Here is a 110437-nt window from a genome sequence, read left to right as displayed (position 1 = left end):
CGTTTTCCAGCCAGAGGTCCCGGTGCGCATCCAGCGGCAGGTCATGGGCGAGCGCCCGCGCCAGCATCACGCCATTGACACCTCCGGCGGAAGCGCCTGCGATGGCATCCACCACCACGCGCACATTGATGTCCGGATCATAGGCCTGAAGCAGCGCAATATAGGCGCGCGTGGTCGGGGAGAGAACCGAGCAGCTCGCGCCATCGTCGACATCCAGCGGCTCCCGCGCGCCGTGACAGCTTGAAGCTTTCACCAGGTTCAGGATCTCGCGGCTGACGCCATGCATGTAGATCGCCAGCGAAACCCCGCCGTAAAACACCAGCGCCAGCCGGATCTCGATCTGCTTCATGACCGCCCCCAACATCCCAAGGTCGCACCGGTGTGACAGCGCGCCTTCCTCCAGCCCATCAAGCCACAGGGGACGTTTCGGCTTTGCTAAGAGCGGTCGCTGCGGCTGCGTTCACGGCGCAGCCGCGCCCAGTAGTCCAGCCGCTTGCGGATCTCGCGTTCGAAGCCGCGCTCCGGTGGATCGTAGAACGTCTGCCGCCCCATGCTCTCGGGGAAATAGTCCTGGCCCGAGAAGCCATCGGGCGCGTCATGGTCATAGGCATAGCCCTCGCCATAGCCTTCGTTCTTCATCAGCTTGGTCGGGGCATTGAGGATATGCTTGGGCGGCAGCAGCGAGCCATTCGCCTTTGCCGCACGGACCGCGGCCTTGTAGGCGACATAGACCCCGTTCGACTTCGGCGCCGTGGCCAGATAGACGACACACTGGGCGAGAGCGAGTTCGCCCTCCGGTGAACCCAGCATCTGGTAGGCATCGCGCGCCGCATTCGCCTGAACCAGCGCCTGCGGATCGGCCAGACCGATGTCCTCCACCGCCATGCGGATCAGCCGGCGGGCGAGATAAAGCGGGTCCTCGCCGCCATCCAGCATGCGGCAGTACCAGTAGAGTGCCGCGTCGGGATCCGAGCCGCGCACGGACTTGTGCAGGGCCGAGATCAGATTGTAGTGGCCGTCCTGGCTCTTGTCGTAGATCGGTGCGCGGCGCTGGACGATCTCCTGCAGCCGCGCCGCGTCAAACACCTCGCCCGGTTCCGCCGCGCGCCAGACATCCTCGGCAAGTGTCAGCGAGGACCGCCCGTCCCCGTCGGCCATGCGGATCAGCACAGCGCGCGCCTCTGCATCCAGCGGCAAGGGACGGCCCTCCTCCGCTTCCGCCCGCTCCAGCAGCCGGCCGATCGCCTCACTGTCCAGCGACCGGAACGTCATCACATGCGACCGTGACAGCAGCGCCGCGTTCAGCTCGAAGGACGGGTTTTCCGTCGTGGCCCCGATCAGCGTGATGGTTCCGTCTTCCATCACCGGCAGGAAGCTGTCCTGTTGTGCCCGGTTGAACCGATGGATCTCGTCGACGAACAACAAGGTGCCACGCCCGGCCATGCGGCGGACCCTGGCGTTCTCGAACACCTTCTTCAGATCGGCCACGCCGGTAAAGATCGCCGAGACCTGCTCGAAGCCGAGATCGGTTGCGTCCGCAAGCAGCCGGGCAATTGTCGTCTTGCCGGTTCCAGGAGGGCCCCAGAAGATCAGCGAGCCAAGCGTGCGGGTCCGCAGCATGCGCGAGAGCGTGCCATCGGGGCCAAGCAGATGGTCCTGCCCCACCACATCCTCCAGCCGCTGCGGCCGCAGCCGGTCGGCAAGCGGCCGGGGTCCGAGCGGCGTGGACGCGGCGGAGAAGAGGTCACTCATGGCTCACCCGCGCAGGACGATGCGGGACACCTCGCCGCCGCGCTTCACTTCCAGCCGCCACAGCCGCGGCTTGCGGCTGGTGGCCCGGTCCAGCATGGCGGTGGTGGCGATCTGCTCATCATTGATGACGAGAATGATGTCGCCCACCTGGAGGCCGACCTGCGCGGCCGGCGAGCCTTGCGCCACCTCGGCGATGACAACCCCCTCCTCCAGCACCTCAAGTCCCAGCTCTTCGGCGACAGCAGGAGACAGGTTCATCACCGTCGCGCCTTCAAAGGGCGAGTAGTTGCGGATCAACCTTGCATCGCGCGGCGTGGTCTCGGGTGCGACCTTCAGCGCGACGCTGACCTCGTTGTCCTTGCCGGCGCGGCGCAGGCTAAAGCGGGTCTCACCGCCAACGGCCTTGGTGGCGAACCGGTAGCCGAAGGAATCCGGGTCCAGCACCTCGATGCCATCCACGGCCGTGATGAGGTCACCAACCTTGAGACCGGCCGCATCGGCCGGGGAGCCGGCAAACACCCGTGTCACCAGCACGCCGCGCGGCCGGTCCAGCCCCAGCGCCTCGGCAATCTCGGCGCTGACCACCTGAACTGTCGCGCCCAGCCAAGGGCGCTCGATCTTGCCGGCATTGACGGCCGAATTGGCGACGAATTTCACCATGTTCGCCGGAATGGCAAAACCGATGCCGTTGGAACCGCCCCCGCGCGAGAAGATGGCTGTATTGATGCCGACCAGACGCCCCTGCATGTCCACCAGCGCGCCGCCGGAATTGCCCGGGTTGATCGCAGCGTCGGTCTGGATGAAGAACTGATAGTCGGTGATGCCGACGCGGGTGCGCGCCAGAGCCGAGACGATGCCCTGGGTCACCGTCTGCCCGACGCCAAAGGGATTGCCGATGGCCAGCACAATGTCGCCGACAGCCAGCGAATCTGAATCCGCAAAGTCGACATTCGGGAAGTCTGCCCCGCCATCACGGATGCGCAGGACAGCCAGGTCCGTCCGCTCATCCTTCAGGATGATATCGGCATCGAACTCACGCCGGTCTGCAAGGGCGACCCGGACTTCGTCGGCATCCTTGATGACGTGGTTGTTGGTGATGATGACGCCATCGGCGGAAATGATCACGCCGGAGCCAAGCGAGGATTCCATGCGCTGACGCGGCCGGTTGGCGCCCGGCACCTGATCGCCGAAAAACCGGCGGAAGAATGGATCATCGAGGAAGGGCGATACCGGCTGCTGCACCATGCGGCTGGCGTAGACGTTGACGACCGCTGGAGCCACCGTCTTCACGATCGGCGCGAAGGACAAGGTGATCTGCGCTTCCGACGCTGGCACGACCCGTTCCTGCACCTGCGCAGTCGGAACCGGCACCGTGGCCAGCAGCGCCAGTGTTCCACAGGCCGCGGCCAGGCGCGCCAGATGTTTCAGACCGGTCGCGAGCGGTGCGGACAGACCCATTGGTTCACTCCTTCCAGAACGACGAATCCGGCCCAGAAGGCCGGATTCGATACATGCCAGATAGGAATGCTCGGGCGCAATGCCAAGGGCAGCAGAGCCGCCTCAGGCCGAGCGAACCTGTGCCAGGAACGCGCGGACCTCCTGGTCAAGATGACTGGCCTGCTGCGACAGTTCGCCCGCCGAGGCGACGAACCCGCTGGCGGCAGCGCCCGTGCGATCCGTGACTTCATTGACGCGGCGGATGTTGGAGGAGACCTCCGCCGTCCCCCGCGCAGCGCGCTGGGTGTTAGCGGCAATGCCCTGCGTTGCCGCGCTCTGCTCCTCGACCGCCGACGACACTTCCGTCACAGAGACGGTGATCTCGTTGATCGTCTCTTGAATATCGCCAATCGCGGCAACGGCATCTTCGGTGGCGGAGCGGATCGCATCGATCTGCTGCTGGATCTCGCCGGTCGCCTTGCCGGTCTGCGATGCCAGTTCCTTGACCTCGGAGGCCACGACGGCAAAGCCACGACCGGCCTCACCGGCGCGAGCGGCCTCGATGGTCGCATTGAGCGCCAGCAGGTTGGTCTGGTCGGCGATGTCGGAAATCAGCGTCACCACCTCACCGATCCGGTTCGCGGCCTCGGCCAGCGACCGGACGGTGGCGTTGGTTGCCTGCGCACGCACGGTTGCCGTCTGTGCCACCGAGGAAGAGCGATGAATGAGTTCGCTGATCTGGCGGATGGAGCCCGACAGCTGGTCAGACGCAGAGGCAATCGACTGCACCTCGTTCATCGCCTGGCTGGACATGTCCGCCGCGCGCGACGCGCTGTCGCCAGCGACAGCGGTCATCTGCTGCACGTCATTGGCTGCATTCTGTAGCGTGTGGGCCGACTGCGACACGGACTCCACGACCTTGCCAACCGTCGCCTCGAAGTCACGGGCAAGATTTGCCAGCATTTCCTTGCGCTGACGCCCAATGTTGCGGCCGCGCTCGCCTTCCTCGTGGGTCCGGCGCTCCTGCTCGGCAGCCGCATTCTCGCGGATGGCGACAACGGCCCGGCCGATCTCTCCGATCTCGTCGCCACGACGGGCGGCAGCAATATCGGTCGTCAGATTGCCGGCGGCAATCGACTCGAGTGCCCTGACCAGGATGGTCAACGGACGGGTGATGCTGCGGGCAAAGACCAACGCGACAACGGCCGCCCCGGCCAGTGTGATCAGCGTCCACAGGATCATCTGGTCACGCATCGCGGTGACAGATGCCATCGCCTCGTCCAGCGTCTTCTCGGCGACAACGGCGTATGTCTTGCCCATGAAGGTCAGCGGACGTGCAACCAAGAAGCGGGTGACACCGTCGTCCCCTGCAACCTCGCCGCTCCCGGCTACACCCGACAGGGCCTGCAGGATCGGCGCCGACTTTGCGGTGGCTACCAGCGCCGTCGGCTGGTTTGCCAGCGGCATGTTCGATAGGACCGTCCCGCCCTCCCCGACCAGATAGCTCTGCCCGGTATCGCCCATGCCGTCCCGGTCCGCCAGGATCCCGTCAATCAGTTCGGCACCGACGCGCAGGGCCATCACGCCCATGAACTTCTTTTCGCCGAAGGTCTCGATCACGACCGGCTGTGCGACGAAGAACGATGGCGCGCCGCCGGCAACGGCATAGGGCGCGAAACCAGTTGCAACCTGCGTGCCTGCAGGCTTGTTCGCAGCATTGCTGAACGCCTCGGCCAATCCGGTTGAGGCCATCGCCGGGTCGGTCACCGAGGTGAGGAAGTCCTGTCCCTTCGTGACCGAATAGAGCACATAGCCATCTGGCAGCACGCCATAGATGTCGCCATAGCCGCCAAGCTTCCAGGTATTCATGAAAGCCGAATGCAGTTCGCTGTGCCGCCAGGAATACATCGTCTTGTTGTCGGTCCCGACGCGCGCCGCGCGATCAGCAGCACCCATTCCGGCCGGCTGATAGTATTCCCGGATCGCGGGCATATCGCTCTCGATATTCACGCGCGTTCCCGCAAGATCCTTCATCAGCAACGCCGCGCCGGCACTGGTAGCGGCGTTGGTCAGGTCGGCCTCGATGTTGGCCAGCTTGGCGTTGAGCAGCGCCTGCCGCCCGTTGACCACCAGCTCGAGCTCGGACTTGGCCGCCTTCTCAAGGCCATCACGGCCGCTGACGTAACCGATGACCCCCACCGCCGTGCAGGCAGCAAACACCAGTCCAACCGTCAGTGAAGGAATAATGACCGAAAGCCGGAGAAGACGGTTCGATCGTTGTGGCATGCTTGAAGAGGCAGTCATGAATACCAAATCCCGCTCTGATTATTGACGCAGAGCATGGTTCGATGACGCTTAACAACGCGATAACAAGCCGTCACACTTTTGAGCAGACCACCCCTTAACTACCTCAGTGGCCAAATAAAAAAGGCGGGCCGAAGCCCGCCTTTTCCGGAAGAACAGTCGCTCTTCAAATATTACGCAGCGTTTTCAGCAGCCTGCTCGGCAGCAACGCGAGCGCGGTCCGAAGCACCACGTGCGGACTGGTCACGATCAACCAGCTCGATCACGGCCATCGGGGCGCTGTCGCCATAGCGGAAGCCCGCCTTGACGACGCGGGTGTAACCGCCGTTGCGCTCCTTGTAGCGGGTCGCCAGCGTGTCAAACAGCTTGCGAACCATTGCGACGTCACGGATCTGCGAGATCGCCTGACGGCGGGCGTGCAGGTCGCCACGCTTGCCGAGGGTGACCAACTTGTCCATGATCGGCTTCATCTCCTTTGCCTTCGGCAGGGTGGTGATGATTGCCTCGTGTTCGATCAGCGACGCTGCCATGTTGGCAAACATCGCGTTGCGGTGGCTCGATGTGCGGCCGAGCTTGCGGCCGGATTTCCCGTGGCGCATGGCCCTCTCCTTTTGACTTTAGACTTCAGGCGGCGCTCACAGCGACGCGCCTGGGTGAACCTTGACCGGGGCGCTTGCGCCCTCAGTACTGATGATCTTCGTAACGCTTGGCGAGATCTTCGATGTTCTCCGGCGGCCAGTTCGGCACGTCCATACCCAGGTGGAGACCCATCTGGGCGAGAACTTCCTTGATCTCGTTAAGCGACTTGCGACCAAAGTTCGGAGTGCGCAGCATCTCTGCTTCGGTCTTCTGGATGAGGTCGCCGATGTAGACGATGTTGTCGTTCTTCAGGCAGTTTGCCGAACGAACGGACAGCTCGAGCTCGTCCACCTTCTTGAGCAGCGCCGGGTTGAAGGCCAGCTCGGGGACAGTGTCCTCGGCCACTTCGCGCTTCGGCTCCTCGAAGTTGACGAAAATCGAGAGCTGGTCCTGCAGGATGCGCGCGGCATAGGCCACAGCATCATCCGGCTTGACCGAGCCATCGGTCTCAACCGTCAGCGTCAGCTTGTCGTAGTCAAGAACCTGGCCTTCACGGGTGTTCTCCACCTTGTAGGACACTTTCTTGACCGGCGAGTACAGGCTGTCGACCGGGATAAGGCCGATCGGCGCGTCTTCCGGACGGTTCCGGTCGGCGGCCACGTAGCCCTTGCCCGTGTTGACGGTGAACTCCATGCGGATCTCGGCGCCCTCGTCCAGCGTGCAGAGCACGAGGTCCGGGTTGAGCACCTCGACATCACCAACGGTCTGGATATCGCCAGCGGTCACGAGGCCAGGACCCTGCTTGCGCACAACCATGCGCTTGGGGCCTTCGCCATGCATGCTGATTGCGATTTCCTTGATGTTCAGGACGAGGTCCGTCACATCTTCGCGCACGCCCGGAATGGACGAGAACTCATGCAGCACGCCATCGATTTGCACCGCGGTGACGGCAGCACCCTGCAGCGAGGACAAAAGGATCCGGCGCAGGGCGTTGCCCAGCGTCAGGCCATAGCCACGCTCCAGAGGTTCTGCGATCACGGTGGCGACGAAACGCGGGTTGTCACCCGGCTTCACCTCCAGCTTGGTCGGCTTGATCAGCTCTTGCCAGTTCTTCTGAATGGTCACGTTCTTGCCCCTTCGGCTGTCCCGCCGGCCTCAGCCGGCCATTCTTCGCCATTGGAGGAAACCAATGTCCAAGACGAGAGGTCTCAGACGCGACGACGCTTGCGCGGACGGCAGCCGTTGTGCGGGATCGGCGTCACGTCGCGGATGGACGTGATCAGGAAACCGGCAGCCTGAAGGGCACGAAGCGCGGACTCACGGCCCGAACCCGGACCACGGACTTCAACTTCCAGGGTGCGCATGCCGTGCTCGGCAGCCTTGCGAGCGGCGTCTTCGGCGGCAACCTGCGCGGCATACGGGGTCGACTTGCGCGAACCCTTGAAGCCGAGCGCGCCGGCGGACGACCAGGAGATCGCATTGCCCTGGGCATCGGTGATGGTGATCATGGTGTTGTTGAACGTGGAGTTCACGTGTGCGACGCCAGAAGAGATGTTCTTGCGTTCGCGGCGACGCACGCGCGTCGTGTCCTTAGCCATAGTCTATCCTTACTTTCGATCTCGACACCGCCGTAGTTCCGGCGGCTCCACCAGCTGATACGCCGGATTACTTCTTCTTGCCGGCGATCGGCTTCGCAGGGCCCTTGCGGGTCCGGGCGTTCGTATGGGTGCGCTGACCGCGGACCGGGAGGCCACGGCGATGACGCAGGCCGCGGTAGCAGCCAAGGTCCATGAGGCGCTTGATGTTCATCGCGGTTTCGCGACGCAGGTCGCCTTCCACGAGGTAATCGCGGTCAATGGTCTCGCGGATGGCGAGAACTTCGGCGTCAGTCAGCTGGTTGACGCGACGCTCGGCAGCGATGTTCACCTTCTCGATGATTTCCTGCGCGAACTTCGGGCCAATGCCGTGAATGTACTGAAGCGCGATGACAACGCGCTTGTTCGTCGGAATGTTGACGCCAGCAATACGTGCCACGATCGTCTCCATGTTTGGCAGCCATTTGGCCGCCTGGTTGGTATTCCCCGCGTCCGGTGGAGCCCGGCCCTTGCGGGAGCTTAAGTTGCCGGTTGGGACCAGCACAGAATGTGCCGACCCCGGGCAACCCGGAACCGGCACATAATCTTCTGGATTAGAGCGCGCTCTTTAGCGAGTCTCAACGCTTTCGTCAAGCTTGGAAAGAACGCCAGCGATTGCATCCGTTACGGTATCAATCGGCTGCATGCCATCGATCACTGTCAGGAGGCCATTCTTCTCGTAGAACGGAATGACCACGGCTGTGTCGCGGTTGTAGGCTTCGAGCCGCTGCTTGAACACCTCCGGATCATCATCCTTGCGCACCGGCAAACCGGCCGCCTTGGTCTCGGCGGCGCGGTTGATGATCCGCGAGACCAGCTTCGACTGGTCAACGCGCAGTTCGATCACGGCATCAAGACCGATGCCGTTCTCGGCCAGCATGTCCTGCAGAGCCTCTGCCTGGGCAAGCGTCCGCGGAAAACCGTCCAGGATGAAACCCTTCTGGGCGTCCGGCTCGGCGATCCGCTCGCGGATGATGCCGACAACAATGTCATCCGAAACCAGACCACCGGCATCCATCACCGCCTTGGCCTTCAGACCAATCGCGGTGCCGGCGGCAACCGCCGCCCGGAGCATGTCGCCGGTCGACAGTTGAGGAATGCCGTGCTTCGCAACAAGGCGAGTCGCCTGCGTCCCCTTCCCTGCGCCCGGAGGTCCGACCAGAATGAGCCTCATCTCCGCTTCCCCCTCAACTTCGCTTTTTTCACAAGACCTTCATACTGATGCGCAAGCAGATGACCCTGGATCTGGGAAACAGTGTCCATCGTGACGCTCACGACGATCAGCAGCGAGGTTCCACCGAAATAGAACGGAACGCCAGTCGCGGAAATTAGGAATTCGGGTAAGAGACAGACGAGAGTGATGTAGATCGCACCAACCACGGTGACACGCGTCAGGACATAGTCAATGTACTGAGCCGTCCGCTCGCCCGGACGAATGCCCGGAACGAAGCCACCGTGCCGCTTCAGGTTGTCCGCCGTTTCCGTCGGATTGAACACGATTGCGGTGTAGAAGAAGCAGAAGAACACGATCATGGCTGCATAGAGCAGCATGTACAGCGGCTGGCCGTGGCCAAGCAGCGCGGTGATCGTGGTCAGCCATTCGTTGCCCGAACCAGCCGAGAAACCGGCAATTGTGGCGGGCACCAGCAGCAGCGACGATGCAAAGATCGGCGGGATGACACCAGCAGTGTTCAGCTTCAGCGGCAGGAACGAGGTGTTGCCCTCGAACATCTTGTTGCCAACCGTGCGCTTGGGATACTGGATCAGCAGACGGCGCTGCGCCCGTTCCATGAACACGATCAGGGCAATGACGGCCACCGCAAGCACGATCACCATGAGGATGATCCAGGTTGCAAGTGCACCCTGACGGCCAAGTTCCAGCGTCGACACGATGGCCGACGGCAGACCTGCGACAATGCCGGCGAAGATGATCAGCGAAATGCCGTTGCCGATGCCGCGCGAAGTGATCTGCTCACCCAGCCACATCAGGAACATGGTGCCACCGGTCAGCGTGATCACCGCGGAAATGCGGAAGAACATGCCGGGCTCGGTCACCACATTCGACGCGCCTTCGAGACCGACGGCAATGCCATAGGCCTGGACGATGGCGAGAAGCACGGTTCCGAACCGGGTGTACTGGTTGATCGTCTTGCGCCCCTGCTCGCCTTCCTTCTTCATGGCTTCGAGCGACGGAACAACCGTCGTCATCAGCTGCATGATGATGGAGGCGGAGATGTACGGCATGATGCCGAGGGCGAAGATGGCCATGCGCTCGACGGCACCGCCGGCGAACATGTTGAACATGCCGATGATGCCGGACTGGGCCTGGCTGAAGGCCTGGGCAAAGGCATCCGGGTTGATGCCTGGCAGCGGAATGTAAGTGCCAAGCCGATAAACCAAAAGCGCCCCCAGTGTGAACCAGATGCGCTTCTTGAGTTCTTCAGCCTTTGCGAAGGCCGAGAAATTGAGATTTGCCGCAAGTTGTTCGGCAGCCGATGCCATGCCGTGCTCCGGAAGGTTGCTGTCCGATAATGGGGGAAGCCCAGGCCTATTCGGCCTGAGCTCCAAGAACGACGACCTTGCCGCCGAGCTTTTCAACTGCTTCGATTGCCGACTTGGACGCGCCGGCGATCTCGAACGACACAGCAGCCTTCAGTTCACCGTCGGCCAGGAGGCGGACGCCGTCACGAAGACGCTTCAGGACACCAGCAGCCTTCAGCGCTTCAGCGGTGACAACCGCCTTGGCATCGAGCTTGCCGTCGTCAATCGCCTGCTGGACGCGGCCCAGCGAAACGATGTTGAAGTCCTTAGCAAAGATGTTGGTGAAGCCGCGCTTCGGCAGACGGCGATGCAGAGGCATCTGGCCGCCTTCGAAGCCCTTGATCGCAACGCCGGAACGGGACTTCTGCCCCTTCACGCCACGACCACCGGTCTTGCCCTTGCCAGAACCGATACCGCGGCCAACGCGGGTGCGGTTCTTGGTCGAACCGGGATTGTCCCGGAGATCATTGAGGTTCATTGATCTTTACTCCTGATCTCGTCACGCTTCTTCGACGACGCGGACGAGATGCCGGACCGTGTGGATCATGCCGCGCACTTCAGGAGTATCCTTCAGCGTCGAGCGGCGGTGCATCTTGTTCAGGCCGAGACCGATCAGGGTCGCCCGCTGATACGCCGGGCGGCGAATCGGGCTGCCGATCTGTTCGACCGTAATGGTCTTTTCGGTGTTCGCCATGGAACTACCCCTCGTTCAACTGGTGTGCGGAGCGCCGAGGATCAAGCCTCGGCGCCAGCCGCCACCGCATCATCGTTGTCACGGCGACGCGACTGCAGCGCCGACACCTTAAGGCCACGACGAGCCGCGACCGAACGCGGGCTGTCTTCCTTGGTGAGGGCCGCAAAGGTTGCGCGCACCATGTTGTAGGGGTTGGACGACCCCAGCGACTTCGCCACAACGTCCTGCACGCCGAGCGTCTCGAAGACAGCGCGCATCGGGCCGCCTGCGATGATACCGGTACCGGCCGGAGCCGCACGCAGGATCACCTTGCCGGCGCCGTGACGGCCTTCGACGTCATGGTGCAGGGTCCGGCCTTCGCGCAGCGGCACGCGAACCATCGCACGCTTGGCTGCTTCGGTTGCCTTGCGGATGGCTTCCGGCACTTCACGTGCCTTGCCATGACCGAAGCCAACGCGGCCCTTCTGGTCACCGACGACGACGAGCGCGGCAAAGCCGAACCGGCGGCCACCCTTGACCACTTTCGCGACGCGGTTGATGTGTACGAGCTTGTCGACGAACTCGCTGTCGCGCTCTTCGCGATCGCGCTCCCGTGTGTCCTGTCTCGCCATATTATTAGTCTTCCGTTCTTCAGAGCGCCAACGGGCGCTGGTCAGAATTCAAGTCCGCCCTCGCGAGCCGCATCAGCAAGCGCCTTGACGCGCCCGTGATACTGATACCCGCCACGGTCGAACACGACCTGCTTGACGCCAGCGGCCAAAGCGCGCTCGGCGACAAGCTTGCCGACAGCAGCCGCAGCTGACACGTCGGCGCCCGTCTTCAGGCTGCTCCGCAGATCCTTTTCGATCGTCGAAGCCGAGGCAATGGTGTGCCCCTTCTGATCGTCGATGATCTGGGCATAGATCTGCTTCGACGACCGGAATACAGAAAGACGCGGACGACCGTTCGCGACCTTCTTGAGTGAACGACGCACGCGGTCGCGACGACGCTCGAAAGCAATTTTGCTGTTCGCCATGATCCGGTCCCGTTACTTCTTCTTGCCTTCTTTGCGGACGATGTACTCGCCTGCATAGCGGACGCCCTTGCCCTTGTAGGGTTCGGGGCCACGGTACTCGCGGATATTCGCCGCAACCTGGCCAACAACCTGCCGGTCAATGCCGGAGATCAGGATTTCCGTCGGCTTCGGGCACTTGATTTCAATGCCAGCCGGGATCGGATAGACCACGTCGTGCGAGAAGCCGAGAGCCAGCTGAAGATTGCTGCCCTGGACCTGAGCACGGTAACCCACACCGGTGATCTCGAGCTTGCGTTCGAAGCCCTGCGACACACCCGTGACGAGGTTCTGAACCAGCGTACGCGACATGCCCCACATGGCACGCGCGGTCTGGCTCTTGTTGACGGGCTGCACCGAAATGCCACCCTCTTTAATCTCGGCCGAAACATTGTCGTTGAGCTCGAGGGACAGCTGTCCCTTCGGGCCCTTGACCTCGATCATTCGGCCGTTGATCGTTGCCGTTACCCCGCTCGGCACGGGGACTGGCTTCTTGCCAATTCGAGACATCTGATCAACCTTGTCAGAAACAAAGAAAGCCATCGGCCGCGTCAGAAGACGCGGCAGAGGACCTCACCACCTACGTTCTCATCCCGCGCCTGATGGTCAGCCATGACGCCGCGCGGAGTCGACAGAATCGACACGCCCAGGCCATTTGCCACGTGCGGAATGTTCTTGACCGACGAGTACACCCGACGACCCGGCTTGGAAATCCGCTCGATTTCGCGGATGACCGGCTGGCCGTCAAAGTACTTCAGTTCGATCTCGAGTTCGGACTTGCCGCCCTCGAATTCGACCGTCGAATAACCCCGGATGTACCCTTCCTTGGCCAGGACATCAAGTACATGCTGGCGCAGCTTGGAGCCAGGCGTGGAAACCTTGCTCTTGCCGCGCATTTGGGCATTCCGGATGCGGGTGATCATATCACCCAACGGATCGGAAATCGCCATCGCAGCTTCTCCTTACCAGCTCGACTTGACCAGGCCCGGGATCTTGCCCAGGGAACCCAGTTCACGCAGCGCAACGCGCGACATCTTCAGCTTCCGATAGAAGCCGCGCGGACGGCCGGTGACTTCACACCGGTTCCGGATGCGGCTCGGGGCCGAATTGCGCGGCAGTGCAGCAAGCTGCAGCCGGGCCGCAAAACGCTCTTCAAGCGACAGGGTCTCGTCATTGGCTTTCGCCTTCAGAGCCGCCCGCTTGACAGCGTACTTCTTAACAAGACGTTCGCGCCGCTTGTTCTTCTCGATCGCGCTCTTCTTCGCCATCGTCGTTCCTCGTTCCTTTCCCGTATGTCCGCGTTATTTGCGGAACGGGAAGTTGAACGCGCGCAGCAGCTCGCGCGCTTCGTCATCAGTCTGCGCCGTAGTGCAGACCACGATGTCCATGCCCCAGATCTGGTCGACCTTGTCGTACTCGATCTCGGGGAACACGATGTGTTCCTTGATGCCCATGGCGTAGTTGCCACGACCATCGAAGCTCTTGGCGTTCAGGCCCCGGAAGTCACGCACGCGCGGCAGCGCGATGGTGATCAGGCGATCCAGGAATTCGAACATCTGGGTGCGACGCAGGGTGACCTTTGCACCGAGCGGCATGCCCTCACGAACCTTGAAGGTCGCGATGGACTTGGCCGCCTTGGTGATCACCGGCTTCTGACCGGCGATGAGCGCCAGGTCTTCTGCGGCAATCTTGGCCTTCTTGCTGTCGCTGACAGCCTCGCCGACGCCCATGTTGAGAACGATCTTCTCAAGCGACGGGATCTGCATCGGGTTCGAATAGTTGAACTTTTCCTGCAGCTGCTTGCGCACGACGTTTTCGTAATGCGCCTTCATCCGCGGCACGTAATTGGTCTCAGCCATCGATCAGGTCTCCCGAACGCTTGGCCACACGGACCTTACGGCCATCTTCCAGAACCTTGAACCCGACGCGGGTTGCCTTGCCGTCCTTGGGATCGGCAACTGCCAGGTTGGACAGGTGGATCGGGGCTTCCTTGGCCACAATGCCTGCTTCCTGGGTCTGCGTCTGGCGCTGGTGCCGGCGAACAACGTTGATGCCACGAACAACAGCCTTGCTGTCGGTCGGGAGCATCTGCAGCACGACGCCCGTCTTGCCCTTGTCACGACCGGCAAGCACGACGACCGTGTCGCCCTTCTTAATTTTCGCAGCCATCAGAGCACCTCCGGCGCGAGCGAAATGATCTTCATGTGGTTCTTCGCACGGAGCTCGCGCGGCACCGGCCCGAAGATACGGGTGCCAATCGGCTCCTTGTTGTTGTTGACCAGGACCGCCGCGTTGCGGTCGAACCGGATCACGCTGCCGTCGGGACGGCGAATATCCTTCGCCGTACGCACGACGACCGCCTTCATCACGTCGCCCTTTTTGACGCGGCCGCGCGGAATAGCTTCCTTGATGCTGACGACGATGATGTCGCCAACGCGGGCATACTTCCGCTTCGAGCCGCCGAGCACCTTGATGCACATGACACGACGGGCGCCGGAATTATCCGCCACGTCGAGGTTTGTTTGCATCTGAATCATGACTTGGCCGCCTTATTCTATCCACGACGCTCCTGCCACGGGCGCCGGATGTCAAATGGGGCCGTGGTCAAACGACCACGGTCCAACGCTTCGTCTTGGAGATCGGCGCGCACTCTTCGATCTGAACAGTGTCGCCAACCTGGCAGTTGTTGCTTTCATCGTGCGCCCGATACTTCTTCGAGCGACGAACGGTCTTCTTCAGCAGCGGGTGGGTGAAGCGGCGCTCCACCTTGACCGTCACCGTCTTGTCATTCGCGTTGCTGACAACGGTGCCCTGCAGGATGCGTTTTGGCATGGTCGTCTCCTTACGCGTTTCCGCCCACGCGCTTTTCGCGCATGATCGTCTGGATCCGGGCGATGTCGCGGCGGATCTGCCGCACACGACCGGTGTTCTCGAGCTGACCCGTTGCCTTCTGGAAGCGCAGGTTGAACTGCTCCTTCTTGAGGCCTTCGAGCTCCGTGCGGAGCTCGTCGAGGGTCTTTGCCCTTACATCATTTGCCTTCATGGCTCAAAATCTCCTGGCTGCCTTACTCGGCGATCCGCTGGATGAACCGGCACTTGATCGGCAGCTTGGCAGCACCAAGGCGCATTGCCTCGCGGGCAATATCCTCAGGCACACCGTCGATCTCGAACATGACCCGGCCCGGCTTGACGCGGCAAGCCCAGTAGTCCGGTGCGCCCTTACCCTTACCCATGCGGACTTCCGCCGGCTTGGACGAAACTGGCACATCCGGGAAGATCCGGATCCACACGCGACCCGCACGCTTCATGTGACGGGTGATTGCACGACGGGCTGCCTCGATCTGGCGCGCGGTAACACGCTCCGGCTCCAAGGCCTTGAGGCCGAACTCGCCGAAGTTCAGGTCAGTCCCGCCCTTCGCGAGGCCATGGATGCGGCCCTTGTGCTGCTTGCGGAACTTCGTTCGCTTCGGTTGCAGCATCGTTTTTCTCTCGTTTCCTGGCGATGCAGCGCTGCCCTATCAGGCAGCGCGCTCGCGACCCCGATCACGATCACGGCGCGGGCCGCGATCACTCTGATTCGAATCCGAGCCTTCGGTCGCCCGGCGCTCAGACGCCATCGGATCGTGCTCGAGGATCTCGCCCTTGAAGATCCAGACCTTGACGCCGCAGGCACCGTAAGCGGTGTGAGCGGTCGCTGTGCCATAATCGATGTCGGCGCGCAAGGTGTGCAGCGGCACACGGCCTTCACGATACCACTCCAGACGGGCGATTTCCGCGCCACCCAGACGACCACCGCAGTTGATACGGATGCCCTGGGCGCCGAGACGCATCGCCGACTGAACGGCACGCTTCATCGCGCGGCGGAACGCAACACGGCGTTCCAGCTGCTGTGCGATCGAAGCAGCCACGAGGTTGGCGTCGATCTCCGGCTTGCGCACTTCAACGATGTTGATGTGCACTTCCGAGTTGGTGATCGAGGCGAGCTTCTTGCGAAGCTTCTCGATGTCCGCACCCTTCTTGCCGATCACCACACCCGGACGACCGGAGTGGATGGTGACGCGGCACTTCTTGTGCGGGCGCTCGATGACGATCTTGGACACCGCAGCCTGCTTCAGCTCGGTCATGAGGTATTCGCGGATGCGGAAGTCCTCATGCAGCAGCTTGCCGTACTCGCCCTTGTTTGCGTACCAGCGCGAGTCCCAGGTGCGGTTGATCCCGAGGCGCATGCCGATCGGGTTAACTTTGTGTCCCATCAGGCAGTCTCCTCGACTTCACGGACAACGATGGTCAGGTTCGAGAACGGCTTCTCGACCCGGCCAGCCCGACCGCGCGCACGGGCATGGAAACGCTTGATGACGAACGCCTTGCCCACATGGGCTTCGGCGACCACCAGACGGTCCACGTCCAGGTCGTGGTTGTTCTCGGCATTCGCAATCGCCGACATCAAGGTCTTCTTGACGTCACCGGCGATGCGCTTGCGGGAGAACGTCAGGTCCGCGAGTGCGGAACCGACCTTCTTGCCGCGGATCGCAGCCGCCACGAGGTTCAGCTTCTGCGGGGAGACGCGCAGCATGCGCGTGACCGCCTTGGCCTCGTTGTCGGCGAGCGTCCGCTCACGCTTCGGCTTGCCCATCGTTACTTCCTCTTCGCCTTCTTGTCGGCGCCATGCCCGTAGTAGGTCCGGGTCGGCGAGAACTCGCCGAGCTTCTGACCGATCATTTCTTCAGACACAAGCACGGGAACGTGCTTCTGCCCGTTGTAGACGCCGAAGGTCAGGCCGACGAACTGCGGAAGGATGGTCGAGCGGCGGCTCCAGGTCTTGATGACCTCGTTGCGGCCAGACTCGCGAACCTTGTCCGCCTTCTTCAGCAGATACCCGTCGACAAACGGACCTTTCCAGATCGAACGTGTCACGATCCGTACCTCTTAACTCTTGCGCGCATGACGGCTACGGACGATGAACTTCGCCGTAGACTTGTTGCGACGCGTGCGCTTGCCCTTGGTCGGCTTGCCCCAGGGGGTAACCGGATGACGGCCACCCGAGGTCCGGCCTTCACCACCGCCGTGCGGATGGTCGACCGGGTTCATGGCAACACCGCGGGTGTGCGGACGAATGCCAAGCCAGCGAGACCGACCGGCCTTGCCCAGGTTGATGTTGCCATGGTCCGGGTTCGACACCGCGCCGATGGACGCCATGCAGGTGCCCAGAACGCGGCGCTGTTCGCCAGACATCAGACGCAGGATCGTGTAACCCTGGTCACGGCCAACGATCTGCACGAAGGCACCAGCAGAGCGAGCGATCTGACCGCCCTTGCCCGGCTTGAGTTCCACGTTGTGCACGATGGTGCCAACGGGGATGGATGCCAGCGGCATGGCGTTGCCCGGCTTGACGTCGACGGACTGGCCGGAGATGACATTGTCACCAACTGCCAGGCGCTGCGGCGCCAGGATGTAGGCCAGCTCGCCATCTTCATAGCGGATGAGCGCGATGAAGGCGGTGCGGTTCGGATCGTACTCAAGCCGCTCGACGGTGGCAGCAACGTCGAACTTGCGACGCTTGAAGTCCACCAGACGGTAGCTGCGCTTGTGACCGCCACCGACGTTGCGGGCGGTGAGACGGCCACGGTTGTTGCGGCCACCGGTCTTGTTCAGGCCTTCGGTCAGGGTCTTGACCGGCTTGCCCTTCCACAGATCGGCGCGGTCCACCTGGACCAGCTGACGCCGGCCGGGGGACGTGGGGTTAAAGGTCTTCAGTGCCATTTTTTCCTGTCCCCGCCTCAGAGCCCGGTGGTCACGTCGATCGACTGACCTTCGGCGAGCGTCACGACAGCCTTCTTGTAGTCAGACTGCTGACCCAGACGGCCGCGGAAGCGCTTCAGCTTGCCCTTGCGGACCAGCGTGTTCACTGCAGTCACCTTGACCCCGAACAGGGCCTCGACAGCTGCCTTGATTTCCGGCTTGGTCGCCGTCTGGGCAACCTTGAAGACCACCTTGTTCTGCTCGGCAGCCATGGTCGCCTTCTCGGTGATCACCGGGCTGACGATCTTGTCGTAGTGAGCGACCTTGCTCATTTGAACCGCTCCTCGATGGCCGACACCGCAGCCTTGGTCAGGACCAGGGTGTTGCGACGCAGGATGTCGTAGACGTTGATGCCCTGAACCGGGAGCACGTCGATCGACGGGATGTTGCGGGCAGCCAGAGCGAAGTTCAGATCGATTTCCGAACCATCGATGACCAGTGCGTTGGCCAGGCCCAGCTTGCCGAACTTTTCCTTCAGCATCTTGGTCTTGGCTTCAGCGGCCTTGGCGTCCTCGACGATGATCAGCGAGCCGGCCTTAACCTTGGAAGACAGCGCATGGGCGAGACCCAGGGCGCGGACCTTCTTCGGCAGGTCATGAGCGTGATCACGCACGACCGGACCAAAAGCCTTGCCACCACCGCGGAACTGCGGAGCCTTGCGGTTGCCGTGACGGGCGCCGCCCGAACCCTTCTGGCGCACGAACTTCTTCGTGGTGCCAGAGACTTCCGAACGGCCCTTGGCCTTGTGGGTGCCAGCCTGGCGCTTGGCAAGCTGCCAGCGCACCACGCGGTGGATCAGATCCGTGCGCGGCTCGAGACCAAAGATCTCGTCCGACACCGTGATCGAACCGGCGGCCGAACCTTCGAGGGTTTTGACCTCAAGTTCCATCACTCACTCTCCTTGCCCGTGGCTGCCGCGTCGACGGCCCGGAACGCGCCCGGAACCGGCACGCCTTCCGGCAGCGCCTTCTTGACGGCGTCGCGAACCAGGATCCAGCCGCCCTTTGCGCCCGGGACGGAGCCTTCGATCATGATCAGACCGCGCTCCACGTCCGTGCGGACAACCTTCAGGTTCTGCGTGGTCACGCGGACATCGCCCATGTGACCAGCCATCTTCTTGCCCTTGAACACCTTGCCCGGGTCCTGACGCTGGCCGGTCGAACCGTGCGAGCGGTGAGACACCGAGTTACCGTGCGATGCGCGGCCACCACCGAAGTTGTGACGCTTCATGACACCGGCGAAGCCCTTACCGATCGAAGTGCCCGTCACGTCGACGAACTGACCAGCCACATAGTGGTCGGCAGTGATCTCGGAACCGACGTCAATCAGGTTGTCCTGGCTGACGCGGAACTCTGCGATCGTGCGCTTCGGCTCGACCTGGGCAACCGCGAAATGTCCGCGCATCGCCTTCGGCGTGTTCTTTACTTTAGCTGCACCGGCGCCAAGCTGCAGCGCGGTATAGCCGTTCTTTTCCTCAGTACGGTGAGCGACGACCTGGCACTTTTCCAGCCGCAACACAGTGACCGGAACATGCTCGCCAGCATCATTATAGATGCGCGTCATGCCCACCTTCTGAGCGATCACTCCAGAACGCATTGGCGTATCCCCTTTGATCCGACTCAGAGCTTGATCTCGACGTCGACACCGGCCGCCAGATCGAGCTTCATGAGAGCATCGACCGTCTGCGGGGTCGGATCGACGATGTCGAGAAGGCGCTTGTGCGTGCGCATCTCGAACTGATCACGGCTTTTCTTGTCGATATGCGGACCGCGAAGCACGGTGTACTTCTCAATCCGCGTCGGCAGCGGCACGGGTCCCCGCACCTGCGCACCGGTCCGCTTCGCCGTGTTCACGATCTCCCGGGTGGAAGCATCGAGAATACGGTGATCGAATGCCTTGAGGCGGATCCGGATATTCTGACCGTTCATTTCAGATTTCCCGATTAGGCGGCTCCCCTGCCCTTCGCATCAGGCGAAGAGCAGGAGTGCCAGCCACTTACTCAATGATGGAGGCAACGACGCCGGCGCCGACGGTACGGCCGCCTTCGCGGATTGCGAAGCGCAGGCCGTCTTCCATGGCGATCGGAACGATCAGCGTGACGACGACGGAGATGTTGTCGCCCGGCATGACCATTTCGGTGCCTTCCGGCAGTTCAACGATGCCCGTCACGTCGGTCGTGCGGAAGTAGAACTGCGGACGGTAGTTCGTGAAGAACGGCGTATGACGGCCGCCTTCTTCCTTGGTCAGGATGTAGGCTTCAGCCTTGAACTTCTTGTGCGGCTTGACCGTACCCGGCTTGCACAGAACCTGACCACGCTCGACGTCTTCACGGCCAACGCCGCGAACCAGAGCGCCGATGTTGTCGCCTGCCTGGCCCTGATCGAGCAGCTTGCGGAACATTTCAACGCCGGTAACGGTCGTCTTGCGGGTGTCGCGGATGCCGACGACTTCGACTTCCTCGCCAACCTTGACGATGCCGCGCTCGACGCGACCGGTCACCACGGTGCCACGGCCGGAGATCGAGAACACGTCTTCGATCGGCATCAGGAACGGCTGGTCGATCGGACGCTCCGGGGTCGGGATGTAGCTGTCAACAGCGTCCATCAGCGAGCGGATCGCGTCACGGCCGATGGCGGCGTCACGGTTTTCAACCGCGGCCAGCGCCGAGCCCTTGACGATCGGAATGTCGTCGCCCGGGAAGTCGTAGGACGAAAGCAGCTCGCGCAGCTCCATCTCGACGAGGTCCAGAAGCTCTTCGTCGTCGACCTGGTCGACCTTGTTCATGAACACCACCAGAGCCGGCACGCCGACCTGACGGGCGAGCAGGATGTGCTCGCGGGTCTGCGGCATCGGGCCGTCAGCGGCCGAGCACACCAGGATCGCGCCGTCCATCTGGGCGGCACCGGTGATCATGTTCTTGACGTAGTCGGCGTGACCCGGGCAGTCAACGTGCGCGTAGTGACGGTTGGCCGTCTCGTACTCGACGTGTGCCGTGGAGATCGTGATGCCGCGGGCCTTTTCTTCCGGCGCAGCGTCGATCTGGTCATAGGCCTTGGCGACCGCGCCGCCGACTTCTGCCAGCGTCATGGTGATCGCTGCGGTCAGCGTCGTCTTGCCGTGGTCAACGTGGCCGATCGTGCCAATGTTCACGTGCGGCTTCGTGCGCTCAAACTTTTCTTTTGCCATCGGATTTCTCCGCTTTCTCTAATTCTTTTTAAGGACGGTGGATGGTTCAGGCGTACTTCGCCTGAACCTGGTCGGCCACGGCCTGCGGAACCTGCTCGTAGTGGTCGAAGACCATCGAGTACTGAGCGCGGCCCTGCGACATCGAGCGCAGGTTGTTCACGTAGCCAAACATGTTGGCCAGCGGAACCATCGCGGTGATCGCGGTGACAACACCACGGTCTTCAGTGCCGTTGATCTGGCCACGGCGGGAGTTCAGGTCGCCGATGACGTCGCCCATGTAGTCTGCCGGGGTCACGACCTCGACCTTCATGATGGGTTCAAGCAGCTTCGGACCAGCCTTGGCGATACCTTCGCGGAAACCCGCGCGGGCAGCGATTTCGAAGGCCAGAACCGAGGAGTCCACATCGTGGTAGGCACCGTCGGTGAGGGTCGCCTTGATGTCGACCATCGGGAAGCCTGCGATCGGGCCCGAGGACATGACGCTCTCGATACCCTTGGTGACGCCCGGGATGTATTCCTTCGGAACCGAACCACCGACGATGGAGCTTTCGAAGGTGTAGCCTGCGCCAACCTCGTTCGGCTCGATCACCAGCTTGATGCGGGCGAACTGGCCGGTACCACCGGTCTGCTTCTTGTGGGTGTAGTCGATCTCGGCGCGGCGGGTGATCGTCTCGCGATAGGCCACCTGCGGAGCGCCGATGTTGGCTTCCACCTTGAATTCACGACGCATGCGGTCGACGATGATGTCGAGGTGAAGTTCACCCATGCCGGCGATGATCGTCTGGCCGCTTTCCTCGTCGGTCTTGACGCGGAAGGACGGATCTTCAGCAGCCAGGCGGTTGAGCGCGAGGCCCATCTTTTCCTGGTCGCCCTTGGTCTTCGGCTCGACGGCGATCTCGATCACTGGCTCGGGGAATTCCATGCGCTCCAGGATCACCGGCTTGTTCGGGTCACACAGGGTGTCACCGGTGGTGGTGTCCTTCAGACCGGCGAGCGCCACGATGTCGCCTGCATAGGCGATTTCGATGTCGTCACGGCTGTTGGAGTGCATCTGCATCATGCGGCCGACGCGTTCCTTCTTGTCCTTCACGGTGTTCGTGAGGCTTGCACCCTTGGTGAGAACACCAGAGTAGATGCGGCAGAAGGTGAGCGAACCGACGAACGGGTCGTTCATGATCTTGAACGCGAGCATCGAGAGCGGCTCTTCGTCCGACGAGCTGCGGGTGATTTCACCCTCAGTCTTCGGGTCGATGCCCTTGATGGCCGGAACGTCGAGCGGGCTCGGCAGGTAGGCGACAACGCCATCCAGCAGCGGCTGCACGCCCTTGTTCTTGAAAGCCGAACCACAGAAGATCGGAATGAACTCGCCGTGGATGGTGCCCTTGCGGATCAGAGCCATCAGCGCGTCGTTGTCCGGCTCGGTGCCTTCGAGATAGGCTTCCATAGCGGCTTCATCGACTTCAACGGCGGTCTCGATCATCAGATCGCGGAATTCCTGCGCCTTGTCGGCGAGGTCAGCCGGGATCTCGACTTCGTCCCAGGCAGCGCCCAGGGTTTCGTCGCGCCAGATCAGAGCCTTCATCTTGATCAGATCGACAACGCCAGCGAACTCGTTCTCGGCGCCGACCGGGATCTGCAGGCAGAGCGGCTTGGCACCCAGACGGGTCTTGACCATCTCGACGCAGCGGTAGAAGTCCGCACCGAGCTTGTCCATCTTGTTGACGAAGATCATGCGCGGCACGCGGTACTTGTCCGCCTGACGCCACACGGTTTCGGTCTGCGGCTCGACACCAGCGTTGGCGTCCAGCAGGGCGACGGCACCGTCCAGCACGCGCAGGGAGCGCTCCACCTCAATGGTGAAGTCCACGTGACCCGGGGTGTCGATGATGTTCAGGCGCTTTTCATTCCAGAAAGCGGTGGTCGCGGCCGACGTGATGGTGATGCCGCGTTCCTGTTCCTGTTCCATCCAGTCCATGGTGGCAGCGCCGTCATGGACTTCACCGATCTTGTGGCTCTTACCCGTGTAATACAGGATACGCTCGGTGGTCGTGGTCTTGCCGGCATCAATGTGAGCCATGATGCCGAAGTTGCGGTAGTCCTCGATCTTGTGCGTACGAGACATGGCGTCAGCCCTTCAACTCTTGGATTACCAGCGGTAGTGGGAGAAGGCGCGGTTCGCATCCGCCATGCGGTGCGTGTCTTCGCGCTTCTTGACGGCAGAGCCACGGTTGTTCGCGGCATCCAGCACTTCGCCCGACAGACGATCCACCATAGTGGTCTCGTTGCGGTTGCGGGCTGCAGTGATCAGCCAGCGAATTGCCAAGGCCTGGCGGCGGTCCGCACGGACTTCCACCGGAACCTGGTAGGTCGCACCACCGACACGGCGGGAGCGGACTTCCACCTGCGGCATGACGTTCTCGAGAGCGGCATGGAACACCTCGATCGGGTTCACACGGGCCTTCTTCTCGATGACGTCGAACGCGCCGTAAACGATGCGCTCAGCGGTAGACTTCTTGCCGTCGTACATGATCGAGTTCATGAACTTGGTGACGACGATATCGCCGAACTTCGGGTCCGGGATGATTTCACGCTTCTCGGCGCTATGACGACGGGACATCTAACGCTCCTTACTTCGGCCGCTTCGCGCCGTACTTCGAACGACGCTGCTTACGGTTCTTGACGCCCTGCGTGTCGAGCACGCCGCGGATGATGTGGTAGCGCACGCCCGGCAAGTCCTTGACGCGGCCGCCGCGGATCATCACCACGGAGTGTTCCTGAAGGTTGTGGCCTTCACCAGGAATGTAACCGATGACTTCGAAGCCGTTGGTCAGACGCACCTTGGCGACCTTACGAAGCGCCGAGTTCGGCTTCTTCGGGGTCGTGGTATAGACGCGGGTGCAAACACCACGCTTCTGCGGGCAGGCCTGCATGGCCGGCACCTTGTTCCGCTTCGGCGGGTCCTTCCGCGGCTTGCGGATCAGCTGGTTGATGGTCGGCATTCTGTGCCCTTTACCTTTGCCATCCAAAAATTCATCTGCAACTCTGCTTCTCGCAGATTCCAGTCAAACGGAATCGCGCCTCAGCCATGTCAGCCGACATGGGAGGCGCTGCGAAAACCAGAGGACCACGAGGTTAGTCGCGGTCATGCAATCGACGCGTATTCGCCTTTGAACCCGGCAGCGTTTAAGTTTTCAGGTTCCTTGCTTGGTCGCTGGAACACATCAGGACTTACCGCCTGCCATCGGGATGCGCGGAAACTACCCACGCCCCCGCCTCACGTCAAGGGAAATCTCGGGAATTCCTTGGGTTCACGCGGCTTCGGCCCATCACCAGCGTTTTTCGGCGGTGCGCCTGTCACATAGGGTGCTTTCCGATAGCCCCACCCCTGTTTCACGCAATTTTATGTCGCATTCAGGGGAAAGCCCTCGCCATCGCAAGGCTGCCATGCAGCGTGGACACGCCAGTTGTTAAGCCGGATTCGCCGGCAACCCCCGTGTTTGCGCTGATTCTGGTCATGATTTTTGCTTTGCTGGTTAACGCCGACTGAGTCTTGGACATCAGATTCGCGCGCCGGTGCCAGCACCTGATTCACGCACCTCGGCGCAATGCCCCCCCTGCCCTGCCGTAGCCCAGGCCTGCGAGCATAAAAAAAGGCCCCGCACCGCAGTGCGAGGCCTCTCGATGACAGCTGGTGGGCCTGTGCGCGTTATTCGCTCTTGAAGGCGATCACAGCCACGTTGCCTTCCAGAGCGTCCTGATAGGCATCGTCATAGGTCTCGTCATCCGGCTCGCCCGACAGGACGCCGATCTGGTCGAGTTCCGCCAGTGCGTAGCCATTCGCCGAAAGAGCCTCCAGCGTTGCCTGGATGGCTGTCTCTTCGTCCGCGCGGGACACCAGCACATGCACCGTGATGGCGTCCTGGGGAGCGCCCTCGGCGTCCTCCCAGACCCGGCCGACAACGATAAAGACGATCGGCTCATCGGCCTCGTCATTGTCATTCATGGCCATCGCGGCCTCCTCTCGTCAGCTAAAAGAAAGGCCGCCGGAGTGGCGGCCTTTCCTGTTGTCCTGCTCGTTACTCGGCAGCGCCCGACAGATCCGGCAGCAGGCCTTCTGCCGCGCTTTCGTCCGAGCGCTTGCGGCGCTCTTCGAGGATCAGGTCGTCGCGATGCGTCGCGATCTGGCGGATGCGCTTCATCACGCCGCCGGTACCGGCCGGGATGAGGCGACCCACAATCACGTTCTCCTTCAGGCCGACCAGCGGGTCGGTCTTGCCGTTGACGGCAGCCTCGGTGAGGACGCGCGTCGTCTCCTGGAAGGAGGCGGCAGAGAAGAACGAACGGGTCTGCAAGCTCGCCTTGGTGATACCAAGGAGAACCGGCACGCCCTTGGCCGGGGTCTTCGCCTCGTCAACGATGCGCTCGTTGACTTCCTCGAAGTCGATCCGGTCGACCTGTTCGCCTGCGAAGAACTCGGTCTCGCCGGCATCGGTGATCTCGATCTTCTGCAGCATCTGGCGAACGATCACCTCGATGTGCTTGTCGTTAATCACCACGCCCTGGAGGCGGTAGACTTCCTGGATCTCGTTGACGAGATAGGCAGCCAGTGCCTCGACGCCCTTGACCGCAAGAATGTCGTGCGGGGCCGGGTTGCCGTCGAGGATGTACTCGCCCTTCTCGATGGCATCGCCTTCCTGCAGGTGGAAGTGCTTGCCCTTCGGGATCAGGTATTCGACCGGTTCCAGCGCCTCGTCATTCGGCTCGACGATGACACGGCGCTTGTTCTTGTAGTCGCGACCGAAGCGGATGGTACCGCTGATTTCCGCGATGATGGCGTGATCCTTCGGACGGCGTGCCTCGAAGAGTTCGGCCACGCGCGGCAGACCACCGGTGATGTCCTTGGTCTTGGCGCTTTCCAGCGGGATACGTGCCAGCACGTCACCCGCCTTGACGCGGCTGCCGGGCTGAACCGACAGAATGGCGTCCACGGACAGAAGCAGACGGGCGTCGCCACCACGTGCCACCTTGGCGATGGAGCCGTTCTCGGTCTTGATGACCACGGCCGGCTTCAGATCCTGACCACGCTGCGACGTACGCCAGTCGATGACGACGCGCTTGGTGATACCGGTCGCCTCGTCGGTCGTTTCCTGAACCGACGCGCCATCCAGCAGGTCTTCGAAGTCGACCACACCATCCACTTCCGACAGCATCGGACGGGTGTAGGGGTCCCACTCGGCAATACGCTGGCCGCGCTTGACCGCATCACCTTCGTCCACATGCAGCTTGGAGCCGTAGGTGACGCGGTGAACGGCACGCTCGTTGCCGTCGCTGTCTACCACGACGATCGACATGTTGCGAACCATGGCAATGAGATTGCCATCGCTGTCGCGGGCGACAGAGCGGTTGCGCATGCGGATCGAGCCATCGACGTTGGACTCGATGAACGAGGAGTCCACCACCTGTGCGGTACCACCGATGTGGAAGGTACGCATGGTCAGCTGGGTGCCCGGTTCACCGATCGACTGCGCAGCGATGACGCCGACTGCTTCGCCCATGTTCACCGGCGTACCACGCGCCAGGTCACGGCCATAGCAGGTGCCGCAGACGCCGGTTTCGGTCTCGCAAGTCAGCACGGAGCGGATCTTGATCTGCTGCACCTTGGCAGCCTCGATCACTTCCACGTCCTTCTCATCGATCATGCGGCCGCGCGGGACGATGATCTCGCCGGTGGCATGGTTGTAGACGTCTTCCGCCACCGTACGGCCGAGGACGCGCTGTCCAAGGCTTGCGATGACCTGGCCGGCGTCGACAATCGCCTGCACGGTGATGCCGTTCTGAGAACCGCAATCCCGCTCGATGATGATCGAATCCTGCGCCACGTCCACGAGACGGCGGGTGAGGTAACCCGAGTTCGCGGTCTTCAACGCCGTATCGGCCAGACCCTTACGGGCGCCGTGGGTGGAGTTGAAGTACTCGAGAACCGAGAGACCTTCCTTGAAGTTCGAGATGATCGGGTTTTCGATGATCTCGCCCGACGGCTTGGCCATAAGGCCGCGCATGCCGGCAAGCTGCTTCATCTGGGCCGGAGAACCACGGGCACCGGAGTGCGACATCATGTAAACCGAGTTCATCGGCTTCTGACGACCCGTTTCCTCGTCGATCTGAACCGCCTGAATGCGCTTCATCATCTCGTCGGCGACGCGGTCGGTGCACTTGGCCCAGGCGTCAACGACCTTGTTGTACTTCTCGCCCTGGGTGATCAGGCCGTCGTTGTACTGCTGCTCGTACTCGGCGACCATGGCAGCGGTCTCGCCCACCAGCTTCTGCTTGGTGTCCGGGATCACCATGTCGTCCTTGCCGAACGAAATGCCGGCGCGGCAGGCGTTGACGAAGCCAAGCTGCATGATCCGGTCGCAGAAAATGACCGTCTCCTTCTGACCGCAAGCGCGGTAGACGGTATCGATCATCCGCGAGATTTCCTTCTTCGTCATCAGCTTGTTGCAGGTGTCGAAGGGAACCTCGAAATGCTTCGGCAGCAGTTCGGCGATCATCATGCGGCCAGGCGTGGTCTCATGGATGCCGGAGACCGGGTTGCCATCGGCGTCCACGGTCTTGAAGCGGCCACGGATCTTCGTGTGCAGCGTGATGACCTTGTTGGCAATCGCGTGCTGGATCTCGCCCATGCTGCTGAAGGCCATGCCCTGGCCCGGCTCGTTCTCCGCCATGATCGACAGATAATAAAGACCAAGCACAATGTCCTGCGAGGGAACGATGATCGGGCCACCGTTCGCCGGATGCAGGATGTTGTTGGTCGACATCATCAGCGTGCGTGCTTCCAGCTGGGCTTCCAGCGACAGCGGCACGTGCACGGCCATCTGGTCACCGTCGAAGTCGGCGTTGAAGGCCGAGCAGACGAGCGGATGCAGCTGGATCGCCTTGCCTTCGATCAGCGTCGGTTCGAACGCCTGGATACCCAGACGGTGCAGGGTCGGCGCGCGGTTCAAGAGCACCGGATGTTCACGGATAACCTCGTCGAGGATATCCCAGACCTCCGGACGCTCCTTCTCCACCAGCTTCTTGGCCTGCTTGACGGTCGAGGAGAAGCCCTTGGCGTCAAGGCGCGAATAGATGAAGGGCTTGAACAGCTCCAGAGCCATCTTCTTCGGCAGGCCGCACTGGTGCAGCTTCAGCTCCGGACCCACGGTGATCACCGAACGGCCGGAATAGTCGACGCGCTTGCCGAGCAGGTTCTGACGGAAGCGGCCCTGCTTGCCCTTGAGCATGTCGGACAGCGACTTCAGCGGACGCTTGTTGGCACCGGTGATGACGCGGCCACGGCGGCCGTTGTCGAACAGGGCGTCAACAGACTCCTGCAGCATGCGCTTTTCGTTGCGGATGATGATATCCGGCGCACGCAGCTCGATCAGGCGCTTCAGGCGGTTGTTGCGGTTGATCACGCGGCGGTACAGATCGTTCAGATCCGACGTCGCGAACCGGCCGCCGTCCAGCGGAACCAGCGGGCGCAGATCAGGCGGGATCACCGGGATCACGGTCATGATCATCCATTCAGGCCGGTTGCCGGACTGCTGGAAGGCTTCAATGACCTTGAGGCGCTTGGCGAGCTTCTTCGGCTTCAGTTCGGTGGTCGCCTCGGCGATCTCGACGCGCAGCTTCTCGCTCTCGCGGTCCATGTCGAGCGCCATCAGCAGCTCGCGGATCGCTTCGGCGCCGATCATGGCGGTGAAGCTGTCCTCGCCGTACTCGTCCTGTGCCGTCAGGTACTCTTCTTCCGAGAGCAGCTGGTGCTGCTTCAGCGGCGTCAGGCCGGGCTCGAGAACCACATAGTTCTCGAAATACAGCACGCGCTCCAGATCCTTCAGCGTCATGTCGAGCAGAAGGCCGATGCGCGAGGGCAGCGACTTGAGGAACCAGATGTGCGCCACCGGAGCGGCCAGCTCGATATGGCCCATGCGCTCACGGCGAACGCGCGACAGGGTCACTTCGACGCCGCACTTCTCGCAGATAACGCCCTTGTACTTCATGCGCTTGTACTTGCCGCACAAGCACTCGTAGTCCTTGATCGGACCAAAAATGCGCGCGCAGAACAGACCATCGCGTTCCGGCTTGAACGTACGATAGTTGATCGTCTCCGGCTTTTTGATCTCGCCAAAAGACCAAGACATGATCTTTTCGGGGCTCGCGAGGGAGATCCGGATCTGGTCGAAGGTCTGCGCAGGAGCCTGCTGGTTGAACAGGTTCATGACCTCATGATTCATGGGCTCTCTCCTTCGATGCACGGATGGGGAGCGGGCTCACTGGCCCGCCCCCCGCATCCGGCACGGTAGTCCTGTTTCGGTCGTCTTCAATGCCCGCGGAGTTCACTCCGCCGCGTCGGCCGCGGGCTCGTCATTGGTAAGAAGTTCGTTCTGCTGCAGTTCGACATTGAGGCCGAGCGAGCGCATTTCCTTGACGAGAACGTTGAAGCTCTCCGGAATGCCCGCCTCGAACGTGTCGTCGCCGCGAACGATGGCTTCGTAGACCTTGGTACGTCCGGCGACGTCGTCCGACTTCACCGTCAGCATTTCCTGCAGCGTATAGGCTGCACCATAGGCCTCGAGCGCCCACACTTCCATTTCACCGAAGCGCTGGCCACCGAACTGCGCCTTGCCACCCAGCGGCTGCTGGGTCACGAGCGAGTATGGGCCGATCGAACGGGCGTGGATCTTGTCGTCCACCAGGTGGTGCAGCTTGAGCATATAGATGTAGCCCACCGTGACCTTGCGGTCGAAGGCTTCACCCGTACGCCCGTCGTACAGCGTCGACTGACCACTCGGGTCGAGACCCGCGATGTTCAGCATGTCGACAATGTCCGGCTCATGCGCACCGTCGAACACCGGCGTTGCGATCGAGACGCCCTTCTTGAGCTGCTCGGCGAGGCGCACGACGGACTGGTCGTCGAACTCCTTGACCGCATCACCCTTGATGTTGTCGCCATAGATCTCGACGATCTGGCCCTTCAGCGCCTGGATCTCGCCCGACTTGCGATACTCTTCATAGAGTTCGCCGATCTTGCGGCCCATGCCTGCGCAGGCCCAGCCCAGGTGGGTTTCAAGGATCTGACCGACGTTCATGCGCGAAGGCACGCCGAGCGGGTTCAGAACGATGTCCACATGGGTGCCATCGGCGAGGAACGGCATGTCCTCGTTCGGGTTGATCTTGGAGACCACGCCCTTGTTGCCATGGCGGCCGGCCATCTTGTCGCCCGGCTGGATCTTGCGCTTCACGGCGACGAAGACCTTGACCATCTTCATCACGCCCGGGGGCAGCTCGTCACCGCGCTGCAGCTTGTCCACCTTGTCGATGAAACGCTGCTCGAGGCGCTTGCGGCTCTCGTCATACTGACCGCGCAGGGCTTCGATCTCGCTCATGAACTTTTCATCGTCCACGGCGAACTGCCACCACTGCGAACGCGGGAACTCGGCCAGCACTTCGCCGGAGAGAACCGTGTCCTTCTTCGAACCCTTCGGACCGGAGATCGCGGTCTTGCCACGCAGCATCTCGCCGAGACGGCCGTAGACGTTGCGGTCCAGGATCGCCTGTTCGTCGTCGCGGTCCTTGGCCAGGCGCTCGATTTCCTCGCGCTCGATGGCCATCGCACGCTCGTCCTTCTCGACGCCGTGACGGTTGAACACGCGGACTTCGACGACCGTACCGGTCACGCCGGGCGGCAGACGCAGCGAGGTGTCGCGAACGTCGGAGGCCTTTTCACCGAAGATGGCGCGCAGAAGCTTTTCTTCCGGCGTCATCGGGCTTTCGCCCTTCGGCGTGATCTTGCCGACGAGGATGTCGCCCGGCTTCACTTCGGCGCCGATGTAGACGATGCCGGCTTCGTCGAGGTTCTTCAGCGCTTCTTCCGAAACGTTCGGGATGTCGCGCGTGATTTCTTCCGGCCCAAGCTTGGTGTCACGGGCGGCGACTTCAAACTCTTCCAGGTGGATCGAGGTGAAGACGTCATCAGACACGATGCGTTCGGACAGGAGGATGGAGTCCTCGAAGTTGTAACCGTTCCACGGCATGAACGCGACGAGCACGTTGCGGCCGAGCGCCAGGTCACCCAGATCGGTCGACGGGCCGTCGGCGATGATGTCGCCCTTGCCGATCACGTCGCCCACCCGCACCAGCGGACGCTGGTTGATACAGGTGTTCTGGTTCGAACGCTGGAACTTCATCAGACGGTAGATGTCGACGCCCGACTTGGACGGATCGAGATCTTCCGTGGCGCGGATAACGATACGGGTCGCATCGACCTGATCGACCACACCGCCGCGGCGCGCGCCGATGGCAGCGCCCGAGTCACGGGCCACGATCGGCTCCATGCCGGTACCGACGAACGGAGCTTCGGCGCGAACCAGCGGAACGGCCTGACGCTGCATGTTCGAGCCCATGAGCGCGCGGTTCGCGTCATCGTTCTCAAGGAACGGGATGAGCGCGGCCGCGACAGACACGAGCTGCTTCGGCGACACGTCCATAAGGTCAACGCGCTCGGACGGGACGAGCATGTTTTCACCGGCGTGACGGCAGGTGACCAGTTCGTTGACGAAGCGGCCGGTCTCGTCCATCTGGGCGTTGGACTGGGCGACGTAGTGCTTCGCCTCTTCCATGGCCGACAGATAGACCACGTCGTTCGACACGACGCCGTCCTTCACCTTGCGGTACGGGCTTTCGATGAAGCCGTACTTGTTGACACGGGCAAAGGTCGCCAGCGAGTTGATCAGACCGATGTTCGGGCCTTCCGGCGTCTCGATCGGGCAGATACGGCCGTAGTGCGTCGGATGCACGTCGCGGACTTCGAAGCCGGCGCGCTCGCGGGTCAGACCACCAGGTCCAAGGGCCGACAGGCGGCGCTTGTGCGTCACTTCGGACAGCGGGTTGGTCTGGTCCATGAACTGCGACAGCTGCGAGGAACCGAAGAACTCGCGCACGGCGGCAGCCGCCGGCTTCGCGTTGATCAGGTCCTGCGGCATGACCGTGTCGATCTCGACGGAGCTCATGCGCTCCTTGATCGCGCGTTCCATGCGCAGGAGGCCGACGCGGTACTGGTTCTCCATCAGCTCGCCGACCGAACGGACGCGGCGGTTGCCGAGGTTGTCGATGTCGTCGATCTCGCCCTTGCCGTCGCGCAGGGCGAGCAGCAGCTGGATCACCGCCAGGATGTCTTCCTTGCGCAGCGTGCGCACGGTGTCCGGGCAGGCCAGGTCGAGACGCATGTTCATCTTGACGCGGCCGACCGCAGACAGGTCGTAACGCTCGGCGTCAAAGAACAACGACTGGAACATCGCTTCGGCGCTGTCCAGGGTGGGCGGCTCGCCCGGGCGCATGACGCGGTAGATGTCGAAGAGCGCGTCCTCGCGGGACTCGTTCTTGTCGACAGCCAGCGTGTTGCGGACATACGGACCCGTGTTGACGTGGTCGATGTCGAGCACGGACAGCTCTTCATAGCCACGCTGAATCAGCTCATCCAGCAGCTTGGCGGTGATTTCATCGCCGGCTTCTGCATAGATTTCACCGGTGACGAAGTCGACGACGTCCTCAGCCAGATACTGGCCGTGCAGGTCCTCGTCGGTCACCTTCAGACCGGTCACGCCCTTCTCGGCGAGCTGCTTCACCGTACGGGCGGTGATCTTGCGGCCAGCCTCGATCACGACTTCGCCGGTGTCGGCGTCGACCATGTCGTAGGAGGCCTTGGTGCCCTTCAGGCGGTCGCCGTCGAACGGCATGCGCCAGGAGCCCTTGCCCGAACGGCTGTACTCGATGCGCTGGTAGAAGGTGTTCAGGATCTCTTCGCCGTCGAGGCCGAGGGCCATCAGCAGCGAGGAAACCGGGATCTTGCGGCGGCGGTCGATACGCGCGTAGACGATGTCCTTGGCGTCGAACTCGATGTCGAGCCAGGAACCGCGGTACGGGATCACGCGGGCAGCAAACAGCAGCTTGCCGGACGAATGGGTCTTGCCCTTGTCATGATCGAAGAACACGCCCGGGGAGCGGTGCATCTGCGAAACGATGACGCGTTCGGTGCCGTTGACGACGAAGGTGCCGTTGTCCGTCATGAAGGGCATGTCGCCCATGTAGACGTCCTGCTCCTTGATGTCCTTGACGGACTTGGCGCCGGTGTCTTCATCGACATCGAACACGATGAGGCGGAGCGTCACCTTCAGCGGAGCGGCAAAGGTCATGCCACGCTGACGGCACTCGTCAACGTCGTACTTCGGGGGGTCGAACTCGTACTTTACGAATTCGAGCAAAGCCGTGCCGGCAAAATCGGAGATCGGGAATACGGAACTGAAGACCGCCTGAAGGCCTTCATCCCCACGCCCGCCCTTGGGCTCGTCGACCTGCAGGAACTGGTCGTACGAAGCCTTCTGCACCTCGATGAGGTTGGGCATGGCCGTGACATCGCGGATCGATCCGAAAAACTTCCGGACACGCTTGCGACCGTTGAACGTAAGAGTCATTGTCGCTCCTCGCATCGCCTGGGTGACGGCTGTCCGCAACGCCCCTTATCCAATCGGACCCACTGGGTCCAGGCGCTTCGGATAACCGTCCCCTATCTGGGACTAATGCCCCGGAAACGGGTGGCACCCGCCGGGGCTGGATGTGCGGTCCCGGGAAACCCGGGACCGCGATTTCATCTGAAGTCGATTACTTCAGCTCGACCTTGGCGCCAGCTTCTTCCAGCTTCTTCTTCAGGTCTTCAGCTTCAGCCTTGGAGACCTGCTCCTTGACAACCTTCGGAGCGCTCTCGACGAGTTCCTTGGCTTCCTTCAGGCCGAGACCGGTGATGGCGCGGACTTCCTTGATGACGTTGATCTTCTTGTCGCCAGCGTCAGCCAGGACAACGTCAAATTCAGTCTGCTCTTCAACAGCAGCGGCCGGAGCAGCAGCAACGGCAGCAACAGCAACCGGAGCAGCGGCAGAAACGCCCCACTTCTCTTCGAGCATCTTGGACAGCTCAGCAGCTTCCATAACGGTCAGTGCGGACAGGTCTTCGACCAGCTTGTTCAGATCAGCCATTTTATTTACCTTACGTTCGAACCAATAGTCTGCGTACAGACAATGTTGTTGGGGTGGGGCGCCTTATGCGGCCTCGTCCTTCTTGGCATACGCGCCGAAAACGCGGGCAAGCTGCCCGGCCGGAGCGTTGACAACCTGTGCAATGCGGGATGCCGGGGTCTGGATCATGCCCACCAGGCGTGCGCGCAGCTCTTCGAGCGACGGCATCGTGGCGAGAGACTTGACGCCTTCCGCATTCAGGTTGGTCTTACCCAGAGCACCGCCGAGGATGACGAACTTGTCCGTCGTCTTGGCGAATTCGACCATAGCCTTCGGGGCTGCGACCGGATCGCTCGAGAAAGCGATCAGGGTCGGGCCCTTGAACAGGCCACTGACGTGCTCCAGTTCAGTGCCTTGAAGGGCAAGCTTCACAAGGCGGTTCTTGGCAACTCGTACGGACCCGCCGGATTCGCGCACCTTCGACCGCAGGGCGGTCATCTGTGCAACCGAGAGACCCGCATAGTGCGCAACGACCAGAACGGTAGTGCCAGACAGCACTTCGTTCAGGGCGGTCACGAACTCGTGCTTTTCCGCTCTTTCCACTTGCCTACTCCAATTGGTGGCGTTGCCGCCACCGGTTTGCCTTTGCCGTTCCGCGCCAGGATCCGGTTGCCCGGGCCACACGCGAGACGACGCTCAGGGTTCCTGTCCCCCTCGCCTCGCAGGCAGCGCGGCAAGGCAGTTGGTTCGAACCGGTCTTGGCACCTTGCGGTGCGTGAACCTGTGTTCTTACCTATCTATGCAGGCCCATTCGGCTTAAACCGGTTTCCCGGCACCTGCAGTCTCGGACAGGGATGACCCGGCCTTGCGGTCGGGCCAGAACCCCCGGGGGAAACCCGGGGGAACTTCGTTACGGCTTAGCCGTTGATCGAGGCCAGCTCGACCTTGACGCCGGGGCCCATGGTCGACGACAGCGCGACGCGCTTGAGGTACTGACCCTTGGAGCCGGACGGCTTTGCCTTCTGGACGGCATCGAGCAGCGCGCGGATGTTCTCGACCAGGGCATCCTGGGAGAACGACAGCTTGCCGATACCGGCGTGGATGATGCCGGCCTTTTCGACGCGGAACTGCACGGCGCCGCCCTTGGCGTCACGCACGGCCGAAGCCACGTCCGGGGTCACGGTCCCAACCTTCGGGTTCGGCATCAGGCCGCGCGGGCCGAGCACCTTACCCAGACGGCCGACGAGCGGCATCATGTCCGGGGTCGCGATGCAGCGATCGAAATCGATCTTGCCGCCCTGGACTTCGTTGACCAGCTCTTCAGCGCCAACGATGTCAGCGCCGGCAGCCTTGGCTTCCTCGGCCTTGTCGCCACGGGCGAACACGGCGACGCGGACGGTCTTGCCGGTGCCGTTCGGCAGCACGCAGACGCCACGGACCATCTGGTCAGCGTGACGCGGGTCAACGCCGAGGTTGATGGCGATTTCGACGGTTTCGTCGAACTTCACCTTGGCGCGCTCCTTGATCATGACCAGGGCGTCGTTCAGGGTGTAGTTCTTGTTGCGGTCAATGCCTTCGCGAGCTGCGCGGATGCGCTTACCAATCTTCGCCATTGTTCTTACTCCACGACCTCGAGGCCCATCGAACGGGCGGAACCCTCAACCATGAGCATGGCAGCCTCAACATCGTTGGCGTTCAGATGCTTCATCTTCGCCAGAGCAATGTCGCGCACCTGCGCCTTGGTCACCTTGCCGACGGTGCCCTTGCCCGGGGTCTTGGAACCGGACTTGATGCCAGCGGCCTTCTTGAGGAAGAAGCTCACCGGAGCCGTCTTGATCTCGAAGGTGAAGGAGCGGTCAGAGAAATAGGTGATGACGACCGGGCACGGAGCGCCCTTCTCGATATCCTGGGTCTGCGCGTTGAACGCCTTGCAGAACTCCATGATGTTGAGGCCGCGCTGACCCAGCGCCGGACCGATCGGGGGAGACGGCGTGGCAGAGCCAGCAGCCACCTGCAGCTTGATGTAACCTTCAATTTTCTTCGCCATACTGCTCTCCTATTAAGCATGCCGGGCGACCGGCGTTCAGGAGTGGGTGGTATGGATTGGCGACCCGGCGAAGGCCCGCTTTTCCTGCCACCCTTTACAAGCAGGCGGAAACCGCCTGCCGCAGCCCTTGAAGGACTGCTGTCCGGTTCAGCCGACCTTGTCGACCTGACCGAATTCGAGTTCGACCGGCGTCGGCCGGCCGAAAATGGACACCGCGACCTTGAGGCGCGCACGTTCGTCATCAACTTCCTCGACAATGCCGGAGAAGGAGGCGAACGGACCATCGGACACGCGAACCTGCTCGCCGACTTCGAAGCTGACGGACGGCTTCGGACGCTCCACGCCTTCCTGAACCTGGTTCAGGATCCGCAGGGCTTCCTTTTCCGAAATCGGCATCGGCTTCTGTTCGGCACCGAGGAAACCGGTGACCTTCGGGGTGTTCTTGATGAGATGGAACGCCTCGTCGGTCATATCCATCTTCACCAGGACATAGCCCGGGAAAAACTTGCGTTCGGCGTCGACCTTGCGGCCGCGACGCACCTCGACGACCTTCTCCATCGGAACGAGAATTTCGTCGAACAGATCGGACAAGCCCTTCTGCGCGGCTTTTTCGCGAATGGAATCGGCCACCTTCTTTTCGAAATTCGAATAGGCGTGCACAATGTACCAGCGCTTGGGCATGAGCTCAGATCCGCATCTTGTATCGTGGTTACCGGTCGTCAGTTGCCGAGGCCGAGCAACAGACTGACACCCCAGCTCATCAGCTGATCGGCCACCAGGAAGAAAATCGAGGCGATCAGCACCATCAGGAACACCATGACGGTCGTGACCGCGGTCTCGCGCCGGGTCGGCCAGATGACCTTGGATGCCTCGGAGCGAACCTGCTGGATAAACGTAAAGGGATTGGTCTTGGCCATTCCGGTCCCGATTTTGTCACGACGAGCGGGCGCGCAGAATCATCCGCGCGCCCCGCCCGAGTGGTCCTCTTTAAGGCCTCGGCGGCCAAACTGCAAGAACAAAAATGGCAGGGGCAGCAGGGCTCGAACCCGCGACCTGCGGTTTTGGAGACCGCCGCTCTACCAACTGAGCTATACCCCTGCATGGGCGATGGCGAACCACCGCCCTGTCTCGCTGTGTTTAGCCCCTGCTTTGCCAGTTTGGCAAGTAAAATCAGGGGCTAGGCGGTGCCAGCTCTGCAGCTGGCACCAGCATCACCTTACTCGATGATGGAGGCAACGACGCCGGCGCCGACGGTACGGCCGCCTTCGCGGATTGCGAAGCGCAGGCCGTCTTCCATGGCGATCGGAACGATCAGCGTGACGACGACGGAGATGTTGTCGCCCGGCATGACCATTTCGGTGCCTTCCGGCAGTTCAACGATGCCCGTCACGTCGGTCGTGCGGAAGTAGAACTGCGGACGGTAGTTCGTGAAGAACGGCGTATGACGGCCGCCTTCTTCCTTGGTCAGGATGTAGGCTTCAGCCTTGAACTTCTTGTGCGGCTTGACCGTACCCGGCTTGCACAGAACCTGACCACGCTCCACGTCTTCACGGCCAACGCCGCGAACCAGAGCGCCGATGTTGTCGCCAGCCTGGCCCTGATCGAGCAGCTTGCGGAACATTTCAACGCCGGTAACGGTCGTCTTGCGGGTGTCGCGGATGCCGACGACTTCGACTTCCTCGCCAACCTTGACGATGCCGCGCTCGACGCGACCGGTCACCACGGTGCCACGGCCGGAGATCGAGAACACGTCTTCGATCGGCATCAGGAACGGCTGGTCGATCGGACGCTCCGGGGTCGGGATGTAGCTGTCAACAGCGTCCATCAGCGAGCGGATCGCGTCACGGCCGATGGCGGCGTCACGGTTTTCAACCGCGGCCAGCGCCGAGCCCTTGACGATCGGAATGTCGTCGCCCGGGAAGTCGTAGGACGAAAGCAGCTCGCGCAGCTCCATCTCGACGAGGTCCAGAAGCTCTTCGTCGTCGACCTGGTCGACCTTGTTCATGAACACCACCAGAGCCGGCACGCCGACCTGACGGGCGAGCAGGATGTGCTCGCGGGTCTGCGGCATCGGGCCGTCAGCGGCCGAGCAAACCAGGATCGCGCCGTCCATCTGGGCAGCACCGGTGATCATGTTCTTGACGTAGTCGGCGTGACCCGGGCAGTCAACGTGAGCGTAGTGACGGTTGGCCGTCTCGTACTCGACGTGTGCCGTGGAGATCGTGATGCCGCGGGCCTTTTCTTCCGGCGCAGCGTCGATCTGGTCATAGGCCTTGGCGACCGCGCCGCCGACTTCTGCCAGCGTCATGGTGATCGCTGCGGTCAGCGTCGTCTTGCCGTGGTCAACGTGGCCGATCGTGCCAATGTTCACGTGCGGCTTCGTGCGCTCAAACTTTTCCTTCGCCATCGGCGTCGCTCTCTATCCGTTACGCGGTTCAGTCGTTTAGGTTCGAGGCGGGACGCTTTCCGGCCGCTGCGGTCGCCATTTCAGGCGCCCCGGAGGCAGCGAATTGCTTCCCGTTCTGTCCAGGACCCCGGGACAGAACTTGCCCGTACCGGTCACTCTGATCGGCACCCAGTGATGGAGCGGGTGAAGGGAATCGAACCCTCGTCATCAGCTTGGAAGGCTGCTGCTCTACCATTGAGCTACACCCGCTGACCCGGACTTCGGGAGACGATGGTGGAGGAGGTTGGATTCGAACCAACGTAGGCTTAGCCAACGGATTTACAGTCCGTCCCCTTTAGCCACTCGGGCACTCCTCCATTCCGTCGAGCCTCTGTCCGAAGCAGTCAGGATGGCTTCACAGACCGCCCCGCCGCAAGTGCGGGGTGTCCTGTGGCGCGTGTTATGCAGATGCAGTCCTGCCCTGTCAACGCCGATTTGCCGGGTCAGGTCACAAAATGCATTGGCCCCTGCATTTTCCTGTTTTCAGAGCCCGCCTCAGCGCCAACATGCCCTCGCGGAATCAATGCTTTTCCTTGTTTCCACAGGGCTTTTCCCCAGGCCGCGCCGATCTCTGGAGGCCTTGGAAGTTGGGTCAAACCCGCAGGATCCAGCGACTTTGGCTCCCCTTTTGGTCGAAAGCCGGTTGTCTCGTCATCCGCTGTGCTGCCGCTTTTACCGCCTATCGCCCCCCTCTCCTGCCCTGATCTCCCTGCCGACGACGTCGTCCCTGCGTGTGCGCTTGTTCGGCGCCGGTGGCCGCCCACGATTCGATTCTTGTACTTGCAATACCCGCCCATTTCGGTTGTTGTATATGCAATAGCCTCAGGAGCCCGCCATGACCGGCCCGCACCATATGCCTGCCGCCGACGATACGCCCTTGCAGGATCTGCCGGATGTCGACGCCATGGCACGGACCTGTCTCGGGCTGTCCGTGCGCCGCACGTCCAACCTGATTACCCGGCACTACAATGCGCATCTGGCCAGCGCCGGCCTTGAGGTCACCCAGTTCTCGCTGCTGGCCGGCATTGCGTCGCGCAATCCGGCCTCCCTGGGTGATCTCGCCTCGTTCCTGTCCATCGACCGCTCCACCCTCACCCGCAATCTGAAGCCGTTGCAGGCTGCCGGGCTGATCGTCATGGCGCCGGGTGCCGGCCGCCGTCAGCTTCCCGCCCTTACGGATGCGGGCCGCGCGGCCCTGTTTGCGGCCGCAGCCGCCTGGCAAACCGCTCAAAGCAGCCTGCTCGCAGAGCTGGGTCCCGATGACACCGGCGCCGTCCGCGTCGGGCTGAAGCGCCTGCGCGACGCCCTGCGCGCCCTTTCGACTGCCTCCCCCGCACGGCCCGAGTGATCGCGCCAGCCCCCTTTCTTCGATCCAACGACAAGGACATGCCATGACGAGCGAAATTTCGCCCTCCGAAGCAGCCACCCTGCAGCTCGGCGCCCTGCCTCTCACCGAAATCACCAAGCTGTCCGGTCTGGAGATCTTCCAGCATATGAAAGAGGGCAAGCTGCCCGCACCGCCGATCATGGTGACGATGCAGATCTTCCTGGAGACCGCAGAGGCCGGTCGTGCCGTCTTTCGGGGCAATCCCGGCAAGGCACATATGAACCCGCAAGGCACCGTGCATGGCGGCTGGATCTCCACGATCCTCGACACATCCATGAGCTGCGCCGTCCACACGGAACTGAAGCCCGGCGAGATCTATACGACCACCTCGCTCACCGTGAACATGGTGCGCCCCCTGATGCCCGGCTCCGGCGAGGTGCGCTGTGAAGGACTGGTCGCCCATCGCGGCAGCCGCCTCGCCACCGCCGAAGGCCGCCTGGTCGATGCCAAGGGAAAGCTGATCGCCCATGGCACCGTCACCTGCATGATCTTCCCGCTGCAAACAGCCTGAAGCTGGGCACCGGAATGAGGCCGACCGCCCTGCCCGGGCACAAAAGCTGCCTGTTGCAGTCAATGCCTTGAAAATCGCGGTTCAACTGGACCGCGATTGCCTTTATGACAGCTCCATGAGCGACGACACATCTTCCAGCAAACGCCCCCGCCCCGCCGGGGCTGGCGGCTTCCGCAAATCCGGCCCGACAGGCGCTGGCGGCGACCGCTCGCCGTGGCAGCGCGACAAGCCCGGCCGCGGCTTCGTGAAACCCGGGCCGCGCCGTCCCGGCCTGCCGCCGGAAGGCCCGGTGCTGCTTTACGGCCTGCACACGGTCGAGGCCGCCTTCGCCAACCGCGATCGCAAGCGCATCAAGCTCTTTGCCACGGAGAACGCCGTCAACCGTCTGGAAGAGCGCGGCGTGAAGATCGACGTGCCTGTCGAGATCACCGCGCCGCGGGCGCTGGACCGCATGGTTACCAAGGATGCCGTGCACCAGGGCATGATCCTGGAAGCCGATCCCCTGCCGGCCTATGGCGTCAAGGAACTGAAGGGCGCAAGGCTGGTGCTGGTTCTCGATCAGGTCACCGATCCGCATAATGTCGGCGCGATCCTGCGCTCGGCCGTGGCGCTTGCCGCTGACGCCGTCGTCACAACCGAACGGCATGCGCCGGAAGAAGGCTCGGTTCTCGCCAAATCCGCCTCCGGCGCGCTCGACATGATCAAGCATGTGCGGGTCAAGAACCTCGCCCGGTTCCTCGATGAGATGGGCGAGGAAGGCTTCTTCCGCGTTGCGCTCGACAGCGATGGACCGGCGACACTCGAGGAAACCACATTCGGCGACAAGACAGTGCTTGTGCTGGGCTCCGAGGGCAAGGGCGTGCGCCAGGGTGTGCGCGCGGCCTGCGACACCCTCGCCCGCCTCGACATGCCCGGCGAGATCCGCTCGCTCAACGTGTCAAACGCCGCCGTGCTGTCGCTCTACCTCGCCCGCTCCAAGATGGGACTTTAAGGCAGGCAACTGACCCGGACCTCACCCACGTCATCCCGGCCAAGCGCAGCGGCCAGGACCGGAGAGCCCGGGTCCGCTCCGTCGAGCGCACTTGAGAAGCCCGGGCGTAGAGAGACTGCAAAGGACACAATCCTCTCCTTCGTCATGGTCGGGCCTGTCCCGGCCATCTGCACGCAATTGATTTGTACAGATCCTCGGCACAAGGCCGAGGATGACGATGGAGAGGTAACGGCTGTTCAGTCACTTGAAGCCCGGAACGCTCCGCTCCCGGACGAGCTTGATGACAAACCTCGACTTCACCCCCGTCATCCCGGCCAAGCGCAGCGCCGAGCCGGGACCGGAGAGCCGGGTCCGACACGTCGAGTGCACCGGAAAAGCTCGGGCCTGGAGAGACTGCAAGGGACACAATCCTCTCCTTCGTCATGGTCGGGCCTGTCCCGACCATCTGCAGACCATTGATTTGCATAGATCCTCGGCACAAGGCCGAGGATGACGATGGAAGGGTAACGGGCTGTTCAGTCGTTTGAAGCGCGGGACGCTCCGATCCCGGACGAGCGTGATATCAAACCTCGACCTCCCCCGTCATCCCGGCCAAGCGCAGCGCCGAGCCGGGACCGGAGAGTCGAAGCCTCTATATTTCGATCAGTTAAGCCCGGAGAGACCTAGGCTCCCCGGTCCCGGATCTCCGCTTCGCTGCGTCCGGGATTGTTTGTTGTCCGAGGTGCTAGGGTAAAGGGGAAGCTGCGACCCTTAACCCGCAGCTTCAGCGTCAGGCGACCGTCCCGGGGTCGGGTTTTCACCCGCTGTCATCATGGCTCCCTGACGCTTCCCTTTTCCCGCTTGGAGAGTTGATTGGGCCTCTGGTTGACACCCACGCCCGCAAACAATCCGAAGCACGTCAAGGATAGCACGGCCATGCCCGCCCTGCAGCAGCCTCCCGCCCATGTCTGCGGCTTCGATGTCGCCAAGGACAGCATCACCGCCTTCGACACCGCCACCGGCCGTGTCACGACCTTCCCCAACCGCTCCGCCAGCATCCGCAAGGCGCTGACAGGCCTGTCGGCCGACTGCCTGTGCGTGTTGGAGCCGACCGGCGGCCACGAGCGCCTGCTGGTGGGCGAACTGACGGCAGCAGGCCTTGCCTGCCACCGGGCCGATACCGTTAAGGTCAAGGCATTCAGCCGGTCCTTCGGCCGTCTTGCCAAGACAGACGCCATCGATGCCCAGGCTCTGGCCCGCTATGGCGAGGAGCGCTGGAAGACACTCGCCCTGTGCAAGCCGGCCGATGAGACCCAGAGCACACTCGCCAGCCTCAATGCCCGCCGTCAGGAGCTTCTCGCCCTCAAGGTGGCCGAGCAGAACCGCTCAAAGATCCCCGGAGAGGGACCTGGCATCGCGATCATCCGCCGCTCCTGCCAGGTCATCCTGCGGGCGATCCTGCACGAGATCGAGGCCATCGACGCCGCCATCGAGGCGCTCGTCGACGCCTCGCCGCAGCTCGCCCGCCGGATCGAGGTCTGCTGCTCCCTGCCGGGCGTGGGCAAGCGCACCGCCATCACCCTCGCCGCAACCATGCCGGAACTGGGAACGATGGACCGGCGCCAGGCCGCAAGCCTCGCCGGGGTCGCCCCTCATCCGAAGGACAGCGGAACCCTCAAGGGATATCGCCGGATGCACGGCGGACGCTCCACCGTCAAGCCGGCCCTCTTCATGGCCGCCTTGTCCGCAAGCCGCGCAAACGGGCCATTAAAGGAGGTCTATCAAAGGCTTATCAACAACGGGAAGAAGCCAATCCTCGCAATCGCCGCCCTCATGCGAAAGATCATCGTCATCCTGAACGCAAGGATCAGGCAAAACGCACAACAACAGAGTTGATGACACATAGGGTTTTTTTATCCGTCTGAACCCGGGACGCTCCGCTCCCGGTTCACCCAGCCTGAACCCGCCAGGGTCACCTGAAAAAGCGCCAAGCGGATCACGCCGCGCGCGCAATCAGTCGCCGTTCCAGCACACCGGCCAGCCTATCGGCTTCTGCCAGGACGGCGGCGGTCGGGCCGCCCTCGGTCAGGAGCAGCGCATCCACCCGGGCCGGGCGCAAGGGGTCCTTGCGCGCGGCCCGAACCAGCGTGATCACCTTCGCCTCCACGTCGGACAGGCGCGTGCGGCAGCAGGCGCAGTTCGGGTCCCGAAACCGGAACGTCGTGCGCCGCGTCACGCGGATCGCCCGCATCAGCTGCATCACGGCCACGGCAACCTCGCCGCCAACGGCCGGACCGAACGCGTCGGCGGCCATTGCCAGCGCCTGTTCCCAGCTGTGTACCTGCGGTTTGGCATAGGTCAGGCAAATGAACCGCAGCACCTGCAGCACCGCCTGTTCGTCCCGCGCCAGCACCATGGCGTCTCCGCCGTCACCAGCTCCCCCACACGCCGGCTTGCCAGCAGCATCGCTGTCCTTCGGGGTCTTGTCCATCACGCGCCCTCGACAGCTTCAAAGCCTTCGAACTGCGGCGGACCGGCATAGAGGTCCTTGTTGCCGCCGGCGTTGCGATGGGCATCGCGGAACTGCTCGGATTTCGTCCAGGCCAGGAAGTCCTCCCGGCTCGCCCAGACCGTGTGCGAGGCATAGAGCGTGATGCCGTCTTCCTCGTTCATTGGCCCCTTCAACAGGTGAAAGCCCTGGAAGCCCGGCAGCTCGGCCAGACGCGAGTCCCGCCCCTTCCAGACCGCCTCGAACTCCACCTGCCGGTCGGTCTTCACCTTGAAGCGGTTCATCGCGATGAACATCCCTGCAATCCTTCTCGACAGGGCAGCGGCCGGATCAGACACGCCACCAAAATACATGAGTTACGAACTCATATTTTTATCAAGGCGCTCCGTCAAGCGTTTGGCGATCGTCCGCCTGTGGTCAAGCTGACGCAGGCCTTGGCAAGCAGGGTCATGGTCGCTATAGACATGTAACGTTATTACATTTAGCGTCATTCATGAGGGAGATCATGACCAAACGCCTGCCCGTCACCGTCCTGTCCGGCTTTCTCGGCGCCGGAAAGACCACGCTGCTCAATCATGTCCTGGCCAATCGCGAGGGGCTGAAAGTTGCCGTGATCGTCAATGACATGTCCGAAGTGAACATCGACGCAGCCCTCATCCGCGACGGCGGTGCCAACCTGTCGCGCACAGAGGAGACGCTGGTCGAGATGACCAATGGCTGCATCTGCTGCACCTTGCGCGATGATCTCCTCGTCGAGGTCCGGCGCCTCGCCGAGGAAGGCCGCTTTGATTATCTGCTGATCGAATCCACCGGCATTGCCGAACCTCTGCCGGTGGCCTCCACCTTCGAGTTCCGCGACGAGAACGACGAGAGCCTGTCGGACATCGCCCGGCTCGACACCATGGTCACCGTGGTCGACGCAGCCGGCCTGCTGACGCAATTCGGATCGGTCGAAAGCCTGACTGACATCGGCCAGTCGCTGGGCGAGGACGACACCCGCACGCTCATTGACCTGCTGACCGATCAGATCGAGTTTGCCGACGTTATCGTTCTCAACAAGATCTCCTCCGCGACGCGAGAAGACCTCGAAGCTGCCCGCAAGATCATCCGGTCGCTGAACCCGGAAGCACGGCTGGTGGAGACCGACTTCGGTCAGGTTCCCCTCTCCGACATTCTCGGCACCGGCCGCTTCGACTTCGAGCGCGCCCACACCCATCCGCTCTGGTACAAGGAACTGAACGGTTTCGCCGATCACACACCAGAGACGGAAGAATACGGCATCCGCTCCTTCGTCTTCCGCGCCCGCCAGCCCTTTGACCCGGAAAAGCTGCAGGCCTTCATCAACCGCTCCTGGCCCGGCGTCGTTCGCGCCAAGGGCTTCTTCTGGCTCGCCACCCGGCCCGATTTCGTCGGCGAACTGTCGCAGGCCGGCGCGCAGGTGCGCACTGAAAAGCGGGGGCTCTGGTGGTCGGCGGTGCCGAAGTCCTACTGGCCGGAACATCCCGACTGGCACCGATCGATGGAAAGCTACCTCGACCCGGTCTGGGGCGACCGGCGGCAGGAACTGGTCTTCATCGGATGCGACCCGATGGACGAAGAGGCGCTGCGCCGGGAATTGGCCGAATGCCTCGTGCCCGCCAAAGGCTTCACCCCGGCCGCCTGGCGCCACATGACCGACCCCTTCCCCCTCTGGACCAAGTCCGCCGCCTGACAGGCAATGCCCCGTCCCTCGTCATGCCGTGGGCAAGCCATGGCATGACGACGACCACTGGCCACACACCCTCGACATCCGCCGCGCCCCGCGGCGTCATCCCCGCCCCCGTTGTTCAGACTTGTGCGGGGATCCATACCGCGTTTCCCCGCCCGACACAGCTACAGCGCCTCCGGGCCTTCAGCCTCCCTATCGATCTCCGCCGTCATCCCCGCCTTGTGCGGGGATCCACCGGCCTTTCCCCGAGCCAAAGCCCAACAGCGGCCCCGCCAGTAGCGCGATCCCCGCACGGAGGCGGGGACGACGTCTGAGTGGGGTGATTCTCCGCGAGATACCCGACTGAGGTCGCATATCAAGCGCAGTGAGCCCCCTCATTTTTATGGTGAACCGAACGTTAAGCCTTTGCGTGGCAAGGTTTCTGTCATGGAAGCGCCGTTGCAAGGTGAGTAGTCCGGTCTAGCCATGATCATTCGTCAGTTTCTTCAGTGGATCGATACAGCGCCGGTTGGCGCGCGGGCGGAGGCGACGGGGGCGCTTGCGCGGGCCTATCTGCATTCGCCTTTGTCCGAGGAAGACCGGGCCGCCGCGCTGTCGGCGCTGACCTGGCTGCTTGATGACCCTGCGCCCGAAGTGCGGTTTGCCCTCGCCGATGTGTTTGCCCGCCGCGCAGATGCACCGCGCCATCTCGTTCTGGCGTTGATGCGCGACCGCAGCGAAATCGCCGCGCTGGTGCTGGCGCAGTCACCGCTCATTCCCGATGCGGACCTGATCGATCTGGCCGCCGAGGGCGATGTCCTCATCCAGCGCGCCATTGCCCGCCGCACCCTGCTGTCGGCCCCGGTCGCCGCCGCCTTGGCCGAAGTGGCACCGGCTGCGGTCTGCGCCGAGCTGCTCGACAACGAACACGCGCCGCTTCTCGTCTTCAGCCTGTCGCGGCTAGCCGAGCGCTTTGCCGGCGAAGCCGAGCTTCGCAACCGGCTGCTGGCCCGCCCCAATCTGCCGCTGGCGGTCCGCCACCGCCTGCTCACCGCGCTCACCGATGGCCTGCGCGAGCGGGCGGTCGTGCTGGTGGGGTCGGATCCGGACGAAACGGCCGTCTATCTGGAAGAAGCCCGCGAGCGGGCAACACTGGTGCTCTGCGCCCAAGCTGAAGATGCGGCCATTCCGGCCTTTATCGAGCATCTGCGGGCGAGCGGCCAGTTGACGGCCCGGCTGCTGATCCGGGCTCTGGGCCAGGGCAACCTGCGCCTCTTCGGCTTTGGCCTCGCCCTGCTCACCGGGCAAGACCGGGAGAAGGTTGCCCATGTTCTGGCGACCGGGCGGGACACCGCCTTGAAGGCCCTGCTTGGCGCTGCCGGCCTGCCGGTCCGCTGCCAGAGCGTGCTGGCCATCGCGGTCCTCGCCTACCGTCAGGCGGAAGAAGACTTCCGCGCCGATGCCAGTCCGGTAATCGTGCGGCAGGTGCTGGAGGCGGTTGCTGCCCGGCTGGAGGCCGATGCCAGCGCCGGCCAGACGGCCGGTGAGGACATCGTGCAGCTCATCCGCACACTTGCGCTTGAGGCTGCACGCAGCGAAGCACGGGCCTTTATCGAGGACATGCGCGCTGCGGCGTGAATTTGTCCGGCTTTGGGATCGTTTTGGCGTGACTTTGTCGCGCAGCGACGCGCAAATGTCCAGGTCCGGTCAACAGGGCCTCAACCGTCGCGGCCGGGTCGCCGTGCAAGAAAATCGTTGGTCACATCGGTCAGCTTGCGCAGCAGGGTGACACCGGTCAAGTTGCTGTCATCCTTGGCCTTTTCGCTGATCATCGCGCGAATGGCCTCCACATGCTGGCGCAGCAGCACCGCCGGAATGGCCTCGGCCGCATCAACAGTCTCGATCAGATGGCACAGATTGCCCGCGACCTGCCCGACCAGCGGAAATCCCAGCGTCGCCGACTGCCCCTTGATGTTGTGGGCGGCCTGGTAAAGCGGCTCAAGTGTCTGAGATGACAGGCCGTTTTCGTCGATGTCCTGCCACGCGGAGGCGAGCGCCTCTGCCTCGCTGCCCATCCAGCCATCAAAGTGCCCGGACAGTTTCTGCAGCGCCGCTTCAGCGGCCTTAACAGGGTCGAACTTGGCGGCCTCGCGCGGACTCATGATCCGAACTTTCTTGCGCAAGTCCTTGGGGGGCGTGAGAAATTCGACTTCGCCGTCGAAATCGTCCTCACCAAAAGGCTGGTCCGTACCAGACATCGCTTCAACCCTCTCCGCCGCGAGCCCCGCCTCGGCCGGCCGTTTCCAGTTCCGCGCAAGCTTGCTCTGATCAGGCTAAAAAAGCGTTGCGATTCAATATCGAAACATCTCGCTCAGAATTCTTTCGTCCCAGCCATGTTCCTGGTCAAACATCATGATGCAGGACGATCCGGTGTCCTCGCGCACGCTGACCTTGGCAACATTACGGATCTCGGTATGGTCCGCCGCCGCACTCACCGGGCGCTTTCCGGGTTCAAGAACCTCGATGTCGACCGTGGCCCGGTTGGGCAGAAGCGCCCCGCGCCAGCGCCGCGGGCGGAAGGCGCTGATTGGCGTAAGTGCAAGTAAAGGCGCGGAAATCGGCAAGATCGGCCCATGCGCCGAGAGGTTGTAGGCCGTACTTCCCGCCGGTGTCGCGATCAGGCAGCCGTCGCAGATCAGTTCCTCAAGCCGCTGCCGTCCATCGACCGAAATGCGCAGCTTTGCCGCTTGGTACGTCTGCCTGAGCAGCGAGACCTCATTGATCGCCCTCGCCGTGTGATGGCCGCCGGACTGGTCGACCGCCTGCAGGAACAGGGGATGGATCGTCGTCACATCGGCCGCACCAAGCCGGGCCAGGAGGTCTTCCTCCTTGTATTCATTCATCAAAAAGCCGACCGACCCCCGATTCATGCCATAGATCGGCAGACCGGAATTCATGAAGCGATGCAGCGTCTGCAGCATCAAGCCGTCACCGCCGAGAGCAACAATCACGTCGGCTTCCTCGGGTGGGGCATTGCCGTAGCGCTCAGCCAGATTGTCCAGCGCCAGGCGTGATTCCTCGGTGTCGCTGCCCACAAGCGCAATGCGGCCAGAGCGGATCTGTGGTCTCGTCGTCATGGCGTTTCCCGGCGCATCCCCTTGGTCCTGCAGGTCTTTGCCGCAGGGACGACCACTAAACAGCATCCCGGGGCGAAGGCCAAGGTCAAAGCACCGGCTTGCACCACAATGCAAGAACGGGCAGCCATCTGGCCGCCCGTTCCCAGTCATTGATCGTCATCAACTCTGTTGTTGTGCGTTTTGCCTGATCCTTGCGTTCAGGATGACGATGATCTTTCGCATGAGGGCGGCGATTGCGAGGATTGGCTTCTTCCCGTTGTTGATAAGCCTTTGATAGACCTCCTTTAATGGCCCGTTTGCGCGGCTTGCGGACAAGGCGGCCATGAAGAGGGCCGGCTTGACGGTGGAGCGTCCGCCGTGCATCCGGCGATATCCCTTGAGGGTTCCGCTGTCCTTCGGATGAGGGGCGACCCCGGCGAGGCTTGCGGCCTGGCGCCGGTCCATCGTTCCCAGTTCCGGCATGGTTGCGGCGAGGGTGATGGCGGTGCGCTTGCCCACGCCCGGCAGGGAGCAGCAGACCTCGATCCGGCGGGCGAGCTGCGGCGAGGCGTCGACGAGCGCCTCGATGGCGGCGTCGATGGCCTCGATCTCGTGCAGGATCGCCCGCAGGATGACCTGGCAGGAGCGGCGGATGATCGCGATGCCAGGTCCCTCTCCGGGGATCTTTGAGCGGTTCTGCTCGGCCACCTTGAGGGCGAGAAGCTCCTGACGGCGGGCATTGAGGCTGGCGAGTGTGCTCTGGGTCTCATCGGCCGGCGTGAACAGGGCGAGTGTCTTCCAGCGCTCCTCGCCATAGCGGGCCAGAGCCTGGGCATCGATGGCGTCTGTCTTGGCAAGACGGCCGAAGGACCGGCTGAATGCCTTGACCTTAACGGTATCGGCCCGGTGGCAGGCAAGGCCTGCTGCCGTCAGTTCGCCCACCAGCAGGCGCTCGTGGCCGCCGGTCGGCTCCAACACGCACAGGCAGTCGGCCGACAGGCCTGTCAGCGCCTTGCGGATGCTGGCGGAGCGGTTGGGGAAGGTCGTGACACGGCCGGTGGCGGTGTCGAAGGCGGTGATGCTGTCCTTGGCGACATCGAAGCCGCAGACATGGGCGGGAGGCTGCTGCAGGGCGGGCATGGCCGTGCTATCCTTGACGTGCTTCGGATTGTTTGCGGGCGTGGGTGTCAACCAGAGGCCCAATCAACTCTCCAAGCGGGAAAAGGGAAGCGTCAGGGAGCCATGATGACAGCGGGTGAAAACCCGACCCCGGGACGGTCGCCTGACGCTGAAGCTGCGGGTTAAGGGTCGCAGCTTCCCCTTTACCCTAGCACCTCGGACAACAAACAATCCCGGGCGCAGCGAAGCGAAGACCCGGGACCGGAGAGCCAAGGCCCATCGGTTCCCAACTCCCCAAAAATCGAGACTTCGGCTCTCCGGTCCCGGCTCGACGCTTCGCTTGGCCGGGATGACGGAGGAAAAATCTAACGAAATCAGAGGCCTGACTCAGGCCCCCGCGCCCCACGGACCATGGTGGATGTCGCGGCCATCGAGCCGGTCGAAGCCATGTGCGCCAAAGAAATCGCGCTGCGCCTGGATCATGTTGGCCGTGCCGCGCGCGGTCCGCATCAGGTCAAACCACGCCAGACCCGACGCAAGGGCGGGCACCGGCAGGCCGTTCAGCGCGCCGAGCGCCACCACCTGGCGCAGGGCCGGAATGGTCGCCTCGAGCCGGGCAGCAAAATCAGGCGCCAGGATCAGGTTGCGGCCCGGATTTTCGGTGAGGGCCGAGGCCATGTCGTTCAGCATGTCCGAGCGAATGATGCAGCCGGCGCGCCAGACACGGGCGATCTCCGGCAGCGGCAGCGACCAGCCGAAACTGTCGGAAGCTGCTGAAATCATGGCGAAACCCTGCGCGTAGCAGAGGATCTTGCCGGCGATCATCGCCTGTTCCAGCGTGGCAGCGGACGGTGCGTCCGTTCCGCCGAGACGCTTGGGCGCCGCGCCGAAGCGGGCCTCGCCAGCCTTGCGCTCATCCAGCCGGGCAGAGACGTTGCGCGCCATCACGGCCGCCTCGATCACCGGCACGGGAGTTGCCAGATGCTGCGCCTCGATGGCAGTCCAGCGGCCGGTTCCCTTCTGGCCGGCGCTGTCGAGGATCACGTCCAGCATCGGCTGGCCGGTCGCAGGATCGGTGGCCTTGGAAACGGCTGCTGAAATTTCAACGAGATAGGACCGCAGCACGCCCTCGTTCCAGGCGGCAAACAGCGCACCGATGTCGCCAGCCGAGTGGCCCAGCCCGTCTCGCAGGATGCCGTAGATCTCGGCGATCATCTGCATGTCGGCATATTCGATCCCGTTATGCACCGCCTTGACGAAATGGCCAGCCCCGGCCTCGCCCATCCAGGTGGCGCAGGGAATGTCCTGATACCGTGCGGAAATCGCTTCCAGGATATGGGAGACCCGGTCCCAGTCTGCCTTCAGGCCGCCGCCCATGATCGAGGGACCATGGCGCGCGCCTTCCTCGCCGCCCGACACGCCGAGGCCGAGAAAGCGCATCGGCAGGCCGGCTGCCGCGCGGCGGTTGGTGTCGTGGAAATTGGCGTTGCCTGCGTCAATGACGAGATCGTCCTTGTCGAGGAGGGGGGCCAGCGCGGCGATCTGGTCATCCACGGCCTGACCGGCGGGAACCATCAGGATGATCGCACGCGGCTGCTTCAGGCTTGCGACCAGATCGGCGAGGCTCTCGGTCGGGATGACATTGGCCGCCAGCGCGCCGGCTTCGGCGTGGAAGCGGCGGTTGACCTCCGTCGTGCGGTTGAACACCGCGATGGGGAAGCCCTTTTCGGCGATGTTGAGGGCAAGGGCGGCACCCATGGTGCCAAGGCCAATGAGGCCGATCTCAGCAAGCGTGCTGGCCATCCATGCATCCTTTGTTGCCGGCGCTTGAAGCAAGGCGCGCAAGGCTTGCGACCCGAGGATCGCCGCCTGCCGCAGGCTGGCGCGCCAGACCGGTTCAGTCTCTGTCCAAAGCCGAGCCACAAGCCAGCCCGGCCACCAGCCTTCCCCCTGACATTTTCACACGCGGGTGGTCAAGGGTGGATGCTGGGGTAAAAGGCGGTCTCAACCAGCGAGAAGAGCGAAAAGCCGATTCAATGCATCTGCCGACTAGCAGGTAGAAGGTGACAAAAAGGTCGCCCGGAAAATGGTGCCGGCGACAGGATTCGAACCCGTGACCCCCTGATTACAAATCTCATTTCATATGTATCACCCGATACGATTGGCTACTATGAATTACGCAAAATCAAATAGTTAGTATGAAGGGTTTGCGATGGCCTGCGATGCAATTTGACACTTTCTGCTTATACGGTGCTTATATGGAAAGCTCGCAGAGGGTGGGTGGTTCGACCTGGCGGCGTGGCCGGGTGCAACGTGCGAGCTTACGTGTATGTAGTATATGGCGAAGGCTGTCATTGCCGTCATGGTCGTCATTATTGTTGTTTTACAATGATTTAAGGTCGTCACTGTTTTGGCAGGGGTTGTCATGGTCGTCATCGGACAGAAAGGCCCGGAACTGCGATGCCCAACCTGACCAAAAGGGTTGTCGATGCCGCCAAGCCTCAGGAAAAGCTTAGCTTTTTGTGGGATGATGCCCTGAAAGGCTTTGGCTTGCAGATCACTCCGGCGGGGGTGAAGAGCTATGTTCTCGCCTATCGGACAGAGGCGGGACGGACGCGGCGGATGGTAATTGGCCGCCACGGTGAGCTTGCGCCGGATCAGGCGCGCAAACTGGCTGCTGCAAAGCTGGTCGAGGTGCGAATGGGCCGTGATCCGGCGGCAGAACGGCAGGCGCTGCGGGCGGCGGAAACCGTTGCCGACTTGCTGGACAAGTACCTTGCCGAGCACGTCGAGGTGCATAACGCCGCTACCACGCTCGTTCATGCAACACGGGTGGTGGAGAAGGTTCTGAAGCCGCGCATCGGCAAGAGCAAGCTGGCGAGCTTCGCCCGCGCGGATGTGGTCAAGCTGCACAAAGCCTTGGCGGACACGCCGCGACAGGCGAACCTCGCCCTTGCGATCCTGTCAAAGGCATTCAATTTGGCGGAAACCTGGGGCATCCGTCCCGAAAACTCTAACCCGACACGGCTGGTCAAGCGCTACGCTGAAACCGAACGTGAGCGCTTCCTCAATATGGACGAGCTGGCCCGGCTTGGGGCGGCGCTGGACGAGGCGGAAGCTAAGGGTTTGCCCTGGAAGGTCAAGGCGGAAGGCGATGCGCTGAAGCACCTTGCCAAGGACACCGAAGCCCGGCGTGCGGCCGTAAGCGCTCCCGCTATCGCGGCTGTCCGGTTGCTGCTGCTGACGGGCGCAAGGCTTTCAGAAGTGCTGGAATTGAAATGGGTACATGTGGATGCGGAAGCCGGGACGGTGGCTTTCCCGGCGCGAAAAGGCGGCGGGCGGCGGGCGCATCCGGTTGGTGCGGGCGCGCTGGCTGTTCTGGCTGCGTTGCCCCGGCGCGGGCCTTGGGTGCTGCCCCGTGATGCGGACACCAAGCGGCACGTGTCCAAAGAGGTGGTTGAAAATGCCTGGCAGCGCATCCGCGCCCATGCGGGGCTCGATGACGTGCGCCTGCACGATTTGCGACATACGGTCGGAACCTTCGCCGGACAGGCGGGGAGCAATGCCTTCCTTATATCGCACCTTTTGCGACACTCTAATCTGACGATGACAAATCGATACGTCAGCCCCGATGCGGACCCTATCCGGGTGCTGTCGGATGCTGTCGGCGCGCGGATTGAGGCGGGATTGAAAGGGGAGAAAGCGCCTGCAGAGGTGATTGACCTGGCTGCCGCAAAAAGGAACCGGCCCCCGCGACGGGAGCCGGAACAGGGATAGCAGGGCTTCAGGTGGGACGGCTCAAGGCGCGCAGGTTCTCTCAAGGAAGCCCAGTGCTGCCGCCATGAGCGCTAACGGCGCGGGGCCGCAGCCGTCCGCCTGTGCAAATTCCAGCGCCAGCCGCAGGGCTTCGACGGCTTCGCGTGGTGTTGCGGCGGCGGCGGTCCAGTTTTCGAGAACTTCGTATGGTTTGCCATATGTGGAAGCAATCAGCGCTTCCGGGTTTTCCGCTTCGTCAATTGCGTGCGGCGGGAGGTTTTGGAAAGCCTCTGCACCGGCACGATAAGCCGCGATCATCTCCGAGAGGCTGGGCTGTGTCATCGCGCGATCCTTCATTTGGCCGTTACCAGCAGCTTGCGCATTTCGTCCGGGCTCTGCGCATGGCGCTGGATGTGCTCTTCGTCGCGGTCGAACAGGGCAACCTCGGGCCCGGCATGGGGCCTGAGGAAGTCGAGCAAGTGGCGGATGTTGCGCTTCAGGCGGCGCTCAAGGTCCGCCCGCACCGGGCCTGTCCTGTCTGCCCAATTCGTCAAGTCGTTCAGGTCCGTGACGATCAATAAGACTTTGAAATAAGCCCCGGAAAAGCTTTCAGGAATGCGATGGGAGGCGAGGTGTTCGATTGCGGCAATCGCATCAATCAGCCCGGCGGCACCGTCGCGGGCTTTGGGCTGGGCGAGCCGTCCGGCCTCGTCGAGTTGATCGTAAAGAGCGCTGAGTGTGCCAGCTTCAATGCCAAGGACCGTCACGGGGCAAGTGTTTTGCATCTGCATGGGTTCGATCTCCGGTCAGCTGAAGGCTGCAAGCTGGGCGTTGAGGGCATCCCGGCGGCTGGCGATCGCTGCCATGGGCGCGTCTGAAAAAACGAGACGGGCCAAGGCGTCCTGTGCGGCGGCGGCAAGGCGCGTGCGCTCGACCGGCGGCAGGGCTGCGGCGGCGGTGCGGGCTGCCTGTGTGGCCTGCGCGGCGGCAGCTTCGGCCTTGGCCGTTGCCCATGCTTCCCGCAGCGCCTTGCTGAAACAGGACCGCAAGGACGGCGCGGGGCCGAACAGGCGCTCGTTGCGGCGGAAGTTCGCATGGATGGTCCGAGCGTTGGCCCATGCTTGGCGGAAGATGGTGGAGCGGTTGAAATTCATATCGACGGCCTCGCTAGTTTTGTTATCCTTTTGGTATCATTTGTCCCTGATGGTGTCAATCATTTAGGATCATATGATACATAAAGGATCAAAAATGTTTAACGAAGCACAGATGCGAGCCGCCCGCGCCCTGCTTGGGCTATCACAAGGTGACCTCGCCGCGCGCACGGCGCTTTCCCTTCCGACGATCAAGCGGATGGAAACGCTTGGTATTGACCGGAGTACGGCGGCAAACGTCGAGGCCGTGAAACGGGCCTTCGAAGCCGCAGGCGTCGAGTTCCTGGCCGCCGACGCCTCCGGCGGTGTTGGGGTGCGCCTGCGGCGGGATGCGGTCGAGGGGTGATGGGCTGCCCTGCCGACGCCACCCCCCCCACCTTTAGGGACCGTTTGGCCGCAAACCCGCGCCACGGGCGGAAAGACCCCGAAAAAGGGCCAGACACCCCGCCTAAAATGTTGGGTTGACGCGGTTGACGGGGTTGACGCCACCGGTTGACGGTTGACGGGGTTGACCTGGTGCGGCTGTGGCGCTGTTCCACATGGTTGATATGCGAAAGGGTCGCAATATGGCTGCGTCATTTCAGGATCTAAGACGAGACTTCAGCGATCCCACATGTGAAGAGGCGACAAAAGAAAGGCTGGAAGCATGGAAGGCAGGGCGGCAAGACGTCTATCTTGCTTGCTCAGAATCCGGAAGAACACCTGAGCTTCAGTACTCCGAAGAGTTCAGATCGCTCCATCTATGGAAGCGGTTATATGGGGATGCTATATTCTTCAATGGCCCCGGTAATGAGCACTATTACTACTTCCCGAAGCCGAATACCTGGAAGCCCTACGTGAAGCCTTCCGCGCCTATTCCGCGAATTGAACTGGATGACTGGTTAGAGCAACGGCTTGCTGAGGGTGGGAAAAGCTTACGTGAGCGACTGATTGCCCTCGGTGTTGATTGTGCATACTGGTGGATGCGCTGGGCCATATTTGTTTCGCAACGATTTGTTGACGCGGTTTATATGGATTACAGATTGTCGGATCTAAAGTTACTTGCCCAAAATCTCGATGGCATCATTGCGCACGCGGATAGTTCGCTTGAAAGCTTGAGCGCTCTATATAGAATTTTCTCAGAAAGTAATATTTCCGTTTTAGCGCATTCGCAAAGGCATATGTACGCGGAAGGATCAAATAAATTTATGCATGGAATTGTGGAGGGCGGGATATATGGAGCATTTGATTTAAGTAAAATTAGTGAAGTTAGGAGATTTATGAGTGTTCTATTGCTATCCGCGTCGGAGTGGCGGTCGCTCATCAATCCAAAAGGGCGACCGTCAGCAGTCAGGCGCAAAGCCTTCGCCGTTTATGCGGGCTCAATCTACTATGTCTTGACTGAAACGCGCCCGACCGAAACGGATGGCGGCGGCTTCCATGACTTTATGTCTTTAGCGGAAAGTGTTTTTTGGTCGAATTGGGGCCACTCGCTTGAGTTTCCTGAAAGACAAAGAGCCAATACGTCAAACGATAATTCGGACGTGAAGCATTTAATGAATTTTGTGGCAAGTATGTTCAAGGATGCGCCAGATATATTGAGAGGAATAGGCTACTTCGAACCTGGAGATACATGTAGCGTCTATGAGAATGGCGTTTTGGCCTGGCTGCATGATGCCCTGAGAGACGAACTGCTTCCCGATCTTTAGGCGCACGCACCCGGTAAAGTGAGGTCAGACTTCCGGCACTAAAGAGGGTGCCCTGATGGTGCGGGGCCTCCACCTTCATCGTGCGCGGTCGCAATTGGGCGGCTGTCGCTGGATACGGATGAAGGTTCCATGGAACAGCGATTTGACCCTGAGGCCTTGCTGACCGAACGCGAGGCGGCAGATTTTCTCAAGATCAGTCATCGTGCATTGCAGGCTTGGCGCGTGCGTGGTGCTGGCCCGGCCTTCGTCAAGGTCGGGCGGCTGGTCCGGTATCGCCGGGCGGCTCTGCTTGATTTCACTGCATCTCAGACTTTTGCATCGACGACAGCCGCAGACGCCCAGCGCCTTGAGGTGCGGGCATGAGTGCGGAGTATGAGGATTTTGCCCGGTTTGGGGGCTTCTCGGGCGTCGAGCTTGAGGCCGTCATGGTTGGCAAAGGGCAGGTGACTGCCCCTTGTCCCTGGTGTGGCAGCAGCCATCGGCACGGAGCTGGTGAGGGCTGGCGTGAGGCGCACTGCGGCAGCTCCTATGCAATCAGGATGGGCCCATGTCAGTACAGGTTGATGCCGCGCCGAGGTGTAGAGTTTGCCACTGTGAAGGCAGCCCAACGCAGCTTTGCGCCCCTATCGGCGGTGAACCTGCTGGCGCGGCTACACCCTGCTGAAAGGCAATTCCCGCTTGCGATGCGGTCACTGTTGAACGTGGCCTTGCGGGGTGCTCGGCGCAGTCCATCGCCCTGGCGCGTTGCACATATCGAGATGCCTCTGGATGGGTTGGGCCGGTTGGAGGTTTCGACACGCGGCGGATGGCTGTGGGTGCCTGAGGCGGGCCGGGACGAACCACTTTGTCATGGCGGCAACCTTCTGAGCCTGCTTGCAGCATTGTCGGGCGCGTCTGCTGGACTCTATGCAGCGGAAACTCTGGAAGCATTTACTGGCTTCCGAGTATCCGGACTGAGCAGAGCGGCCCTGAGGGATTTCTTCGACCGGTTCGACGGCAGCCATTCGCGGCTTCTTGCCGGTTCGCGCCCGGAAACGCTATGGGCGATCTCGGCGAGCCTCAAGGTTGCCTCTCTGCATCCTCTTATGTTGTCTCTGCTGACTGGCCTCTTCCCGCGTGGCGCTGCCTCGGAGAGCGCATTCTTCTATGAAAATGCGCGGGCCGGGGTGCGGTTCACAGTTCTCAGGGGTGGCCGTTGGGTTGGCCGGTTCCGGCAGCAGGAAGCCCAAATTCGGGCACATGGTCGCGATGTCATTTCGTTGCTGACCTTGCTCAGCGGTATCGAAGCAGGATTCTGGGCGGAGCGCATCCTTACCACTGCACTGGGCCTTGATCTTCCCGGCGACGAACGCGGACGCCTTGCGCAAGGCGTGGGTGAAGCCATGTCCACTGCCGTTCTCTCTTTCGAGGGGGACGCAAAATGAAGCGCCGGCGCATCAACTTCGACCGCGTGGCAAGCGCGGCGCTGGCGGCCGCGCCGGGGATCGTGAGCCGCTGGCTTCCGGACGGGCGGCGCGAAGGGGTCGAGTGGGTAGCCCGGAACCCAAAACGGGGCGACAAGCGCCACGGTTCGCTCAAGGTAAACCTCTACACGGGCAAGTGGGCGGACTTCGCCACGGGGGATGGCGGGCGCGATCTCGTCGCGCTGGCGGCGTTCTTATTCGACATGACGCAGCCCGAGGCGGCGGAAAAGGTGGCCGGTATGCTGGGGGTTATGGCGTATGACGATTGACCCTTTTGCCCCGATCTCCGGCAGCGCCAGCCCGGCCCAGCCCCCTGCCGCCCCGGCGGCGGTGCCTGCCTGGCTGCCGGTGCTGCCTGTGCCGCCCAGCGCACCGAAGCCGCCGAAGGAGCATCCGACCAAAGGTAAGGCTTCAGCCTGGTGGACTTACCGGGATGCTGCGGGCGCGGTTCTCGCCCTCGTCGCGCGGTTCGATAAGCCGGACGGCGGCAAGGATGTCATGCCTTTGACCTGGTGCCGGAATGCCGCCGGGCGCGAAGGGTGGCGATGGACAGCCATTGCCGAGCACCGGCCCCTGTACGCCCTCGACCGGCTCGCCCAGCGCCCGGACGCGCCCGTCATCATAACTGAAGGCGAAAAGGCGGCAGACGCTGCGGCGGCGCTGTTGCCGGATCACGTCGCTACTACGTCAAGCGGTGGCGGCAAGGCGGCAGCGAAGTCTGACTGGTCGCCCTTGGCTGGGCGGGCTGTGGTCATCTGGCCCGATGCCGACGCGCCGGGCCGGGCATATGCCGACGAGGTCGCCCGGCTCGCCCTGGCGGCGGGGGCTGTGTCCGTTCGTGTGATCGAGCCGCCGCAAGGCGTGGCAAAGGGCTGGGACGCTGCGGACGCCGCTCAAGAAGGCTGGCACACGGCTAAAGTTCTCGACCTGTTCCGCGCCGCTAAAGAAGTCGCCCCCGCGCCACTGGGGAATGATTTTGCGCCAGTTGATGCGGCTATGCGCCCAGCGCCGGAACCGGCTCCCGCGACGGCCCCTGACAGCCTTGCCGACACGGCGAAAGCAGGGGGGCGCGGCAAGCGCCGGGAGCGGAAGAACCCGCCGAAGCGGGATGCCTTCCTTGCGTCACTGGATGCGGCGGACCTGTGGCATTCGCCGGAAAAAGTCGGTTTCGCGACAGTGCCAGTGAACGGGCATTTGGAACATTGGCGGCTCGACAGCGCCGCCTTTGCGCGCTGGGCCGCTGGCCAGTTCTACCGCGCGACCGGGAATGCTCCGGCAGGGCAGATGCTGGCCGATGCGTTGCGGGTGCTTCAGGTGCGGGCAATTGAGGAAGGCCCTTGTCACAAGACGTTTTTGCGCACGGCATGGGACGGTGAGGCGTGCTGGCTCGACCTTTGCGACGACGCCTGGCGGGCGGTCCGGATCACTGGCAACGGCTGGGAAGTCGTCGCCCGTCCTTCGGTCAAGTTCCTGCGGGGCGAAACCATGCACGCCCTGCCGGAGCCGGAAGCCGGGCATTTAATTGAGGAACTGCGTGGTTTCATCAACGCTGACGACGGTGACTTCAGGCTAATCGTTGCCTGGCTCGTCGCGGCCCTCTGGGGGCGCGGCAGTGCGTTTCCGGTGCTTGCCCTGGGTGGTGAACAGGGTTCCGGCAAATCGACAATGGCGCGTCTGCTGCGGGGCTTGGTAGACCCTTCGGCAGTCTCCGGGCTGGCACAGCCGAAAGACGAGCGCGATCTCTTCACGATGGCGATATCGTCGCATGTCCTGTCATTCGACAATCTGTCGAAAGTGGAAAACTGGTTCAGCGATTCCGTCTGTCGCCTTTCGACCGGCAGTGGCTTTTTGACCCGAAAGCTTCACTCCGATGCTGAACCGTTCTGGTTTGCCGGATCGCGCCCAGTGCTGGTCAACGGCATACCGTCCTTGACGGGGCGGGCGGACATGGCGGACCGGTCGCTAACCGTGCGCCTGCTTCGCATCGACGAGACAGCCCGGCAATCTGAGGACGATTTCTGGGCGGCGTGGGAGGCTGTTCGTCCGGGGATCATCGGCGCGTTGCTCGACGCGGTTGCGGCGGCTGTCCGGCGCTATGACAGCACAAAGCTTCAGCGGGCCCCGCGCATGGCCGATTTCGCCCGCCTGATGGCGGCAGCTGAAGCAGGCTTGGGCTGGACGGCTGGGGAGTTTATGGCCGCATACGAAGCCAATCGGCGCGAGACGGCGGAAGCCGTGTTCGAGGGCGATCCTGTGGCCGTAGCGATTGAACGCCTTATGAGAGAAGAACACCCTACCGGAAGATGGGAAGGGACGGCCACGGCGCTGCTTGCTGCTCTGACCCGGCTTGGCGCGGAAGATGCCACGGGAGGCAAGTTCCTGCCGCTAAAGCCTAACACGCTGGGCGATGCCGTGGCCCGCGCCGCCCCGCTCCTGCGGGCAAAGGGCATAGCGGTCGAGAAGCGTCGAGCGGCTGGCAGCCGGACGATCCTCATTCACTGGCTTTGATCGTCGTGGCGGGCGGAATAGGGTGTTCTTGTAAATTGCATTTTGAATTGGAGCCGCCCTTGCCCGTCGCAATCATCATCACACCCGACGCCATCCCGGCCATTCTCGAAGAACCAGACGACGCCGCGTTGTTCGCTGCGGTCATGCGCCTGGCCGTGGTGCCGGACCAAGCAAAGGCCAGCCCGGACGCCTTGCGGACATGGCTTGCCGGGCTCCCTAAGCCGTCTGGATGGTTTGCCAATGTCGAGGCAGCCCAGTGCGCGCTACCTGCACCAGTAGGCGAACCATGCCGCTTGGCTTGAGGACCATCACCGCGAAAGCAACGGCGCGCTGGCAGGTCGCGCGCTTGGTCTGGCGATGGCTCATCCGGTTAGCAGGGAGTGGAAGGGGTACTGGCAGCGTTCTGTGAACTAAGGGAATTTTTGCCATCGCCTCTTGAAATCCAGCGATCAAATCACCAGAATCCCAAGGTCGCGCATGAATAACGTGACAAAAGCAGCGGCCCGGCGGTGCGCCAACACCTACCGGGCCAATTTTGAACAACCTTGCGGTTGGTCTGGGATCACTGGGACATATTGTACGTATCATGCGTTTTGTCAACATTTAATCCGGGCCGCCGCATAAAGACATAACGAAAGGTTTATGTCATATGCAGTACACGATGCAGGTTTTTGAAAATGACGAAAACGAAGAGTTCCGAGTAGTCGACCGGGATGGCGAACCTTGGTTCGTTCTGACTGAGGTTTGCAAGAAGCTGGAAATCGCTAATCCGAGCGATGCGGCCTCTCGTCTTGATGATGATGAAAAAGATGCCCTCGGAATTACCGATGCCATCGGTCGCCGCCAGCGCACGACAATCATTAATGAGTCCGGACTTTATTCCGTCATCCTTCGGTCGAACAAACCTGAAGCAAAGCGCTTCAAAAAATGGATCACCTCGGAAGTTCTTCCGTCCATTCGGAAAACGGGCGGATACAGTGGCAAGGTTCCGGCATTCATTCGTCGCTACAACGACAATTGGGACCGGGTGGAGCAGGGTCACTTTTCGGTCATCAACGAACTTGTTGTACACCTTTGGGGGCGCTTCGAGCACGCCGGTTATATCATCAAGGATCGTGCTCCGAACGGGACGGAAATCCGCCCGGACAGCAGCGTTGGTCGCCGGTTTGCGGATTGGCTGGCGAAGAAACACCCAACGGTCTCAACCGCCTTTTCCTACTACATTCACAAGACGCCCGAATGGGAAGGTGAGGCGCGGCAATACCCTTTTGCGGTGCTTCCGCTTTTCCGTGAATATCTTGATGAAGTATGGATTCCGGAACATGCGGCAGATTACTTCCGGACCCGCGATGCTGGTGCGCTTCCGTATCTTCCGAAGCTCCTGCCTTCACCAGACAAGCCTAAGGCTGGCATGACCCGGCGCGTTACAGGCCCCAGTCGTCGGGCGGGTTAATCAGGTTGTGGCGGCTGGTTATTGCGCCAGCCGCCACAACTGCAAACCCTACCCATTTCCCTCGGAATCTGCTCGCCCTTGCGCCCGAAAGTTCCCCAACACGCGCGAAACGTTGTTCGTTAGCCTGACAATGTGCTTATGGTCGTGCGGGTTCTCTCCGCGTAGCTTTGCGATCTCAAGCGCGATTTGACGGCTTGTGAGCGGTTCCGTTGCCGTTCTCAGGATCGTTGATACGTGCCGACTGATATCTCCGCGCTGGTACTACGCTGGCAGGCATAAGAACGTCATAGTCGGCTTCGAAGCCCAAGAGACGCAAAGCACGGTCCAGTGCCGTGATATCGTTGCCGACCGTCGTCAACCTGGTGCTTAGGTGTGGCGCCTCATGACAGAGCACGACACGCTTTGCCAGCAATCCGCGAATTGCATGTTCATAGGTGACTGTACGGGCGGGCTTTAATTGGTTCATAGTCATGCTTCCAAATGGAGGATGTCATGACAAAGCGCCCGTTCTTTATCGCACCTAAAGACCTAGCTGTATCGCTGCTTGAAAACGGGAATGTTGGGATTAGCTTGGGGCCTCCGCATGAAAGCCTTGGCTTTGGTCAGGACATATTTTTCGCGGTAGAGCTTTCTCCCCACGAAGCTCGTGCGCTTGGCGATCTGTTAATTCGTAAGGCTCGCGAGGCTGAAGGTGGATCGTCCCAACATTAGCGAGTTTGTTTGATTTCATAACCATTTCCTTTGGTGCGTTTGCTACCTAATGCCGCAGACGAGAGGATGAAGAGCATTTTCGGGAAGGCCGTGTCAGCCCCACAAAGGATTGGGCAAGAAAGCGCGATCAATAGACTTCGTGTCGAGAAGTTCCGTGTTGTCGTGCCTTGAGCTTGAATGGAAAATAGACTTGTTCTTTGCTGGCAGTAGCCCTGCAAAGCGGGATGAACCGCGCCCGGAGATCCTCTGACCGCAAACGGGCGCTGTTGACGCTCAATGGCTCTTACACGATCCGCCTTCCTCGTACCTACCTCGGGTGTCCGCCTTTGGCGTTCGTGGTCCTAATAGCGTATACTATTTTTGCACCACGCAAAGCGCTGGTGCAAAAAGCCACTTGCATAACCCAAATTAGACCGATACATATTGAACCACACAAAATAGACCGATGGGGGTTTTGATGCTGGTTCGGGCTTATCTTCGTGCATCCACCAAGGAGCAGGACGCAACCCGCGCCCGCGCTGCCCTCGACGCCTTCGCCAAAGAGCGCGGCCTGAAGATCGCAGCGCGCTACATCGAGAACGAAAGCGGGGCCAGCCTCGACCGCCCGGAACTGTTCCGCCTTCTGGCCGATTGCGAGCCTGGCGACATTCTTTTGATCGAACAAGTTGACCGCCTGTCCCGACTGTCCGGTGATGACTGGAACCGGCTCAAGGCTGAGATTTCCGCCAGAGGTGTGAAGGTCGTTGCTCTGGACTTGCCGACGAGCTGGACGCTTGCCAGCCCCACGGCAACCGACGAATTTTCCAGCCGCATGGCTGAGGCGATCAACGGCATGATGCTCGACATGCTGGCAGCGATTGCCCGGAAGGATTATGCGGACCGGCGGCGGCGGCAAGCTGAAGGTATCGCGAAGGCCAAGGCGGACGGGCGGTACACCGGGCGTCCGGCAAATGAGGCGCGGAACGCCGCCATTGCGCGGATGCTGGAACGTGGCGACAGCTGGTCAATGATCATGGCAGCAACGGGAGCTGCTAAGGGTACGATTGCGAAGCTCGCAAAGAAGATGAAAGAAGATGCAAGCGCCTAAAATTGATTGAGTTCAATTAATATTACAAAACTGAAAATCAATAATTCTTTCTTGATCTACTCATATCTCACAATAAACATGGGTCATTGTGCTGATTGACGTATTTTTCGCACCGCGCACTGCGGTTGACTTCTCATCTGTCACTTGCATTAGCGATACTTTATCGAGCATCAGCAGTTTCCAGCCTGTCTGTTCGCCGCTCTCGCTGCCGCCCCGGACCTGCCAGACAAACATGACCTCTTGTCTTTGCTTGTTGAGCCCTACCGCATGGACTTCAACAATGCGTTCAAGTCCATCGTAGCTCAGCTTTAAGCGCTTACCCTGTATTAGTGCATCACAAGCAATTTCCTTTCTCATGCCGCCCCCCCAACGTTCTTTACAGTGAAATTAAACAGGCATTGCCGTTTACTTGTCAAACGGCGGCGCAATTGGCCTGAGGCTTCCCCTTCTCCCGCGCCCCCTACTTCCCGAGCCCGGCAAGCTGCCGCAGCTGTCTGCAATAGGATGGGGCCGGTAAGGGACCGTACGGCTTCCCGCGATACCTCACGGGCCGAAAGGGCCCGGCATTTCACCAGTGGAGCGCTGTGCAAGTGATACACGCTTGCACGGGTACACGCGTCGAGGCGCACGGATACCCCCCGGCCTTAGGGACCGTACAAAGACCTTGCCCCTAGCGGGGGCGATGACCTGCCGAATTCCGGCAGTCTGTCTAGGACGTGAAAGCCAAAACAACTAAACAAATCAGAGGCTTGAGCCGGAGCCTCGCCTAAACATGCAACCCATGGGCGAGGCGCTGGGCTGACTTGTGCGCGGCGCGATGACGACCGAATGACGACCGATGACAACCCCTGTCACTTCCTAAGCGTTTGAAATCAAACGGAAATGACGACCATGACGACGATGACGACCCTTCTTTAATGAAATAGAGAAAGGAGAGAATCAGCGTGAAGGCAGAGGGGAAGGCGGCGCAGTGTTTATATACTGCTTATACGGGCTATCGGGATGTAAGCCGGAATAGAGCTAAGTGATTGATTTTATTGGTGCCGGCAACAGGATTCGAACCCGTGACCCCCTGATTACAAATCAGGTGCTCTACCAACTGAGCTATACCGGCTTTCTGGCGCAATGTGGCCGAATGGAAGGGCTTTTAGCAGAAAGGGGGGCGGGTTGCACCCCTTTTGGGCCGGTTTTTCCACGTTGATTTGGCAGGTGGCGGACGCGGGTTGGCCCGGCCGGGTTTGTCGTCGGGGCGGGCCCCGATGGCTCCTGTTTTTTGGACGTCATCCCCGCCCCCTTGCGGGGATCTCGCCGGAGGCACGGCGGGAAGTGCGGGACTGCGGTTCAGGCAAGCGTCATGTGGATCCCCGCCCGGGGGCGGGGATGACGCCGGTGGGTGGGGGGCCTCAGGCGGACTGGCACCTTCAGTGGGACGGGATCGAAGCAGGAAAGCGTGACTGCTGAACAGTTGCGCGCCGCAGAAGCGCGCATCGGTGAACGCGGGTTGGCCCCTACCCAACATTCGTCATGCCATGGCTTGACCATGGCATCCACGCCGTGAGCCATCCATTCGGGAGCTGCCGTTTATTGTTCAGGGGCCTGACGCTGCCTCAGTCAACGCTGGGCGAGGCAACGGGATGGATGCCATGGTCAAGCCATGGCATGACGAATGGGTTGAAGGCTTGGCAATGCAGGACCGAGGCTTTTCGCTTCGCCAGTAGAAACTCAACTGATCCAGCCGGTTACTGGGCTCCTGCCTGCGCAGGAGCGGCGAAAGACGGGGGCCCGGGTATAGCCTCCGGTCCTTCCGGTGGAAGGGCCGAGCCCCTCCCGGTCACACCGGTGGCATCAAGTCCTTGGTCTTGTCGCGTTCGCGGTAGTTGAGGAAGCCGGTGAGGTCGAGGGGGCCGGCGTCCTGGAACAGGGTTTCCGCTAGGGTGCTGGCCGTCATCTGGGCGACCATGCGCGAGCCGCCGACAGCGCGGTCGAAGGGGCGATCCTCCGGAACACTGGCGAAGGACGACAGGAAGGACGCATCGAGACCGGCCGCCTGTTCGGTGCCTTCGGTGCGGAACAGGGCTTCGAAGGGGGCGGACGTGTCCGTGGCGCGGAAGGCGTTGTCCACGCGCTGCGAGGCCTCGTCGGTAAAGGCGAGAACGGCCGTCGGCGCGGAGCTTACCGGCTGGCTCCCGCCAGTGCCCTGGGCACGCGAGCCGCCTGCCCCGGTCAGGCCTGCCACCATGGTGAAATTCTCATGCTTGCTGATGAGGTTATCGTAAACCTCCGCCAGCGTGCGGGCGCTGCCCTTGGCATCATAGAAGATGGACCGGTTGGCCTTGGCCTGCGCCGGGAAAACGCTGTCGGCGCGTGCCTCGGGCGAGGCCCCTGCCCCGGTGATCAGCCGCGTGGCCCCCTGGGCTCCGAGAAAATGCGCGACATACAGCTCGCCCTCGGTGGCGGCACGGCCAAGCTTCTGCTGCAGGTAGGCGGCGTTTTTCTGGGTCAGCGCACCCGCCATCAGCGACGAGACTTCCGGGTTCTTGCGCAGATCGAGGATTTCCTTGCGCAGCGCAGGATCAGACACCCGGTACTTGCCACCGGCGGTGCGCTCGATCTGGCTGGCATAGGCCTCAAGCCCATGCTGGGCGCCGGCTTCCTTGATGGTCTCCAGCCAGGTCTGCTCGACGAACTGGAACAGGCCGGTGGCCGTCGAGGTCTTGGCTTCGGCGGCCGGCTGGAACGAGGATTCGCGGGCAGCCGTCTTCACCAGGTAGTCGAACGACGTCCCCGTGCTGGTACTGGCTGTCTGGAATGCCTGCTCGATCCGGGACGCGATCGAGGTGCTGTCTGCGACACGCATGGGCCGACTCCTCGATGTGTTAACTAATGTTAAGATCGCGTCACACTGGTTAACAAATGGTTAACGAGCCCTCGAGTGAAGGATTTTCGACCGTGTTTTCAACTGCTTCACCGCCTGATTGATCTGTCAGATCTGACAGGAGGCGGATGCTGTGCTGCTGTGGGGCAGGCCGGGGTCAGCCCGGCCGGTCCATCTCGAACACCTCGGACGTTACCGAATAATCCTTGTAGCCGAGGCGCGCGAGCAGCTGCAGGCGGGACATGTCGACCCGGCCATTGGACACCATCGCATCATCGATGTGAATGCCGACGACCTGACCGAAGACGACACGCGCGTCACAGGCCTGACCGGCAAGGTCCGTCAGCTCGACGATGCGCAGCAGCCGGCATTCGAGCGCGGCGCGGGCTGCGGCGACCCGGGGCACGCGGACAAGGCGGCTCGGGGCTTTCTCCAGCCCGGCCAACTCGAATTCATCAACGCCGGTAGGCACCTGAGCGGAGCTGATGTTCATCTCGGACTGCAGATGCGCGCTCGCCAGGTTGCAGACGAACTCGCCCGTCGCCTCCACATTCGCGACCGTATGCTTCCAGCCGCTGGAGGAAAACATCACGATCGGCGGATCGTCATCGACCGCGTTGAAGAAGCTGTAAGGGGCAAGGTTCGCCCTGCCCTCGGCATCCAGACTGGAGATCCAGCCAATGGGCCGCGGGGCGACGAGAGCCTTGAACGGATTGTGCGCCAGCCCTTCGGCCTTGTGCGCCTGCCCACCGGCGGTTTCAAAGAACATGGCTCAGGCACCGGTCCAGGTCGTGACGATCTCGGCAAGATCCGGCCGGGGACGTTCGAACGGCGGCTGCATTGCGGTGCCGATGTGGATGAAGCCGGCGACCTTCTCGTCGGGCTGGCCGCCGAGATAGGCGATGGCTTCCGCATCAAAGGCGATCCATTCACTGACCCATTGCACGCCGAAACCGGCAGCGGTGGCGGCGGTGACCAGCGTCATGCAGACGGCACCGGCGGAGAGTTCCTGTTCCCAGACCGGGATCTTGGGATGCACGGCGGCACGGCTGAACACGCCGACGACGAGCGGCGCGCGGGTGAAGCGGGTGAGTTCCTGCTGCCGGCGGGCCTCGTCCAGCGGGCCGAAGCGGGTCTCGGCGAGAGCTGCGAGATGCGTGCCGATTCGGTTGCGGGCATCGCCCTCGTACAGCACGAAGCGCCAGGGCGCGAGCTTGCCGTGGTCCGGCACGCGCGCGGCGGCCGTCAGGATCTTTTGCAAGGTTTCGCCGTCCGGGCCCGGCTCACCGAGGCTGACGGCGGGGTGGGACCGGCGGCTCAGCAGGAAATCGAGCACCTCGGGACGCGCGGGAGTGTGGGAAGACATCGGCGGCTCTTTTTGAAACAGGTCGAAAGTGGCCGCATCTGGCAGGCTTTCCCCTGCCCTTGTCAACCGGGGCAGCGATGCGGGCTTGCATCGGACTTGAAAACGCCCGATTTTCCGGACTTCATCACACACCGCCGCTGATCCAGCCCGGGCGGCGCAACGGGGAAAACGGCTGCGTGACAAAAGCCAGCGCATTCAATCAGGTGGCATCGGTCTCGCGTCTTGCATTGCAGACGCGAACAGGCGGCCGCGCGTGGCGGGACAGTGCACGCACGCACGAACGACAGCGAGCACGTTGCCTGTCTAAAGCTGTTTCGTCCGTCTTCGCGACGGCTCTCCTTGCGACACTCGCGCTGCTGCCACTGACAGGACAGGTGATTGCCCAGACGGCTGCGGAGACTTTGGTCACCGTTCCAGCCGCCAAGCCGGATCCACAGGCGCCGGAAGTCAGCGGATTGCCCAATCCACTGGATGAGCCGGCCAGCACCGGATTTGTCGAGGCACCGCTTCCGGCGATGACCACTGGCGCAGCCAGCACGCAGGCCCCCAGTTCTGGTTTCAACGACACACTGGTGCCTTATGCCCCCTCCAGCCTGCCCGGCACACGCGGCGAGCCGGACGACATGAACAAGGGCGCGGTTTATCTGGTGGCGCGCCTGACTGACGGCGGCACGCAAATCAACGACGGTCTGGTCTGGCGCGTCTATTCGGAAACACCGAAGGAAGACGGGCATCTGGAACTGGTCGCAACCGCCATGGGCGGGGATGCCGAGTTCCGGCTGGATCCGGGCGCCTATCTCATCAACACAGCCTATGGCCATGCCGGTGTCACGAACCGGCTGGTCGTCGGGCGCGGGGTTTATTCCAAGGCCGTGGTGCTGAATGCCGGCGGGGTCAAGCTGGACGCAGGTCTCAGCGCCGACGATCCGCTGCCGCCGGAAGATCTCCGCTTCGACATCTATGGCATGGACTACAATGCCGAAGGCGAGCGCGTGCTGATTGTCGGCGGGGTCAAACCGGACACCATCATCCGGCTGGGGTCCGGCACCTATCACGTGGCGAGCCGTTATGGTGCGGTGAATGCCGTGGTCCGCGCGGATATCACGGTGGACCCGGGCAAACTGACCTCGGTGACCCTGTTCCATGAAGCGGCGGAAGTGACGCTAAAGCTGGTCAATGATACCGGTGGCGAGGCCATTGCCAACACGGGTTGGACCGTGCTGACGCCCGGTGGTGATATCGTCGTGGAAGAGACCGGCGCGTTTCCCAACTTCGTGCTGGCCGCCGGCGAATATGAGGTCATCGCCCGCAACAACGGCGTCAACTACAGCCGCAACTTCACGGTCGTCTCCGGCGAGAACCGCGAGGTCGAGGTGCTGGCACGGACGCAAGGGACATCAAACTGAGTCTGGGGGACAGACCCAGCCGATACGTCAGCCCAGCTTGGCCTTGAGCGGGCCGGTGATGCGGCGCTCGAACCAGTTGCGCGGCGGGCGTGGCGCCGGAGACTGGGCAAGATCCAGCACCCGCTGCTGCAGGTACGCCATGACGCCGTTCTGGTCCTTGAAGCCGGCAACATCGTCGTAAGGGATGGGCTGACCGACGCGCACGACGATGGCCGAGCCGAGGATGCGGCGGAATTCACGCACCAGGAGGGCGAGCCGCAGGGTCAGCGAGAAGCCGCTGACGAAATGGAACAGCGGCGAGTTCTGGCCCTCGAAATAGATCGGCAGCACGGTCGCCTTGGAAGACCGGATCATCTTGGCAGTGAAGTTCTTCCAGGGCAGCTCTTCGGCCCGGCCGAACGGCTTCTTGGCCGTGGCAACGCCGCCGCCGGGGAACACGATGACGGTGACGCCTTCCTGCAGCAGGCGCAGCGCCTCGCGGCGCGTGTGCATGTTGGTGCGCAACGCCTCTTCCGTCTCCTCGAAATCGACCGGCAGCGAATAGGGCCGCACTTCCGGCACCTTCAGCAGCTCGTTGTTGATGAGGATCTTGAACGGGCGGCCCAGCTGCTCGGCCAGCGACAGGATCGCAAGGCCATCACCGATGCCATAGGGGTGGTTGGCGATGATGACGAGCGGGCCTTCGGGAAGCTTGGGCGGCCATTCACCCGAGGCGAACCAGACGCGCAGGTCGATGAGGCGCAGCAGCTCGGTCCAGATCTGCGGCGAGACACCGACGGCCGCTGCCTTCCACTGTTCATAGATGGACAACAGCCGGCGACGGCCGGACAGGCCCTCAACGCCTCGGATCACCCAGCGTTTCAGCGGGGGGTGATCTGGATTGGCATAGCTGAACTCCGCGTGTTCCACCGCTGGCATCCATCAGCTTCAGCCGCCCCGGCGACCGGGACCAGCCTTTGACCTCGTCTCAATGGCAAGGGTGAGCCCACCCGCACCGGTCTGGCAAGTGCCGCAGCAGGACAATCTCCCGCTACGGCAAGTTTTCTGTTAGCGACAAGCCGTCTGCTGCGGCTCAGTCGCGCGCGCGCTTCAGGTCCGGCGCGACCGCTTCCTCGACAAACGCTGCAATCGCATCGTCAAGGCTCATCGATGTCTGGTCTGTGGCACCCAGACGGCGCACGTTGACCGTGCGTTCCTCCGCCTCGCGCTTGCCGCAGACGACAATGACCGGCACCTTGGCCAGCGAGTGCTCGCGGACCTTGTAGTTGATCTTCTCGTTGCGAAGATCAAGGTCGACACGCAGGCCCGCCTTGCGCATGGCCGCATGCACATCCCGGGCGTAGTCATCAGCCTCGGAGGTGATGGTGGCCACGACCACCTGCTTCGGCGCCAGCCAGAGCGGGAAGTGACCGGCGAAGTTCTCGATGAGAATGCCGAGGAAGCGTTCCATCGAGCCGCAGATGGCGCGGTGGATCATCACCGGCGTCTTCTTCTCACCGTCCTTGTCGACGAAGAAGGCCCCGAAGCGTTCCGGCAGGTTGAAGTCCACCTGGGTGGTGCCGCACTGCCAGTCACGGCCGATGGCATCGCGCAGGGTGTATTCGAACTTCGGCCCGTAGAAAGCGCCCTCGCCCGGCAGGATGCCGGTCTTGATGCGCCCGCCCGACTGATCCTCGATCTGCTTCAGGACGCGGGTCATCACCTCTTCGGCGTGATCCCACAGCTCGTCTGAACCAACGCGCTTTTCCGGACGGGTCGACAGCTTGACCACGACCTCGTCGAAGCCGAAGTCCTTGTAGACCGACAGGATGAGGTCGTTGATGCGCAGGCACTCGGCCGCCATCTGCTCTTCCGTGCAGAAGACATGGGCGTCGTCCTGGGTGAAGCCGCGCACGCGCATGAGGCCATGCAGCGCGCCGGACGGCTCGTAGCGGTGCACCACGCCGAATTCGGCGAGACGCATCGGCAGGTCGCGGTAGCTCTTCAGGCCGTGCTTGAAGATCTGCACGTGACCCGGGCAGTTCATCGGCTTCAGCGCGAAGATGCGTTCGTCCTCCGCTTCCGGGTCAGCACACTGCACGGAGAACATGTTCTCCTTGTACCAGCCCCAGTGACCGGAGGTCTCCCACAGCGAGGTGTCGAGCACCTGCGGCGCATTCACTTCGTCATAGGTGTTGGCGAGGCGGCGGCGCATGTAGGCGACAAGGCTCTGGAACACGCTCCAGCCCTTGGCATGCCAGAACACGACGCCCGGACCTTCTTCCTGGAAGTGGAACAGGTCCATCTCGCGGCCAAGCTTGCGGTGATCGCGCTTCTCGGCCTCTTCCAGCATGTGGATATAGGCCTTGAGATCCGCCTCGTTGGCCCAGGCGGTCGCGTAGATGCGGGTCAGCATCTCGTTGTTGCTGTCACCGCGCCAGTACGCGCCGGCGACCTTCATCAGCTTGAAGGCATCGCCGATCTGGCGCGTCGAGGCCATGTGCGGCCCACGGCAGAGGTCAAGCCACTGGCCCTGGCGGTAGATCTTCAGATCCTGGCCTTCAGGAATGGCGTCGATCAGTTCGACCTTGTAGGTCTCGCCTTTGGCAGCGAAGAAGCGCTTGGCCTCCTCGCGGCTCCAGACTTCCTTGGTGAAGGCTGCACCGCGCGCGATGATCTCGCGCATCTTCTTCTCGATGACCGGCAGGTCTTCGGGCGTGAAGGGCCAGTCCTCACGGGTGTCCGGATGGACGCGCTTGAAGTCGTAGTAGAAGCCGTTCTCGATCACAGGTCCAATGGTGACCTGGGTCCCCGGCCACAGTTCCTGCACCGCTTCGGCCATCACATGGGCCGCGTCGTGGCGGATCAGCTCAAGGGCGCGCGGGTCCTCGCGGGTCACGATCTCGATGCGGGCATCGGCAGAGATCGGATCGGACAGGTCGCGCAGCTCGCCATCAAGGGTCATCGCAACGGCCTTCTTGGCCAGCGACTTGGAAATGCCCTCGGCGACGGCCGCTCCGGTGGTGCCAGCCTCATAAGAGCGTACGGAATTGTCGGGGAACGTCAGATGGATCATCGTTGTCTCCTGCTCACTCCTGCAGACGAGGCAGGTAAGCGTTGGGGGTCAAAGGACGGCGTTTCCATACGGGATTTTGCCCAAACCAGCAACCACAGGCGGCCACCGCGCTTCAGCTCCGCACCGGATTGATGCGACAAGGCAACGAAAATAGACCGTTCGTGCAACAGTTTGGCGACAGACATCCAGCTAGCAGCCGTTATTGCCAGCGCTGTTCGGGCGGAATGTGGGCACCGGTCCAGCGGCCATAGCGCCAGGGGAGATACCAGCGCGCAGACGGATCAAGCGTGTCGGGCAACGGGTCATAGCCGGACGCGCCATAGGGATTGCAACGCAGGATGCGCGACAGGCCGAGCCAGCCGCCGGCCCAGAAGCCGAAGCGGATGATCGCCTGGCTGGTGTAGTCGGAACAGGTGGGCGCATAGCGGCAGCCGCGTCCCATGACCAGCGACAGCGAATGCCTGTAAAGCCAGATGAGGCCAAGGGCGAGCCAGGCAGCCGGAGACAGGCTGGACAGCGACCGGCGGGATGACGACGGTTCGGACACGGATCTTTCGTCACAGAACGCGCGGGTCTCGTCAGCCGGTTTGCCGTGGTCCGGGCAATTCCCGCACATTCCCTGTCTCCTGCCCTACCTGTGTCCAGATCTCGCCAGCGGCGAGATGGAAGACCGGCGTTCAGCCCGCCGCGGTCTTCGCCTCGATCTGGTCGAGCGCATCGACAACGGCGTCGAAGGTCAAAAGGGTTGAGGCGTGGCGGGCCTTGTAGTCGCGCACCGGCTCGAGAAAGCGGAAATCGGCAAAGCGGCCCTCGGGTGGCGGGCCGTTTTCCTTCAGCATGGCCGTGGCTATCCGCTTCAGGTCCCGCAGTTCGCTGGCGCTGGCGCCAATGATGCTGCGGGCCATGATCGAGGAGGCAGCCTGCCCGAGGGCACAGGCCTTCACGTCATGGGCAAAGTCCGTGACGATGCCGTCTTCGACCTTGAGGTCGACAAGGACGGTCGACCCGCACAGCTTGGAATGGGCTTTGGCGGAGGCATCAGGCGCAGGAAGGCGGCCGAGACGGGGGATGTTTCCGGCAAGTTCGAGGATGCGGGCGTTGTAGATGTCGTCGAGCATGGCCATCCATCCGAGCGCCCGCGAGACACAGCAGGCAGGCGCGCTAACACGGCCAGACGCTTTGCCGGCCACAGTTTCTTCCTATATAGAGCGTTCCACGCGTTGGTGCAGCCTCCCGATTGTCATCAGAACGGCCAAAGATCCGTCTGGTCTGGTGACGGGAAATTCACCGATCGCGCGTTTCGTCATCGCTCCGTTCGCATTGCAACGTGATCCGGATTGCAGGCAGGTCCGTACTGACCCATGATGAAGCGAGCTTATGAGGACTGACCATGGATGCCATCGTGAAGCCGGCTGACAAGACTGCTGTGCGCAGGGCGCCGCATGAAATCGCGCGCCCGAGCCGCGAGCAGGCAGAAGCTGCCGTTCGCACCCTCCTGGCGTATCTCGGCGATGATCCGGAACGCGAGGGCCTGCTTGACACGCCGAAGCGCGTCGTGAAGTCCTTTGCCGAACTGTATGGCGGCTATTTCGAGGACCCGGCCGAACATCTGGAGCGGACCTTCGAGGACGTCGGCGGCTTCGAGGACATGATCCTGGTGCGCGGCATTCCGTTCCATTCGCACTGCGAGCACCACATGCTGCCGTTCATCGGCACGGCCCACATCGCCTATTACCCGAATGGCGGCGTGGTTGGCCTGTCCAAGCTGGCACGCGTGGTCGACATTTATGCAAACCGCCTGCAGACGCAGGAAAACTTGACGTCGCAGGTGGTGTCGGCCATTGACGAGCATCTTCAGCCGCGCGGTCTCGCGGTGATGCTCGAGGCAGAGCATCAGTGCATGACCATGCGCGGCGTCCAGAAGGCGGGCGTGTCGACCATCACGACGCAGTTTACCGGCCTGTTCCGGGATGACCCGGCCGAACAGGCCCGCTTCCTGACTTTGATCCGCGGCGGGTCCCGTTAAGCCCGTCGCACCAGCGACGGGGATTTGACGTGTCCATCCAGGAATTCGAGCCACGCGGCTCGCGCAGCGAGGTCGAGAACGGCCTCGCCTTCCAGCCCAAATTCGATGAAAACGGCCTGATCGCCGCCGTGGTGTGTGACGCCACGAGCGGCGATTTGCTTATGGTCGGCTACATGAACGCCGAAAGCCTGCGCAAGACCATCGAGACCGGCGAGGCCTGGTACTGGAGCCGCTCGCGGCAGGAGTACTGGAAGAAGGGCGGCACCTCCGGCCAGGTGCAGAGCGTGCGCGAAATTCTCACTGACTGCGACCAGGACGCCCTGTGGCTGAAGGTGGATGTGGGCGGCAACGGCGCCACCTGCCACACCGGCTACCGCTCCTGCTTCCACCGGGCCCTCGTTGCCCATGACGACGGCCGCGTCGGCCTGAGGCTGGTGGAGGACCATAAGGTCTACGACCCGGCCGAGGTCTACGGCCACAGCCACGAATAAATGCTGGCCGCACGCCGGAAAGCCGCGCCCTGTGTCGGGCGCGGCAAAGTTCTGATCATGCCATCGCAATGTAATCGCGCATCTGCGCGGCTTCCCGCTCGATCTGGGCGATGCGGTGCTTGACGATGTCGCCGATCGAAACCAGCCCGACCAGCTTGCCGCCGGACACGACCGGCATGTGACGGAAGCGGCCCGCACTCATCCGGGCCATGACGGAGTTGACGGTATCCGTATCGGCGCAAGTGACCACCGCGTGGGTCATGACGCTGTCAACGGACTGTTCCAGCGCCGAAGGGCCGTCCTTGCCGATGACACGGACGACGTCACGTTCCGAAACGATCCCTTCGATCTGACCCGCCGCATTCGTGACCAGGATGGCACCGATGCGCTTCTCCGACAGGGTCTTGCAGATATCGCCGACCGTGTCGGTGGCTTTCGCCGTGACGACATCGCGCCCCTTCTCATTCAGGATCATGGCAACAGTCATGCGCGCGCTCCCTCTTTCTGTCTTCGTCCCGCCTTGCGTTCCTCCCCGCAAACCGGTGTCAGGTGATGATGACAGAAAAAGACTGCCGGGCGCAAACCCTGCGTAAGGCGGTCCCCTGTCAGGCGCGGCGGCGAACCGGATCCATCAGCGGAAAGGCGATAAGCCCGGTGACAAAGCCACCGACATGCGCCTCCCAGGCAATGTCACCGCCAAAGACCGGCCCGGCCCAGAGGCCAAAGACCAGATTGAGGCCCATCCACATCAGGAAGAACATGCGGACCCGCGCATTGCTGAGAAGCTCGGCCAGGGTCATGGACGGCACAAGATAGGAGGCCGGGTTGCTGCGGTGTCCGCCGCCGAGTGGTCCGCCGCGCTGGAAGACGAACATCAGCGCACCTGAGGTCAGGCCGGATACGGCGGCCGATGCGCCAATCACGGGAATATCCTGTCCCGGATGCAGGGCCAGATGCAGCAAGGCGCCGCCAGCTGCTGTCACCGCGAAGAAGACTGTGAAGCTGAAGGCGCCAAAGCGCTGCGCAATCGCGCTGCCGAAGGCCACCATCCAGGCGAGGTTGAAGATGAGATGTTCCCAGCCGCCATGCAGGAAGGCATAGCTGGCAAAGGACCAGACATCCGCGCCACCCTGGGGCAATTCGGCGGCCAGCGGCGCATCGGAATAGCGCAGCGGCCAAAAGGCAAACTGCAGGATGATTTCGAAGTCGACATCCTGCGACACGAACTGGCGCAGCACATGGATGCCGGTCAGGATCGCCGCGAAGGCCACGATCACCGGCGGCAGGTTGAACATCGGGACGGCAGGCGGCCGCGTCTGCTGCGGGACGGGCGGGGTCCAGGGTTGGGGATCACTCATGGTCGCCGGTTATCCTTCTGAAGTCTTGTGCGAGACTTAAGCGCGGCGCTGTCCGATATCCAGACGCCTGTCCATTGGCCCGGAATGAAACCGGGACAGCACCTTCTACGTTCCCCTGCCCCAAAACGAAGCGCGCCCGCCGCCGGTGCCCCGGCAGCAGGCGCTGCTCCTGTCGCGTCTCCGCGCTCCCCTTGTAGTCCGATAATTCCAGATGCCCTGAGGGCTGCCGCCGCATGACCGGTCTGTTGTTCCAGATCTCGGGTCGCTGTGAGCCAGAGCTTGGCACAAGCAAACGTAACGGCAAGCGAAAGGTCCCGTTAACCTTACCAAATCCTTTCCATCCTCCGCGCAGCACCAGTCCGGCAGGCTGGCACGGCACGTGCTTGGTAAACGGCAGTTAACGTTTTCGCGGCCATGGCTGTCCCGCTCCGGGACGGGAATGACCGCTGATCTGATCGCCGGGAAGGGCCAGGGGCACCATGAAGCACACCATCAACCGCACCTTGTACCAGTACTGGGACGAACTGCGCGGCAGCCGCATTGCTCCGAACCGCTCCGAAATCGATCCCGGCCGCATCCGCACACTGCTGGGCGACACATTCATCCTGGAAGCGATCGACAAGGACACGTACCGCTATCGCCTCGCCGGGACGCGGCTCTGCTCGACCCATTGCCGCGAACTGAAGAGCCGCAATTTCCTGCGCGGCTGGGGCGATCAGGACCGCGAGGCCATGGCAACGATGCTGGCGGCCATCACCGAGGACGGTGCAGCGGCCGTTCTCGGCATCGACGGGCACACCGAGCGCAACCATGTGCTGAAGATGGAAATGCTGCTGCTGCCGCTTCAGGTGCCCGGCGAGGGACGCAGCCGCATTCTCGGCGCCTGCGCCTATTTCGAACGGCCCTACTGGCTGGGGCTGCATCCGATCCTGAACCAGTCGATCTCCAGCCTGCGCCTGATCTGGCCGGATGAGCGGCCGCATTTCATCGCCAGCAGCAATGAAAGCCGCAGCCCGGTGCCGATGATGCCGCGGACCAATCCGATGACCGGACACATCTCCGGACACATGGCCGGCAGCTTTGAAGGCACAATCGTACCACCAGCCCTGATGAGCGCGGCGCGGCAGGTGCGTCACCTGACAGTGATCGACGGCGGCAAGGCCTGAGCTCGTCCGCAACAATCACGGGATGTTAACCCTCCCTGCATACCCTTTCCCTGCGGCACCAGATCCATCTGCCGCCGGAACAAGGACCAGGGAAGCCATGGCGACCGCGCAGGCCGCGAAAATGTCGATCAACATTGCCGTAAAAGGCACTGACCGACGCCGTCACCAGCGCGTGCGGGTGAACATCCTTGGCCGCTTCATGCTTGAGAATCGTCAGGAGTATCCCTGTCAGGTGATCAACATGTCGCCCGGCGGTCTTGCCATGATCACGCCGGTCGCCGGCCGTATCGGCGAGAAGGTCGTGGCCTATCTCGACCACATCGGCCGCGTCGAAGGCACGATTGCCCGCGAGATCGAGGGCGGCTTTGCTGTTGCGCTCAACACGACGCCCCGCAGGCGCGACAAGCTTGCCTCCGTGCTGACCTGGCTGGCGAACCGGCATGAACTGAACCTGCCGGAAGACCGCCGCCACGAACGTTTCATTCCGAAGAACCCGGTGACACGCATCGTGCTGCCGGATGGAACGGCCTACATGTGCCGCATCCTCGACATCTCGCTGTCGGGCGCCGCCCTGTCCTGCCCGGCCCGTCCGCCGATCGGAACGGAACTGGGCCTTGGCAAGATGCGCGGCCGTGTGGTGCGTCATCTCGAGGACGGGCTGGCGGTCGAGTTCGCCGTCATCCAGAACCAGGCGCTGCTGGAGCAGCAGATTTCAGGTGACAGCACCACGCCGGCGGGCTGATCCGCCCCCTTCCGAGATCAATCATTCTGCAGAACGGCCGCCCCACAAGGGCGGCCGTTGGCGTTTGGGGCCTGCGAAACGTTACGCCGCACAAGAAATTCCCCGAGTTCTCGGCATGGTTTCCACTCTCCTAACGTGTTTCTGACGGCACACGCGCGCCAAATTGCACCCAGACGTGACCGTTGAGCGGTGTGCTGGCGCTGCATCTGAAGCGGCTTTTCCCATTTTTCTCCAGTCACTTAGGGGATTTCGATAAAACTTGATTCAAAGACAGCTCAAGGTTGAGATGATCTTTAGTAAAATCAAAATAAAACTATCGTAAATCTTTGTATTCGTTTTAGAAAAAGGCAACGTCGCGGCTTATGCCGAAGTAAAATTGCAAATGTCATGTTGTCCTCAGCCTTGGGGAGGGCGACAACATGAGATCAAAGACGCAAGTCAAACTTACACTCGCTGCAAGCTGCATCTCGGCAATGGCCATGATCACGGCAGCACATGCAAATCCTGGTCGGTTCATGGCCATGACTGGTACGGCGACTGCGCCAGTCGGTCACCAGACCTTCTGCCAGGAAAACCCCGCTGCCTGCACTGGCGGCACCGCCAAGCCAGTGGTGGTGAAGCTGTCGGAGCAGCGCTGGTCCGAGCTGATCGCCATCAACAAAAAGGTCAACAAGGCAATCCGGCCGGTGACCGACAAGGATCTGTTCGGGACCGTCGAGTACTGGACCTATCCGACCAATGGTGCCGGCGACTGCGAGGAATATGTGCTCGAGAAGCAAAGGCAGCTCGTCAAGGCCGGATGGCCGGCAAGCGCCCTGCTGATCACGGTGGTCAAGGACCTCAAGAACGAAGGCCATGCGGTGCTGACCGTGCGGACCGACCAGGGTGATGTCGTCCTGGACAACCAGATCGAGGTTGTCCTGCCCTGGTACTCGACGCCCTATCGCTATGTGAAGCGGCAGTCGACCACCAATCCGTCCCAGTGGACGGCCATTTCCGATACCCGCGTCACCACAGTGGCGAGTATTGGAAACTAGACCATCAGGGAGTTCCTGACGCAATCCGGCCCGGTCGCGTCCCCACCCTCCCCATCCCTACCACGACCGGGTCGTGGGAGCCGGCTTGCCCCCGCAAGTCGGCTCCCGCCTTTTTCAGGCGGCGGAACGGGCGGCGCACGTCTTGTCCCGCGCCGCAGGGATGTCTTCTGGGCGAGCCGCGCCTACAGCGCAACAAGCCCGGCAGCAAAGCGGCGCCAGTTGCGTACATAGCCTTCCGCAGAGCGCCTGTTGCGCGCGGCGGCGTCTTCGTCCAGCACCCGGATTATGCGTCCCGGCATTCCCACCACGAGTGAATTGTCCGGGATCTCCTTGCCTTCGGCAATCAGGGCATTGGCCCCGATGATGCAGTTGCGGCCGACCCTCGCCCCGTTCAGGATCGTTGCGCCCATGCCGACGAGCGAATTTTCGCCGATGCTGCAGCCATGCAGGATCGCCTTGTGACCGATCGTGCAGTCCGCGCCGATGGTCAGCGGAAAGCCCATGTCCGTATGCAGGACGCAGCCATCCTGCACGTTGGAGCGCAGCCCCACATGGATCAGCTCGTTGTCTCCGCGCAGCACCGCGCCGAACCAGACGCTGGCATCCGTCTCCAGACGAATGCGGCCAACAAGCTGTGCATCCGGGGCAACCCAGAACGTACCAGGTGCGGGCAACTCGGGCGACACACCGTCAAGCGCATAAACCGGCATGGCGTTTCTCCCCGCAGGCGCAACCTGTCAAAGGCTCTGCGCGATCCCGACAACGAAACGCATCATCACAAGCCCGGAGCAGACGCTCCACATGCAGGCAATGGTCGAGGATGCGACGAGCCAGGCGATTGGCCGGTTCTCGATGCGCCGGCCGCGAATGGCATTGCGCATGATGATGAAGGGGCCGGCAAAGGCGCACATCAGGCAGGACGAGACCGTGCCGATGAGGGTTTCCAGACGCACATGGAAGCGCGGCGGCGAGTTGGTGACCAGCTGGTAGAAACTGCCAAGGAGCCCGGCAGCTACAAATCCGGCACAGCCCATATACACGGCGAGGATAAGCTCGAAATACACGTGTTAACCCTCTGTTAACTATTGCGGCAGAAGCTGCCCGAATGAGTTCGAAGGGTCAAGTGCAATGATCGTGCCGATTCTCGCGGCAGCCTTAACGAAACAGAAACCCTAACGAATGTTTAATATTCGCCCCACCTGGACGTCCTGCAATGAAACGCGTGTTTCGCTCTGGCACGTCCATTGCGGCACAGCAGACCTGACCGGGAGAGCGATGCGCTGATGCGGCCCTCGACCCTGCCCCGCCCAACCGGCTGCAATCCGCTGCATTTTACGGCGATGACGGCACTGCTCGTCCTGTTGTCCCTGGCCTATCTCGGCAATCTCGCAATGAGCTGGGCCAATGTGGCCGCCTCGGCAGATCCACGCACGACGGATCGCCGGCCTGTCCAGGTGAGCGCCGGGCGGCACGAGCTCCTCATTCCTGCGAACATGATTCCGCGCCCGGAGCAGCGCATTCAGGGCCAGAGAAGCGAACGGCTCGCACTGGAAATGTCCTGGCCGCAACTGGAGGGTTTCTCCGGAGACACTCAAGCGGCGGAGGTCTGGATTTCTGTCGACCTGATCGCCACGCGCTCGGTTGCCACCCTGTCCGAGCGGCTCGACAGCGTCTACCGGCGCCTTGCAACCAGTCACGACACACAGGGCCCGGCCGGGCTCGCGCTGCTGGACATGTCCGGCAAGGCCGGCAGCGGCGACGATGTGATTGTGTTCGAGGCCGGTCAGCCCAACGGCTTCATCGCCCGCTGCCAGACACCGGCTGACGGACCTGCGCGCTGCTTCCGCGACCTCCGGCTGGCTGACGATCTCGTCGTCAGCTACCGCTTCCAGCGCAGCGCGCTGGCCAACTGGGGCCGGATGGACCGCCGGATCCTCGACAGGATCGACGGGATGCGTCTGAACTGAAGCGGCAGCCGCCGGCAGATACTGGCCGAAGCGGTGGCGGCAATCCTCTGAAACGCAAAACCCCGGCACAGGGCCGGGGCAGCAGAGGCTTCAGGCGAGGATCGCAGATCAGTCTGCGTCTTCTTCCAGGTCCATCTCGAGGATGGCCATCTGGAAGCTCCAGCTCAGCTCATCGTCCTCGTCGTCACGGAACACGACACCGATGAATTCGTCGCCGATGTAAACCTCAGCCGAGTCGTCCTTGCGCGGGCGGGCCTGCAGCTTGATCGCCGGCAGGTTGAACTTGCGGCGCAGGTACGCCTCGATCTTCTTGATTTCATCGGATTTCATCGTCGTGTCGCTCCTTGTCCGGGTCGGGACCGGCTATGCCGGAAGATGGCTCCTGTCCGGAGCCCGAGGCGGGTCCGTTTGGCAGGTGAAGCCATCAATGTCAAACCGGTGGCGACCCTACACGATCGGAACGGGGAGCCAACCGCACAGTTCGGCTATCCCCGTGATCCTTTGCGGGCGTAAACAAACCGGATTATTCAGTCAGACCCTTGTCGGCCAGCAGCTGGTCCATCGAGCGCGCCGGTTCGGCGCAGCCGGCCTTGCCGACAACCCGCGCCGGCACGCCGGCGACCGTGGTGTTGCACGGAACGTCCTGCAGCACGACCGAGCCTGCGGCAACGCGTGAGCAGCGCCCGATCTCGATGTTGCCGAGAACATTCGCGCCTGCACCGATGAGGACACCCTTGCGGATCTTCGGATGACGGTCGCCCTGCTCCTTGCCGGTACCGCCCAGCGTCACGCCCTGCAGGATCGAGACGTCGTCCTCGATGACCGCCGTCGAGCCGACAACGAGGCCGGTGGCATGGTCGATGAAGATGCCACGTCCGACCGGCACCGCCGGATGGATGTCGACCTGGAACACTTCCGAGGACCGGCTCTGCAGATAGAGGGCAAAGTCCTTGCGGCCCTGGCGCCACAGCCAGTTGGCAAGGCGGTGGGTCTGCAGCGCATGGAAGCCCTTGAAATAGAGCACCGGCTCCAGCAGGCGATTGCAGGCCGGGTCGCGATCGAACACGGCCATCATGTCGACGCGGAAGATCTCGCCGAGATCCGGCTCGCTGATCAGTGCCTCCTGATAGGTCTGGCGGATCAGAGAGGCCGAGACGACGTCGCGGCCGAGCCGGTCACCGAGGCGATGGATCACCGCGTCTTCCAGACGCTGGTGATTGAGCACGGTCTCATAGACGAAGGAGGACAGCGCCGGCTCGTCCACGACCATCCGCTCCGCTTCCTCGCGCATCTGCCGCCAAGCAGGATCATGCAGCGCAATCGAGCCAGCCGCCGGCCGGAGATTGGAATTCACCATGGCTTGTCTCCTTCAAAGGCCGGTCGCGCGACGCGCACCGTCTCAAGCCGAAACCGTTTGGGACATGTTACCACAAGGACCATGCCGGCCATACCATTGGCTGGCTTGTACGCGAACACGGTTCACACACAGTTAGGAGCGCCCAAGCGCTTCGCAAGGTCTGGTCCGTGTTTGATCGCGCCAGCCCGCCCGCAGCAATCGTCCGCATCTCGTACAGCGCCAGACGCTAGCATCGCAAGGACCATCTGACCATGAACCTGCCCGCACGCCACGGCTGCATCACAGTCACGATCGAGGGAGCGCTGGCCTTCATCACCATCGACAATGCGGAGCGCCGCAATGCCCTGACACTGGCAATGTGGCAGGCGATGCCGGAGGCGGTGGACAAGGCTGTCGCCGCCCCGCAGGTCCGGGTGATCATCGTCCGGGGCGCCGGGGAGGAAACATTCGTCGCCGGGGCGGACATTTCGGAATTCGCGGCGCTGCGCGGCAACGCCAAGGATGCCAAGGCCTATGAGGCGATCAATGTCGCCGCGTTCGATGCGCTGCGCGCCAGCCCGAAGCCGACCATCGCCATGATCCGCGGCCATTGCCTGGGCGGCGGCGTGGGTCTGGCAGCGGCCTGTGATCTGCGGATCGCAGCCAGGGGCTCCAGCTTCGGAATTCCAGCTGCCCGGCTGGGCATAGCCTATCCGCCGACAGCCCTCGCTGACATTGTAGCGTTGACCGGAGCGGCCAGGGCCAAGGACCTTGTCTTCACCGCCCGCCGCATTGACGCTGCCGAGGCGGAGCGGATCGGGCTGATCGACCGGCTGGTCGACGCGGACGAGCTGGAAAAAGAAACACGCGCGCTCGCGGCAACGCTGGCCGACAACGCCCCCTTGACCATCACCGCCACCAAGGCCGCACTGACCTCTCTCTCCAGCGGCGACCTGTCCGGTGCCCATGCGGCGGCCGAGCGCTGCTTTGACAGCGCCGACTTCGCCGAGGGGCGGACGGCGTTCCTGGAGAAGCGCAGCCCGGTGTTTCGGGGGGAGTAGGACCTGATTGGCAGCGGCGCTGTAACAGGGGCTGATGTCCCTGCCTTGAACTGGAACCACTTTCCCCCGGTCGTCATGCCATGACTTGATCATGGCATCCATGCCGATGCCTGTCGGCGAGTTCAGGCTGCGAGATGGGGATAGTCCAGATTGCAAACGCCGTGCCGGGATGAGAAGTCACGGCATGGATGCCATGGTCTAGCCATGGCATGACGAAGGACTTGAGGCCGCGCGACTGGCGGTGATGCTGCTGCAGAGGCCTATGTTCCGACCCCGAATTGGAACCACGTTCCCCCGGTCGTCATGCCATGACTTGATCATGGCATCCATGCCGATACCTCTCGGCGAGTTCAGGCTGCGAGATCGGAACGGCACAACATGCAGACGCCATAGCGGGATGAGAAGTCACGGCATGGATGCCATGGTCGAGCCATGGCATGACGAAACGTGGAGGTCCGGACAAAATAACACACGCAAGGAAACGGGTGTAACTGACTGATCCTGCGAAACAATATCACTTGAATCTGAATCAGAGCAGCAAGCGCTTGAATCACCCTCTCAGGGCATCACCGACGACGGGATGAGCCGATGCAGGCAAGCTGTTGGGGCGATTCACGAAAGCCCGGCCAGGTCACACCGGTGCGGCAGGGGCCTCAAGGGTCTCGAGAAAATCGACCAGCGCATCGGTGAAGACGTCATTGCGGTCGCCGGCGACCATGTGGCCGGCAGCCTCGACGTCAACGAAACGGGCATGGGGCACGAGGGACTGGAATTCCTCGACATGGGCCTCTGACACCAGCTCCGAGCGTCCGCCACGCACCAGCAACACCGGCAAGGCCAGGTGGCGGGCGGCGGCGATCAGTTCGTCCTCGGCCATGGCCCGGGCAACATCGCCATCCGAATGACGGGCGGAGATGAAGCGCGGATCCCAGTGCCAGCGCAGGCGGCCGTCCGCAGTCGGGCGCAGGTTCTTGGCAAGTCCCTCAAGCGAGGCTGGCCGGGGGCGATGCGGCAGATAGGCGGCAATGGCGTCTGCCGCGTCCTCGACGCTGGCAAAGCCGTCGGTCATGTTGGCGGACATGAACTCAACGATCTTCGACGCCCCGCCAAGATCGACCCGTGGCGTGATGTCGACCAGCACCAGGGCGGACAGGCTGCCGGGAGCAAGATGCCCCTCGGCGAGAATGCCGGCGAGGCCGCCAAGGGACGCGCCGATCAGCACCGGACGCCGGCCCTGTTCGGCTGTGAGTGTCGAGGCAACGCGCACGAGGTCGCGGCCGAAATCGAGGAACGTGTAGTTGCCGGAGGGAACCCAGTCGCTCTCGCCATGGCCGCGCTGGTCGAGGCAGACCGCGCTGAAGCCTGCGCGGGCCAGACGCTCCCCTGTCCCGGCCCAGGCATGGCGGGTCTGACCGCCGCCATGCAGCAGCAGGACCGGCGCGCCCTCCTCGCCGAACCGGTCAGCGACGAGCCTGTTGCCTTCCGCTCCGGTAAAGGAGAGCGCCTTGACCATCAGTCTGTCTCCGCAAGGAAGTCGAGAACACCTTGCTTGAACACCTTGTCGCCCACGGCGACCATATGGTCGCGGCCGGGGATGTCGAGCACGCGCGCGCCGGGGATGAGAGCCGCCAGATCTTCGGGCGAGCCGGCGATGTCATCCTTGGTCCCGACCGCCACCAGAACCGGGCGGCGGATGCGGGCGACGTCTTCCTCGGTGATCTTCTGGCGCGACGAGCGGATGCAGGCCGCCAGCGCCTTGCGGTCCGACTTGGTCTGCTCGGCGAAGGCGCGGAAAGCGCGGCCGGTGCGGTCGGGCACATCGGCAAGACTGTCGGCCTCCAGACCACGCGCAATCGGCTCCGGATCGCCGACGCCATTCACCATGCCATAGCCGAGGCCGCCGAAAATGGCGCGGCGGACACGCTGCGGGTGGTTGAGGGTGAGGAAGGCGGAGATGCGCGCGCCCATGGAATAGCCCATGACGTCGACCTGATCGAGGCCGAGGTGATCGAGAAGGCGGCGGGCATCCTCGGCCATGATCGGCGCACCATAGTCGGCCGGATCGTAGAACTTGCTGCTGTCGCCATGACCGCGATTGTCGAGGGCAATCACCCGGCGGCCATCCTTGCGCAACAGGTCCACCCAGCCCGGATAGGCCCAGTTGACGGTCTTGTTGGAGGCAAAACCGTGAATGAGAAGGATCGGCTCCCCCTCGCCCTCGTCCAGATAGGCGATGTCTACTCCGTCGCCGGAAAACTTCAGCATGGTCACCTTGACGCTTACGTTAAAGGAATATCGTCTGGTCTGTACCTTACGCATTCGGCGCCGGTGCGCAAAGGCCGGAAATCGATCCTGCGGTTCGCAGGAAGATGTTGGACGCAAGCAGCCTGCGGCGAATGTGTGTATCGCCGCAAAAGCCCTACCCTTTGCCGCAACAAGACAGTATGTTCGGCCACCATCTTCGGTAAGTGAGACATTTGGACAGGTGCCATGGCGGATCATGTTGTCCCGCATTTCCAGAATACCAGCGGCCACGACTGCATCGAGATCGGCGCGCGCGAGTTCATGTGCATCGGGGCAAATCCGCCCTTTGACCATCCGCATGTGTTCCTCGATCTCGGCCACGAGGACCAGATCGTCTGCCCCTACTGCTCGACGCTGTACAAGTACAATCCGTCGCTGAAGGCTGGCCAGGCGGAACCGGCTGACAGCGTCTGGGTGCCGGCGGCAGCCTGATCAAGATCACCTGCCCCGCTCCCGGGCCGGTTTCTGGCCGAGCAAGGAGACGGGGCAGGACTTTGACCCTGCTGATCCGGCGCATCATCCGATCCATGGATCATCTGATCCTTGATGACGTCGCCCGGGTCAGCTGCCTGCCCTGACTTTCGTCCAGACCTTAGTCCCGAACGTTTGCGGGCCCTCCCATGACACACTCTCTTCCCGCCCAGCCAGTTGCCGTTGTCGGTGCCGGCATTGGCGGTCTCACGGCTGCGCTTTGCCTGGCGCGGGCCGGGTACCGCGTCGAGCTGATCGAGCGCACCGAGCGGCTGGCGGAAGTAGGTGCCGGACTGCAGCTGTCGCCCAATGCCCTGCGCGTCCTGGCTGGCCTTGGCCTGCTGCCCGAACTTGAAGCCAAGGCGGCAGAGCCGGCGACCGTGCGCATCCGCAGCGCCCGCAATGGCCGCGATCTTGCGCGGGTGCCGCTTGGTCCTGTCGCCCGTGAGCGCTATGGCCTGCCCTATCTGGTGCTGCACCGGGCGGATCTGCAAAAAGTGCTGCTCGATGCTGTCAGCAACACACCGGCGATCACGCTGACCCTCGGTGCAAGTCTTGGCGAGGTGACGGACACAGGCACCGGCATCGAGGCCGGGATTACTACGGCCAGTGGCGCGCGCCGCATCAGCGCCTGCGCCCTGATCGGCGCCGATGGCGTGCGCTCCGAAGTCCGCCAGCGTGTCATGAAAGGGCCGGAGGCACGGTTCTCTGGCCGTACCGCCTATCGCGCCACCCTGCCGGCAAGCGCCGTCCCCGACGTGCTGATGACGGAAACCGGGCTTTGGCTTGGTCCGAAGGCCCATCTTGTCCACTATCCGGTCCGCTCCGGCCGCGAGTTCAACCTCGTGGCCCTCGTCGAGGAGAACTGGGATGCGGATGGCTGGTCGGAACCGGCCGACAGGGACGCGCTGCTGAGCCGCTTTGCCGACTGGCCGGCCGAGATCCGCGCCGTGATGGACATCCCTGACCTCTGGCTGCGGTGGGCGCTGTGCGCCGTCGACGCCGGCACGCCCTGGGCAAAGGGACGTATCGCCTTGCTGGGAGATGCCGCCCACGCGATGTTGCCGTTTGCCGCGCAAGGCGCTGCGATGGCGATCGAGGATGCCGCCGTGTTGGGCCGGCTGATGCAGGGCGCGAAGGATGTTCCGGCCGCGCTTGCCGCTTACCAGCGTCAGCGCCAGCCGCGCGCGGCCCATGTGCAGGAAGCCGCCAGCGCCAACGCCACCATCTACCATATGTCCTGGCCCGCCTGCCTCGCGCGTGACGCGGTGCTGAAGGCAAGCTCGCCAGAGCGGCTTTTGAAGCGGATGGACTGGATCTACGGCTGGCGCGACAGCAGCACCGCTTGAGCGAAACCCGCGCTTGCGATAAAGGCAGAAACCGGCCTGCGCCTGACGCGGCAGGACGGACGCCCGGCGGGCTTTCAGGAGGCCGGGCAAACCGGTCGCTGAAGAGGACTGCATGGACGACGCATCGCAAGGGATCGTGACGGCCGCCTTTCTCGTCATCGGAGACGAGATCCTGTCCGGACGCACCAAGGACAAGAACATCGGCTATGTCGCCGACTTCCTGGCCATGGCCGGCATCGACCTGATGGAAGTGCGCGTTGTCCCTGATATCGAGGCGCGTATCGTCGAGGCCGTGAATGCGCTGCGCGGCCAGTATGACTATGTCTTCACCTCGGGCGGCATCGGCCCGACCCACGACGACATTACCGCCGACAGCATTGCCAAGGCCTTTGGCGTGTCGATCGACCACGATCCGCGCGCCATGGCGATCCTGTCCGCGCACTATCCCCCCGGCGAATTCACGCCCGCACGTCAGCGCATGGCCCGCATTCCGGCGGGCGCGGACCTGATCGAGAACAAGGTGTCGAAGGCACCGGGCTTCCGGATTGGCAACGTGCATGTGATGGCCGGTGTCCCCTCGATCATGCAGGCGATGCTGGATGCCATCGCCCCGACCCTGCGCAGCGGCCGCAAGATCATCTCGCAAACCGTCGACGCGGATCTTCCCGAAAGCCGCATCGCGGATGCGCTTCGAACCATCCAGGGCGAGAACCCGGATGTCATCATCGGCTCCTATCCCCGCAGCATCGACGGCCGGTTCAGCACCCAGGTGGTGCTGCGCGCCCGCGATGCCGAGCGGCTTGGCCCCGTCGCGGCCGCGGTCGAGGCCGCCGTCGCTGCGGCCATAGCCGCCCAGGCGGCGAAGGGAACCTGACACAGGACGGCCCCGCACAGGGCTCAACGCAATCGGCTACGGCCGCAAGGACACTGAAAGATGGAAAACCCCGAGCAGAACAAGGCCTTTCCCGTTTCCTGGGACCAGTTCCACCGCGATGCCCGCGCGCTTGCCTGGCGCCTCTCCGGCCAGGGCGAATGGCAGGCCATCGTCTGCATCACCCGTGGCGGTCTGGTCCCGGCGGCCATCGTCGCACGTGAACTCGGCATCCGCATGATCGAGACGGTGTGCATTGCCTCGTACCACAACTACGAGAACCAGGGCTCGCTGCATGTGATCAAGCCGATCGATCCGAAGGTCATCGGCCTTGAAGGCGGCGACGGCAATGGCGTGCTGGTCATCGACGATCTGGTCGACACCGGCAAGACCGCCCGAGTCGTGCGCGAAATGCTGCCGAAGGCGCATTTTGCCACCGTCTATGCCAAGCCGATGGGCCGGCCGCTGGTTGATACCTTCGTGACCGAAGTGTCGCAGGACACCTGGATCTATTTCCCCTGGGACATGGGCTGGCAGTTCCAGCCGCCGCTGAACAAGAACACGGCCGGCTGAGAGACCGGCGGTTGGAAGGCAGCTGGACAGACGCCCGCAGACTGCCAGCAAACCGGAAACCTCTCCTTCGTCATCCTCGGCCTTGTGCCGAGGATCTGCGCAAGTCAAAGACCAGCAGATGGTCGGGACAAGCCCGACCATGACGAAAAATTAAGACCCGTGCCTTGGCAAGAACAGCGGCCTCGCCACGGAACTCCCCAACAGGGAGGGACAGGCTGCGAGGCTCCTGCGGGCTGGCGCAAGTGTCATGACACCGCTTGAGCACGTCTGCCTCGGGCGCAACGCACCGAGGCGAAAAAGTCACACCGGACTGAAATTGACCGTTCACACTGCCCTCACGGCCATTTGACGCCGTCTGTCCCAATCCGCGCCACATTCTGCCGCGATGCGGGGACATGAGTTTTTTTAACGGCACAGATCCTTGGCCAAGAAGGCTGCTGCTCTGGGGGGGACATTTTCTCGCCCTGATGGCGCTTGTGCTGATCGTGGTGCGCCCGGTCACGGCGCCTGCGCCCGGCAACTTGTCTGTGCATGGGTGGCGGGCCGAGGTCGTACGGCTCGTTGTGCTCAAGGATGACCGGCAGCGCGCGGACCTTGGCGGACTGAAACGCTGCCTGCAGGCCAAATGCCCGGACTTCCGGCCTGAACCGACGCTTACGATGGAACATGCGTCCGGCTGGCGCGTTCACCCGCGACCGCCGTTCCAGATCACTGCCCATGCGAATGCGCCCCGGGAGACGGATGTTCCGCCGCCAAAACGGGCCGGGGTCCAAGAGAATTTCGCATGACGGCCGGGCCCTTAAGCTCCCGGCAAGTTGAATCTGAGACACAAGGACAACAGGTTCGGCCCTCCTCCCGCCGGACCCGCGCCCAACATCGAGGTTGTTTCATGTTGCTTTCCCGCCGCCAGCTCCTGGCCGCAGCTTCTGCGACCCTGCTCGCCGGATGCACCACGCGCTACACCCAGCCGATCCCGTCCCCCGGAATGCCCTACGAGCCGTATCAGCCGTCGGGTCCGCGCATTCCTGAAGAATACCTGCGCATGTATGCCGCCATGCCGAACGAACAGTTCCCCGTGCCGGCTGTCGACCTGCGCAAGGTCAACCCGATCTACTATCGTCAGGTCGTGCCCTACGCCTCGAACGAGCCGATCGGCACGATCATCGTCGACACGCCCAACCGCTTCCTGTACCTCACCATGGAAGGCGGACAGGCCATGCGCTACGGCGTCGGCATCGGCCGCGCCGGCTTCTCCTGGGGCGGCACGGCCCGGATTGCCTACAAGCGCGAATGGCCGGTCTGGACGCCGCCGGCGGAGATGATCGCCCGTCAGCCGGAACTGGAACCCTTCCGCAATGGCATGCCCCCGGGCCTGACCAACCCGCTGGGCGCGCGTGCGCTCTACATTTTCGAGGGCAATCGCGACACGATCTACCGGATCCACGGTTCGGCCGAATACTGGACCATCGGCACCGCCGTATCGTCGGGCTGCGTCCGGCTGATCAACCAGGACGTGATCGATCTCTACAACCGCGTGCCCAACGGCACCCGCATCGTCGTGATCCAGGGACCGCAAGCCTGATCAGGCCGGATTGCGGAACGAGACAAGGGCTGCCGCTGCCGAGCGGCGCCTCCCCTCGTCGCTCCTGCGAAGGCAGGAGCCCAGTAAACGAGGCGGCCGGATACGGCACACAAGCGGCAACCCATTCCGTCTTGGGGGCTGGCACAACCGCTGATCTCAACAACTGGGACCGGGGTTACTTGGCTGCTGCCTGCGCAGGAGCGACGAAGTTGATGGCGCAGGCGTCTGCCCGTCTCAAACCACCTCAACAACCCGGTTGACCCGGATCGCTTCAGGCGTGACGGAGCAGCCGATGGCGATGACCTCGACACCCGCAGCGCGGGCCTCGACAAGCGCCTCGGCATAGGCAGGATCGATGTCGCTGGCCATGGCCAGGCGGTCGCAGTCCGGCCGCTGCACCAGATAAACCATGACGGCCCGATGGCCCTCACGCACCATGTCGGACAGTTCGCGCAGGTGCTTCGCGCCGCGCGCCGTCACGCTGTCAGGAAACTCGGCAAGACCCGGCTGGCGCATCAGGTGGACGTTCTTCACCTCGACGTAGCAGCGCGGCCGGTCCGGCGCCTCGAGCAGGATATCGATGCGGGAATTCACCCCGTATTTCACCTCGCGGCGCAGCTGCGGATAGCCTGACAGGCCAGGCACGGAACCTGCCAGGATCGCTTCTTCGACCAGCCGGTTGGGATGGGCCGTGCTGATGCCGACCAGAACACCATCGGCCTCGATGAGTTCCCAGCTTAGCGGCAGCTTGCGCGCCGGATTGTCCGAGCGGGACAGGTAAACGCGCGATCCGGGCGCATTGAGGCCGAGCATCGACCCCGGATTGGCGCAATGGGCGGTGATCTCGCTGCCATCGTCGTCAAGGATCACATCGGCCAGAAACCTCTTGTAGCGGCGCACCAGACGGCCGCTGATCAGGGTTTGCATGAAGTCCATGGGTGAGCCTCAGTTGGACCAGAAATCCGGGTCGATCATGACCAGAACCACGATCAGCTCCAGCCGTCCGAGCAGCATTGCCGCAGCCAGCAGCCACTTGGCCCCATCCGGCAGGGCGCCGAAGGTGCCATCCGGCCCGACAAGCGGCCCGAGCGCCGTGCCGATGTTGCCGATGGCGCTCGCCGCTGCCGAAAGACAGGTGATGAAGTCGATGTCGAAGGCTGCAAGGCCAATGCTCACCATCGCAACCGAGCCGATGTAGAGCACCAGGTAGACCAGAACAGCGGAAGAGAGATCGGGTGTCAGTCGCGCCTTGCCAAAGGTCTCGGAGGTGACGCGGTTGGGCCGCACCATCCGCCGCAGATGCGAGCGCACCGCAGCCAAAAGCACGAGATAGCGGAAGATCTTCACCCCGCCGGAGGTGGAGCCGGTGCAACCGCCGACAAAGGCCAGCATCAGCACCATGCCGACCACGACCGTGCCCCACACCGTGTAGTCGACCATGTAGAAGCCGGTGGTCGTGATCAGCGAGACCACAGTGAAGGCCGCAAGGCGAAGGGCGTCGAAGAAGCCGAGATCCTGTGTCGCGCCAAGATAGACGGTCAGGCAGAAGGTGATGAAGCCGATGATGGCGAACAGCGCCCGCACCTGCGGATCCTGCCAGAGCTGGAACGGAGCCCCGCGCACCGCCTGGATGACAAGCACGAAGGGCAGCGCGCCGGCTAGCATGAACAGGATCGCGACCCAGGCCGGCCCCTTGGCCGTAAAGGCGCCGAAACTCTCGTCATGGGTGGAAAAGCCGCCCGTGGAGAGAGTTGCCATGGCGTGGTTGACCGCATCGAAGGCATCCATGCCCGTGGCCAGATAGCCGGCCGCACAGGCAAGGGTGAGGCCGCCGTAGACCACCCACATGAGCCGGATCAGCTCGACGGAACGGCTGACGATCTTGTCGCCCCCTTCCCCGCTCTCGCTCTGGAACAGCTGCATGCCGCCGACACGCAGGAACGGCAGCAGGAAGATGCCCATGACGGCGATGCCGATACCGCCGGTCCACTGCATCATCGAACGCCAGACCAGGATGCCGGGTGGCAGGGAATCAAGGCCCGTCAGCACGGTGCCCCCCGTGGTGGTGAAGCCCGAGACTGATTCGAACACCGCATCGGCCGGCCCGAGGCCGAGCCAGAAGAATGGCAGCGCGCCAAAGCCCGGAATGGTGATCCAGGCCAGCACCGTCAGCAGGAAGGTCTGGCGCATCGACAGGCCCTTCTTCAGCGATCCGTCGACGGCAATGGCCAGCAACATGCCGACCAGGCCGGTGAGAAAGGCTGAAAAGACAAAGGCTTGCCAGTCCGCGTTCTTGGTGGCCACATCCACCATCGCCGGCACAAGCATCACGGTGGCGAGGCCCACGTATAAAATGCCCAGAACATAGAGTATGGGGCGCAATGCAATCACGTCGGCGCAATCCTTCCCGGCGGGCGCGGGTCGCCATCAGGCAAACTGTCCCTGCGCGGCGACATTGCCCCGACTGACCGCGCCTGTCGAGCCCACGATTGCAGGGCAGACCCTGTGTGTGGCTAGCCTCTGGGGGCTCGCTTCAGAGCCGCGCCAGATGTTCGAACAGAATCGCCACCGCTTCGGCCCCCGGGTCGTTGTGGCCGACGAGCTGGTCGGCATTGAGGTAGGACGAGCGGCCGGCCTTGGCGCGGGTCAGGGTGGCGGTGTGGTTCGCCCCCTTGCGCGCCGCCGCAGCCGCCGCGGCAAGGCTCTCGTCCAGTGCCTCCAGGGCAGGCTGCAGGGCGTCGATCATGGTCCGGTCACCGGGCATGGCGCCGCCAATCTGCTGCATCCGTTCCAGCCCCGCTTTCAGCGCCTCGCGCATGGGCAGACCGGAGGATGATGCGTCGCCGGCAGCGGCGAAGAAGATCGCCAGCAGCACCCCGGACGATCCACCCATGGTCTGGCTGAGTTCCTGACCGATGGCGCGGTAGAGCTGGGTCGGATCGGCCAGCGGCAGGGCATCCAGCGCCGAAATCAGGGCGCGGGAGGCGTTGGCAAGGGTCGAGCCCGTGTCGCCATCGCCGGACTTGGCGTCGAGGGCGTTGAGCGCCGCCTCGGCACCGATCAGCACCTCGCAGCAGGACAGCAGGAACGCACGGGTAGGCGCATGGGGCGAAGGCATGGCCTTGATCGGCGACAGGCCATCCGGCAGCGGCAGGATGCGGCTTGGCCGCAGTTCGGTGCAGCCGGGCCAGCCAGCCACAGGCGTCGGTGCTGCCAGCAGGGCCGCATCGCCCTCGTCCAGTTCCAGCACCGAGACGGAGAACCCGTGCATGTCGAGCGAGGTCATCATCGCGGCCGGACCGATCAGCCAGGTGATGCGCTCGCCGATGGAGGAGCGGATCAGCTCATGCGCCAGAACCGACATCTCGAGCACCGAGGCCGCGCCCAGATTGTTCAGGAGGGCAACATGCGGCTTGTCCGACATGCAGCCGCGCAGCTTGTCGACGACCGCGACCATGGCCTGGCGTGCATCGACATAGTCGATCTGCTCGAAACCGGCCTCGCCATGAATGCCAAGGCCAAGCTCGACCTTGCCGGCCGGGATGCGATGTTCCTTCGGCGAGCCGGGCACAGTGCAGGTGTCCAGCGACATGCCGATGCTGTGGCTGGTGGCAATGACCCGGCGGGCCGTTGCCGCAATGCTGTCCAGATCGCGCCCGGCTTCGGCGAGGGCGCCGGCGATCTTGTGCACGAAGAGTGTTCCAGCGACACCGCGCGCCTGCGGCAGATCCGGCAGGGCGACATCATCGTCGACCACCACCATCTCGACCTTGTGGCCAAAGGCACGGGCACGTTCGGCGGCAAGGCCGAAGTTGAGACGATCGCCGGTGTAGTTCTTGACGATGAGCAGGCAGCCGGCCGGACCGGTCACGGCAAGAATGGCAGCGAGGACGGCATCGACCGACGGCGAGGCAAAGACATCGCCGCAGACCGCTGCCGTCAGCATGCCCTTGCCAACAAAGCCGACATGCGCCGGCTCATGCCCCGAACCACCACCGGAGACCAGCGCCACTCGTGTCTTGGTCCAGTCACTGCGCACCACAACGCGGATGTGCGGATAGCCATCCAGACGCGCCAGCGTGCCCCCGGCTGCAATGAGCGCCCCGTCGATCGCTTCGGTGACGAGGTCTTCCTTCCTGTTCATGAAATGGGTCATCGGGCTTCCTCCCTCAGATCAGTCTTGCGCCGGTGGCGTCGAAATACAGCGGATTGCGTGGACGGATTCGCACCGCATCACCACGCTTCAGCGTCGTATGGGCATCAGTGACGGTGACAATGGCATGGTTGCGCAGAGTGAGATGCAGCCGGGTCTGGTCGCCGAGATGCTCGACGCGGCTGACAAAGCTCTCCTCCCCTTCCCCTTGCGCGATATGTTCGGGACGCAGGCCAATCGACGCGGCACCGTGCGGCGCGCCGGCGAAGAGATCGGCCGGCAGCACGTTGATGCGCGGCTGGCCAAGGCGGCTGGCCGCATAGACGCTGACCGGATCCTCATAGATCTGCCGCGGTGAGCCGAACTGCACCAGGCGGCCCTGATCGAGCACACCGACATGGGTGGCCATGGTCATCGCCTCGATCTGGTCATGGGTGACATAGAGCAGCGTCGCACCGGAGTTGGCCTGGATGTTCTTCAGCTCCACACGCAGATCGGCGCGAAGCTTGGCATCCAGCGAGGAAAGCGGCTCGTCCATCAGATAGACCGCCGGATTGCGCACCAAGGCCCGGCCGATGGACACCCGCTGCATCTCGCCACCCGACAAGGCAGTCGCCTTGTTGTCGAGCTTGTGCGAGATGCGCAGGATTTCCGCCACTTCCTTCACCTTGCGGTCAATCTCCGCCTGCGGCGTGCGCAGCATCGGCGATTTCAGCGGAAAGGCGAGGTTTTCGCGCACGTTGAGATGCGGATAGAGCGAGTATTGCTGGAACACCATGGCAACGTTGCGCTGCGCCGGGGTGAGGCCTGCCATGGACTTGCCACCGATCAGAACCTCGCCCGCATCCGGGGCATCGAGCCCGGCGACCATGCGCAGGATCGTCGTCTTGCCGGCGCCGGTGGGGCCGAGCAGCACGACAAAGGAGCCGTCGGGCACGGTCATGCTGACATCATCAAGGGCCAGCGTGGTGCCGAAACGTCTGGAAATGCCATGAAGACTGACTTCAGCCATGACGCAGCGCCTCCTGATTGCCTTTCGACACCAGCGCCCGGCCGGTTGTCGCGTCGAAAACGGTGAGCTTGCGGGCATCCAGCAGGACACCGGTCACTTCCCCCAGCCGGACCGGCAGGTCCGACGCGATCCGTGCCTTGAGCAGGCCATGCCTGGTGCGCAGCGTGATGATCTGGGTCGTGCCAAGATATTCCTGGGCCAGAACCTCAGCCCGGTAAGGCGCGGCATCCGACAGGGTCACGTGTTCCGGACGCACGCCGAGAGTGAGAGCCCCTTGCGCACCCGTCAGCTGTTCCGGGACAGCGAAGACGGCCTCGCCCAGCGCGACCTGTGTCGCGCCGTTCGGAACTGTCCCTTCGAAGTCGAGGAAGTTCATCGGCGGAGTGCCGATGAACTCGGCCACGTATTTCGTTGCCGGCCAGTCGTAGATTTGCTGCGGCACGCCGAACTGCTCGACGACACCGTGGTTCATGACGACGATCTTGTCCCCCATCTGCATCGCTTCGAGCTGATCATGGGTGACATAGACGGTTGTCGCCCCCATCCGGTCGTGCAGCGCGCGCAGCTCCTCGGCCATGTGCTCGCGGAACTCCGCATCCAGCGCGCCGAGCGGTTCGTCCATGAAGAAGGCCTTGGGCTCGCGCACGATGGCCCGGCCCAGCGCGACGCGCTGGCGGTCACCACCGGACAGGCCGCCCACGGGCCGTTCGAGAATGTCCTCGATGCGCAGGATCTTCGCCACTTCCGCAACCTTGCGCCGGACATCGGCCCGGGACATGCCCTGGCTGACCAGCGGATAGCTGATGTTCTTGCGCACGTTCATGTGCGGGTAGAGCGCGAACATCTGGAACACGAAGGCAATGTCGCGCTGGCTCGCCCGCTTCTGGCTGACCTCCTCGCCGTCTATGTAGATGTGGCCGCTGGTCGGCAGTTCGAGACCGGCCATCATGCGCAGGGTCGTGGTCTTGCCGCAGCCGGACGGCCCCAGCAGCATGAAGAACTCGCCGTCCTCGATGGTGAAGCTGGAGGAGCGGACGGCGGTAAAGGCGCCGAACTCCTTGCGCAGGTTTTCAATTCGGATCTGGGCCATCGGCCTACTCCGGGAAATGGCTGACGATGATGAACATCACCGTGCCGACAAGCGTGACCACGAAGGAGTGGGTGTAAAGCCACAGCGAAACCGGCTGCATGAGCATGACGACGCCAAGTGCGATGAGCACGGTTGCCAGCATTTCCCATGGCCCCCGGCGCAGCCGGGCAAGGTCCTGAACGAGCGCTCTCATTTGCGGACAGCTCCGAAGGTGATCCCGCGCAAGAGGTGCTTGCGCAACAGGACGGTGAAGACCATGACCGGGACGAGGAACAGGGTGGCGCCAGCGGCAACCGCCGGCCAGTCCTTGCCGACGCCGATGATCGTCGGGATGAAGGGCGGTGCGGTCTGCGCCGTGCCGGAAGTGAGCAGCACCGCGAAGGCGTATTCGTTCCAGGCAAAGATCAGGCAGAAGATCGCGGTCGAGGCGATCCCCGTTGCGGCCTGTGGCAGCACCACTTTGTAGAAAGCCTGGAACCGCGTGTAGCCGTCGATGAGCGCAGCTTCCTCATACTCGACCGGGATCTCGTCGATGAAGCCCTTGAGCAGCCAGACCGACAGGGACAGGTTGACCGCCGTGTAGAGCAGGATCATGCCCAGATGCGTGTCGGACAGGCCAACCTCGCGGAACATCAGGAAGATCGGAATGGCAACCGCAACCGGCGGCATCATTCGCGTCGACAGGATGAAGAACAGGAGGTCATCCTTCAGCGGCACCCGGAACCTTGAGAAGCCATAGGCCGCCAGCGTACCGAGGAAGATCGACAGGAAGGTGGAGCCGAAGCCGATGATGACGGAGTTGAAGAAGCGCTCGCCATAGCGGCTGGGACCGGAAATGACCATGTCATACTGGCGGACGATCTCGTCGTACCAGGTCTGAGCGGGACCTGCCGCCGCCAGGGCCTCCGGCGAAAGGCGGGTGCGCGTGGTGAACAGGTTGACGTAGCCTTCCAGCGTCGGTTCGAACACGACCTTGGGCGGATAGGCAATGGCATCGGACGGCGACTTGAAGCCGGTGGCCACGATCCAGATCAGCGGCATCAGCGTGATGAGCGCATAGGCGACGACGATCACACCGGCGAACCACTTCTGCCGCAGCGAGGGATGGGTGACGGAATAGCTGCTCATCGCTGCTTCACCTTGTTGAGCGCCTTCACATAGATCGAGGCAAGGCCAAAGACGGTGACGAAGAGGATCACGGCATAGGCGCTGGCATAGCCGGTGCGCCACTTCTCGAAGGCTTCGCGCTTGAGGTTGATCGAGGTCAACTCGGTGATCGACCCGGGCCCGCCGCCGGTCAGCTGCACGACAAGGTCGAACATCTTGAAGTTCTCGATGCCGCGGAACAGAACCGCCAGCATGAGGAAAGGCAGCGCCATCGGGATGGTGATGGTCCAGAACTGCCGCCACTTGCTGGCCCGGTCACATTCCGCCGCCTCATAGATGGACTCCGGAATGGAGCGCAGGCCAGCGAGGCAGATGAGCATGACGAACGGCGTCCACATCCAGGTGTCGACAATCACGATCGCCCAGGGAGCCAGAGCGACATCGCCGATCATCGAGAAGGACGAGGGGTCAACGCCGGAGAGATAGCCGACGACGTAATTGAACAGGCCGATCTGCGGCTGGTACAGGAAGGTCCAGAAATTGCCGACCACCGCCGGGCTCAGCATCATCGGCAGGACGATGAGCGTGGTCCACAGGTCGTTGCCCCGGAACTTCTTGTTGATCAGATAGGCCAGCGTGAAGCCGATCAGCACCTGCAGGACGATGGTCCAGATCAAGAAATGCGCCGTCGCCTGCATGGTGTGCCAGATGTCGGGATCGGTCAGGATGCGCTGGTAGTTGCGCAGCCCCACCCACTCGACAGCCTCCGCGGTGCGATTGGCACGGTAGTTGGTCAAGCTCAGCCGGATGGTCCAGATCAGCGGGAAGATGTTGATCGCCAGCAGCAGCAGGATCGTCGGGCCGATGAAGATCCAGGCCACCGCCCGGTCACTCAGCCCCCTGACGACATGCCCCCGCAGCGGCCGGGAGGCCGTTGGCGCCCGGTCTGTCGATTGGTCGGTCATGGTGCTTCCAGTTTCAAGGCCAGGTGCTGGCCAGCTCAAGGCCTGCAACACGCAAGCAAGGCAGCATCCGCTCAGGAGCTTCGCGGGGCCACAGGCGCGGCGGCAATGCCGCGCCCGGGCAACGTCAGCTCAGAGCTTGCCATCATCCTCAAAGGTCTGGGTCCAGTCGCGGACGAGACCGTCGAGCGCTTCCTGCGCCGTGCCATTGCCGGCCACGACATAGTCATGGAACCGCTTCTGGGCATCCTGCAGCAAGGTGGCGTAGCTGGGATCAGCCCAGAAGTCCTTCACCACGGCCATCGAGTCGAGGAAGGCCTGGGCGTAGGGCTGGCTCTTGGGGAAGTCAGGGGCCAGCGTCACCGCCTTCAGGCAGGAGAAGCCGCCCATCGTCCACCACTTCGCCTGGACATCCGGCTGGGCAAACCACTTGATGTATTCAAGCGCGGCATCCTTCTTCTCCGAATAGGAGACAACCGAAATGCCCTGGCCGCCGAGCTGGGCGAACTGCTTGCCATCCGGCCCCTTCGGGTTGACGAAATAGCCGGTCTTGCCCTTGCCGACGTTGGCATCGCTTTCGAAGCCCGGCCAGGTGAAGGCGAAGTTCATCTGCATCGCCACCTGGCCCGACTTGAAGGCGTCGATGCCCTCGCTCATGTAGCCGTTGGATGAGCCCGGAGGGGTGCAGCAGTCATAAAGTGACTTGTAGTATTCCAGCCCTGCGACGGAGCCCTTGGAATTGACAAAACCCTCCATGTCGTAGGGCTTGTCCGGGTTCTGGTACAGGAAGCCGAAGCTGTAGAGCACGTCCATGACGCCCATGGTGATGCCCTCCGAGCCGCGCTCGGTGTAGATTGAGGCACCATAGACCTTGGTGCCGTCGATCTCGCGGCCCTGGAAGAACGTGGCGATGTCCTTCAGCTCGGCAAAGGTCTGCGGCGCTTCCAGCTCACGGCCATACTTGGCCTTATACTCGGCGCGCAGCTCCGGACGGGCGAACCAGTCCTTGCGGTAGGTCCAGCCGACCACGTCACCAAAGGCCGGCAGCGCCCAATAGTTCGGCGTGCCCTTCGGCCATTCGGAATAGCCCGTGACGGTGGCGTCGATGAAGTCGCTCATCTTGATGCCATTGGCATCGAAGAAGTCGTTGAGCTTCACGTAGTGGCCGTTTTCTGCCGCGCCGCCGATCCACTGGCTGTCGCCGATCATCAGGTCGCACAGCTTGCCGCCGGAATTCAGCTCATTGAGCATGCGGTCGGCGAAGTTCGGCCAGGGCACGAATTCGAAGCTCATCTTGTGGCCGGAGCTTTTCTCGAAGTCCTTGCTCAGCTCGACAAGTGCATTGGCCGGGTCCCAGGACGCCCAGCACAGGGTGAGGTTCTCGGCCTTGGCGTTGCCGGCAAGCCCGCACATCAGCAGGGCGCTTGCGCCTGCCATCAGCAGTCTGGATTTCATTGGATCGTTCCTCCCAAAACAGACCGGCCTCGCCCTCCTCGGCATCGCCCGTCCGTTGCAGCAACACTATTTGAGACACGTGTCTCAAAACAAGCAAAAAATGATGCTCGTGTCTCAAATCATGCTATTGATGGCGACGGGAAACGGACGCGGCGCACGGAAAATGACGCTCGAGAGAAGCCAACAGTCTGATCAGGATCACGAATTCGACGCACTCGATGACGGGTTCACCCTCAACCGTCCGACAACGAAGGACCTTGCGAAAGCTGCCGGCGTCAGCCGGGCAACAGTCGATCGGGTTTTGAATGCGCGCGAAGGCGTAAAGCAGAAGACCATCGACAAGGTCAACAAGGCGATCCAGGACCTCGGCTTCGTCCGCAACCTGTCGGCCGCGAACCTTGCCAAGAACCGCGCCTATCGCTTCATCTTCGTGCTGCCACGCTCGGGCGACCTGTTCCTGACCGAGATCATCCGCCACATCCGCGAGGCGGACATGATCCTCGTCGACGACATGGCGACGACGGCGGTCAAGCAACTCGATGAAAACGACCCGCATGCCATCGCCGCCTATCTCGGCACACTGGACACCTCGGTGTGCGACGGCGTTGCGATCATGGCGCCGGAAACGCCGCAGGTGCGCGATGCCATCCTGCGCCTGCGCGAAAGGGGCGTGAAGGCCCTGCCCTTCATTTCCAACCAGCCGATTGACGGCGACTGGGTCGGCATCGACAACCACGCCGCCGGCGCGACGGCCGCCACGCTCCTCGGCCGCTTCGTGCGCGCCACGAGCGGCAGCATCCTGATCGTCTCGGAGACCATGCAGTCACGCGACAGTCTGGAGCGGCGGCTGGGCTTTGACCGGGTGATCAACGCGCAGTTTCCACACCTCACCGCCCTGCCCTCGCTGGAAACCTATGGCAATGCAGACCGCGCCCGGCGGATTATCGCCGAAGCCCTGCGCCGCCAGTCCGTGGTGGCGGCCTACATCCTGTCCTCGGAGGCCCGCATCCCGCTGACGGTGCTGGACGAGATCCGGCAGAGCCAGAACCTGGCTCGCCCCATCGGGCTGTATCAAGGCATGGGCGCTGGCGACGGCGGACGCGCGCTGGGACACATTGTCACCATTTCCCATGAGCGCACGCCCTGCACGGAAGACGCGCTGCGCGGCGGCAGCGTGGATGCCGTGATCACCCAAGATCCGGGGCACCTTGCCCGCAGCGCCATCCGCAAGCTGAAAGCCATGGCCGACCAGCGCAGCACACTGGAATCGCAGGAAAAGATCCGCGTTGAAATCCTGCTGCCGACGAACCTGTAAGGCGGAGGCGACGGGCGGCGTTGGTGCGGACGGCGGGACTCGAACCCGCATGTCAGAAGACGGCAGATTTTAAGTCTGCTGTGGCTACCGGTTTCACCACGTCCGCGGCAAGACGGCATCACCTAGCGCTGACGGCGGAGCTTCGCAAGGCCAAAGGGCGCCGGACACTGCCCAAACAAAAATCCCGCTCGTTGCGGGAAGGTCTTTCCTTGCGCGACGCCGCCGCGCATATTAACGGGAAGGACAACGGCACACGCGATGAACGATGACAGCCTACCGGACAGCCGCCTCGTAAAGGGCGGCGCTTCAGGCCGGCGCCGCCCCCTCTCCCGGCGGTCCGCCTCGATCCGGCTCAGGACAGAACAGATACGGACACCCCTTTCGGACATGGTCACCTATATCGACGCGGCAACCGCCCCCCTGAAGAACACCGGACAGGTCCGTCTCTACGGACCGGACGATTTTGCCGGCATGCGCAAGGCTGGCGCCGTGACGGCGGCCTGCCTTGATGCCCTGGCCGATATCGTCAAGCCGGGCGTGACCACGCAGGAAATCGATGATTTCGTGCAGGCCTTCGGCCGGGAGCACAACGCCCTGCCGGCGACGCTGTACTACCGCGGCTACACCAAGTTTTCCTGCACCTCGATCAACCACGTCGTCTGCCACGGCATTCCCAATGACAAGCCGCTGCGCGACGGTGACATCGTCAACATCGACGTCACCTATATCGTCGACGGCTGGCATGGCGATTCGAGCCGGATGTATCCGGTGGGCGAACTGAAGCGCGCGGCCGAGCGGCTGATCGAGGTCACCTACGAAAGCCTGATGCTGGGCATCGCCGCAGCCAAGCCCGGCAACACCACCGGCGACATCGGTGCGGCGATCCAGACCTTCGTGGAGCGCGAGCGCTGCTCGGTGGTGCGCGATTTCTGCGGCCATGGTCTCGGGCGTCTGTTCCACGACACGCCGAACATCCTGCACTATGGCCGGCCCGGCGAAGGCGTCGAGCTGAAGCCCGGCATGATCTTCACCATCGAGCCGATGGTGAACCTTGGCCGGCCGCAGGTGAAGGTGCTGAGCGACGGCTGGACCGCTGTCACCCGCGACCGCTCGCTGTCGGCGCAGTTCGAGCATTCCATCGGCATCACGCCGGAAGGCTGCGAAATCTTTACCCTTTCGCCGCGCGGCCTGCACCGGCCCGGCTTCGACCGGTAGGCGCGGACAGAGGCAAACAGCCAGCAAGGAGACGCCATGGCCGAGGATGACACCGGATTTTCCGATGCCCCGGCCCCGGCGCATTATCTTGGTCATCGTGACCGCATGCGCGGCCGCTTCCGGGACCATGGCGCGGACGGTTTTGCCGACTACGAGCTGCTGGAACTCATCCTGTATGCCTCGATCAAGCGCGCCGACACCAAGCCGATCGCCAAGGCGCTGCTGGCCAGGTTCGGCTCCTTCGCGGGCGTCCTCGCAGCCCCGCGGGCGCGGCTGCTCGAGGTCAAGGGCGTTGGCGAGCGGGTGGCGGATGACCTGAAACTGCTGCAGGCCGCCGCCAAGCGCTATGCCAGGGCCGAGGTGAACACCCGAGATGCACTGTCGTCCTGGTCGAAGGTGGTGGAATACCTGCGCGCGGCCAGCTCACACGAGGAGCGCGAGGAATTTCGCATCCTGTTCCTCGACAAGAAGAACGGCCTGATCGCCGATGAGGTACAGCAGCGCGGCACGGTCGATCATACGCCGGTCTATCCACGCGAGGTGATCCGCCGGGCGCTGGAACTGTCGGCCACGGCGATCATCCTGGTCCACAATCACCCCTCTGGCGACCCTACCCCGTCGCGCGCGGACATCCAGATGACGCGCCAGATCATCGACATCGCCAAGCCGCTGGGCATCGAAGTCCATGATCACATCATCGTCGCACGAGGCACAGAAGTGAGCTTCCGGGGCCTGCAACTGCTTTGACGATCACTGGATTTTCAGTCTTCAATCGCCAGTGATCAGCTTTTTTTAACTACATTCGTCGGCCTTTCCTTAAGGCGTCTGCGCTACCGTCCGTTCAGCAAAACAGGGTGGGCGGGCATGGAAGCCGGAAACAGCATCAAAAACGGCAGGATTGCGAACACGATCATCATGCCGGTGATCGGCATTGTCGTCCTTGCAGTTCTTTTCGTCTTTGCCATGCTTGTCTGGTCTTCGCGTCTGACAGATGAGGCCGCCGTATCCAGCGAGCGCATGCTGCTGAATGAATCGATCCAGCTGCAACTGGACCAGATCGCCAAGCAGCAGGAAGGTGCGGCTGTCTGGGATGACGCATTCTTCCGCGCCGAACGGGGCCTCGAAAACCGCGACTGGTTGCGCCACCATGTCTCCGCCTGGCTTGCCGAAGGATATGGCCACAGCCGCAGCCTGATCCTTGACAGCGATCGCAACGTGCTCGTCGCCTTCGACCGCTCCGGCGAGGCGAGTTGGGTGAGCGAGGCGCTGCTCAACGCCCTGAAGGGGCCAATTGCCCGGGTGCGCGCCCGCTACATCAACAGCTTCGTGCTGACCCCGTCCGGCACCTACAAGTTCCAACCGGTCTATCGCAACTATCACCATTCGCTGTTCGAAACGGGGCTCGTCCGCATCGAGTCGGCACCGTATTACTTCACGGTCACCGCCATCGCGCCGGACCTGCACACGATCGGCTCCGACCGAGAGCCGCCGTCGGTGGTGATCAGCTTCGTCCCTATGAACAGCTTGTCGCTTGGCCGCCTGGCCGAGATGTCCGGACTGTCCAGCATCACCGCGACCCAGCCCGCCAACGTCCGCCCGGGCATGGCCGATGTGGTGCTGAAGGATCCGAACAATGCGTCCGTGATCCGTCTCAACTGGGAGCCAAAGCGGCCGGGCACGGACATGCTCAACCGCATCCTGCCGGTCATGGTGATCCTTGCGCTGGCCGTCGCGGTGCTGACGGCGGTCCTGTTGAACTACGCCCGTCAGTCCACGCGCAAGCTGGCAACAAGCGAAGCAAAGGCAGTCTATGCCTCGCAGCATGACAGCCTGACCGGTCTGCCGAACCGTGACTTCTTCAACGACCTGCTGAAACAGTCGCTGGCGAGCATTGATGAAGACCGCGGCCTCACCGCTGTCGTCTATATCGACCTCGATCACTTCAAGGACATCAACGATACGCTGGGCCACGCCGCCGGAGACGAGGTGCTGCGCGCCGTGACGGCGCGTCTGCGCGCGATTGTGCCCCCCACCGGCACTGTCGCCCGGATTTCCGGCGATGAATTCGCCATGGTTCTGAACCAGTGCTCGTCGCGGGCCCTGATCGAATATCAGCTGAGCCGGGTACAGGACGAGCTGATCCGCCCCGTCAAGGTCGCGGGCACCGAGCTCTTTGTTAGCCTGTCGATGGGCGCTGCCGTGGCGCCGATGGATGGCAGCGGCGCAGGCGAACTGCTGCGCAAGGCCGACATCGCGCTTTATGATGCCAAGGCGAACGGGCGCGGCCGCTGGTCGTTCTTTGATCCGTCGATGGAAGAATACGTCCAGACCCGCGACAACATCGCCCGCGAGCTGCGCCGCGCCATCGACAATGACGCGCTGGCTGTCGCCTATCAGCCGCAGATGTCGTCGAAGACCGGCAAGATCACGGCCATCGAGACGCTGGTCCGGTGGACCCATCCCGAACGCGGTCCAATCAGCCCGGCGAACTTCGTGCCGATTGCCGAGGAGACCGGCCTCATCAACGACCTTGGTCTCTGGGTGCTGCGCCGCGCCTGCCGCGATGCGCATCTGTGGCCGGACGTGATGATCTCGGTGAACATCTCGCCGACCCAGTTCCGCCACCCGCGCTTCATCGACCAGTTGATCGAGACGCTTGCCTCCTATGACCTGCCGCCGTCGCGGCTGGAAATCGAGGTGACGGAATCGGTTTTTGCCGGCAAGGACATGGCCGTGCTCAACGTGATGAAGCGGCTGCGCGAACTCGGCATCAAGATCGCACTCGACGATTTCGGTTCGGGCTACTCCTCGCTGAGCTACCTGCGCCGGTTCCCGTTCGACATCCTCAAGATCGACCGCGACTTCATCCTGCCGGCAGGCGATTCGCCGCAGGCGCAGGCGATCCTGCGCACGATCATCGACCTCGGCGAAGCGCTCGACATGACGGTTGTGGCAGAAGGCATCGAAACGCAGGAGCAGATGGAATTCCTGACCTCCATCGGCTGCGAGCGGCTCCAGGGCTACTACATCAGCCGCCCGGGGCCGGCACAGGAGATCGCACCGGTAATCGCCGGCAGCGGCTTCGGCGACCAGTTCAAGATCGTGACGGAACAGCTGCGCGCTGGCTAAGGCAACCCGGCAGGTCGAGGCGGCTCTGATCGCTGGCAAGGTCCTCCAGAATGGCGCAATCTGGCCCGCCGTCGCCGGTGCACAGGGACACCGTCTCCTCCAGCGCCTGCCGCAAGGCTGCCAGCTCACCGATCTTGTGATCCAGCGCCTCGATATGCGCCAACGCCAGCCGGCGCACTTCCGCATTCGACCGGTTCGGATTGTCCTGCAAGTCTATCAGGCTGCGGCATTCCTCGATCGTAAATCCCAGCGACCGGGCGCGCTTGAGGAAGCGCAGACGCTCGAGATCGGCCGGGTCATAGGTCCGGTAGCCATTGTCCAGCCGATGCGGGCGGACGAGCCCGATGTCCTCGTAGTAACGCAAGGTCTTGGACGGCAACCCGGTCTCGCGGGAAACGTCACCAATGGTCATCGGGGCTTTCATCAGCAAAGCTTGTCCAGGTCAGGGCTGCTTGGAACCTGCACTAAGACTAGTCCAGTCCGAGCCGCCTGTCCAAATCAGCGCGGATGGCCGCCATCGCCGCGAAGGGGCCTCCGGCACGCTCCAGCTGCGCGGCCACATCGACAAGGCTCGCTCCGGCGCGGCCATAACGGGTATGGACGAAGTCGGCAACCCAGTCGCGTTGCTGGCCAAGGTAGCGGCTCGCGCCCTTGCCGCTGGACTTCAGATAGGCCTGGTGGCGGGCAATGGCCTGCATCAGCTCCGCAGTCCCCTTGTCCTCCGCCGCAGAAACGGTCAGCACCGGCACCGTCCAGTCCTGGCTGGCAAGGCGTGACAGGCTGAGCGCGCCCTCGACGTCCGACTTCGCCCGCGCGGCGGCCGCGCCCATGTCGGCTTTGGTGACGACGATGATGTCGGGCAGCTCCATGACGCCAGCCTTCATGAACTGAAGGCTGTCGCCGGAGCCGGGCTGGATGCACAGGACGAGCGTATCGACGGCAAAGGCAACGTCCGCCTCTGACTGGCCAATGCCAACCGATTCGACGATGACCTGATCCCGCGCGGCCCGGAACAGGGCAATGGCGGCGATGGCGTGGTCGGACAGACCCCCAAGACGATCCCGCGCCGCCATGGAGCGTACGAAGATGCCCTGGTCTTCCGGATCGGTGGCTAGCCGCGTTCGGTCACCCAGCAGCGCCCCGCCGGTCAGCCGCGAGGATGGGTCCACCGCCAGAACACCGACAGTATCGCCGGCCGTGCGAAAGCCGCGGATCAGTGCATTGGTGAGCGTCGACTTGCCGACCCCGGGAGGGCCCGTGAGACCCAGCGCCCGGCCGGAGCCTTCTGAGATCGCAAGATCGAGCAGCGCCGCCAGACGGGCGCTGCCTTCTTCTGCTTCCAGCCGCGACAGGGCACGGGACAGCGCGAGCTTGCCGCCCTGTCGCAGAAGGGCGAGTGCCTCCCCTGCCCCATCGGCCATGACGTCAGCTCCGCTTCAGCGCCGCCTGCGCCGCCGCCAGACGGGCAATCGGCACGCGGAACGGCGAGCAGGAAACATAGTCGAGATCGACGCTTTCGCAGAAGTGGATCGACGACGGGTCACCGCCATGTTCACCGCAGATGCCGAGCTTGATGTCCGGGCGGGTCTTGCGGCCACGCTCCGCGGCGATGCTGATCAGCTCGCCGACGCCCTCACGGTCCAGCGAGACGAACGGATCCTGTTCGATCAGGCCCTTCTGCTGGTAGGTGCCGAGGAACGACGAGGCGTCATCGCGCGAGATGCCGAAGGTCGTCTGGGTGAGGTCGTTGGTGCCGAAGGAGAAGAACTCCGCCGCCTCTGCGATCTCGCCAGCGCGCAAGGCCGCACGCGGCAGCTCCACCATGGTGCCGACCTGATAGTCGATGGCGGTGCCAGTTTCGCTTGCCACCGCCTTGGCCATGGCATCGATGCGGCCACGCACCAGGTCCAGCTCGGCCTTGAGGCCAACCAGCGGCACCATGACTTCCGGCACCACCGGGGCACCGGTGCGCTTGCCGGCTTCTACGGCGGCCTCGAAGATGGCGCGGGCCTGCATTTCGGCAATTTCCGGATAGGACACCAGCAGACGGCAGCCGCGATGGCCCAGCATCGGGTTGAACTCGGCCAGTTCCATTGCCCGCTCGCGCAGCTTGTCAGCAGAAACGCCCATGGCCGCGGCCACTTCCGCGATCTCGGCATCGGAATGCGGCAGGAACTCGTGCAGCGGCGGGTCGAGCAGGCGGATGGTGACCGGCAGACCCTTCATGATTTCAAAGATCTGCAGGAAATCGTTGCGCTGCATCGGCAGAAGCTTGGCGAGCGCGGCGCGGCGTCCCTCCTCGGTCGAGGACAGGATCATCTCGCGAACAGCCAGAATGCGCTCGCCGTCGAAGAACATATGCTCGGTGCGGCAGAGGCCAATGCCTTCGGCACCGAAATCACGGGCAACGCGGGCGTCGGCGGGGGTTTCGGCGTTGGCACGCACCTTCATGCGGCGGCCAGCGTCGGCCCAGACCATCAGCGTGGCAAAGTCACCCGACAGGGAGGGCTGCAGCATCGGGACTTCGCCGATGAGCACCTGGCCGGTGGACCCGTCGATGGTGACGATCTGGCCCTTTTCCAGAACCTTGCCGCCCGCGCTCACCGTGCCGTTGCGATAGTCGATGCGCAGCGAGCCGGCGCCGGAGACGCAGGGCTTGCCCATGCCGCGCGCCACCACGGCAGCGTGTGACGTCATGCCACCGCGGCTGGTGAGAATGCCCTCGGCCGCATGCATGCCATGAATGTCTTCCGGCGAGGTTTCCACGCGCACCAGGATCACCTTGCGCCCGGCCGCCTTGGCCTGCTCGGCTTCTTCCGAGGTGAAGACGATGGCGCCGCAGGCCGCACCCGGGGATGCGGGCAGACCGGTGACGAAGATCTTGCGTTCCGCCTTCGGATCGATGGTCGGATGCAGCAGCTGGTCCAGCGCCGACGGCTCGACGCGCAGCACGGCTTCCTTCTCGGTGATCAGGCCTTCGGCAGCCATGTCGACCGCGATCTTGAGCGCGGCCTTGGCGGTGCGCTTGCCCGAGCGGGTCTGCAGCATCCACAGCTTGCCGCGCTCGATGGTGAATTCAAGATCCTGCATGTCGCGGTAATGCGCCTCGAGGCGATCACAGATGCGGATGAACTCGGCATAGGCCTCCGGCATCAGCCGTTCCATCGACGGACGATCGGAGGCAGCCTCGATGCGGGCCTTCTCGGTGATGTCCTGCGGCGTGCGGATGCCGGCAACCACGTCTTCGCCCTGGGCATTGACGAGGAACTCGCCATAAAGCGCCTTCTCGCCGGTCGACGGGTTGCGGGTGAAGGCAACGCCGGTGGCCGAGGTCTCGCCCATGTTGCCAAACACCATGGCCTGGACGTTGACGGCGGTGCCCCAGCTGGCGGGAATGTCGTGCAGGCGGCGGTAGGTCTGCGCGCGGGCGGTCATCCAGGAGCTGAAGACGGCGCTGATGGCGCCCCACAGCTGCTCCATCGGGTCCTGCGGGAACGGACGGCCCAGTTCCTCAGCGACGAGATCCTTGAAGCGCTCGATGATACCGGCAAGCTCGGCAGCGGAAAGTTCGGTGTCGAGCACATGCCCGGCCTCGTCCTTCACCTCCTGAAGGATCTCCTCGAAGGAATGGTGATCGACGCCAAGCACCACGTCGCCATACATCTGGATGAAGCGGCGGTAGCTGTCATAGGCAAAGCGCTCGTCACCGGAGCTGACCGCCATAGCCTTGACCGTCTCGTCATTGAGGCCAAGGTTGAGAACCGTGTCCATCATGCCCGGCATGGACACGCGGGCGCCGGAACGGACGGAGACCAGCAGCGGATTGACCTTGTCGCCAAAGGCACGGCCGGTGAGCCGGCCAACCTCGGCAAGTGCGGCCTCGACCTGGGCAGCCAGATCAGCCGGATAGGTCTTGTCATGGTCGTAATACCAGGTGCAGACCTCGGTCGGAATGGTAAAGCCCGGAGGAACCGGCAGGCCCAGATTGCTCATCTCGGCGAGGTTCGCACCCTTGCCGCCGAGCAGGTTCTTCATGCCGGCGTCGCCTTCGGCTGCACCGTTGCCAAACCCATAGACCCACTTGGACATTCCTGCCTCCGTCCTCACAGCATTTTCTGCTGGTCTTATCCGGCTTCGGCCGGCGAACCCGGGTGCCCGAAGCTGGCGTATTCCTGCTACGCGAAGGGGGCATGACACAAGTTATTTTTGCAGTGCAACCGTGGAAAGCGCGACGCAGCCGGCTTGGTAATTGGTCTATGGTGCACAGCGAATTGACCAGTGGTTTGCGCCCGGCACCGCACAGTTGCTTGCCGCCGCGCCACAAACC

The 110437-nt window shown here is 62.9% G+C and carries 118 protein-coding genes, 5 tRNA genes and 1 pseudogene (1 of these 124 cut by a window edge); 35 read left to right on the top strand and 89 right to left on the bottom strand.

Annotated features, from left to right (window positions below):
- From OVA12_RS07750 to OVA12_RS07515, 48 genes are all read right to left on the bottom strand, one after another.
- A protein-coding gene (locus OVA12_RS07750) for a patatin-like protein (protein ID WP_268136000.1) crosses the window boundary here: on the bottom strand, nucleotides 1–349 show its 5' end (the start). Its footprint begins 2042 nt before the window's first position; only the first 349 of its 2391 coding nucleotides appear in the window; the start codon lies at nucleotides 347–349; its stop codon lies beyond the left edge, outside the window.
- Nucleotides 350–435: 86 nt separating this feature from the next.
- Nucleotides 436–1752, bottom strand: coding sequence for a replication-associated recombination protein A (locus OVA12_RS07745; protein WP_268135998.1), 1317 nt, complete (start codon nucleotides 1750–1752; stop codon nucleotides 436–438).
- 3 nt (nucleotides 1753–1755) lie between these two features.
- A complete protein-coding gene (locus OVA12_RS07740) occupies nucleotides 1756–3210 on the bottom strand; it encodes a DegQ family serine endoprotease (protein ID WP_268135996.1) in 1455 nt (484 codons plus the stop codon).
- 102 nt (nucleotides 3211–3312) lie between these two features.
- Nucleotides 3313–5493, bottom strand: a complete 2181-nt coding sequence (locus OVA12_RS07735; RefSeq protein WP_268135995.1) for a methyl-accepting chemotaxis protein — start codon at nucleotides 5491–5493, stop codon at nucleotides 3313–3315.
- Nucleotides 5494–5666: 173 nt separating this feature from the next.
- On the bottom strand, nucleotides 5667–6092 hold the full coding sequence (gene rplQ / locus OVA12_RS07730; protein WP_268135993.1) for a 50S ribosomal protein L17: 426 nt from the start codon (nucleotides 6090–6092) through the stop codon (nucleotides 5667–5669).
- An 82-nt stretch (nucleotides 6093–6174) separates the two neighbouring features.
- Nucleotides 6175–7197 (bottom strand): DNA-directed RNA polymerase subunit alpha, encoded by a 1023-nt coding sequence (locus OVA12_RS07725; protein WP_268135992.1) that lies wholly within the window; start codon nucleotides 7195–7197, stop codon nucleotides 6175–6177.
- Between the two features lie 83 nt (nucleotides 7198–7280).
- Nucleotides 7281–7670 (bottom strand): 30S ribosomal protein S11, encoded by a 390-nt coding sequence (rpsK, locus tag OVA12_RS07720; RefSeq protein WP_161675675.1) that lies wholly within the window; start codon nucleotides 7668–7670, stop codon nucleotides 7281–7283.
- Between the two features lie 67 nt (nucleotides 7671–7737).
- A complete protein-coding gene (gene rpsM, locus OVA12_RS07715) occupies nucleotides 7738–8106 on the bottom strand; it encodes a 30S ribosomal protein S13 (protein WP_268135990.1) in 369 nt (122 codons plus the stop codon).
- A 168-nt stretch (nucleotides 8107–8274) separates the two neighbouring features.
- Nucleotides 8275–8880 carry an adenylate kinase gene (locus OVA12_RS07710; protein ID WP_268135988.1) on the bottom strand — a complete coding sequence of 202 codons (606 nt, stop codon included), beginning with the start codon at nucleotides 8878–8880 and terminating at the stop codon, nucleotides 8275–8277.
- Entirely contained in the window at nucleotides 8877–10208 is a 1332-nt protein-coding gene (gene secY / locus OVA12_RS07705; protein ID WP_268135986.1) for a preprotein translocase subunit SecY, read from the bottom strand. Before secY ends, OVA12_RS07710 begins: the two co-directional genes overlap by 4 nt.
- Nucleotides 10209–10254: 46 nt before the next feature.
- Nucleotides 10255–10725, bottom strand: a complete 471-nt coding sequence (rplO, locus tag OVA12_RS07700) for a 50S ribosomal protein L15 (RefSeq protein WP_268135984.1) — start codon at nucleotides 10723–10725, stop codon at nucleotides 10255–10257.
- A gap of 21 nt (nucleotides 10726–10746) precedes the next feature.
- Entirely contained in the window at nucleotides 10747–10941 is a 195-nt protein-coding gene (gene rpmD / locus OVA12_RS07695; protein WP_268135982.1) for a 50S ribosomal protein L30, read from the bottom strand.
- A 41-nt stretch (nucleotides 10942–10982) separates the two neighbouring features.
- A complete protein-coding gene (gene rpsE, locus OVA12_RS07690; RefSeq protein ID WP_268135980.1) occupies nucleotides 10983–11552 on the bottom strand; it encodes a 30S ribosomal protein S5 in 570 nt (189 codons plus the stop codon).
- Between the two features lie 41 nt (nucleotides 11553–11593).
- Nucleotides 11594–11956 (bottom strand): 50S ribosomal protein L18, encoded by a 363-nt coding sequence (gene rplR / locus OVA12_RS07685; RefSeq protein ID WP_268135978.1) that lies wholly within the window; start codon nucleotides 11954–11956, stop codon nucleotides 11594–11596.
- A gap of 12 nt (nucleotides 11957–11968) precedes the next feature.
- Entirely contained in the window at nucleotides 11969–12502 is a 534-nt protein-coding gene (rplF, locus tag OVA12_RS07680) for a 50S ribosomal protein L6 (RefSeq protein WP_268135976.1), read from the bottom strand.
- Nucleotides 12503–12543: 41 nt separating this feature from the next.
- A complete protein-coding gene (gene rpsH, locus OVA12_RS07675) occupies nucleotides 12544–12942 on the bottom strand; it encodes a 30S ribosomal protein S8 (protein WP_268135974.1) in 399 nt (132 codons plus the stop codon).
- Between the two features lie 12 nt (nucleotides 12943–12954).
- Nucleotides 12955–13260 carry a 30S ribosomal protein S14 gene (gene rpsN / locus OVA12_RS07670; protein WP_268135972.1) on the bottom strand — a complete coding sequence of 102 codons (306 nt, stop codon included), beginning with the start codon at nucleotides 13258–13260 and terminating at the stop codon, nucleotides 12955–12957.
- A gap of 33 nt (nucleotides 13261–13293) precedes the next feature.
- Nucleotides 13294–13851 (bottom strand): 50S ribosomal protein L5, encoded by a 558-nt coding sequence (gene rplE, locus OVA12_RS07665; protein ID WP_268135970.1) that lies wholly within the window; start codon nucleotides 13849–13851, stop codon nucleotides 13294–13296.
- The gene (rplX, locus tag OVA12_RS07660; RefSeq protein ID WP_268135968.1) at nucleotides 13844–14161 is read right to left on the bottom strand and encodes a 50S ribosomal protein L24; all 318 of its coding nucleotides are present in this window, start codon (nucleotides 14159–14161) and stop codon (nucleotides 13844–13846) included. Before rplX ends, rplE begins: the two co-directional genes overlap by 8 nt.
- Nucleotides 14161–14529, bottom strand: a complete 369-nt coding sequence (gene rplN / locus OVA12_RS07655; RefSeq protein WP_013652493.1) for a 50S ribosomal protein L14 — start codon at nucleotides 14527–14529, stop codon at nucleotides 14161–14163. The genes rplX and rplN overlap by 1 nt, the downstream gene beginning before the upstream one ends.
- A 67-nt stretch (nucleotides 14530–14596) precedes the next feature.
- On the bottom strand, nucleotides 14597–14824 hold the full coding sequence (rpsQ, locus tag OVA12_RS07650) for a 30S ribosomal protein S17 (RefSeq protein WP_268135965.1): 228 nt from the start codon (nucleotides 14822–14824) through the stop codon (nucleotides 14597–14599).
- 10 nt (nucleotides 14825–14834) lie between these two features.
- Nucleotides 14835–15035, bottom strand: coding sequence for a 50S ribosomal protein L29 (rpmC, locus tag OVA12_RS07645; protein WP_268135963.1), 201 nt, complete (start codon nucleotides 15033–15035; stop codon nucleotides 14835–14837).
- 22 nt (nucleotides 15036–15057) lie between these two features.
- Nucleotides 15058–15471 (bottom strand): 50S ribosomal protein L16, encoded by a 414-nt coding sequence (gene rplP, locus OVA12_RS07640; protein WP_268135961.1) that lies wholly within the window; start codon nucleotides 15469–15471, stop codon nucleotides 15058–15060.
- Between the two features lie 39 nt (nucleotides 15472–15510).
- Nucleotides 15511–16245, bottom strand: coding sequence for a 30S ribosomal protein S3 (rpsC, locus tag OVA12_RS07635; RefSeq protein WP_268135959.1), 735 nt, complete (start codon nucleotides 16243–16245; stop codon nucleotides 15511–15513).
- A complete protein-coding gene (gene rplV, locus OVA12_RS07630; RefSeq protein WP_268135957.1) occupies nucleotides 16245–16625 on the bottom strand; it encodes a 50S ribosomal protein L22 in 381 nt (126 codons plus the stop codon). Before rplV ends, rpsC begins: the two co-directional genes overlap by 1 nt.
- A 2-nt stretch (nucleotides 16626–16627) precedes the next feature.
- On the bottom strand, nucleotides 16628–16906 hold the full coding sequence (rpsS, locus tag OVA12_RS07625; RefSeq protein ID WP_268135955.1) for a 30S ribosomal protein S19: 279 nt from the start codon (nucleotides 16904–16906) through the stop codon (nucleotides 16628–16630).
- A 12-nt stretch (nucleotides 16907–16918) separates the two neighbouring features.
- Nucleotides 16919–17752: a 50S ribosomal protein L2 gene (rplB, locus tag OVA12_RS07620; protein WP_268135953.1), complete on the bottom strand. Its 834-nt coding sequence runs from the start codon at nucleotides 17750–17752 to the stop codon at nucleotides 16919–16921.
- A 17-nt stretch (nucleotides 17753–17769) separates the two neighbouring features.
- Nucleotides 17770–18063: a 50S ribosomal protein L23 gene (locus OVA12_RS07615; RefSeq protein WP_268135951.1), complete on the bottom strand. Its 294-nt coding sequence runs from the start codon at nucleotides 18061–18063 to the stop codon at nucleotides 17770–17772.
- Entirely contained in the window at nucleotides 18060–18680 is a 621-nt protein-coding gene (gene rplD, locus OVA12_RS07610; protein WP_268135949.1) for a 50S ribosomal protein L4, read from the bottom strand. The genes OVA12_RS07615 and rplD overlap by 4 nt, the downstream gene beginning before the upstream one ends.
- Nucleotides 18680–19387: a 50S ribosomal protein L3 gene (rplC, locus tag OVA12_RS07605; RefSeq protein WP_268135947.1), complete on the bottom strand. Its 708-nt coding sequence runs from the start codon at nucleotides 19385–19387 to the stop codon at nucleotides 18680–18682. Before rplC ends, rplD begins: the two co-directional genes overlap by 1 nt.
- Before the next feature lie 23 nt (nucleotides 19388–19410).
- Nucleotides 19411–19719, bottom strand: a complete 309-nt coding sequence (rpsJ, locus tag OVA12_RS07600; RefSeq protein WP_013652482.1) for a 30S ribosomal protein S10 — start codon at nucleotides 19717–19719, stop codon at nucleotides 19411–19413.
- A gap of 67 nt (nucleotides 19720–19786) precedes the next feature.
- Nucleotides 19787–20977 (bottom strand): elongation factor Tu, encoded by a 1191-nt coding sequence (gene tuf / locus OVA12_RS07595; protein WP_268135917.1) that lies wholly within the window; start codon nucleotides 20975–20977, stop codon nucleotides 19787–19789.
- Nucleotides 20978–21023: 46 nt separating this feature from the next.
- Nucleotides 21024–23099 carry an elongation factor G gene (fusA, locus tag OVA12_RS07590; protein ID WP_268135938.1) on the bottom strand — a complete coding sequence of 692 codons (2076 nt, stop codon included), beginning with the start codon at nucleotides 23097–23099 and terminating at the stop codon, nucleotides 21024–21026.
- Between the two features lie 24 nt (nucleotides 23100–23123).
- Nucleotides 23124–23594, bottom strand: a complete 471-nt coding sequence (rpsG, locus tag OVA12_RS07585; RefSeq protein ID WP_268135937.1) for a 30S ribosomal protein S7 — start codon at nucleotides 23592–23594, stop codon at nucleotides 23124–23126.
- Nucleotides 23595–23604: 10 nt separating this feature from the next.
- The gene (gene rpsL, locus OVA12_RS07580) at nucleotides 23605–23976 is read right to left on the bottom strand and encodes a 30S ribosomal protein S12 (protein ID WP_106755153.1); all 372 of its coding nucleotides are present in this window, start codon (nucleotides 23974–23976) and stop codon (nucleotides 23605–23607) included.
- A gap of 707 nt (nucleotides 23977–24683) precedes the next feature.
- Complete coding sequence (locus OVA12_RS07575; RefSeq protein ID WP_268135934.1) at nucleotides 24684–24986, bottom strand: regulator; 303 nt, start codon at nucleotides 24984–24986, stop codon at nucleotides 24684–24686.
- Nucleotides 24987–25053: 67 nt separating this feature from the next.
- Nucleotides 25054–29253: a DNA-directed RNA polymerase subunit beta' gene (rpoC, locus tag OVA12_RS07570; protein WP_268135932.1), complete on the bottom strand. Its 4200-nt coding sequence runs from the start codon at nucleotides 29251–29253 to the stop codon at nucleotides 25054–25056.
- A gap of 102 nt (nucleotides 29254–29355) precedes the next feature.
- Complete coding sequence (rpoB, locus tag OVA12_RS07565) at nucleotides 29356–33489, bottom strand: DNA-directed RNA polymerase subunit beta (RefSeq protein ID WP_268135930.1); 4134 nt, start codon at nucleotides 33487–33489, stop codon at nucleotides 29356–29358.
- A 187-nt stretch (nucleotides 33490–33676) separates the two neighbouring features.
- A complete protein-coding gene (gene rplL / locus OVA12_RS07560) occupies nucleotides 33677–34048 on the bottom strand; it encodes a 50S ribosomal protein L7/L12 (protein ID WP_268135928.1) in 372 nt (123 codons plus the stop codon).
- Between the two features lie 63 nt (nucleotides 34049–34111).
- Nucleotides 34112–34630 carry a 50S ribosomal protein L10 gene (gene rplJ / locus OVA12_RS07555; protein WP_268135926.1) on the bottom strand — a complete coding sequence of 173 codons (519 nt, stop codon included), beginning with the start codon at nucleotides 34628–34630 and terminating at the stop codon, nucleotides 34112–34114.
- 314 nt (nucleotides 34631–34944) lie between these two features.
- Nucleotides 34945–35640: a 50S ribosomal protein L1 gene (gene rplA / locus OVA12_RS07550; protein ID WP_268135924.1), complete on the bottom strand. Its 696-nt coding sequence runs from the start codon at nucleotides 35638–35640 to the stop codon at nucleotides 34945–34947.
- 5 nt (nucleotides 35641–35645) lie between these two features.
- The gene (gene rplK, locus OVA12_RS07545) at nucleotides 35646–36074 is read right to left on the bottom strand and encodes a 50S ribosomal protein L11 (RefSeq protein WP_268135922.1); all 429 of its coding nucleotides are present in this window, start codon (nucleotides 36072–36074) and stop codon (nucleotides 35646–35648) included.
- Nucleotides 36075–36221: 147 nt separating this feature from the next.
- A complete protein-coding gene (gene nusG / locus OVA12_RS07540) occupies nucleotides 36222–36755 on the bottom strand; it encodes a transcription termination/antitermination protein NusG (RefSeq protein WP_268135920.1) in 534 nt (177 codons plus the stop codon).
- A 38-nt stretch (nucleotides 36756–36793) separates the two neighbouring features.
- Nucleotides 36794–36991, bottom strand: coding sequence for a preprotein translocase subunit SecE (gene secE, locus OVA12_RS07535; RefSeq protein ID WP_268135918.1), 198 nt, complete (start codon nucleotides 36989–36991; stop codon nucleotides 36794–36796).
- Nucleotides 36992–37096: 105 nt separating this feature from the next.
- A tRNA-Trp gene (locus OVA12_RS07530) sits at nucleotides 37097–37172 on the bottom strand.
- Nucleotides 37173–37290: 118 nt separating this feature from the next.
- A complete protein-coding gene (tuf, locus tag OVA12_RS07525; RefSeq protein WP_268135917.1) occupies nucleotides 37291–38481 on the bottom strand; it encodes an elongation factor Tu in 1191 nt (396 codons plus the stop codon).
- A gap of 175 nt (nucleotides 38482–38656) precedes the next feature.
- Nucleotides 38657–38730: transfer RNA gene (locus tag OVA12_RS07520), tRNA-Gly, on the bottom strand.
- Between the two features lie 22 nt (nucleotides 38731–38752).
- Nucleotides 38753–38837 (bottom strand) — tRNA-Tyr (locus OVA12_RS07515).
- Nucleotides 38838–39355: 518 nt separating this feature from the next.
- On the opposite strand from OVA12_RS07515, the gene OVA12_RS07510 reads away from it, so the two are divergent.
- The 4 genes from OVA12_RS07510 (at nucleotide 39356) to OVA12_RS07495 (ending at nucleotide 43284) form a co-directional block, all read left to right on the top strand.
- Nucleotides 39356–39868, top strand: coding sequence for a MarR family winged helix-turn-helix transcriptional regulator (locus tag OVA12_RS07510; RefSeq protein WP_268135915.1), 513 nt, complete (start codon nucleotides 39356–39358; stop codon nucleotides 39866–39868).
- A gap of 43 nt (nucleotides 39869–39911) precedes the next feature.
- Nucleotides 39912–40418, top strand: a complete 507-nt coding sequence (locus OVA12_RS07505; RefSeq protein ID WP_268135913.1) for a PaaI family thioesterase — start codon at nucleotides 39912–39914, stop codon at nucleotides 40416–40418.
- Between the two features lie 115 nt (nucleotides 40419–40533).
- Nucleotides 40534–41409 carry a TrmH family RNA methyltransferase gene (locus OVA12_RS07500; RefSeq protein WP_268135911.1) on the top strand — a complete coding sequence of 292 codons (876 nt, stop codon included), beginning with the start codon at nucleotides 40534–40536 and terminating at the stop codon, nucleotides 41407–41409.
- Between the two features lie 915 nt (nucleotides 41410–42324).
- Complete coding sequence (locus tag OVA12_RS07495) at nucleotides 42325–43284, top strand: IS110 family transposase (protein ID WP_268135910.1); 960 nt, start codon at nucleotides 42325–42327, stop codon at nucleotides 43282–43284.
- A gap of 100 nt (nucleotides 43285–43384) precedes the next feature.
- On the opposite strand, the gene OVA12_RS07490 is transcribed toward OVA12_RS07495, so the two are convergent.
- The gene (locus OVA12_RS07490; protein WP_268135908.1) at nucleotides 43385–43879 is read right to left on the bottom strand and encodes a hypothetical protein; all 495 of its coding nucleotides are present in this window, start codon (nucleotides 43877–43879) and stop codon (nucleotides 43385–43387) included.
- Entirely contained in the window at nucleotides 43879–44193 is a 315-nt protein-coding gene (locus OVA12_RS07485; RefSeq protein WP_268135906.1) for an antibiotic biosynthesis monooxygenase family protein, read from the bottom strand. The genes OVA12_RS07490 and OVA12_RS07485 overlap by 1 nt, the downstream gene beginning before the upstream one ends.
- Nucleotides 44194–44402: 209 nt before the next feature.
- On the opposite strand from OVA12_RS07485, the gene OVA12_RS07480 reads away from it, so the two are divergent.
- Both OVA12_RS07480 and OVA12_RS07475 read left to right on the top strand, forming a co-directional pair.
- Complete coding sequence (locus OVA12_RS07480; protein ID WP_268135904.1) at nucleotides 44403–45608, top strand: GTP-binding protein; 1206 nt, start codon at nucleotides 44403–44405, stop codon at nucleotides 45606–45608.
- 462 nt (nucleotides 45609–46070) lie between these two features.
- Complete coding sequence (locus tag OVA12_RS07475) at nucleotides 46071–47222, top strand: DUF2336 domain-containing protein (RefSeq protein ID WP_268135902.1); 1152 nt, start codon at nucleotides 46071–46073, stop codon at nucleotides 47220–47222.
- Between the two features lie 80 nt (nucleotides 47223–47302).
- Here OVA12_RS07475 and OVA12_RS07470 read toward each other — a convergent pair whose 3' ends face one another.
- The 4 genes from OVA12_RS07470 to gndA form a co-directional block, all read right to left on the bottom strand.
- Nucleotides 47303–47842 carry an Hpt domain-containing protein gene (locus OVA12_RS07470; RefSeq protein WP_268135900.1) on the bottom strand — a complete coding sequence of 180 codons (540 nt, stop codon included), beginning with the start codon at nucleotides 47840–47842 and terminating at the stop codon, nucleotides 47303–47305.
- Between the two features lie 93 nt (nucleotides 47843–47935).
- Nucleotides 47936–48721 carry an NAD kinase gene (locus OVA12_RS07465; RefSeq protein ID WP_268135898.1) on the bottom strand — a complete coding sequence of 262 codons (786 nt, stop codon included), beginning with the start codon at nucleotides 48719–48721 and terminating at the stop codon, nucleotides 47936–47938.
- A 159-nt stretch (nucleotides 48722–48880) separates the two neighbouring features.
- Nucleotides 48881–49840, bottom strand: a complete 960-nt coding sequence (locus OVA12_RS07460) for an IS110 family transposase (RefSeq protein ID WP_268134326.1) — start codon at nucleotides 49838–49840, stop codon at nucleotides 48881–48883.
- Nucleotides 49841–50206: 366 nt separating this feature from the next.
- Nucleotides 50207–51622: an NADP-dependent phosphogluconate dehydrogenase gene (gene gndA / locus OVA12_RS07455; protein WP_268135896.1), complete on the bottom strand. Its 1416-nt coding sequence runs from the start codon at nucleotides 51620–51622 to the stop codon at nucleotides 50207–50209.
- Nucleotides 51623–52279: 657 nt separating this feature from the next.
- Between gndA and OVA12_RS07450 the strand changes: the two genes are divergently transcribed.
- On the top strand, nucleotides 52280–53596 hold the full coding sequence (locus OVA12_RS07450) for a tyrosine-type recombinase/integrase (RefSeq protein WP_268135894.1): 1317 nt from the start codon (nucleotides 52280–52282) through the stop codon (nucleotides 53594–53596).
- 21 nt (nucleotides 53597–53617) lie between these two features.
- On the opposite strand, the gene OVA12_RS07445 is transcribed toward OVA12_RS07450, so the two are convergent.
- From OVA12_RS07445 to OVA12_RS07435, 3 genes are read right to left on the bottom strand one after another with little or no spacing between them, the layout of a single operon-like run.
- Nucleotides 53618–53917, bottom strand: coding sequence for a hypothetical protein (locus OVA12_RS07445; protein WP_268135892.1), 300 nt, complete (start codon nucleotides 53915–53917; stop codon nucleotides 53618–53620).
- 11 nt (nucleotides 53918–53928) lie between these two features.
- Entirely contained in the window at nucleotides 53929–54366 is a 438-nt protein-coding gene (locus tag OVA12_RS07440; protein ID WP_268135890.1) for a hypothetical protein, read from the bottom strand.
- A gap of 15 nt (nucleotides 54367–54381) precedes the next feature.
- Nucleotides 54382–54729: a hypothetical protein gene (locus tag OVA12_RS07435; RefSeq protein ID WP_268135888.1), complete on the bottom strand. Its 348-nt coding sequence runs from the start codon at nucleotides 54727–54729 to the stop codon at nucleotides 54382–54384.
- 94 nt (nucleotides 54730–54823) lie between these two features.
- Between OVA12_RS07435 and OVA12_RS07430 the strand changes: the two genes are divergently transcribed.
- The 5 genes from OVA12_RS07430 to OVA12_RS07410 all read left to right on the top strand — a co-directional run bounded on the left by OVA12_RS07430 (nucleotide 54824) and on the right by OVA12_RS07410 (nucleotide 58146).
- Nucleotides 54824–55072 carry a helix-turn-helix domain-containing protein gene (locus tag OVA12_RS07430; protein ID WP_268135886.1) on the top strand — a complete coding sequence of 83 codons (249 nt, stop codon included), beginning with the start codon at nucleotides 54824–54826 and terminating at the stop codon, nucleotides 55070–55072.
- A gap of 220 nt (nucleotides 55073–55292) precedes the next feature.
- On the top strand, nucleotides 55293–56414 hold the full coding sequence (locus tag OVA12_RS07425) for a hypothetical protein (RefSeq protein ID WP_268135884.1): 1122 nt from the start codon (nucleotides 55293–55295) through the stop codon (nucleotides 56412–56414).
- A gap of 129 nt (nucleotides 56415–56543) precedes the next feature.
- Nucleotides 56544–56777, top strand: coding sequence for a helix-turn-helix domain-containing protein (locus tag OVA12_RS07420; RefSeq protein WP_161677933.1), 234 nt, complete (start codon nucleotides 56544–56546; stop codon nucleotides 56775–56777).
- Nucleotides 56774–57838 carry a hypothetical protein gene (locus OVA12_RS07415; protein WP_268135880.1) on the top strand — a complete coding sequence of 355 codons (1065 nt, stop codon included), beginning with the start codon at nucleotides 56774–56776 and terminating at the stop codon, nucleotides 57836–57838. Before OVA12_RS07420 ends, OVA12_RS07415 begins: the two co-directional genes overlap by 4 nt.
- Nucleotides 57835–58146: a hypothetical protein gene (locus OVA12_RS07410; protein WP_268135878.1), complete on the top strand. Its 312-nt coding sequence runs from the start codon at nucleotides 57835–57837 to the stop codon at nucleotides 58144–58146. The genes OVA12_RS07415 and OVA12_RS07410 overlap by 4 nt, the downstream gene beginning before the upstream one ends.
- A gap of 142 nt (nucleotides 58147–58288) precedes the next feature.
- On the opposite strand, the gene OVA12_RS07405 is transcribed toward OVA12_RS07410, so the two are convergent.
- Complete coding sequence (locus OVA12_RS07405) at nucleotides 58289–58552, bottom strand: hypothetical protein (protein ID WP_268135876.1); 264 nt, start codon at nucleotides 58550–58552, stop codon at nucleotides 58289–58291.
- Between OVA12_RS07405 and OVA12_RS07400 the strand changes: the two genes are divergently transcribed.
- The gene (locus OVA12_RS07400; protein ID WP_268135874.1) at nucleotides 58541–60385 is read left to right on the top strand and encodes an ATP-binding protein; all 1845 of its coding nucleotides are present in this window, start codon (nucleotides 58541–58543) and stop codon (nucleotides 60383–60385) included. The two genes, OVA12_RS07405 and OVA12_RS07400, sit on opposite strands and share 12 nt — an antisense overlap.
- On the opposite strand, the gene OVA12_RS07395 is transcribed toward OVA12_RS07400, so the two are convergent.
- Nucleotides 60369–60530 (bottom strand): hypothetical protein, encoded by a 162-nt coding sequence (locus OVA12_RS07395; RefSeq protein WP_268135872.1) that lies wholly within the window; start codon nucleotides 60528–60530, stop codon nucleotides 60369–60371. The genes OVA12_RS07400 and OVA12_RS07395 overlap by 17 nt on opposite strands.
- A gap of 134 nt (nucleotides 60531–60664) precedes the next feature.
- Between OVA12_RS07395 and OVA12_RS07390 the strand changes: the two are divergent.
- From OVA12_RS07390 to OVA12_RS07375, 4 genes and pseudogenes are all read left to right on the top strand, one after another.
- A pseudogene (locus tag OVA12_RS07390) lies at nucleotides 60665–60799 on the top strand (IS1595 family transposase); the annotation flags it as partial.
- A 235-nt stretch (nucleotides 60800–61034) separates the two neighbouring features.
- Nucleotides 61035–61838 (top strand): BRO-N domain-containing protein, encoded by an 804-nt coding sequence (locus OVA12_RS07385; RefSeq protein WP_268135870.1) that lies wholly within the window; start codon nucleotides 61035–61037, stop codon nucleotides 61836–61838.
- 492 nt (nucleotides 61839–62330) lie between these two features.
- Nucleotides 62331–62549, top strand: a complete 219-nt coding sequence (locus OVA12_RS07380) for a hypothetical protein (protein WP_268135868.1) — start codon at nucleotides 62331–62333, stop codon at nucleotides 62547–62549.
- A 457-nt stretch (nucleotides 62550–63006) separates the two neighbouring features.
- On the top strand, nucleotides 63007–63636 hold the full coding sequence (locus tag OVA12_RS07375; protein WP_268135866.1) for a recombinase family protein: 630 nt from the start codon (nucleotides 63007–63009) through the stop codon (nucleotides 63634–63636).
- A 60-nt stretch (nucleotides 63637–63696) separates the two neighbouring features.
- Here the strand turns inward: OVA12_RS07375 and OVA12_RS07370 are convergent, their stop codons facing one another.
- From OVA12_RS07370 to OVA12_RS07350, 5 genes are all read right to left on the bottom strand, one after another.
- Complete coding sequence (locus OVA12_RS07370) at nucleotides 63697–63993, bottom strand: hypothetical protein (RefSeq protein WP_268135864.1); 297 nt, start codon at nucleotides 63991–63993, stop codon at nucleotides 63697–63699.
- 681 nt (nucleotides 63994–64674) lie between these two features.
- Nucleotides 64675–64750 (bottom strand) — tRNA-Thr (locus OVA12_RS07365).
- A 717-nt stretch (nucleotides 64751–65467) separates the two neighbouring features.
- Complete coding sequence (locus OVA12_RS07360; RefSeq protein ID WP_268135862.1) at nucleotides 65468–66493, bottom strand: lytic transglycosylase domain-containing protein; 1026 nt, start codon at nucleotides 66491–66493, stop codon at nucleotides 65468–65470.
- Between the two features lie 175 nt (nucleotides 66494–66668).
- On the bottom strand, nucleotides 66669–67280 hold the full coding sequence (locus OVA12_RS07355; RefSeq protein ID WP_268135860.1) for a flavin reductase family protein: 612 nt from the start codon (nucleotides 67278–67280) through the stop codon (nucleotides 66669–66671).
- Nucleotides 67281–67283: 3 nt separating this feature from the next.
- Nucleotides 67284–67877, bottom strand: a complete 594-nt coding sequence (locus tag OVA12_RS07350) for a nitroreductase family protein (protein WP_268135858.1) — start codon at nucleotides 67875–67877, stop codon at nucleotides 67284–67286.
- A gap of 374 nt (nucleotides 67878–68251) precedes the next feature.
- On the opposite strand from OVA12_RS07350, the gene OVA12_RS07345 reads away from it, so the two are divergent.
- A complete protein-coding gene (locus OVA12_RS07345) occupies nucleotides 68252–69283 on the top strand; it encodes a hypothetical protein (RefSeq protein ID WP_268135856.1) in 1032 nt (343 codons plus the stop codon).
- Between the two features lie 27 nt (nucleotides 69284–69310).
- Here the strand turns inward: OVA12_RS07345 and OVA12_RS07340 are convergent, their stop codons facing one another.
- From OVA12_RS07340 to OVA12_RS07325, 4 genes are all read right to left on the bottom strand, one after another.
- Nucleotides 69311–70192 carry a lysophospholipid acyltransferase family protein gene (locus tag OVA12_RS07340; RefSeq protein WP_268137045.1) on the bottom strand — a complete coding sequence of 294 codons (882 nt, stop codon included), beginning with the start codon at nucleotides 70190–70192 and terminating at the stop codon, nucleotides 69311–69313.
- Nucleotides 70193–70355: 163 nt separating this feature from the next.
- A complete protein-coding gene (thrS, locus tag OVA12_RS07335; protein WP_268135854.1) occupies nucleotides 70356–72338 on the bottom strand; it encodes a threonine--tRNA ligase in 1983 nt (660 codons plus the stop codon).
- A gap of 199 nt (nucleotides 72339–72537) precedes the next feature.
- The gene (gene yidD, locus OVA12_RS07330) at nucleotides 72538–72885 is read right to left on the bottom strand and encodes a membrane protein insertion efficiency factor YidD (RefSeq protein ID WP_268135853.1); all 348 of its coding nucleotides are present in this window, start codon (nucleotides 72883–72885) and stop codon (nucleotides 72538–72540) included.
- Nucleotides 72886–73015: 130 nt separating this feature from the next.
- The gene (locus OVA12_RS07325) at nucleotides 73016–73456 is read right to left on the bottom strand and encodes an iron-sulfur cluster assembly scaffold protein (protein ID WP_106755346.1); all 441 of its coding nucleotides are present in this window, start codon (nucleotides 73454–73456) and stop codon (nucleotides 73016–73018) included.
- A gap of 272 nt (nucleotides 73457–73728) precedes the next feature.
- On the opposite strand from OVA12_RS07325, the gene folE reads away from it, so the two are divergent.
- Complete coding sequence (folE, locus tag OVA12_RS07320) at nucleotides 73729–74364, top strand: GTP cyclohydrolase I FolE (RefSeq protein ID WP_268135849.1); 636 nt, start codon at nucleotides 73729–73731, stop codon at nucleotides 74362–74364.
- 29 nt (nucleotides 74365–74393) lie between these two features.
- Nucleotides 74394–74855 (top strand): phosphoribosyl-AMP cyclohydrolase, encoded by a 462-nt coding sequence (gene hisI / locus OVA12_RS07315; protein WP_439529838.1) that lies wholly within the window; start codon nucleotides 74394–74396, stop codon nucleotides 74853–74855.
- 55 nt (nucleotides 74856–74910) lie between these two features.
- Here the strand turns inward: hisI and OVA12_RS07310 are convergent, their stop codons facing one another.
- A complete protein-coding gene (locus tag OVA12_RS07310) occupies nucleotides 74911–75342 on the bottom strand; it encodes a CBS domain-containing protein (RefSeq protein WP_268135847.1) in 432 nt (143 codons plus the stop codon).
- Nucleotides 75343–75460: 118 nt separating this feature from the next.
- Nucleotides 75461–76213 (bottom strand): rhomboid family intramembrane serine protease, encoded by a 753-nt coding sequence (locus OVA12_RS07305; RefSeq protein WP_268135845.1) that lies wholly within the window; start codon nucleotides 76211–76213, stop codon nucleotides 75461–75463.
- Nucleotides 76214–76692: 479 nt separating this feature from the next.
- On the opposite strand from OVA12_RS07305, the gene OVA12_RS07300 reads away from it, so the two are divergent.
- The 3 genes from OVA12_RS07300 (at nucleotide 76693) to OVA12_RS07290 (ending at nucleotide 79158) form a co-directional block, all read left to right on the top strand.
- A complete protein-coding gene (locus OVA12_RS07300; protein WP_268135843.1) occupies nucleotides 76693–77379 on the top strand; it encodes a PAS domain-containing protein in 687 nt (228 codons plus the stop codon).
- 97 nt (nucleotides 77380–77476) lie between these two features.
- Entirely contained in the window at nucleotides 77477–78121 is a 645-nt protein-coding gene (locus OVA12_RS07295; RefSeq protein WP_268135841.1) for a PilZ domain-containing protein, read from the top strand.
- Between the two features lie 479 nt (nucleotides 78122–78600).
- The gene (locus OVA12_RS07290) at nucleotides 78601–79158 is read left to right on the top strand and encodes a transglutaminase-like cysteine peptidase (protein ID WP_442793853.1); all 558 of its coding nucleotides are present in this window, start codon (nucleotides 78601–78603) and stop codon (nucleotides 79156–79158) included.
- A gap of 182 nt (nucleotides 79159–79340) precedes the next feature.
- Here OVA12_RS07290 and OVA12_RS07285 read toward each other — a convergent pair whose 3' ends face one another.
- Both OVA12_RS07285 and OVA12_RS07280 read right to left on the bottom strand, forming a co-directional pair.
- A complete protein-coding gene (locus OVA12_RS07285) occupies nucleotides 79341–79868 on the bottom strand; it encodes a gamma carbonic anhydrase family protein (RefSeq protein WP_268135837.1) in 528 nt (175 codons plus the stop codon).
- 27 nt (nucleotides 79869–79895) lie between these two features.
- Nucleotides 79896–80222 carry a DUF6949 family protein gene (locus OVA12_RS07280; protein WP_268135835.1) on the bottom strand — a complete coding sequence of 109 codons (327 nt, stop codon included), beginning with the start codon at nucleotides 80220–80222 and terminating at the stop codon, nucleotides 79896–79898.
- A gap of 219 nt (nucleotides 80223–80441) precedes the next feature.
- Here OVA12_RS07280 and OVA12_RS07275 point away from each other — a divergent pair, with 219 nt between their 5' ends.
- A complete protein-coding gene (locus tag OVA12_RS07275) occupies nucleotides 80442–81125 on the top strand; it encodes a hypothetical protein (RefSeq protein ID WP_268135833.1) in 684 nt (227 codons plus the stop codon).
- 108 nt (nucleotides 81126–81233) lie between these two features.
- Here OVA12_RS07275 and OVA12_RS07270 read toward each other — a convergent pair whose 3' ends face one another.
- Both OVA12_RS07270 and cysE read right to left on the bottom strand, forming a co-directional pair.
- Complete coding sequence (locus OVA12_RS07270; protein WP_268135831.1) at nucleotides 81234–81455, bottom strand: DUF3126 family protein; 222 nt, start codon at nucleotides 81453–81455, stop codon at nucleotides 81234–81236.
- A gap of 193 nt (nucleotides 81456–81648) precedes the next feature.
- Nucleotides 81649–82482, bottom strand: a complete 834-nt coding sequence (gene cysE, locus OVA12_RS07265) for a serine O-acetyltransferase (RefSeq protein WP_268135829.1) — start codon at nucleotides 82480–82482, stop codon at nucleotides 81649–81651.
- A gap of 251 nt (nucleotides 82483–82733) precedes the next feature.
- Here cysE and OVA12_RS07260 point away from each other — a divergent pair, with 251 nt between their 5' ends.
- Nucleotides 82734–83522 (top strand): enoyl-CoA hydratase, encoded by a 789-nt coding sequence (locus tag OVA12_RS07260; RefSeq protein ID WP_268135827.1) that lies wholly within the window; start codon nucleotides 82734–82736, stop codon nucleotides 83520–83522.
- A 631-nt stretch (nucleotides 83523–84153) separates the two neighbouring features.
- On the opposite strand, the gene OVA12_RS07255 is transcribed toward OVA12_RS07260, so the two are convergent.
- Both OVA12_RS07255 and OVA12_RS07250 read right to left on the bottom strand, forming a co-directional pair.
- Complete coding sequence (locus OVA12_RS07255; protein ID WP_268135825.1) at nucleotides 84154–85035, bottom strand: alpha/beta fold hydrolase; 882 nt, start codon at nucleotides 85033–85035, stop codon at nucleotides 84154–84156.
- Nucleotides 85035–85787: an alpha/beta fold hydrolase gene (locus OVA12_RS07250; RefSeq protein WP_268135823.1), complete on the bottom strand. Its 753-nt coding sequence runs from the start codon at nucleotides 85785–85787 to the stop codon at nucleotides 85035–85037. The genes OVA12_RS07255 and OVA12_RS07250 overlap by 1 nt, the downstream gene beginning before the upstream one ends.
- Before the next feature lie 225 nt (nucleotides 85788–86012).
- Between OVA12_RS07250 and OVA12_RS07245 the strand changes: the two genes are divergently transcribed.
- From OVA12_RS07245 to OVA12_RS07220, 6 genes are all read left to right on the top strand, one after another.
- Complete coding sequence (locus OVA12_RS07245; protein ID WP_106755339.1) at nucleotides 86013–86258, top strand: zinc-finger domain-containing protein; 246 nt, start codon at nucleotides 86013–86015, stop codon at nucleotides 86256–86258.
- Between the two features lie 188 nt (nucleotides 86259–86446).
- A complete protein-coding gene (locus tag OVA12_RS07240; RefSeq protein WP_268135822.1) occupies nucleotides 86447–87646 on the top strand; it encodes an FAD-dependent oxidoreductase in 1200 nt (399 codons plus the stop codon).
- A gap of 112 nt (nucleotides 87647–87758) precedes the next feature.
- Nucleotides 87759–88520: a competence/damage-inducible protein A gene (locus OVA12_RS07235; protein ID WP_268135820.1), complete on the top strand. Its 762-nt coding sequence runs from the start codon at nucleotides 87759–87761 to the stop codon at nucleotides 88518–88520.
- Nucleotides 88521–88580: 60 nt separating this feature from the next.
- Nucleotides 88581–89090 carry a xanthine phosphoribosyltransferase gene (gene gpt / locus OVA12_RS07230; RefSeq protein WP_106755336.1) on the top strand — a complete coding sequence of 170 codons (510 nt, stop codon included), beginning with the start codon at nucleotides 88581–88583 and terminating at the stop codon, nucleotides 89088–89090.
- A gap of 467 nt (nucleotides 89091–89557) precedes the next feature.
- Entirely contained in the window at nucleotides 89558–89878 is a 321-nt protein-coding gene (locus OVA12_RS07225) for a hypothetical protein (RefSeq protein WP_268135817.1), read from the top strand.
- A 101-nt stretch (nucleotides 89879–89979) separates the two neighbouring features.
- Nucleotides 89980–90672, top strand: coding sequence for a L,D-transpeptidase (locus OVA12_RS07220; protein WP_268135815.1), 693 nt, complete (start codon nucleotides 89980–89982; stop codon nucleotides 90670–90672).
- 234 nt (nucleotides 90673–90906) lie between these two features.
- Here the strand turns inward: OVA12_RS07220 and sfsA are convergent, their stop codons facing one another.
- The 9 genes from sfsA to OVA12_RS07175 all read right to left on the bottom strand — a co-directional run bounded on the left by sfsA (nucleotide 90907) and on the right by OVA12_RS07175 (nucleotide 100451).
- Nucleotides 90907–91608 (bottom strand): DNA/RNA nuclease SfsA, encoded by a 702-nt coding sequence (gene sfsA, locus OVA12_RS07215; RefSeq protein ID WP_268135813.1) that lies wholly within the window; start codon nucleotides 91606–91608, stop codon nucleotides 90907–90909.
- Nucleotides 91609–91617: 9 nt separating this feature from the next.
- Complete coding sequence (locus tag OVA12_RS07210; protein ID WP_268135811.1) at nucleotides 91618–93063, bottom strand: TrkH family potassium uptake protein; 1446 nt, start codon at nucleotides 93061–93063, stop codon at nucleotides 91618–91620.
- 142 nt (nucleotides 93064–93205) lie between these two features.
- Nucleotides 93206–94828 carry a dihydroxyacetone kinase subunit DhaK gene (locus tag OVA12_RS07205; protein ID WP_268135809.1) on the bottom strand — a complete coding sequence of 541 codons (1623 nt, stop codon included), beginning with the start codon at nucleotides 94826–94828 and terminating at the stop codon, nucleotides 93206–93208.
- 13 nt (nucleotides 94829–94841) lie between these two features.
- Nucleotides 94842–95837: an ABC transporter ATP-binding protein gene (locus tag OVA12_RS07200; RefSeq protein ID WP_268135807.1), complete on the bottom strand. Its 996-nt coding sequence runs from the start codon at nucleotides 95835–95837 to the stop codon at nucleotides 94842–94844.
- The gene (locus OVA12_RS07195) at nucleotides 95830–96927 is read right to left on the bottom strand and encodes an ABC transporter ATP-binding protein (protein ID WP_268135805.1); all 1098 of its coding nucleotides are present in this window, start codon (nucleotides 96925–96927) and stop codon (nucleotides 95830–95832) included. The genes OVA12_RS07200 and OVA12_RS07195 overlap by 8 nt, the downstream gene beginning before the upstream one ends.
- A gap of 4 nt (nucleotides 96928–96931) precedes the next feature.
- Entirely contained in the window at nucleotides 96932–97120 is a 189-nt protein-coding gene (locus tag OVA12_RS07190) for a hypothetical protein (RefSeq protein ID WP_268135803.1), read from the bottom strand.
- Entirely contained in the window at nucleotides 97117–98055 is a 939-nt protein-coding gene (locus OVA12_RS07185; protein WP_268135801.1) for a carbohydrate ABC transporter permease, read from the bottom strand. The genes OVA12_RS07190 and OVA12_RS07185 overlap by 4 nt, the downstream gene beginning before the upstream one ends.
- A complete protein-coding gene (locus OVA12_RS07180; RefSeq protein ID WP_268135799.1) occupies nucleotides 98052–98999 on the bottom strand; it encodes a carbohydrate ABC transporter permease in 948 nt (315 codons plus the stop codon). Before OVA12_RS07180 ends, OVA12_RS07185 begins: the two co-directional genes overlap by 4 nt.
- A gap of 129 nt (nucleotides 99000–99128) precedes the next feature.
- Nucleotides 99129–100451, bottom strand: a complete 1323-nt coding sequence (locus OVA12_RS07175; protein WP_268135797.1) for an ABC transporter substrate-binding protein — start codon at nucleotides 100449–100451, stop codon at nucleotides 99129–99131.
- Nucleotides 100452–100614: 163 nt separating this feature from the next.
- Here OVA12_RS07175 and OVA12_RS07170 point away from each other — a divergent pair, with 163 nt between their 5' ends.
- A complete protein-coding gene (locus OVA12_RS07170) occupies nucleotides 100615–101766 on the top strand; it encodes a LacI family DNA-binding transcriptional regulator (RefSeq protein WP_268135795.1) in 1152 nt (383 codons plus the stop codon).
- Between the two features lie 21 nt (nucleotides 101767–101787).
- On the opposite strand, the gene OVA12_RS07165 is transcribed toward OVA12_RS07170, so the two are convergent.
- Nucleotides 101788–101872, bottom strand: a tRNA-Leu gene (locus OVA12_RS07165).
- A 281-nt stretch (nucleotides 101873–102153) separates the two neighbouring features.
- Here OVA12_RS07165 and map point away from each other — a divergent pair.
- From map to OVA12_RS07150, 3 genes are all read left to right on the top strand, one after another.
- A complete protein-coding gene (map, locus tag OVA12_RS07160) occupies nucleotides 102154–102981 on the top strand; it encodes a type I methionyl aminopeptidase (protein WP_268135793.1) in 828 nt (275 codons plus the stop codon).
- A 36-nt stretch (nucleotides 102982–103017) separates the two neighbouring features.
- The gene (gene radC / locus OVA12_RS07155) at nucleotides 103018–103728 is read left to right on the top strand and encodes a RadC family protein (protein WP_268135791.1); all 711 of its coding nucleotides are present in this window, start codon (nucleotides 103018–103020) and stop codon (nucleotides 103726–103728) included.
- Nucleotides 103729–103845: 117 nt separating this feature from the next.
- A complete protein-coding gene (locus OVA12_RS07150; RefSeq protein WP_268135789.1) occupies nucleotides 103846–106110 on the top strand; it encodes a putative bifunctional diguanylate cyclase/phosphodiesterase in 2265 nt (754 codons plus the stop codon).
- On the opposite strand, the gene OVA12_RS07145 is transcribed toward OVA12_RS07150, so the two are convergent.
- The 3 genes from OVA12_RS07145 to ppdK are packed head-to-tail and all read right to left on the bottom strand — an operon-like array spanning nucleotide 106076 to nucleotide 110199.
- Nucleotides 106076–106522, bottom strand: coding sequence for a MerR family transcriptional regulator (locus OVA12_RS07145; protein ID WP_268135787.1), 447 nt, complete (start codon nucleotides 106520–106522; stop codon nucleotides 106076–106078). The two genes, OVA12_RS07150 and OVA12_RS07145, sit on opposite strands and share 35 nt — an antisense overlap.
- A gap of 58 nt (nucleotides 106523–106580) precedes the next feature.
- On the bottom strand, nucleotides 106581–107531 hold the full coding sequence (meaB, locus tag OVA12_RS07140; protein WP_268135785.1) for a methylmalonyl Co-A mutase-associated GTPase MeaB: 951 nt from the start codon (nucleotides 107529–107531) through the stop codon (nucleotides 106581–106583).
- 4 nt (nucleotides 107532–107535) lie between these two features.
- The gene (gene ppdK, locus OVA12_RS07135; RefSeq protein WP_268135783.1) at nucleotides 107536–110199 is read right to left on the bottom strand and encodes a pyruvate, phosphate dikinase; all 2664 of its coding nucleotides are present in this window, start codon (nucleotides 110197–110199) and stop codon (nucleotides 107536–107538) included.
- Nucleotides 110200–110437 lie beyond the last annotated feature (238 nt).

Source organism: Pannonibacter sp. SL95, from assembly GCF_026672425.1.
In the GTDB taxonomy this organism is placed as follows: Bacteria; Pseudomonadota; Alphaproteobacteria; order Rhizobiales; family Stappiaceae; genus Pannonibacter.
Note: the sequence above shows the minus strand (reverse complement) of the source record. Positions and strands in the feature narration are given on the sequence as shown.

Excerpts from the sequence above, each read along its gene's own strand:
- OVA12_RS07745 (WP_268135998.1), bottom strand. The coding sequence starts at position 1,752 with ATGAGTGACCTCTTCTCCGCCGCGTCCACGCCGCTCGGACCCCGGCCG.
- OVA12_RS07740 (WP_268135996.1), bottom strand. The coding sequence starts at position 3,210 with ATGGGTCTGTCCGCACCGCTCGCGACCGGTCTGAAACATCTGGCGCGC.
- OVA12_RS07735 (WP_268135995.1), bottom strand. The coding sequence starts at position 5,493 with ATGACTGCCTCTTCAAGCATGCCACAACGATCGAACCGTCTTCTCCGG.
- rplQ (WP_268135993.1), bottom strand. The coding sequence starts at position 6,092 with ATGCGCCACGGGAAATCCGGCCGCAAGCTCGGCCGCACATCGAGCCAC.
- rpsK (WP_161675675.1), bottom strand. The coding sequence starts at position 7,670 with ATGGCTAAGGACACGACGCGCGTGCGTCGCCGCGAACGCAAGAACATC.
- OVA12_RS07710 (WP_268135988.1), bottom strand. The coding sequence starts at position 8,880 with ATGAGGCTCATTCTGGTCGGACCTCCGGGCGCAGGGAAGGGGACGCAG.
- secY (WP_268135986.1), bottom strand. The coding sequence starts at position 10,208 with ATGGCATCGGCTGCCGAACAACTTGCGGCAAATCTCAATTTCTCGGCC.
- rplO (WP_268135984.1), bottom strand. The coding sequence starts at position 10,725 with ATGAACCTCAATGATCTCCGGGACAATCCCGGTTCGACCAAGAACCGC.
- rpmD (WP_268135982.1), bottom strand. The coding sequence starts at position 10,941 with ATGGCGAACACCGAAAAGACCATTACGGTCGAACAGATCGGCAGCCCG.
- rpsE (WP_268135980.1), bottom strand. The coding sequence starts at position 11,552 with ATGGCGAGACAGGACACACGGGAGCGCGATCGCGAAGAGCGCGACAGC.
- rplR (WP_268135978.1), bottom strand. The coding sequence starts at position 11,956 with ATGGCGAACAGCAAAATTGCTTTCGAGCGTCGTCGCGACCGCGTGCGT.
- rplF (WP_268135976.1), bottom strand. The coding sequence starts at position 12,502 with ATGTCTCGAATTGGCAAGAAGCCAGTCCCCGTGCCGAGCGGGGTAACG.
- rpsH (WP_268135974.1), bottom strand. The coding sequence starts at position 12,942 with ATGGCGATTTCCGATCCGTTGGGTGATATGATCACCCGCATCCGGAAT.
- rpsN (WP_268135972.1), bottom strand. The coding sequence starts at position 13,260 with ATGGCGAAGAAGAGCGCGATCGAGAAGAACAAGCGGCGCGAACGTCTT.
- rplE (WP_268135970.1), bottom strand. The coding sequence starts at position 13,851 with ATGGCTGAGACCAATTACGTGCCGCGGATGAAGGCGCATTACGAAAAC.
- rplX (WP_268135968.1), bottom strand. The coding sequence starts at position 14,161 with ATGGCTGCGAAAATTAAGAAGGGCGACACGGTCGTCGTGCTTGCCGGT.
- rplN (WP_013652493.1), bottom strand. The coding sequence starts at position 14,529 with ATGATTCAGATGCAAACAAACCTCGACGTGGCGGATAATTCCGGCGCC.
- rpsQ (WP_268135965.1), bottom strand. The coding sequence starts at position 14,824 with ATGCCAAAACGCATCCTGCAGGGCACCGTTGTCAGCAACGCGAATGAC.
- rpmC (WP_268135963.1), bottom strand. The coding sequence starts at position 15,035 with ATGAAGGCAAATGATGTAAGGGCAAAGACCCTCGACGAGCTCCGCACG.
- rplP (WP_268135961.1), bottom strand. The coding sequence starts at position 15,471 with ATGCTGCAACCGAAGCGAACGAAGTTCCGCAAGCAGCACAAGGGCCGC.
- rpsC (WP_268135959.1), bottom strand. The coding sequence starts at position 16,245 with ATGGGACACAAAGTTAACCCGATCGGCATGCGCCTCGGGATCAACCGC.
- rplV (WP_268135957.1), bottom strand. The coding sequence starts at position 16,625 with ATGGGCAAGCCGAAGCGTGAGCGGACGCTCGCCGACAACGAGGCCAAG.
- rplB (WP_268135953.1), bottom strand. The coding sequence starts at position 17,752 with ATGGCACTGAAGACCTTTAACCCCACGTCCCCCGGCCGGCGTCAGCTG.
- OVA12_RS07615 (WP_268135951.1), bottom strand. The coding sequence starts at position 18,063 with ATGAGCAAGGTCGCTCACTACGACAAGATCGTCAGCCCGGTGATCACC.
- rplD (WP_268135949.1), bottom strand. The coding sequence starts at position 18,680 with ATGGAACTTGAGGTCAAAACCCTCGAAGGTTCGGCCGCCGGTTCGATC.
- rplC (WP_268135947.1), bottom strand. The coding sequence starts at position 19,387 with ATGCGTTCTGGAGTGATCGCTCAGAAGGTGGGCATGACGCGCATCTAT.
- rpsJ (WP_013652482.1), bottom strand. The coding sequence starts at position 19,719 with ATGAACGGTCAGAATATCCGGATCCGCCTCAAGGCATTCGATCACCGT.
- tuf (WP_268135917.1), bottom strand. The coding sequence starts at position 20,977 with ATGGCAAAAGAAAAGTTTGAGCGCACGAAGCCGCACGTGAACATTGGC.
- fusA (WP_268135938.1), bottom strand. The coding sequence starts at position 23,099 with ATGTCTCGTACGCACAAGATCGAGGACTACCGCAACTTCGGCATCATG.
- rpsG (WP_268135937.1), bottom strand. The coding sequence starts at position 23,594 with ATGTCCCGTCGTCATAGCGCCGAGAAGCGTGAAATCATCCCGGACCCG.
- rpsL (WP_106755153.1), bottom strand. The coding sequence starts at position 23,976 with ATGCCGACCATCAACCAGCTGATCCGCAAGCCGCGGAAGGACCCGCCG.
- OVA12_RS07575 (WP_268135934.1), bottom strand. The coding sequence starts at position 24,986 with ATGGCCATGAATGACAATGACGAGGCCGATGAGCCGATCGTCTTTATC.
- rpoC (WP_268135932.1), bottom strand. The coding sequence starts at position 29,253 with ATGAATCATGAGGTCATGAACCTGTTCAACCAGCAGGCTCCTGCGCAG.
- rpoB (WP_268135930.1), bottom strand. The coding sequence starts at position 33,489 with ATGACTCTTACGTTCAACGGTCGCAAGCGTGTCCGGAAGTTTTTCGGA.
- rplL (WP_268135928.1), bottom strand. The coding sequence starts at position 34,048 with ATGGCTGATCTGAACAAGCTGGTCGAAGACCTGTCCGCACTGACCGTT.
- rplA (WP_268135924.1), bottom strand. The coding sequence starts at position 35,640 with ATGGCGAAGATTGGTAAGCGCATCCGCGCAGCTCGCGAAGGCATTGAC.
- rplK (WP_268135922.1), bottom strand. The coding sequence starts at position 36,074 with ATGGCGAAGAAAATTGAAGGTTACATCAAGCTGCAGGTGGCTGCTGGC.
- nusG (WP_268135920.1), bottom strand. The coding sequence starts at position 36,755 with ATGCCCAAGCGCTGGTACATTGTGCACGCCTATTCGAATTTCGAAAAG.
- secE (WP_268135918.1), bottom strand. The coding sequence starts at position 36,991 with ATGGCCAAGACCAATCCCTTTACGTTTATCCAGCAGGTTCGCTCCGAG.
- tuf (WP_268135917.1), bottom strand. The coding sequence starts at position 38,481 with ATGGCGAAGGAAAAGTTTGAGCGCACGAAGCCGCACGTGAACATTGGC.
- OVA12_RS07510 (WP_268135915.1), top strand. The coding sequence starts at position 39,356 with ATGACCGGCCCGCACCATATGCCTGCCGCCGACGATACGCCCTTGCAG.
- OVA12_RS07505 (WP_268135913.1), top strand. The coding sequence starts at position 39,912 with ATGACGAGCGAAATTTCGCCCTCCGAAGCAGCCACCCTGCAGCTCGGC.
- OVA12_RS07500 (WP_268135911.1), top strand. The coding sequence starts at position 40,534 with ATGAGCGACGACACATCTTCCAGCAAACGCCCCCGCCCCGCCGGGGCT.
- OVA12_RS07495 (WP_268135910.1), top strand. The coding sequence starts at position 42,325 with ATGCCCGCCCTGCAGCAGCCTCCCGCCCATGTCTGCGGCTTCGATGTC.
- OVA12_RS07490 (WP_268135908.1), bottom strand. The coding sequence starts at position 43,879 with ATGGACAAGACCCCGAAGGACAGCGATGCTGCTGGCAAGCCGGCGTGT.
- OVA12_RS07485 (WP_268135906.1), bottom strand. The coding sequence starts at position 44,193 with ATGTTCATCGCGATGAACCGCTTCAAGGTGAAGACCGACCGGCAGGTG.
- OVA12_RS07480 (WP_268135904.1), top strand. The coding sequence starts at position 44,403 with ATGACCAAACGCCTGCCCGTCACCGTCCTGTCCGGCTTTCTCGGCGCC.
- OVA12_RS07475 (WP_268135902.1), top strand. The coding sequence starts at position 46,071 with ATGATCATTCGTCAGTTTCTTCAGTGGATCGATACAGCGCCGGTTGGC.
- OVA12_RS07470 (WP_268135900.1), bottom strand. The coding sequence starts at position 47,842 with ATGTCTGGTACGGACCAGCCTTTTGGTGAGGACGATTTCGACGGCGAA.
- OVA12_RS07465 (WP_268135898.1), bottom strand. The coding sequence starts at position 48,721 with ATGACGACGAGACCACAGATCCGCTCTGGCCGCATTGCGCTTGTGGGC.
- OVA12_RS07460 (WP_268134326.1), bottom strand. The coding sequence starts at position 49,840 with ATGCCCGCCCTGCAGCAGCCTCCCGCCCATGTCTGCGGCTTCGATGTC.
- gndA (WP_268135896.1), bottom strand. The coding sequence starts at position 51,622 with ATGGCCAGCACGCTTGCTGAGATCGGCCTCATTGGCCTTGGCACCATG.
- OVA12_RS07450 (WP_268135894.1), top strand. The coding sequence starts at position 52,280 with ATGCCCAACCTGACCAAAAGGGTTGTCGATGCCGCCAAGCCTCAGGAA.
- OVA12_RS07445 (WP_268135892.1), bottom strand. The coding sequence starts at position 53,917 with ATGACACAGCCCAGCCTCTCGGAGATGATCGCGGCTTATCGTGCCGGT.
- OVA12_RS07440 (WP_268135890.1), bottom strand. The coding sequence starts at position 54,366 with ATGCAGATGCAAAACACTTGCCCCGTGACGGTCCTTGGCATTGAAGCT.
- OVA12_RS07435 (WP_268135888.1), bottom strand. The coding sequence starts at position 54,729 with ATGAATTTCAACCGCTCCACCATCTTCCGCCAAGCATGGGCCAACGCT.
- OVA12_RS07430 (WP_268135886.1), top strand. The coding sequence starts at position 54,824 with ATGTTTAACGAAGCACAGATGCGAGCCGCCCGCGCCCTGCTTGGGCTA.
- OVA12_RS07425 (WP_268135884.1), top strand. The coding sequence starts at position 55,293 with ATGGCTGCGTCATTTCAGGATCTAAGACGAGACTTCAGCGATCCCACA.
- OVA12_RS07420 (WP_161677933.1), top strand. The coding sequence starts at position 56,544 with ATGGAACAGCGATTTGACCCTGAGGCCTTGCTGACCGAACGCGAGGCG.
- OVA12_RS07415 (WP_268135880.1), top strand. The coding sequence starts at position 56,774 with ATGAGTGCGGAGTATGAGGATTTTGCCCGGTTTGGGGGCTTCTCGGGC.
- OVA12_RS07410 (WP_268135878.1), top strand. The coding sequence starts at position 57,835 with ATGAAGCGCCGGCGCATCAACTTCGACCGCGTGGCAAGCGCGGCGCTG.
- OVA12_RS07395 (WP_268135872.1), bottom strand. The coding sequence starts at position 60,530 with ATGACCGCAGCGAACAACGCGGCGTCGTCTGGTTCTTCGAGAATGGCC.
- OVA12_RS07385 (WP_268135870.1), top strand. The coding sequence starts at position 61,035 with ATGCAGTACACGATGCAGGTTTTTGAAAATGACGAAAACGAAGAGTTC.
- OVA12_RS07380 (WP_268135868.1), top strand. The coding sequence starts at position 62,331 with ATGACAAAGCGCCCGTTCTTTATCGCACCTAAAGACCTAGCTGTATCG.
- OVA12_RS07375 (WP_268135866.1), top strand. The coding sequence starts at position 63,007 with ATGCTGGTTCGGGCTTATCTTCGTGCATCCACCAAGGAGCAGGACGCA.
- OVA12_RS07370 (WP_268135864.1), bottom strand. The coding sequence starts at position 63,993 with ATGAGAAAGGAAATTGCTTGTGATGCACTAATACAGGGTAAGCGCTTA.
- OVA12_RS07360 (WP_268135862.1), bottom strand. The coding sequence starts at position 66,493 with ATGCGTGTCGCAGACAGCACCTCGATCGCGTCCCGGATCGAGCAGGCA.
- OVA12_RS07355 (WP_268135860.1), bottom strand. The coding sequence starts at position 67,280 with ATGTTCTTTGAAACCGCCGGTGGGCAGGCGCACAAGGCCGAAGGGCTG.
- OVA12_RS07350 (WP_268135858.1), bottom strand. The coding sequence starts at position 67,877 with ATGTCTTCCCACACTCCCGCGCGTCCCGAGGTGCTCGATTTCCTGCTG.
- thrS (WP_268135854.1), bottom strand. The coding sequence starts at position 72,338 with ATGATCCATCTGACGTTCCCCGACAATTCCGTACGCTCTTATGAGGCT.
- OVA12_RS07325 (WP_106755346.1), bottom strand. The coding sequence starts at position 73,456 with ATGCTCGACGACATCTACAACGCCCGCATCCTCGAACTTGCCGGAAAC.
- folE (WP_268135849.1), top strand. The coding sequence starts at position 73,729 with ATGGATGCCATCGTGAAGCCGGCTGACAAGACTGCTGTGCGCAGGGCG.
- OVA12_RS07310 (WP_268135847.1), bottom strand. The coding sequence starts at position 75,342 with ATGACTGTTGCCATGATCCTGAATGAGAAGGGGCGCGATGTCGTCACG.
- OVA12_RS07305 (WP_268135845.1), bottom strand. The coding sequence starts at position 76,213 with ATGAGTGATCCCCAACCCTGGACCCCGCCCGTCCCGCAGCAGACGCGG.
- OVA12_RS07300 (WP_268135843.1), top strand. The coding sequence starts at position 76,693 with ATGAAGCACACCATCAACCGCACCTTGTACCAGTACTGGGACGAACTG.
- OVA12_RS07295 (WP_268135841.1), top strand. The coding sequence starts at position 77,477 with ATGGCGACCGCGCAGGCCGCGAAAATGTCGATCAACATTGCCGTAAAA.
- OVA12_RS07290 (WP_442793853.1), top strand. The coding sequence starts at position 78,601 with ATGATCACGGCAGCACATGCAAATCCTGGTCGGTTCATGGCCATGACT.
- OVA12_RS07285 (WP_268135837.1), bottom strand. The coding sequence starts at position 79,868 with ATGCCGGTTTATGCGCTTGACGGTGTGTCGCCCGAGTTGCCCGCACCT.
- OVA12_RS07275 (WP_268135833.1), top strand. The coding sequence starts at position 80,442 with ATGCGGCCCTCGACCCTGCCCCGCCCAACCGGCTGCAATCCGCTGCAT.
- OVA12_RS07270 (WP_268135831.1), bottom strand. The coding sequence starts at position 81,455 with ATGAAATCCGATGAAATCAAGAAGATCGAGGCGTACCTGCGCCGCAAG.
- cysE (WP_268135829.1), bottom strand. The coding sequence starts at position 82,482 with ATGGTGAATTCCAATCTCCGGCCGGCGGCTGGCTCGATTGCGCTGCAT.
- OVA12_RS07260 (WP_268135827.1), top strand. The coding sequence starts at position 82,734 with ATGAACCTGCCCGCACGCCACGGCTGCATCACAGTCACGATCGAGGGA.
- OVA12_RS07255 (WP_268135825.1), bottom strand. The coding sequence starts at position 85,035 with ATGGTCAAGGCGCTCTCCTTTACCGGAGCGGAAGGCAACAGGCTCGTC.
- OVA12_RS07250 (WP_268135823.1), bottom strand. The coding sequence starts at position 85,787 with ATGCTGAAGTTTTCCGGCGACGGAGTAGACATCGCCTATCTGGACGAG.
- OVA12_RS07245 (WP_106755339.1), top strand. The coding sequence starts at position 86,013 with ATGGCGGATCATGTTGTCCCGCATTTCCAGAATACCAGCGGCCACGAC.
- OVA12_RS07240 (WP_268135822.1), top strand. The coding sequence starts at position 86,447 with ATGACACACTCTCTTCCCGCCCAGCCAGTTGCCGTTGTCGGTGCCGGC.
- OVA12_RS07235 (WP_268135820.1), top strand. The coding sequence starts at position 87,759 with ATGGACGACGCATCGCAAGGGATCGTGACGGCCGCCTTTCTCGTCATC.
- gpt (WP_106755336.1), top strand. The coding sequence starts at position 88,581 with ATGGAAAACCCCGAGCAGAACAAGGCCTTTCCCGTTTCCTGGGACCAG.
- OVA12_RS07225 (WP_268135817.1), top strand. The coding sequence starts at position 89,558 with ATGGCGCTTGTGCTGATCGTGGTGCGCCCGGTCACGGCGCCTGCGCCC.
- OVA12_RS07220 (WP_268135815.1), top strand. The coding sequence starts at position 89,980 with ATGTTGCTTTCCCGCCGCCAGCTCCTGGCCGCAGCTTCTGCGACCCTG.
- sfsA (WP_268135813.1), bottom strand. The coding sequence starts at position 91,608 with ATGGACTTCATGCAAACCCTGATCAGCGGCCGTCTGGTGCGCCGCTAC.
- OVA12_RS07205 (WP_268135809.1), bottom strand. The coding sequence starts at position 94,828 with ATGACCCATTTCATGAACAGGAAGGAAGACCTCGTCACCGAAGCGATC.
- OVA12_RS07200 (WP_268135807.1), bottom strand. The coding sequence starts at position 95,837 with ATGGCTGAAGTCAGTCTTCATGGCATTTCCAGACGTTTCGGCACCACG.
- OVA12_RS07195 (WP_268135805.1), bottom strand. The coding sequence starts at position 96,927 with ATGGCCCAGATCCGAATTGAAAACCTGCGCAAGGAGTTCGGCGCCTTT.
- OVA12_RS07190 (WP_268135803.1), bottom strand. The coding sequence starts at position 97,120 with ATGAGAGCGCTCGTTCAGGACCTTGCCCGGCTGCGCCGGGGGCCATGG.
- OVA12_RS07185 (WP_268135801.1), bottom strand. The coding sequence starts at position 98,055 with ATGAGCAGCTATTCCGTCACCCATCCCTCGCTGCGGCAGAAGTGGTTC.
- OVA12_RS07180 (WP_268135799.1), bottom strand. The coding sequence starts at position 98,999 with ATGACCGACCAATCGACAGACCGGGCGCCAACGGCCTCCCGGCCGCTG.
- OVA12_RS07175 (WP_268135797.1), bottom strand. The coding sequence starts at position 100,451 with ATGAAATCCAGACTGCTGATGGCAGGCGCAAGCGCCCTGCTGATGTGC.
- OVA12_RS07170 (WP_268135795.1), top strand. The coding sequence starts at position 100,615 with ATGACGCTCGAGAGAAGCCAACAGTCTGATCAGGATCACGAATTCGAC.
- map (WP_268135793.1), top strand. The coding sequence starts at position 102,154 with ATGGTCACCTATATCGACGCGGCAACCGCCCCCCTGAAGAACACCGGA.
- radC (WP_268135791.1), top strand. The coding sequence starts at position 103,018 with ATGGCCGAGGATGACACCGGATTTTCCGATGCCCCGGCCCCGGCGCAT.
- OVA12_RS07150 (WP_268135789.1), top strand. The coding sequence starts at position 103,846 with ATGGAAGCCGGAAACAGCATCAAAAACGGCAGGATTGCGAACACGATC.
- OVA12_RS07145 (WP_268135787.1), bottom strand. The coding sequence starts at position 106,522 with ATGACCATTGGTGACGTTTCCCGCGAGACCGGGTTGCCGTCCAAGACC.
- meaB (WP_268135785.1), bottom strand. The coding sequence starts at position 107,531 with ATGGCCGATGGGGCAGGGGAGGCACTCGCCCTTCTGCGACAGGGCGGC.
- ppdK (WP_268135783.1), bottom strand. The coding sequence starts at position 110,199 with ATGTCCAAGTGGGTCTATGGGTTTGGCAACGGTGCAGCCGAAGGCGAC.